This window comes from Luteimonas sp. J29, assembly GCF_000472505.1.
Lineage (GTDB): Bacteria > Pseudomonadota > Gammaproteobacteria > Xanthomonadales > Xanthomonadaceae > Luteimonas.
Genome location: NZ_AWZR01000003.1, coordinates 1 through 112,553, shown reverse-complemented (window position 1 = coordinate 112,553; position 112,553 = coordinate 1). Strand labels below are relative to the sequence as shown.

Sequence of the window (112,553 nt, the reverse complement as noted above, 5' to 3'; positions counted from 1 at the left end):
CCCGCGATCACGTCGGCCTTGATCCCGTTGGCCTCGAGCATCTTGATCACGCCGATGTGGGCGAAGCCCTTGGCCGCGCCGCCACCCAGGGCCAGGCCGATGCGCGGCGGGGGCGGTGGGGGTTCGGGCGCCGGCACCGGTGCGGGGACGGGCCCGGCCACGCGCCCAGGCCCGCCCGAGGCGCAGGCAGCGAGCAGGCCGAGCAGCAGGCCGGACAGGACGGCGCGGCGCGAACGGGACGGGAAGGCGTGGGTGCGGGACATCGGGCGAGGATAGCGGGGGCCGGCCTGTCGGCCGCTGAAGCCGCGCCGGTCCGGCAGGGAACGGGCAAAGAAAAAGGCCGGGGAGACCCGGCCTTCTTCATGCGATCTGGAGTGGTGGAGCCAGGGAGGATCGAACTCCCGACCTCGTCATTGCGAACGACGCGCTCTCCCAGCTGAGCTATGGCCCCACTGCAGGGGTGATTATACGGATGTCGCGCCGGCCTCGCCAACCTGTTCGAGCAGTGGCGCCAGGGCTGGCTCCAGCTGGGTCCGGCGCCAGCCCGAGAGCACGCCCGGCCAGTCCTCGCCGTCGAGCAGCGACTCCAGCCAGCGCCGCGAGGCCAGCACTCCGTCCGGCAGGCCCAGTTCGCCGCTACGTTCGGCCACCGCGTCCTGCAGCCGGCGCAGCGCCTTGCGGTCGCGTTCGCTGGTGCGCGGCGCGGGGGCCTGGTCCTCGTCGGGCAGGGGCGTGGCCAGCGCCTCCCAGACCTGCGCGGCGAGCTTGCGCGGGGCCTTGGGATAGGCCTGCAGCAGGCGTTCGAGGGCCTCGCGGTCGGCCGGGGCCTCGCGCGCGATCGCGGCCGCGACCTCGTTGTCGAGTACCCAGGTGCGGGGACGGTCGCTGCGGCGCGCCTGGGCGTCGCGCCAGCGCAGCAGTCGCAGCAGGCGGCGCTGGCCCGCCTCGTCGAGGAACTGGGCGCTGCGCAGCGACAGGTGCGGCCAGCGCTCGCCCTGGTCGTTGCGCGAGGTCTCGAGCATGCGCGCGCAGTCCTCCTCGAACCACGCGCGCCGGCCCAGCGCGTCGAGCTTCGCCGACAGCGCGTCCTGCAGCGCGAACAGGTGGCGCACGTCCTCGGCCGCATAGGCGAGCTGCGCCGGCGACAGCGGCCGCTTCATCCAGTCCGAGCGGGTCTCGCCCTTGTCCACGGCGATGCCGAGCAGGTCCTGGACCAGGCGCTGGTAGCCGACGCCCGCGCCGACGCCCGCCAGTCCCGCGGCCACCTGGGTGTCGAACAGCGGCTCGGGCAGGGCGCCGCAGGCGTGGCGCAGGGCGACCAGGTCCTCGCTGGCGCTGTGCATCACCTTGGTCACCGCGCGGTCCTGCAGCAGCGGTACCAGCGCCCCGGGCATGCCCGGCTGGAGCATGTCGAGCAGCAGGATCCGCGGGGCCCCGGGGTCGCCTTCATCGAACGCCACCTGCACCAGCGACAGCTGCGGCCAGTAGGTGCGCTCGCGGATGAACTCGGTGTCGAGCCCGATCCGTGCGGGCGTCGTGGGGAGGTGGGACAGGAGTTCGGCGGGCGTGTTGACCCAGGTCGCTGGCGAAGACGGCATGGGCGCAGGGTAGCGGCGGCCGGGGCGGGGTGGCAATCGGCGCCACCCTCCAGGTGCGCGCCCCGCGTCGCGCCGCGGGGCGCGGATGGCTTAATCTGGAACCGATGCCGTCGATGTCGTCCGCACTGCGTGGGACCTGGATCGTGCTGGTGGCCGGCGTCGTGCTGGCCGCCGGATGTTCGCGCGATCCCGCCGACGCCGGCGCCGGCGACGCGGACGCCGGCGCCGGGCAGGCGGCGGGCCCGGCGGGCAGCGTCACGATCAGCGGCGACGACAGCGCCGCGGGCGAGCTGACCTGGCAGGTGCCGGCGGTCGACCTCCAGGACGCCGATCCGGGCGAACTGCGCAGGCGCGCGGACGCCGCACTGGCGGCCGGACGGCTGTACGAGGACGCCGACGCCGCGATTCCGATCTACCTCGCGCTCTCGACCCTGCCCGAGCACGCGCGCTTCGCCGCGGGCGGGCTGCGCCGGGCGCTGCGGCAGGTGGTGCGCGAGGGCGATGCCGCGATCGCGGCTGCCGCCGACGAACCCGGCGAACTGGCCCGGGCGCGCCTGCTGGCCGCGGTGGCGCGCACCGTCGAAGCCACCGATCCGGCGGTGATCCGCTTCCTGGAGCGGGTGGACCTGGCCGAGCGCGTGCACGCGCTGGCCGACGCCGGCGATCGCGCGCTCGCCGAAGGCCAGCTCGGCGACCACGGCGACGGCGCGCTCGCGGCGTACCGCCGGGTGCTGGAACTGCAGCCCGGCCAGCCGCGGGCGCTGCAGGGCATCGCCGCGGTGGAAAGCGCGCTGATCCGTCGCGCCGAGCAGTCCGCGGCGGCGGGCGACTTCGACATCGCCGATGCGTGGCTGGCGCAGGCGGAGCAGGTGCGTCCCGACGCCGGCCTCGACACGGTCGCCGACGCGCGCGCGCGGATCGAGCGGATGCGGGCGACGCGCATCGCGCGGCTGCGCGACCTGGGCATCGCCGCGCTGCCGAAGTTCGGCGGCATCGACGTGGCCAGGCGCCACCTGGCGCAGCTGCTGCGCATCGCCCGGCCGGGTGATCCGGCGGCGGCGGAGCTGCGCGAGCGCATCACCCTGGCCGTGCACTACGGGATGTACGCGCCCGGCCAGGTGTTCACCGACGCCATGTCCGGCGGGGGCCGCGGCCCGCAGATGGCGGTGGTGCCGCACGGCGCCTTCACCATGGGGGCGCCGGCCAACGAACCCGGTTCCAGCGACCACGAGAAGCCGGCCCACGCGGTCCGCTTCGAACGCGGCTTCGGCCTGTCGATCCGCGAGGTCAGCGTCGGGGAGTTCCGGCGCTTCGTCGCCGCGACCGGCCACCGCACGCGTGCCGAGCGTCGCGGCTTCTCGATGGTCTACGACGAGCGCAGCAACAACTTCGTGCGCCGCAGCGGCGTGGCCTGGCACTCGGACTACCTGGGCCGCCCGGCCGACGATGGCCTGCCGGTGGTGCACGTGAGCGCCCGCGACGCCCAGGCGTACGTGGAATGGCTCTCGGCCCAGACCGGCAAGCGCTACCGGCTGCCGAGCGAGGCCGAGTTCGAGTATGCGCTGCGCGCGGGGACCAGCGGGCCCTGGCCGTGGGGCGACGGCCCGCCGCCGCCGCGCGTGGCCAACACCACCGGCGCGCTCGACCGCTCGCCGGCCGGGCGCAGCTGGGCCAATGCCTTCGAAGGCTACGGCGACGGCTTCTGGGGGCCGGCCCCGGTGGGGAGCATGGAGCCGAATGCATGGGGCCTTCACGACCTCGCGGGCAACGTCAGCGAGTGGGTGGCGGACTGCTGGCATGATGGCTACCGGCGTGCCCCCACCGACGGTTCGGCCTGGGTCAACCCGGGCTGCCGCGACCACGTGATCCGCGGCGGTTCGTGGGCCAGTTCGCCGGCGCAGACCCGCGCGGCCTGGCGCGCGCCGGCCAACGTGGATACCACCAATGCGCGGCTCGGGTTCCGGGTCGCGCGCGACCTCTAGGGACATCGGGAGACCCGCAATGCGACGCGATCCGTTCGGTCCGGGCCAGGGGCAACCGGCGCAGCGCCGGCGCGGAATCAATCCCCGCTTCCTCATCCTGCTGCTGTTCGCCGGCTACGGCATCTACTACTGGTACTCGAACCAGTCGCTCGACCCGATCACCGGCGAATCGGTGCTGATCGACCGCAACCTGTCGATCGAGGACGAGAAGGCACTCGGCCTCCAGGCCTACCAGGAGATCCTGCGCCAGGAGCGGCCGGTGCCGCCCGACACCCAGATCGCGCGCCAGGTGCGCAGCATCGCCGAGCGCCTGGTGGCGAAGGTGCCCGAAGTCGAGGCTGCGCTGGCGGCCGAGAACGGGCAGGCGCCGCCGGGCTTCTCACGCGGCTTCGACTGGGAAGTGAACGTGATCGAGTCCGACCAGGCCAACGCGTTCTGCCTGCCCGGCGGCAAGATGGCGGTGTACACCGGGCTGGTCCCGGTGGCGCAGAACGAGAACGCGATGGCGGTGGTGATGGGACACGAGATCGCGCACGCGCTGTTGCGCCACGGCGCCCAGCGCATGGCCCAGCAGAAGCTCAGCCAGGTCGGGCAGATGGCCGGTGCGCTGAGCGGCATGGACCCGCAGCAGCAGCAGATGATCATGGCGGCGATGGGCTACGGCTACCTGTTGCCGTACGCGCGCAAGCACGAGACCGAGGCCGACGTGGTGGGGCTGCTGCTCGCGGCCGCGGCCTGCTTCGATCCGCACGAGGCGGTGCCGCTGTGGGAACGCATGGGCCAGGCCGGCGGCGGCCAGGCGCCGCCGGAGTTCGCCTCCACCCATCCCAACCCCGGCACCCGCATCGCCAATCTCCAGGCGCTGATGCCCAAGGCCCTGGAGTACCGGCAGCGCTTCTGCACTGAGGCCGCCGCGCGCTAGCGGCGGCGGCCCCCGGCCGCGCTCAGAAGCCCATGTACAGGCCGCCGTTGACCGGGATGTTGGCGCCGGTGATGTAGCCGGCGTCGTCGTCGCTGAGGAAGACGACCGTGCGCGCGATCTCCTCGGGCCGGCCGAGCCGGCCCACCGGGACCCGGTCGACGATGCCCTGGCGGATGTCGTCGGGGATCGCCATCACCATCGCCGTCTCGCAGTAGCCGGGCGAGACCGAGTTGGCGGTGACGCCCTTGCGCGCGACCTCGCGCGCCAGCGCCATCGTGAAGCCGTGCATGCCGGCCTTGGCCGCGGAATAGTTGGTCTGGCCGAACTGCCCGGTCTGGCCGTTGACCGAACTGATGTTGACGATGCGGCCGAAGCCGCGCGCGCACATGCCGTCCACCACGTGGCGGCACAGGTTGAACACGCTGTCGAGGTTGACCGACAGCACCGCGTCCCACTGCGCGCGTTCCATCTTGCGCAGGGTGGTGTCGCGGGTGATGCCGGCCGCGTTGACCAGGATGTCGGGGCCTTCGCCGGCGGCCTCCAGCGCCTGGACGAAGGCGCCGCAGGCGTCGAAGTCGGTGACGTCCAGCGCCTGGAAGCGTACGTCCAGGCCATCGACCTCGCCCAGGAAGGCGTCGATGCGCTCCTGGCGTCCGCCCAGGTCGGCGGCCACGACGCGGCGGCCGGCGCGGGCGAGCGCGATGCAGATGGCGGTGCCGAGCCCGCCGATGCCGCCGGTGACGACGGCAGTTCGCTTGTCCATGGGAACCCGTGGGGAGAATGCGTGGAAACGTCGCGGCGCCGGGGCCGCGCCGGGGCGGCGTGCCGCCCCCGGGATGGATCAGCGGCCGCGCTTGTCCGGCGTGCGCCGGTCCGCGTCGGGCTTCTGGCCGACGCTGCCGGTCAGGTTGCGCTGCAGTTCCTTCCACATCTCGAGATTGCGCTCGGTGAGCTGGTTCATCATCGCCCACGGCGTCTGCCCGAGCATGCCGCCCATCTGCTGGCGGAACTGCTGCTGCTGGTCCAGGAACAGCTGCATGGAGCGTTCCAGGTAGTTGCCGATGAAGCCCTGCAGCGAGTCGCCGTAGAAGCGGATGATCTGCGCCAGCAGCTGGGTCGAGAGCACCGGCTCCCCGGCCGACTCGTGCTCGGCGATGATCTGCAGCAGGACCGAGCGGGTCAGGTCCTCCCCGGTCTTGGCGTCGCGGACCTCGAACTCCTCACCGTCGACGATCAGCTGTCGGACGTCCTCGATGGTGATGTAGCTCGAGATCTCGGTGTCGTACAGGCGGCGGTTGGGGTACTTCTTGATGATCCGGGTCGCGGACATGGAGATGTTGGCCCGAAGGATGGTGCCGCGCAGCATGGCGCAGTGCAGCAGGCCTTGCAAGCCGACCGCCGGAGCCCGGCGACCAGCCCGCGCCGGGCCGGGACAGCGGGAAGGCCGGCATGGCCGGCCTTCCAGGGCGGACCGGTGGCGGGGCCGGGGTCACCAGCCCATGTGGTGGCCGCCGTTGATGTCGAGGTTGGAGCCGGTGATCCAGGCCGCCTGTTCGTCGACCAGGAAGGCCACGGCGTAGGCGATCTCCTCGGGCTTGCCCAGGCGCCCGGTGGGGATGTCGGCGGCGATCTTGGCGCGCACCTCCTCCGGCACCGCCATCACCATGTCGGTGGCCACGTAGCCGGGCGAGACCGTGTTGACGGTGATGCCGAGCTTGGCGTTCTCGCGCGCAAGGGAGATGGTGAAGCCGTGCATGCCGGCCTTGGCCGCGGCGTAGTTGGCCTGGCCGTACTGGCCCTTGAGGCCGTTGATCGAACTGATCTGGATGATCCGGCCCCACTTGCGCTCGCGCATGCCTTCGATCACCGGGCGGGTGACGTTGAACACCGAGTTGAGGTTGGTGTTGATGACGTCGTACCACTGCTGCGCGGTCATCTTGTGGAAGGTCGTGTCGCGGGTGATGCCCGCGTTGTTGACCAGGATCTCGATCGGGCCGAGCGCGGCCTCGACCGCGCGCACCATCGCCTCGGCGTCCTCCGGCGAGGTCACGTCGCCCTTGACCAGGGTGAACTCGTAGCCCTCCGACTTCATCTGCGCCTCCCAGGCGCGGGCCTTTTCCTCGTTGCGGTAGTTGGTGGCCACCCTGTGGCCCTGGTCCGCGAGCTTCCTGCAGATCGCAGTGCCGATGCCGCCGGTCCCACCGGTCACCAGAGCCACACGTGAGGTCATGTCCTTGTCTCCTGCGTCAGTCGTTCCCGCCGCCCGGGCGGCACCGGCTACAGTCTAGTCTTCGATCGCGCCGTGGGTGTTGTGCAACGCGGCGGGCAGCGGGTCGGGTCCGCGCGGGATCCGGGCCGGGTCGAACGCGGCCAGCGCGGCCTCGAGCAGTGCGGCCGGCGATGCCGCCCCGGCGACCGCCGCCGGATCCTGGCCGAGCATCGCCCAGGCGCGGGCGAGCGCGGGCAGCGGATCGGCGTCGTCGACCGGCATGGCCGCCAGCGACTTGGAGAGCTTGCGCCCGTCCGGGCCCGGGACCACCGGCAGGTGGGCGTAGCGCGGGGTCGGCAGCCCCAGCCGCTGCTGCAGCAGGATCTGGCGCGCAGTGGAGTCGAGCAGGTCGGCGCCGCGCACCACCTCGGTGATGCCCTGGTCGGCGTCGTCCACCACCACCGCCAGCTGGTAGGCCCACGGGCCGTCGGCCCGGCGCAGGACGAAGTCGCCCACCTCGCGCGCCAGGTCCTGGGCGTAGTGGCCGCGGATCGCATCCTCGAAGCCGATCCGGCACCCGTCGGGCACGCGCAGGCGCACGGCCGGATCCGGGCGCCGGCGGCCGGCCACGCAATGGCGGTGGATGCCGCCGCGGGCGCCCAGGTCGGAGCGGCTGCAGTGGCATTCGAACGCGTCGCCGGCGGCGAGCAGGCGCTCCAGGGCCGCGGCGTAGAGTCCGCCGCGCCGGGACTGGTACTCGACCGGCCCGTCGGGATGCAGCCCGCACGTGGCCAGGGTGCGCAGCTGGGCCGCGGCCGCGCCCGGAACCTCCCGCGGCGGGTCGAGGTCTTCGATCCGCACCAGCCAGCGACCGCCGGCGCGCCGGGCCATCAGCCAGCTCCCGAGCGCCGCCAGCAGCGAGCCGGCATGCAGCGGTCCGGTGGGCGAGGGCGCGAAACGGCCGCGGTAGCCTGGGGTGGTCGACATGGGGACTGAACGGTACCGGTCGGAGGGCGCCCCACGGGCGGGGCCTGCGGCGCCGGAGCCTTGATTTTCACCCGCGACAACCATAATCGACACCCCGACGGGCGCCTACGCCCCCCACGAGAAAGGTTGCAGTCCCCGCATGTTCAAGCGCATCACCCTGTTCCTGGCCACCAACCTCGCGGTGCTGGTCCTGCTCAGCATCGTCATGGCCGTCTTCGGCATCGATCCGGCGACCAACGCGGGCTTGCTGGTGTTCGCGGCGCTGTTCGGCTTCGGCGGCGCGCTGGTGTCGCTGCTGATGTCCAAGTGGACCGCCAAGCGCTTCACCGGTGCGCAGGTGATCACCCAGCCGCGCAGCGAGGTCGAGCGCTGGCTGGTCGAGACCGTGCGCCGCCAGGCCCAGGCCGCCGGCATCGGCATGCCCGAGGTGGCCATCTACGACGCGCCGGAGATCAATGCCTTCGCCACCGGGGCCAACCGGAACAACGCACTGGTGGCGGTGTCCACCGGACTGCTGCGCTCGATGGACCGCGACGAGGCCGAAGCGGTGCTGGGACACGAGGTCGCGCACGTGGCCAACGGCGACATGGTCACCATGGCGCTGCTGCAGGGCGTGCTCAACACGTTCGTGATCGTGCTGGCGCGGGTGGTCGCGCGCGCGGTCAGCAACTTCATGGACCGCGACATGGGCAGCATGGCCTATTTCGCGGTGGTGGTGGTGCTCGACCTGGTGTTCGGCCTGTTCGCGAGCATGATCGCGATGTGGTTCTCGCGCCAGCGCGAGTTCCGCGCCGACGCCGGCGGCGCCGCGCTGGCCGGGCGCCACAAGATGATCGCGGCGCTCGAGCGCCTGGCGCAGAACCAGGGCGCCAACACAATGCCCCGGCAGATCGCGGCGTTCGGCATCAGCGGCGGTATCGCCCACGGCCTGCGGCGCCTGCTGATGAGCCACCCGCCGCTGGAGGAGCGCATCACCGCGCTCCGCGCCGCGTCGCCCGAACAGTTGCGCGAGGGCGTGCTGGCCTGAGTCGCCGCCCGGCCGTCCGGGCCGGGGGGCGGGCCAACGCTTCGCAGGCGCCCGCGGCACGCCGCCTTCGGCCGGGAGCGGGCGGCGAACCGCCTCGACGTCGCGTGGCCGCGCGTTCCGGCCCGTAGGAGCGGCTTCAGCCGCGACCGGGTGGCCGGGTGCGACCGCATCGCATCCCCTGGCCGCATGTCGGGCAGGGCCACCTGCGGTTTTCGGCGCGGAGTCAGCGAGGGTCCCGTGGGAGGAACACGCCGACGGGTGACGTCGCGTGGCCGCGCGTTCCGGCCCGTAGGAGCGGCTTCAGCCGCGACCGGGTGGGCGGGTGCGACCGCATCGCATCCCCTGGCCGCATGTCGGGCGCGGCCACCTGCGGTTTTCGGCGGAGCCAGCGAGGGTCCGGCGGGAGGAACACGCCGACGGATGACGTCGCACCGGGAGGAAGTCGCGGCTGAAGCCGCTCCTACAGGCGGGAGGCGGAAGCCATGCCGGACTACTCGAAGTCGTAGTTCATCACCGGGCTGGCCATGGCCAGGAAGTGGCCCTCGACGTAGTCCACGCCCGAGGAGAACAGGATCGACATGCTCGCCGCGTCCTGCACGTACTCGGCGATGGTGCGGATGCCCAGCTCGCGCGCGCGCCTGGCGATCTCGCGCACCTTGGCCTGGTTGTCCTCGTTGCGCGGCAGATCCTCGATGAAGCTGCGGTCGATCTTGAGCATGTTCGGCTTGAGGTGGGTCAGCAGCTGGAACGAGTCCAGGCCGACGCCGAACTGCTCCAGTGCCAGGCGCGTGTCGAAGCGGCCGATCGCCTCGGCGAAGGCCTGGGTCGCCTTGAGGTGGGTGAAGACCTTGGCCTCGGGAAGCTCCAGCACCAGGTACTCGCCGGGTACCCCGTGGGCCTGCAGCTGCTCGCCGATGAAGTCGGCCAGCGACGGGTCGTCGAGCGCGGCCTGGCTCACCTTCACCAGCAGCGTGGTGGGGCGGTTGGCGGCGATGCGCTGGCCGAGCACGGCGATCGCCTGCCGGACCACGGTGCGGTCGATCTCGCCGAGCAGGCCGTGCTCCTCGGCGATCTGCAGGAACGCCCCCGGGGCGATCAGCTGGCCATCGCCCGGGTCCAGGCGCATCAGCGCCTCGTAGGTGGCACCGGTGTCGCCCTGCAGGTTGATGATCGGCTGGTAATGCAGCACCAGGCGGTTGTTGTCCAGCGCGTCGCGCAGGCGCGCCACCCAGGCGCGGACGTTCTCCTGCTCGGCGCGGTCCACCGCCGCCGGGTCGAAGATCTCCACCCGGTTGCCGCCCACGCCGATGGCCGATTCCACGCCATGCGCCGCCTTGGCCAGCACCTGCGAGACGCTGGCGATCTTCTCGCCGATCTGCACGCCGCCGATGCTGGCGGTGATCACGCTCGAGCGGCTGCCGATCGAGACCAGCTCGGCGGCAAAGGCCTCGCGGATGCGCTCGGCCACGGCGGAGGTCGCGGCGTAGTCGCTGCCGCGCATCAGCACCGCGAGGGTGTGTTCGGAGAACCGCGCGGCCACCGCGCGCCCGTCGTCGAGCTCGGCCGCCAGCGTGTGGCGCAGGCGCTCGGCGATCGCGGCCAGCAGGGCGTCGGCGGAGTCGAGCCCGATGTCCCCGAGCAGCCGGTGGTAGTGGTCGGGCTCGATCATCAGCAGGCCGTGCTGGCCGTTGTTCTGGCCGGCGTCGCCGACCGCGTCCTCCAGCGACAGCAGGAAGGTGGGCCGGTTGAGCAGGCCGGTGACCTGGTCGCGCTGGCGCAGTTCCTCCAGCTCGTGGGCCAGCTCCGGGTCGAGTTCCTGGCGGCGGAACACCACCTGCAGGCAGGGCTCGCCCTCGTATTGGGCCTGGGTGAATTCCATCGAGGCGGCGAAGGCGTTGCCCTCCAGGTCGCGCGCCTCCAGCTCGTAGCGCGGCGGCGGCGGCTCGCCCTTGGCCAGCGACTTGAGCAGCTGCTTGAAGTTGTCCACGTGCTGCGGGCCGACCATGTCCAGCAGCGACATCCCCTCGATGTCCTCGAAGCTCTCGTAGCCGAACATCTCCAGGTAGGCGCTGTTGGCGCGGATGTGCATGCCCTCGTGGATGTAGGCGATCGGGTCGCGCGAGGACTCGATCAGGGCATCGCAGCGGCGCTCGGTCTCGCGCACCCGGGCCTCGAGCCGGCGCTGGGCGCGGCGGGCCTCGAGGTCGTCCCACTCGTTGCGGACCTGCGACAGCACCTGCTGCGGCCGGTGGCGCAGCGCCACCGCGCGCGCGCCGGCGGTGAGCACCGCGTCGTATTCGCTCTCGTCCAGGCGATCGGCGATCGCGATCACCGGCAGGTCCTTGCCGGTGCCGGTGACCAGCTGCATCGCCTCGTCGAACGCAAGCGAGGGAACGTTGAGCGCCGCCAGCACCAGGTCGGCCGGCCCGGCGAGCGCCGAGGCCAGCTCCTCGCGCGTGGCCGCGCGCACCGGGCGCACCGCGATCCCGGCGTTGCGCAGCCCGCTCACCAGCGCTTCGGCGTCCTCGACCCGCTGGTCGACGATCACCAGGCGCAGGGCGTTGTCCGACTTCTTCGACATTCGAATCTCCCCGTCCAGCGCCGGTTATGCCATGCCGTCGCCGGTCGCGTCCATGACGGGGATCATAACGGCCGCTTCGAGGCGTCGCCGGCGACTTCCCGCACCAGGCGCGGCAGCAGGTAGCCGGGCAGGCGCGTCCTGAGCTGCCCGTGCAGGCGTCGTGCCTGCGCGTCGGGCACCTCGAAATGGGCGGCGCCGGCGACGCGGTCGAGCTGGTGGAGGTAGTAGGGCAGCACGCCGGCGGCGAAGCTGCGTTCGTGCAGTTCGGCCTGGGCCTCGAGCGAGTCGTTGACCCCGCGCAGCAGCACTGCCTGGTTGAGCAGCGTCGCCCCGGTCGCGCGCAGGCGGGCCATGGCCGCGTCGACGTGGACGTCGAACTCGCGCGCGTGGTTGGCGTGGACCACGATCGCCACCGGCCAGGGCAGGGAGGACAGCCAGGCCAGCAGGGCGTCGTCCACCCGCTCGGGCAGGACCACGGGCAGCCGGGTGTGGACGCGCAGCCGGCGCACGTGGCCGATCCGGGCCAGCGGCGTGGTCAGGGCCTCGAGCCGGGGTGTGGCCAGGGACAGCGGATCGCCGCCGGACAGGATCACCTCGTGGATCGAGGCGTCGGCCCGGATCGCGTCGAGCGCGGCCGCCCAGTGCCCGGCGGCGGCGGTCTGCTCGGCGTAGGGGAAGTGGCGGCGGAAGCAGTAGCGGCAGTGGACCGCGCAGCTGCCGGTGGCCACCAGCAGCGCGCGTCCGTGGTACTTGTGCAGCACGCCGTGGCCGGCGACGGCGCCGGCGTCTCCGACCGCGTCGAGCGAGAAGCCGGGCGCCGGCCGCAGTTCCTCGTCCAGCGGCAGCACCTGGCGCAACAGCGGGTCGTGCGGGTCGCCGTGGCGCATGCGCGCCACGAAGCCGCGCGGCACCCGCAGCGGGAACGCGGCGCAGGCGGCGTCCGAGGCGTCGACCAGGCCGGCCAGGCCGAGCACCGACAGCAGCTCGCCCGGATCGCGGATGGCGTCGCGCCAGGCTTGCTGCCAGCCGGACGGCTGCAGCGGGACGGAGGCAGCAGGTATCATGGGCGGTCTGCGATTCGCGTGCCGGCCGCGCCGGCACTGTTCCCCATCATTCTAGCCGCCCGCGGGCGGCCCCCTTCTGCAGGAGACCCCATGGCCACCCTGGGCATGAACGACGTGAAGAACGGCCAGAAGATCCTGGTCAACAACGAGCCGGCGATCATCACCGACACCGACTACGTCAAGCCGGGCAAGGGCCAGGCCTTCACCCGCGTGCGCTACCGCCTGATCAAGTCCGGGCGGGTGCAGGAGATCACGCTCAAGTCCACCGACTCGCTCGAGGCGGCGGACGTGATCGACACCGACATGCAGTACCTGTACAGCGACGGCGAGTACTGGCACTTCATGAACCCGGAGACCTTCGAGCAGGTGCAGGCCGATGCCGCGGGCATGGGCGGCGCCGAGAAGTGGCTCAAGGGCGAGGAGACCTGCGTGGTGACCCTGTGGAACGGCACCCCGATCGCGGTCACCCCGCCGAACTTCGTCGAGCTCAGGATCACCCAGACCGATCCGGGCGTGCGCGGCGACACTTCGGGCGGCGGCGGCAAGCCGGCCACGCTCGAGACCGGCGCCGTGGTCCGCGTGCCGCTGTTCGTGGGCCAGGACGAGGTCATCCGCGTCGACACCCGCTCCGGCGAGTACGTCAGCCGGGTCAAGTAAGTCCCGGGCCGTGGCCCGGCCGCCCGCCGCCCGCCCGGACCCAGTTCCTGCGTGGCGGTCGCGTCCGCCGGATCCGGCGCGCGCGCGGGTGCGGGCCAGCTGCAACCTGATTGCCGCGGCGACCTGACACAATGGGCCGCATGACCGACATTCCTGCCCCCCAGACCTGCGACCTGCTGATCGAGGCCGGCCACGTGGTGCCGGTCGAGCCCCACGGGGTCGTGCTCGAGGACCATGCGGTCGCGGTGCGCGACGGCGCCATCGTGGCCCTGCTGCCCACCGCCGAGGCACGGCGGCGCTTCGCCGCCGCCGAGACCGTGTCGCGGCCGGATGCGGTGCTGCTTCCCGGGCTGGTCAACGCCCACACCCACAATCCCATGACCCTGATGCGCGGCGTCGCCGACGACCTGCCGCTCAAGGTCTGGCTGCAGCAGCACATCTGGCCGATCGAGGGTGCGGTGATCAGCCCGGCCTTCGTCGAGGACGGCGTGACCCTGGCCATCGCCGAGCTGCTGCGCGGCGGCGTGACCTGCGTCAACGAGAACTACTTCTTCCCCGACGTGCAGGCGGCCACCTACCGCCGGCACGGGTTCCGCGCCCGCATCGGCCTGCCGGTGATCGACTTCCCCACCGCCTGGGCGGCCGGCGACGACGAGTACTTCGACAAGGCCGCCGCGGTCCACGACCAGTGGCGCGACGATCCGCTGGTCGCGACCGCGTTCGCGCCGCACGCGCCGTACACGGTCAACGACGCCAACTTCGAGCGGATCCGGATGCTCGCCGACCAGCTCGACCTGCCGGTGCACCTGCACCTGCACGAGACCGCGCAGGAGGTCGAGCAGTCGCTGGCCGAGCACGGGCAGCGGCCGATCGCGCGCCTGGACCGCCTGGGCCTGGTCAACGACCGCCTGATCGCGGTGCACATGACCCAGCTGACCGAGGCCGAGATCCACCTCTGCGCCGAGCGCGGGGTGAGCGTGGTCCACTGCCCCGAATCCAACCTCAAGCTGGCCTCGGGCTTCTGCCCGGCCTGCGCGCTGGCGCGCGCCGGGGTGAACCTGGCGATCGGCACCGACGGCGTGGCCAGCAACAACGACCTCGACATGTTCGGCGAGACCCGCACCGCCGCGATCCTGGCCAAGGCCGTGGCGCAGGACGCGGCCGCGCTCGACGCCTTCGATGCGCTGCGCGCCGCGACCCTCGGCGGCGCGAAGGCGATCGGCTTCGACCACCTGGTCGGATCGATCGAGCCGGGCAAGCAGGCCGACCTGGCGCTGGTGGACCTGTCGGCGCTGGAAACCCAGCCGCTGCACCACGTGGTCTCGCAGCTGGTCTACGCCACCGGGCGCCAGCAGGTGACCGACGTGTGGATCGCCGGCCGCGCCCGCCTGCGCGACCGCGAACTGGTCGACATGGACCCGGGCCGGATCGTCGCCAACGCGCGCCAGTGGCGCGAGCGCATCGCCGCCGTGGCGCGCGGCTGAACGCACCGCGCGCGGCGCCGCCGACGTACCGGCGTCGCTCCTACAATGTGCGCGCAACCCCACAGGACCACGCCCGATGAACGCTTCCCCCGGCCACGCCGGCGCCAATTTCCGCCAGGAGGAACTCGACCGGTTCGCGTCCCTGGCCAATCGCTGGTGGGACCCGGATGGCCCGCAGAAGCCGCTGCATGCGCTCAATCCCGCGCGGCTGCGCTACGTCGCCGAGCGCGTGCCGCTGGCCGGCGCGCGGGTGCTCGACGTGGGCTGCGGCGGCGGCCTGCTGAGCGAGGCGTTGGCGAAGGCGGGCGCCGACGTGGTCGCGATCGACCTGGCGCCGGACCTGGTCAAGGTGGCGCGGCTGCACGGGATCGAGTCCGGGGTGCAGGTCGACTACCGGGTGCAGGCGGTGGAGTCGCTGGCCGACGAACAGCCGGGCGCGTTCGACGCGGTGACCTGCATGGAAATGCTCGAGCACGTGCCCGACCCGGGGGCGATCCTGGAGGCCTGCGCGCGCGCGCTGCGCCCGGGCGGGCGCCTGTTCGTCTCGACCCTCAACCGGACCCCGGCGGCGTTCGCGCTGGCGATCGTCGGCGCCGAGTACGTCGCGCGGCTGCTGCCGAAGGGGACCCACCGCTACGACTCCTTCATCCGGCCGTCCGAACTCGCCGCGTGGCTGCGCGAGGCGGGCCTGGAGCTCGAGGACGTGAGCGGCCTTCGCTACGAGCCGTGGCGCAACGCGGCGCGGATCGTGCCGCGCACCGACGTGAACTACCTGGCGTGCGCGCTGAAGCCGTGATCGGTCGCCGCCGATGACTGCCCATCCCCCCCGGTTCCCGCGCGGCGTGCTGTTCGACCTCGACGGGACCCTGCTCGACAGCGCGCCGGACATGCTGGCCACCGTGAACCGGATGCGCGCCGCGCGCGGCAGGCCGCCGATGGCGCTGTCCGCGCTGCGCCCGCACGTCTCGCGCGGCGCGCGGGCGATGTCCGCGGCGGCGTTCCCGGACGTGCCGGCGGAGGAGGTGCCCGGCCTGGTGCCGGAGTTCCTCGCGACCTACCGCGGCGAACTCGGCCGCCATGGCGCCCCGTTCCCCGGCGTCGAGGCGCTGCTGGCGGCGCTCGAGGCCGACGGCGTGCGCTGGGGCATCGTCACCAACAAGCCCTACGACCTGGCCCGCGACCTGATGCCGGGCCTGGGCTGGAGCGGGCGCTGCGGCGTGCTCGTCGGCGGCGACAGCCTGGCCGAGCGCAAGCCGCACCCGATGCCGCTGCTGCACGCGGCCCGATCGCTGGGCCTGGCCCCGGCGGCATGCGTCTACGTGGGCGACGACCGCCGCGACATCGATGCCGCCCGCGCGGCGGGCATGGCGTCGGTGGTCGCACTGTGGGGCTACCGCCTCGAGGACGACGACCCGGCGGTCTGGCAGGGCGACGTCATGGCGCACGCGCCGGAGCGGCTGCTCGATCCGGCGGCCTGGCCCGTCGCGGCGGGGGAGCGCGTCCGGTGAGCCAGGAGTCGCTCGACAGCTTCCTCGACAAGTGGCGCGGGCGCTGGCCGGAGTGGGGGATCGCCCAGGCCTTCGTCGCACCCGCGCTGCGGACCCGGGCCGCAGCCTGGTTCTCGTTGCTGCAGGAGCTCCACGACGCGGCCTGGGCCGGTGCCGAACCGGCGCCGGGGCTGGCCAAGCTGGCCTGGTGGCAGGACGAACTGCGCGGCTGGGCCCGCGGCGCCCGGCGCCATCCGCTGGGCGAGGCGCTGCAGCGGATCGATGCCCCCTGGGACGGGCTGGCGCTGGCACTGGCCCGGCTCCCCGCCACCCGCGAGCCCGACTCCGCGCAGGCCGAACAGGAGGCCCTGCGGGGCTGGGCGGCGGGGGTGCTGCACTGCGAGACCGCGCTGTTCGGGCGCCGGGTCGGCCCCGCGCCCGCGGCCCTGGATGCGTTCACCGGGACCCTGCGGATCGAGCGCGCCCTGGCGCGCGGCGACCTCGACGCGGCGCTGGCGCTGCGGCACTCGCTGGACGCGCCCGGGGTGGCGGCACTGGGCCGCCCGCGCCGGCTGCGCCAGGCCATGCTGCGCGAGCGGCTGGGCGTTTTGGCGGCGCATGCGCCGGCGCCCGGCGCGCCGCGCCCGGCGGTGCCGCCGGTGCGGATGCTGCTGGCCGCCTGGCGGGCCGCGCGCGGCGGCAACGCATCGTTGCAGGGAAGTCAGGGCGGGGGCCGGTAAACTGTCCACTGTTCCGCCGCCAGCGATTTCCGTGAACCCGTCCCCCCCATCCCCGCTTCCCGACGTCGCCGGCGAAGTCGCCAAGGCCGCCCGGCCCCTCGACTGGGTCGGCATGGCCAACATCGCGCTGCCGGTCCGGCTCGCCGGCGACGACGGCGGCGCGCCGCTGCTGGCGCCGGCCTCGGTCGACGTGTCGGTGGACCTGCGCGACGCCTCGGCGCGCGGCATCCACATGTCGCGCCTGTACCTGCGCCTGCAGGAGGCGCTCGCCGCCGAACCGCCCGGCCACGCCGCGCTCCGGCGCGTGCTCCAGGACTGCATCGACTCCCAGCGCGGCCTGTCGGCCCGCGCCCGGATCGCGATCCGCTACGGGCACATGCTCTGGCGCAAGGCCCTGGCCAGCGGCCACGGCGGGTGGAAGACCTACCCGGTGGAAGTGGTCGCCGAGCTGGACGCGGGCCGCCTGCAGCTCGACCTGCGCCTGTCGGTCGAATACTCGAGCACCTGTCCGGCCTCGGCCGCGCTGTCGCGGCAGCTCAATGCCGAACGCTTCGCGGAGGACTTCGCCGCGGCGCGGCCGCTGTCGGTGGACGCGGTGCGCGAATGGCTGGCCTCGCCGCGCGGCATGGCCGCCACCCCGCACGCGCAGCGCAGCCGCGCCGACGTCACGGTGCGCCTGCGTCCCGCGTTCGACGGACTGCCGGTCGCCGCGCTGGTCGACATCCTGGAGCAGGCGCTCGGCACGCCGGTGCAGACCGCGGTCAAGCGCGAGGACGAGCAGGCATTCGCCGCGCTCAACGCCGCCAACCTGATGTTCTGCGAGGACGCCGCCAGGCGCGTGGCCGCGGCGCTGTCGGCCGACCCGCGGGTCGAGCGCTTCGAGGCCACGGTCTCGCACTTCGAGAGCCTGCACGCCCACGACGCCGTCGCGACGGTGCGTTCCGGGGACTGATCGCGCGGCCGCGGCGCACCGGCGCCGGATCGGATACGATCGGCGCATGGGGGAACCGGGGTATCGCTACGCCTGGTGGCGCCGGCTTTCGCTCTGGCTGCTGCTGGTGCTCAGTCCGTCGCTGGCCGCGGCCGTGGAACTGGAGGTGCGCGAACTGCGCGACGATCCTCCGGTGGCCGAAGTGCTGGCCGGGCTCCATGACGCCCGCCTGCTGCCGCCACGCGACCGCCCGTACCTGAAGCAGCCGACCCGCAGCGTGCAGTGGTGGCGGGTGGCCGCCCGCGGGCCGGTGGCCGCCGGCGACCGGCCGCAGCTGCTGCTGCGCTCGCCTTACCTCTACCGGGTCGAGGCCTGGGCCCCCGGGGCCGCGCAGCCGACGCGGCATGCGCTGTATGGCGACGACGCGGACATGCGCCACGCGCACCGGGCGCTGGTCGTCGACCTGCCCGGCGGAATCCCCCCCGGCGAGGTGGTGTGGCTGCGCGTGGAAGGGCGCCACGGCGTGGTGTCGCCGGTGTCGGTCGAGCCGCTCGACCAGGTGCTGCGCGACGACCTGGCCTACATGGGCTGGCGCAGCCTGGTGTTCACCACGCTGCTGGTGCTGACGATCCTCGGGCTTGCGTTCTGGGGCGGCACCGGCGAGCGCAGCTACGCCTACTTCAGCGCGATGCTGGCGTGCGCGATCGGATACCTCGCCACGATGGGCGGCGACCTGCGCTGGATCCCCGGCAGCGATGCCCTGTTCGCCAGCGGGCCACGGGTCAACCGCATCTTCGGCGGGCTGGGCATCATCTGCAGCAACCTGTTCATCGCCTCCTACCTGGCCCTGTACCGCAACGCGCCGGTCCTCAACCGGTTCGTGCACGTGGGCACGGCGGTCGCCGCGGCCACCGCCGCGGGCTCGCTGTTCACCGAGGCGACGGTCCTGCGCTGGACCGGCAACTTCGCCCTGCTGTACTCGGCGGTCGTGCTGCTCCTGGCGGCAACGGTGCTGTCGGTGCGCGGGGTACGCGCGGCGCGCGTGGTGCTCGCCTCGTGGAGTCCGCTGATGGTGTTCTGCGGCCTGGCTGCGGCCGAGATGATGGGGCTGTGGGTGGGGCCGACCTGGCTGGAGGAGGGGCTCGCCGCCGCGTTCGTGCTCGCCAGCCTGCTGCTGGCGCTGGGCCTGTCGGACAAGCTGCTGCAGCTGCGGCGCGACCGCGACCTGGCCAGCCGCCAGGCGACCATGGACCCGGTCACCAAGATCCTCAACCGCCACGGGATCGAGGAACGCCTGTTCAAGGAGGTCGAGGAGGCGCGCGCGCGGGGGGACACGCTGTCGATCGCCTTCGTCGACCTGGACCGGTTCAAGGAGATCAACGACCGCCACGGCCACGCGGTCGGCGACCAGTGCCTGCGCATCGTGTGCTGGCGGCTGCGCAACCAGCTGCGCCGCGGCGACATGCTTGGTCGCTACGGCGGCGACGAGTTCCTCGTGGTGCTCCCCGGGCACGATGCGCCCTCGGCACTGGCCGTCGCCGAACGCATGCGCGTGTCGGTGCACTGCCGCCCGCTGGCCATGCCCGAGGCCAGCATCGCGGCGTCGCTGAGCATCGGCGTGGCCGAGCTGGCGCCGGGCGAATCCATGTCGAGCCTGTTCGAGCGCGCCGACACCGCGCTCTACGCGAGCAAGGCCGCCGGTCGCAACCGCGCCACGGCCGCCGCGCCCCCCGAAGGTCAGTGGACCACCTGAGCACGGAGCCTGCGCGAACATGGCCGCCGACGCGACCGACGTGTCCCCGTTTCCCGCCGACGGGTTGCGCACCGGGGACGTGCTGCTGATGCTGGGCGACGGCCCGCTGTCGGAGCTGATCGCCTGGGCCAGCGACGGACCCTACAGCCATGCGGCGATCGTGGCCGACGACGGCGACCTGATCGAGGCGACCTCCCGCGGCGTGGTCCGTACGCCGCTGCCGGCGAAGCTCGCCGACCGCGACCACTACCATTTCATCGACGCGATGCGGATGGACGGCACGCGCGGGCCCGGGCTGGCGGCCGCCGACGCGGCCGCGGTACTGGCACGGGCCGCCAGCCTGCTGGGGACGCCGTATCCGCTCGACCAGCTGGCGCTGTTCGGCGTGATCATGGCCGTGCGCGGCAAGTGGCCCAGGCATGCGCTGGGGCGACTGCTGGTGCGCGTGGCGCTCGACCATGCGCTGCCCGACGACACCGGGCAGGTGGTGTGCAGCGAAGTGGTGTACCGGGCCTACGCCGAGTGCGCGGTCGAGCCGTCCGGTCGCCTGGCCCCGGTGATCGTGGTCGGCGGGCGCGGCACGGCGCCGTTTCCCGACATCGACTGGAAGGCGCTCTTCGACGAACTCTGGCCGCTGCTCGGGCCGCGCGATCGCGAGGCGCTGGAGCCGGCGCGGCTGGCGTTCCAGGCGGCTCGGGAGGGCGGCGCCGGGCTGCTGCGCGCCGGCGCGCCATCGCTGCCCGTGGTTGGCGACGACGAACTGGAGGCCGCGCGTCGCGCGGTGCTCGGCCATGCGGGCCTGCCGGGCGCCCGGAGCGGCGCCCTTGCGCAGCGGGCGGACGATCCGGGAACGGTCGTCCCGGATCCGAACCCCCGGCTGGTGTCTCCCCAGGACCTCGCGGCATCGCCCAGCTTCGCCATGCTGGGCCGGCTGATGCAGCGCAGGGATCCGCAGCCCGGATGAGGTGCAGGCGGCGGGGCCGCGACGGCCGCGCCGCACGCATTGCCTGCGTCGGACCTGCGGCGAGCAGCTGGCGCTGGCGCCGTGATCGCGGGCGCTGCCCGGCAGCGGCCCGGCGTGGAGGGCCCCGCAATCAGAATGTGACTCCGCCGCGCGCCCCAGGCACCAGCTGCGGGTCGATCCGCGCCTCCCGATCCAACGGCAGCTTCGTCAGGCGAACGCGTCGCCACGCGCCGCGACGGTGAACGACGACGCAATCGCGGTGGCTATCGTGCCCCGCGCTCCCCGGGCACCAGCTGGGGGTCGATCCGCGCCTCCCGATCCAACGGCAGCTTCGTCAGGCGAACGCGTCGCCACGCGCCGCGGCCGTGAACGACGACGCAATGGTGGTGGCTATGGCGCCCCGCGCTCCTCGAGCACCAGCTGGGGGTCGATCCGCACGTCGAACCAGTTCATCCCCCAATGCAGGTGCGGCCCCGTCGAGCGCCCGGTCGACCCCACCGCCGCTACGACCTGGCCCTGTTCGACGCGATCGCCGACGCGCACGTCGATGCGCGACAGGTGCAGGAAGTTGCTGCTGATGCCGTGGCCGTGGTCGATCACCAGCGTGCCGCCGGTGAGGTAAAGGTCGGGATCGGCGAAGGTCACGATGCCCGCCGCGGGCGCCTTCACCGGCGTTCCGGATGGCGCGGCGATGTCCATGCCCGAATGCGGGGAACCGGGCTTGCCGTTGTAGACGCGCGCGCGGCCGAAGCGGCCGCTGATCCGGCCTTCCACCGGAACGACGAAGCGCTGTGCGAAATCCGTGCGCGGATCGTCGCGCAACCGCGCCTCGGCCACGCGCGCCTGCTCGCGGCGGATGCGTTCGGCGATCGCCGGTGGCGGGTCGACGGTGCGCGGCGGCACGCCGTCCACGCGCTGCACGGGCCAGTCTCGCGCCGTCACCGCGATGCGGACCACTTCGCGCCGGCCGGCAGGGGGGTCGACCGTCACCACCAGCGGCCCGGTCGCGTCGCGGCCGACGCCGAACACCACCGTGCCGTATCCGGTCGTGCGCAGCGTGCGGCCGGCGTAGGCGACCACGCTGCCCGGCGGCACCTTGCCCAGCACCATCGCTCCCTGCTGCACGCTGGTCGGGAACACGATGCGCGCGTCGGCCGTGGCGTCGCCGTCCGCCGCCGCGTCCGCGGCTCCGGCCGGCGCCGGAGCGGCCAGCAGGACCGCCAGGCCCAGCGCAGCGCCACGCAGCCAGCCTGCGACCCGGGATGGCCCCCGCCTGGCGGGGAGGAGACGCGCCTGCCGCCCGTTCGCGGGCCCGGCTGGCGTCACCGCGCGAACTCCAGCCGGCGGCCCTGCGGCGTGCCCACGAGCGCGGTGCCGTCCCAGGCAAGTGCGCCGTTGACCCAGGTCGAGGCGATACGCGAGCGGAAAGTGGTGTCCTCGAACGGCGACCAGCCGCACTTGGACAGCACCTGTTCGCGGCGCACGGTGAACGGTGCGTCCTCGACCAGCACCAGGTCGGCGAAGTAGCCCTCGCGCAGGAAACCGCGCTGCTTCACGTCGAACAGCTGGGCCGGGGCGTGGGCGAACTTCTGCACCACGCGCGCGGTGTCGAAATGGCCCTCGTGCACGCATTCCAGCGCCGCCACCAGCGCGAACTGCACCAGCGGCAGGCCGCTCGGCGCGCGCACGTAGGGGTTCTGCTTTTCCTCCCAGGTGTGCGGCGCGTGGTCGGTGGCGAGCACGTCGATGACGTCCTCGGCCAGGGCGCGGGTCAGGGCCGCACGGTCAGACGCGTCCTTGATCGCCGGGTTACACTTGATCTGGTGGCCCAGGCGCGCGTAGTCGGCGCGGTCGAAGCGCAGGAAGTGGATGCAGGTCTCGGCGGTGATGCGCTTGCGGCTGCCGTCGGCGCGGATCAACGGGCCGCGTTCGAACAGCGCCAGCTCGTCGGCGGTGGAGATGTGCAGCACGTGCAGGCGGGTGTCGTGGCGGCGCGCCAGCTCCAGCGCCAGCCGGGTCGACTTGAGGCAGGCCTCGCGCGAGCGGATGTCCGGGTGGCATTCGGCCGGGATGTCGTCGCCGTACTTCGCGCGGTACCCGGCGAGGATCGCGTCGATGGTCGGCGTGTCCTCGCAGTGGGTGATGATGGGCACCGGGGCGTCGCGGAAGATGGCGTCCAGCGTGTCCGGGTCGTCGACCAGCATGTTGCCGGTGGAGGCGCCCATGAAGACCTTCAGGCCCGGGGTCGCGCGCGGGTCGATGCCGCGCACCGCCTCCAGGTTGTCATTGCTGGCGCCGAAGTAGAACCCGTAGTTGGCGCGGGCGCGCCCGGCGGCGCGCGCGTACTTGTCCTCCAGCGCCTCGCCGGTCAGCGTCGGCGGGCTGGTGTTGGGCATGTCCATGAAGCTGGTCAGCCCGCCGGCGACCGCCGCGGCCGACTCGCTGGCGATGTCGGCCTTGTACTCGAGGCCGGGCTCGCGGAAGTGCACCTGGTCGTCGATCATGCCCGGGAGCAGGCGCCTGCCGGCAGCGTCGACCACGGTTTCGCCGGCGCGCGCGGCCAGGCCGCTGCCGATGGCGGCGATGCGCTCGCCCTCGATGCGCAGGTCGGCGTCGAACTCGCGGCCCTCGTTGACGAGGCGTGCGTTCACGATCAGGGTGCTGGACATTCAGCCGGTTCCGTTGTTCCGCGGCGGCACGGGATCGTGGCCGCCTGGGTGGAGGGGGTGGCAGCGGCCGATGCGGCGCAGCGCCAGCCAGCCGCCGCGCAGCGCGCCGAAGCGCGCGATCGCTTCCATCGCGTACTCCGAGCAGCTGGGCACGAACCGGCAGCGGGGGCCGAGCAGCGGGCTGACCAGGCGCTTGTAGCCGCGCAGCAGGGCTATCAGGATGCGGTCGATCACGTCAAGGGCGGAAAAGTCCGGCGCGGTTGCCGCTGCCGCCGGGGCAGGGTATAACACCCCGCTTTTCCCGTCCAAGGGAAACCCCCAAGAGGAACCGCAGCAAGTGGTCGCCAAGAAGTCCGCAAAGAAGCCCGTCAAGCCCGCGAAAGCGGCCAAGTCCGCCGCCAGGGCCGTGAAGAAGGCCCCGGCGAAGAAGGCCGCGGCCAAGGCCCCGGCGAAGCCCGCCAAGGCCGCTGCGAAGAAGGCCGCGCCTGCGAAGAAGGCCCCGGCCGTGAAAAAGGCCCCTGCCGCGAAGAAGGCTGCGGCGAAGAAGGCCGTGCCTGCGAAGAAGGCGGCGCCGAAGAAGGCCGCGCCGGCGAAGAAGCCGGTGGCCAAGAAGGCGGTGCCGGCGAAGAAGGTGGCGCCTGCGAAGAAGGCCGCTCCCGCCAGGGCGCCGGTCGCGAAGAAGGCGGCCAAGGCCCCTTCGGTCACCCGCCCGGTGCAGGAGAAGGCGCCCCGGCCGGCGGCCCGCAAGGGCGCGCCCCAGGTATCGGCGGCTCCTGAGACCAGGGCGGCGGTGGCGAAGGGCAAGGCCCCGGCGCCCGCCCAGCCCGCTCCGGCCGTCCGTCCGCGCGTCCAGGGCAAGGTGGCCGTGGCCGTGACCAACAAGGCGCCGCCGCCGGCGCAGAAGCCGAAGTACAAGGTCGTGCCGTACGAGACCGACCCGGAGACCGGCCGCCCGATCCTGCCGCCGGGCTACAAGCCGAGCCCGGAAGAGGAGTACATGAATCCGCTGCAGCTGGAGTACTTCCGGCAGAAGCTGCTCGCGCGCCGCGAGGAGCTGGTGGAGGAGTCGCGCCAGACCATCGAGAACCTGCGCGACGAGGTCCGCGACGTCGGCGACGAGGCCGAACGCGCCAGCCGCGAGACCGAGAACGCGCTCGAGCTGCGCACGCGCGACCGCTACCGCAAGCTCATCAACAAGATCGAGTCGATCATCCGACGCGTCGACGAGGGCGACTACGGCTATTGCGTCGACACCGGCGAGGAGATCGGCCTCGAGCGTCTGGAGGCGCGACCACAGGCCGAGCGCACCATCGACGCGCAGGAACGCTGGGAGCACCTGCAGAAGCAGATGGGCGACTGAGCCCGGCGAAGAACCCCGCTCCGGCGGGGTTCTTCTTTTCAAGGCGCGGGGAGCCGCTACGGTTCGCGGCCGAGTTCGTGGAAGTGCAGGCGCCGCAGCTTCGGCGCGCGCCAGGCCGCCGCCGCGGCCACGCCCATGGTCACGCAGCCGCCCAGCACCACCGCCGGCACCAGCCCGAGCAGGCGCGCCATGCTGCCGGCGTAGAACGCGCCGATCTCGTTGGACGAGCCGACGAACAGGCCGTTGATCGACGACACCCGCCCGCGCATGTGGTCGGGCGTGGCGAGCTGCATGATGGTCGAGCGCACCACCACCGAGACGCCGTCGCACACGCCCGACAGCAGCAGGAAGAACGCCGACAGCCAGAACGCCGTGGACAGGCCGAAGCCGATCATGCACAGGCCGAAGCCGACCACCGCCAGCAGCAGGGTCCGGCCGGCGTTGCGGTCGAGCGGATGCCGCGCCAGCCACACCCCCATCGCCACCGCGCCCAGCGCCGGGGCCGCGCGCAGGATGCCCAGCCCCTCGGGGCCGTAGTGCAGGATCTCCTGGATGAACGCCGGCGCCAGCGAGATCGCCCCGCCGAACATCACCGCGAACATGTCCAGCGCCAGCGCGGCGAGCAGCACCTGGTGGCCGAACACGAAGCGCGCGCCTTCGGCGATGCTCGACAGCACCGGCGCGCGCGTGGCGGCCGGGGCGGGTTCGTCGACCCGGATCCGCAGCATCGCCAGCACCGCGCAGGCGGCGAACACCGCCGCCACCGCATAGGCCACCGGCTTGCCGGCCCAGCCGACCAGGAAGCCGCCGATCGCCGGGCCGGTCACGAGCCCGGCCTGGAACACGATGCTGCCCAGGCTGGCGCCGCGCACGAACTGCCCGCGCGGCAGCACCCGGCCGAACAGCGCGTTGTAGACCGGGCCGAGGAACGCCCGCACGCAGCCGGTGAGCGCGATCGCCGCATAGATCGCCGCCGTGCCGCCCGCGGTCCACCAGCCGGCGGCGATGGCCGTCAGCCACAGCGGCGTGATCGCCAGGCACGCGGCGGCGAAGGCGCCCAGGCGCCGGCGCGGCAGCACGTCGACGAGGTGGCCGGCGAATGGCGCCACGCAGAAGTAGGGCAGCACCTCGGCCAGGCCGATCAGGCCCAGCATCCACGGGTTGCGGGTGAGCTCGTAGACATGCCAGCCCACGGTCACCGCCACGCACTGGTAGGACAGGATCGTGAGGATCCTGAAGCCCATCAGCAGCCGGAAGGCGGGGATCCGCAGCGGCGCGGCGCGGCTGTCTTCCGCGCGCCGGTCGCCGGTCGCGTTCACGCCAGCGCGCGCTCCGCGGCGTCGCGGATGAAGGCCAGCAGCGCCGCCAGGCCGTTGCTGCGGGTGGGCGAGAGGTGCCTGGACAGGCCGATGTCGGCGATGTAGCTCGGCTCGGTGTCGAGGATTTCGCGCGCGCTGCGGCCGGAGTACACGCGCAGGGCCAGGAAGATCAGGCCCGAGACGATGGCCGAGTCGCTGGCCGCGGCGAAATCCAGGCGCGAGGCGTCGCCCGAGGGCACGATCCAGACCATCGACTGGCAGCCGTGCAGGCGGTGTTCCTCGGTCCGGAGGTCGTCCGGGAAGGGCGGCAGCTTGCGGCCGAGGTCGATCAGGTACTGGTAGCGCTCGGACCAGTCGCCGAAGAAGGCGAACTCGTCGCGGATCGCGGCCTGGGCCTCGGCGGCGGTGGGTTCGAGCGGGAAGGGGGAAGCGTTCACGGGGATCCTGCGGTTGGAGTCGTGTCCCGGCATGCCGGGGCGGCCGTGCGGCCGGTGTTCCTGTCCGGCGGCGGCCTTCAGGCCCGCTTCCAGCGCACGCCCTGCGGCGTGTCCTCGAGCAGGATGCCTTCGGCGGCGAGCTGGTCGCGGATCGCGTCGGCGCGGGCGAAGTCGCGCGCCTTCTTGGCCGCGGTGCGTTCGTCGATCAGGGCCTGGATGCGGGCCTCGTCGGCGTCGGCGCCGCGCGCGAACCAGGCGTCCGGCGCCTGCCGCAGCAGGCCCAGCGCCTCGCCCGCGCCGAGCAGCGCGGACTTGAGGCGGGCGCGATCCAGCGGATCGGTCGCCTTGCGCGCATCGGCGGCGATGCGGGCCAGTTCGGCCAGCGCGGCCGGGGTGTTGAGGTCGTCGGCCAGCGCATCCTCGATGGATCCGGGGATCACCGGCGCGGCTTCGATATCAGCCATGTCGCGCAGCGTGCCGTACAGGCGGTCGAGGGTGCGCACGCTCTGATCGATCAGGTTGTCCGACCAGTCCAGCGGCTGCCGGTAGTGGGCCGACATCAGCGCGTAGCGCAGCGCCTCGGGCGGGTGCCGCTGCACGAGGTCGTGGACCTTCTCGATGTTGCCCAGCGACTTGGACATCTTCGCGCCCGAGAGCGTGAGCATGCCGTTGTGCAGCCAGAACCTGGCGAACACGCGCCCGCCGTGGGCGCACTCGCTCTGCGCGACCTCGTTCTCGTGGTGCGGGAACTGCAGGTCGACGCCGCCGGCGTGGATGTCGATGGTCTCGCCCAGGTGGGTCTCGGCCATGGCCGAGCACTCGATGTGCCAGCCCGGGCGGCCGCGGCCCCAGGGCGAGTCCCAGCCGGGCAGGTCGTCGGACGAGGGCTTCCACAGCACGAAGTCGCCCGGGTTGCGCTTGTACGGCGCGACCTCGACCCGCGCGCCGGCCTGCATTTCCTCCGGATCGCGGCGCGACAGCCGGCCGTAGCCGGGGAAGGTGTCGACCGCGAACAGCACGTGGCCCTCGGCGACGTAGGCGTGGCCCGAGGCGACGAGGCGCTCGATCATGGCCACCATCTGGCCGATGTGCGCGGTCGCGGCCGGCTCGATGTCCGGGGCGAACGGCCCGGACACGCCCAGCGCGGCCATGTCCTCGCGGTAGGCGGCGGCGTAGCGGTCGGTGATCACCGAGATCGGCACCCCGAGCTCGCGCGCGGCGGCGTTGATCTTGTCGTCGACGTCGGTGATGTTGCGCGCGTAGCGCAGCGCGCCGTGGCGGCGGCGGAGCAGGGCGGCGAGCACCCCGAACACCACCGGCCCGCGCGCATTGCCGATGTGCACGTAGTTGTAGACCGTCGGCCCGCACAGGTACATGGTCGGGCAGGCCGGATCCTGGGGCTCGAACGGCTCGATCCGGCGGGTGAGGCTGTTGAACAGGCGCAGGGACATCGGCACGCGGCAGCGGGAAACCGCCGATTCTAAGGGTCCGGCGCCCATCCGGCACGCGCGCGCGTCGCGGCTTTCCCGGCCGGCATGCCGCGAAGGCTTGCCGGGGCCCGGATTCAGCCGGGGGCCGGCCTTCGCGGCCTAGACTGCTTCCAATGACCCGCAACGCTCCCGCTTCCGCCGCCCGCCAGGCGCGCCTGCTGCTGGCGGCCGCCTGCGTGCTGTGCGCGGCCGGCGCCTTGGCCCAGGACGCCGAGCCGGCGCCGGCGCCCGCGCGCCAGCCTGAGAACGTGCGGGTCGAGTTCGCCCAGGTGCTCCGCGCCGAGCCGGTGTACCAGACCCTGCGCGCGACCAGCATGGTCGAGCGCTGCGAGGCGTCGACGCCGGTCGAGGAGAGCGAGGAGGCCAAGACCGGACTGGCGCGGGTGATCGGTGCGGTCAAGGGCGCGCTCACCCCCGACCCCAAGGTCGAGGAGGTCGCCCCCTCGGCGGGTGGCCAGTGCCGCATGGTGCCGGTGGAGCGGGAGTTCCGGCGTCCGGTCGGCTACGACGTCGATTACGTGCATCGCGGGGTCAAGTACCGGTCGCGCCTGCCGACCGACCCCGGCAACCGGCTCCGGGTGCGGGTCTCGGTGACCCCGCTCGTTACAGACGAAACCCACTGACGCCGCCGGATTCCTGTTGCAGCGCAGTGCGCGCCGTGCGACGATTCGCGCCGTGCAGACCTTCCTTTCCAGCGCCGACGTCCTGACCTCCGCCCGCATGGCGTCGGGCATGACCTCGCGCGCCCGTCGACCGGACCCCTGCGACTGAGCTGGGCCGACCGGACGCGTCATGCCGTCATGCCGGAACCCAGCCAGAGGCTGGGTTTTTTCGTTTCTGAAGTCCCCGGGCCCCTTTCCATCCATACGGACACCGAGATGAAGCACTTCCTCAACACGCAGGACTGGAGCCGCCCGGACCTGGACGCGCTGCTGGCCGACGCGGCCCGGTTCAAGCGCGAGCGGCTGGGCGACGCGCTGAAGGGGCGCTCCATCGCGCTGGTGTTCTTCAATCCCTCCATGCGCACCCGCACCAGCTTCGAACTGGGCGCCTTCCAGCTCGGCGGACATGCGATCGTGCTGCAGCCGGGCAAGGACGCCTGGCCGGTCGAGTTCGACCTCGGCACGGTGATGGACGGCGATACCGAGGAGCACATCGCCGAAGTCGCCCGGGTGCTGGCCCGGTACGTGGACCTGATCGGCGTGCGCGCCTTCCCGAAGTTCGTCGACTGGCAGTACGACCGCCAGGACGTGGTGCTCAACGCGTTCGCGAAGTACTCCACGGTGCCCGTCATCAACATGGAGACGATCACCCACCCCTGCCAGGAGCTGGCCCACGCGCTGGCGCTGCAGGAGCACTTCGGCACGACCGACCTGCGCGGCAGGAAGTACGTGCTGACCTGGACCTACCACCCCAAGCCGCTGAACACCGCGGTCGCCAACTCGGCCCTGACCATCGCCACCCGCCTGGGCATGGACGTGACCCTGCTGTGCCCGACCCCGGAGTACATCCTCGACGAGCGCTACATCGACTGGGCCAACCAGAACGTCGCCGAAAGCGGTGGCTCGTTCCAGGTCAGCCACGACATCGAGAGCGCCTACCGTGGCGCCGACGTGGTCTACGCCAAGAGCTGGGGCGCGCTGCCGTACTTCGGCAACTGGGCGCCGGAGAAGCCGATCCGCGACCAGTACAGGCACTTCATCGTCGACGAGCGGAAGATGGCGCTGACCAACAACGGCGTGTTCAGCCACTGCCTGCCGCTGCGCCGCAACGTCAAGGCGACCGACGCGGTGATGGACTCGCCCAACTGCATCGCCATCGAGGAAGCCGAGAACCGCCTGCACGTGCAGAAGGCGGTGATGGCCGCGCTCGCGCGCCAGTAGCCAGGCCCCGCCTTCCCCACCCGCGGGGGAGGCCGGGACGGGAACGGCGGCCTGCCGGCGCCGGACCCGTCCCCCGCATCCGCCCCGACTCCCGAATGCAGGGGAGGGGCCCCCACCGAGAAACCAGACAATGAGCGTCTCCGATTCCAAAGACATCGTCCTCGCCTTCTCCGGCGGCCTGGATACCAGCTTCTGCGTGCCCTACCTGCAGGAGCGCGGCTGGCGGGTGCATACCGTGTTCGCCGACACCGGCGGCGTGGACGCCGACGAGCGCGAGTTCATCGAGAAGCGCGCGGCCGAGCTCGGCGTGGCCAGCCACGTCACCGTCGACGGCGGCCCGGCGATCTGGAACGGATTCGTCAAGCCGTTCGTGTGGGCCGGCGAGGGCTACCAGGGCCAGTACCCGCTGCTGGTGTCGGACCGCTACCTGATCGTGGACGCCGCGCTCCGGCGCGCCGCCGAACTGGGCACCAACGCCATCGCCCACGGCTGCACCGGCATGGGCAACGACCAGGTGCGCTTCGACCTGGCGGTAAAGGCCCAGGGCGACTACCGCATCGTGGCGCCGATCCGCGAGATCCAGAAGGAGCACACCCAGACCCGCGCCTACGAGCAGGCCTACCTGGAGGAGCGCGGCTTCGGCGTGCGCGCCAAGCAGAAGGCCTACACGATCAACGAGAACCTGCTGGGCGTGACCATGTCCGGCGGCGAGATCGACCAGTGGCAGGCCCCGGGCGAGGGCGCGCGCGGCTGGTGCGCGCCGCGCAGCGCGTGGCCGGCCGAGCCGCTTACCGTGCGCCTGGGGTTCGAGCGTGGCGAGGCCGTCGAGCTCGACGGCAAGGCGCTGCCGGGCGAGCAGATCCTGGCCAAGCTCAACCGGCTGTTCGCGCCCTACGGCGTGGGCCGGGGCATGTACACCGGCGACACCGTGATCGGCCTCAAGGGCCGGATCGTGTACGAGGCGCCGGGCCTGGTCGCCCTGCTCACCGCGCACCGTGCGCTGGAGGAGGCGGTGCTGTCGAAGCACCAGAACCGGTTCAAGCCCGAGGTCGCGCGCAAATGGGTGGAACTGGTGTACGAAGGCTTCTTCCACGACCCGCTCAAGACCGACCTGGAGGCGTTCCTGGCCTCGTCGCAGGCGACGGTGAACGGCGAGGTGGTGCTCGAGACCCGCGGCGGCCGCGTGGACGCGGTGGCGGTGAAGTCGCCGCACCTGCTGCACTCCAAGGGCGCCACCTACGCCCAGTCGGCCAACTGGGGCGTCGAGGAGGCCGAGGGTTTCATCAAGCTGTTCGGCATGAGCAGCACGCTGTGGGCGGAGGTCAACCGCAAGCCATGAGCGCGGCGGGCACCGGCATGCGGGTCGGCGTGGCGCGGAGGCGGGCCTGACATGGACCGGCTGCGCATCGACACCCGGCCCGAGGCGATGGACGTGGACGCCATCCACGGCTTCCTCGCCCGCGAGGCCTACTGGAGCCGCGGCATCCCGCGCGCCACGGTGGAACGCGCGATCGCCGGCTCGCTGTGCTTCGGCGGCTTCGTCGAGGGGGCGGGGCAGGTGGCGTTCGCCCGGGTGGTGACCGATTGCGCGACCTTCGCCTACCTGTGCGACGTGTTCGTGCTCCCGCAATGGCGCGGCCGCGGCTATGCCAGGCAGCTGATGGACGCGGTGATGGCCGATCCCCGGCTGCAGGGCCTGCGCCGCTTCCTGCTCGCCACCAGCGACGCGCATGGGCTGTACCGGCGCTACGGCTTCGCCGCGCCGGCCCGGCCCGGGACCCTGATGGAGATCCTGCGCCCCGACATCTACCAGGCCGCCGCGGCGGCCCACTGAAACGGACCGATGAGCGACCTGCTTCCTTCCATCCTCGCGCACCTCGAGAAGCTGGTGTCCTTCGACACCCGCAACCCGCCGCGCGCGATCACCACCGGCGGGATCTTCGACTACCTGCGCGAGCAGCTGGCCGGGTTCCGTATCGAGGTGGTCGACCACGGCGCCGGCGCGGTGTCGATGCTCGCCGTTCGCGGCACGCCCTCGCGCCTGTTCAACGTGCACCTGGACACGGTGCCGTCGTCGCCGCACTGGAGCGCCGACCCGCACGTGCTGCGGGTCGAGGGCGACAGGGCGATCGGCCTGGGCGCCTGCGACATCAAGGGCGCCGCCGCGGGCCTGGTCGCGGCCGCCCAGGCGACGGACGGCGACGCCGCGTTCCTGTTCAGCAGCGACGAGGAGGCCAACGACGCGCGCTGCATCAAGGCCTTCCTCGCCCGCGACCACGGGTTCGGCCACGTGGTGGTGGCAGAGCCGACCGGCTGCGAGGCGGTGCTGGCCCACCGCGGCATCAGCGCCGTGCGCATGGCCTTCCGCGGCCGTGCCGGCCACGCTTCGGGCGCCGCGGCGCTGGACGCCAGCGCGCTGCACCACGCGGTGCGCTGGAGCAACCGGGCGCTCGACTTCGTGGGCATGGAGTCGCACCGCCGCTTCGGCGGCCTGACCGGCCTGCGCTTCAACATCGGCCGGCTCGAGGGCGGGATCAAGGCCAACGTCATCGCCCCCGAGGCCGAGCTGCGCTTCGGCTTCCGGCCGCTGCCCTCGCACGACCTCGACCAGCTGCACGCGGCGTTCCGCTCCTTCGCCGCGCCCGACGCGCTGGAGGCCTACGAGGAAACCTTCCGCGGACCGCCGCTGCCGGCCGGCGACGTCGCCTCGGCCGAGGACCGGCGCCTGGCCGCGCGCGACCTGGCCGACGAACTCGGCCTGCCGGTCGGCAACGCGGTCGACTTCTGGACCGAGGCCTCGCTGTTCTCGGAGGCCGGCCTCACCGCGCTGGTGTTCGGCCCCGGCGACATCGCCCAGGCCCATACCGCCGACGAGTGGGTCTCGCTCTCGCAACTGCAACGCTACGGCGGCATCGTCCGCGACATCCTGGACCAATGAACATCGAAGCCAACCGCCAGACCCGGCAGACCATCGTGCGCCTGCTCTCGAGCATGGCCAGCGCGAAGGAGATCAGCCAGTACCTCAAGCGCTTCTCGCAGCTCGACGCGAAGCGCTTCGCCGTGGTCAAGGTCGGCGGCGCGGTGCTGCGCGACGATCTCGAGGCCCTGACCTCGTCGCTGACCTTCCTGCAGGAGGTCGGCCTGACCCCGATCGTGCTGCACGGCGCCGGCCCGCAGCTGGACGCGGAGCTGTCGGCCGCGGGGATCGGGAAGAAGACCGTCAACGGCCTGCGGGTCACCACGCCCGAGGCGCTGGCGATCGTGCGCCGCGTGTTCCAGTCCTCCAACCTGGCCCTGGTCGAGGCGCTGCAGGCGGCCGGCGCGCGCGCGACCTCGATCACCGGCGGCGTGTTCGAGGCCGACTACCTCGACCGCGACACCTACGGCCTGGTCGGCGAGGTCAAGGCGGTCAACCTGGCGCCGATCGAGGCCAGCCTGCAGGCCAGTTCGATCCCGGTGATCGCCAGCCTCGGCGAAACCCCCGGTGGACAGATCCTCAACATCAACGCCGACTTCGCCGCCAACGAGCTGGTGCGGGTGCTGCAGCCGTACAAGATCATCTTCCTGACCGGCACCGGCGGCCTGCTCGACGCCGACGGCAAGGTGATCGACTCGATCAACCTGACCAGCGAATACGAGCACCTGATGCAGCAACCGTGGATCAACGGCGGCATGCGGGTGAAGATCGAGCAGATCAAGGACCTGCTCGACCACCTGCCGCTCGAGTCCTCGGTCTCGATCACGCGGCCGGCGGACCTGGCCAAGGAGCTGTTCACCCACAGGGGATCCGGCACCCTGGTCCGGCGTGGCGAGAGGGTCAACCGCGGCACGCGCTGGGAGGATTTCGACCTGGCGCGCCTGCGCGAGCTGGTCGAGCGCAGCTTCGGCCGGCGCCTGGTGCCCGACTACTTCGAGCGCACGAAGCTGCTGCGCGCCTACGTCAGCGAGAACTATCGCGCGGCGGTGATCCTGACCGACGCCGACGGGATGGTCTACCTGGACAAGTTCGCGGTCCTCGACGACGCCCAGGGCGAGGGCCTGGGGCGCGCGGTCTGGAACGTGATGCGCGAGGAGACGCCACGGCTGTTCTGGCGCTCGCGCCACAACAACCAGATCAACATCTTCTACTACGCCGAGTCCGACGGCTGCCTCAAGCAGGAGAAGTGGAAGGTGTTCTGGTACGGCCTCGACGGCTTCGCCGAGATCGAACGCTGCGTGGCGCACTGCGCCACCCGGCCGCCCACCCTGGTGGACTGAGCATGGACGTGCGCGCGACCGCTTCCTCCTGGACCACGGTGCTGCGGCTGGCGGGCCGGCACGCCGTGCTCGAGCCGCTGGACCGGTCCCACGTGGACGGACTGCGCGCGGCGGTGGAGGGGAGCGGGCTGGACCGGCTCTGGTACACCAGCGTGCCGGCGCCGGGCGGAATCGCGCACTACGTGGAGGCCGCGCTCCAGGCGCAGGCCGAGGGCAAGGTGCTGCCGTTCGTGGTGCGCGATGCCTCCGGCACGATCGTCGGCAGCACCCGCTTCTACGGCCTCGACCCGGAGGTGCCGAGGCTGCTCATCGGCTACACCTGGTACGCGCCCCGGGTGCAGCGCACCGGGGTGAACACCGAGTGCAAGCTGATGCTGCTGCACCACGCTTTCGAGGCGATGGGCTGCGCCTGCGTCGGTTTCGAGACCTCCTGGTTCAACCACGCCTCGCGCGCCGCCATCGCCCGGCTCGGCGCGAAGCAGGACGGCGTGCTGCGCCACCACAAGCGGCACGCCGACGGTACCCTGCGCGACACGGTCGTGTTCTCCATCCTCGACAGCGAATGGCCGGGGGTGCGCAACCACCTGCAGGCCAGACTGGACGCCCACGCATGAGCAACAAGACGTACTCCATCGGCATCGTCGGCGCGCGCGGCCACACCGGCGCCGAGCTGATCCGCCTGGTCGCCGCCCACCCCCGGCTGGAACTGGCCTTCGTGTCCTCGCGCGAGCTCGCCGGCCAGCGCGTGGCCGACCACAACGACGCCTACCGGGGCGAACTGCGGTTCGAGAACATCGGCCACGACGAGGTCGCGGCCCGCGGCGCCGACGTGGTGGTGCTGGCGCTGCCGAACGGCAAGTCCGGCGAGATCGTCGCCGGCATCGACGCCGCGGCGCCGGGCACCCTGGTGGTGGACCTGTCCGCCGACCACCGCTTCGACCCGGCCTGGTACTACGGGCTTCCGGAGATCACCCGGGACGGGTACGCGGGGCAGAGGCGGATCAGCAACCCGGGCTGCTACGCCACCGCGATGCAGCTGGCGATCTGGCCCATGCTGGAGTTCCTCGCCGGGCCGCCGCAGTGCTTCGGCGTGTCGGGGTACTCGGGCGCGGGCACCACGCCCTCGGACCGCAACAACCCCGAGCTGCTGCGCGACAACCTGATGCCCTACAGCCTCGTCGGGCACGTCCACGAGCGCGAGGTCTCCGCGCGGCTCGGCGTGCCGGTGGAGTTCATGCCGCACGTGGCGCCGCACTTCCGCGGCATCACCATGACCGTGAACATGTGGTTGCGCGAACCGCTCAAGGCCGACTGGATCCGCGCCCGCTACGAGCAGCGCTATGCCGGCGAGCCGCTGGTGCGGGTCGTCGAGGAGGCGCCGTGGGTAAGCCGCATCGCCGGCCGGCACGGGGTGGAGATCGGCGGCTTCACCGTCTCGGCCGACGGCAAGCGCCTGGTGGTCGTGTCCACCGAGGACAACCTGCTCAAGGGCGCGGCCACCCAGGCCATGCAGAACATCAACATCGCGCTGGGGCTGCCCGAGATGGCCTCGATCCCCGCGTTCAAGGAGGTAGCCCATGGCTGAACTGCTGTGGCAGAAGCCGGGCGTGGCGGTGGACGCGCAGATCCAGCGCTTCCTCGCCGGCGACGACGTGGTCCTGGACCGCGAGTTCTTCCTCCACGACATCGCCGCCAGCAGCGCGCACGCCGAAGGGCTGCAGCGCATCGGCATCCTCACCGAAGCGGAACTGGCCGATCTCAAGCGCGAACTCGCGGCGCTGGCCGACGACTTCCGCAGCGGCGCCTTCGTCCTCGACGAGCGCTTCGAGGATGGCCATTCGGCCATCGAGGCGCGCCTGACCGAGCGCCTCGGCGACCCGGGCCGCAAGATCCACACCGGGCGCAGCCGCAACGACCAGATCCTGGTCGCGACCCGGCTGTGGCTGAAGGAGAAGCTCGCCCGCGTGGCCGCGCTCTCGCGGGAGGTGGCGAAGGTGGCGCTCGACCGCGCCGCCGCGGAGAAGGACCTGCCGATCCCGGGCTACACCCACATCCAGCGCGCCGTGGTGTCCTCGGCCGGCATGTGGTGGGCCGGCTGGGCCGAGGCCTTCATCGACGACGCCGTGCGCGCCGGCGACACCCTGACGCTGGTCGACTGCAATCCGCTGGGCACCGCCGCCGGCTATGGCGTGAACCTGGCGCTGGACCGAGACCACACCACCGCCGCGCTCGGCTTCGCGCGGATGCAGGTCAGCCCGGTGTACGCCCAGCTCTCGCGCGGCAAGTTCGAGCTGGCCGCGCTCGAGGCGCTGGGCAGCGCCACGCTCGACCTGCGTCGCCTGGCCTGGGACCTGTCGCTGTACACGACCTCCGAGTTCGGCTTCGTGTCGCTGCCGCCGCAGTACACGACCGGCAGCTCGATCATGCCCAACAAGCGCAACCCGGACGTGATCGAACTGATGCGCGCCACCCACGCCAGCGTCGCCGCCGCGCGCACCGAGATCGAGCAGCTGCTGTCGCTGCCGTCCGGCTACCAGCGCGACCTGCAGGCCTCGAAGGGCGCGATCTTCCACGGCTTCAGCCGCGGCCTGGGCGCGCTCGAGCTGCTGCCCGCGCTGCTGGCCAACCTGGAGTGGCGCGAGGACCGGCTTCGCGCGGCGATCGACTCGGGCATGTACGCCACCGACGTGGCGGTGGAGGCGGCGATCGCCGGGGTGCCGTTCCGCGAGGCGTACCGCGCCGCGGCCGAGGGCGCGGCCACGGCGGGGCAGGGTCGCACGCCCGAGGGCAGTCTGGCCGCGCGCACCTCGCCGGGCGCCGCCGCGGACCTGCGCCTGGACGCGCTGCGTGCACGCTGGGAGGCGTTGTGAGCGCGCCGCGTTACCTGGTCGTGCTGATGCGGCGCCCCGGCTTCGACGAGGCGCTGGTCGCGCCACACCTCGCGTTCCTCGACGACCTGCGCGCGCAGGGCGTGCTCGAACTGAGCGGCGGCTTCAGCGACCGCAGCGGCGGCGCCTACCTGTTGCGCGGCCCATCGGCGCTGGAGGAGGCACGCGCGATCGCGATGCGCGACCCGCTGGTGGCGCAGGGCGCGTCCGACCTCATCCTCCACGAGTGGATCGCCCGCTGACGCCATGGCACCGCACGACTTCTCCGAACAGATGCTGCCGCCCTGGCGGCGCGCCGTGCTCAAGGTCGGCAGCAGCCTGCTGGCGGCCAATGGCGGCGGCCTGTCGACCGAGTACGCCGGCGCGATCGCCGGTTTCGTGGTCGCCGCGCACCGGATGGGCCGGGAAGTGGTCGTGGTGTCCTCCGGCGCGGTGGCGGCCGGGCGCGCGATCATGCGCGAACAGCCGCACGATGGCGCCGAGATGGCCGAGCGCCAGGCCCTGGCCGCGCTCGGACAGGCGCGCCTGATCGGCTTCTGGCAGGCGCTGCTCGACCGCCAGGTGGCCCAGGTCCTGCTGACCCACGACGACCTGCGCAACCGCCGCCGCTACCTCAACGCGCGGGCCACGCTCGCCGCGCTGCTGCGCCACCGCGCGGTGCCTGTGGTGAACGAGAACGACACCGTCTCGGTGGACGAACTCAAGCTCGGCGACAACGACAACCTCGCCGCGATCGTGGCCGCGCTGGTCGATGCCGACGTGCTGTTCATCGCCACCGACATCGACGGCCTCTACGACGCCGACCCGCGCCGCCATCCCGACGCGCGCCCGGTGGAGGTGGTGTCCCACCTCACCCCGGCCCTGCTCGCGGCGGCCGGCGGCACGGGCAGCGCCGTGGGCACCGGCGGCATGCGCACCAAGCTCGAGGCCGCGCAGCGCGCCTCGGCGGCGGGCGTGGCCACGGTGCTGTTCAACGGCACCCGCGCCGACGTGCTCCAGGCGCTGGCCCACGACCGCCTGCGCGGCACCCGCATCCACGCCCTGCGCACCCGGGTGGCGGTGCGCAAGCACTGGCTGCAGAACGCGCCGGCCGAGCCGGGCGGCATCTTCATCGACGCCGGCGCCGGGAACGCGCTGGTGGAGAAGGGCGCCTCGCTGCTGCCCGGCGGGGTGGTGGCCGCGGAGGGCGAGTTCCGCCGCGGCGACATGGTCGAGGTGCTGGTGCGCGAGGAAGGCGGCGTGCGACGCGTAGCCCGCGGCGTGAGCCAGTACTCGGCCGCCGACATTCGCCGGATCGCGCGGCGCCATTCGCGCGAGATCGAATCGATCCTCGGGTACAGCTACGGCGACACCGTGATCCACCGTGACGACCTGATGCTGGTATAGCCGACCCCGACGCCATTCAGACAGACGGACCGGAACGCCATGACCGACATCCGCCAGCTTGCACTGGACTGCCGCGAGGCCGCGCATGCGGTCGCCCGGCTGCCGACCGACGCCAAGGACGCGATGCTGCGCGACATGGCCGACCAGCTGCTGGCCGACGCGCCGGCGATCCTGGCCGCGAACGCGCAGGACATGGGGGCGGCGCGCGCGAAGGGCGTGGGCGAGGCGATGCTCGACCGCCTGCGCCTGGATGAGGCGCGTCTGGCCGGCGTCGCCGACGCGCTGCGCGAGGTCGCGGCGCTGCCCGATCCGGTCGGCCAGGTCACGCGGCGCGATACCCGCCCCAACGGCATCGTGGTCGAACGCGTGCGCACGCCGCTGGGCGTGGTGGCGATGATCTACGAGGCGCGGCCGAACGTGACCGCCGATGCGGCGGCGCTGTGCCTGAAGGCCGGCAACGGGGTGATCCTGCGCGGCGGCAGCGAGGCGGTGCGCTCGAACCTCGCGATCGCCGCGGCGCTCGGGCGTGCGCTCGAGCGCGCCGGCGTGCCGGCCGCGGCGGTCACCGTCGTCGAGGACCTGCGCCGCGAGACCATGGTCGCGCTGCTGCAGTTGACCGACATCGTCGACCTCGCGATCCCGCGCGGGGGCGAGGGCCTGATCCGCTTCGTCGCCGAGCACGCGCGGGTCCCGGTGATCAAGCACTACAAGGGCGTGTGCCACCTGTTCGTGGACGCCAGCGCCGACCTGGACCTGGCCCTCGGCCTGCTGGTGGACGGCAAGGTCTCGCGCCCGAGCGCCTGCAATGCACTGGAGACCCTGCTGGTACACGCCGACGTCGCGGAGGACTTCCTGCCGCGCGCGGCGCAGGCACTGCGCGAGAGGGGAGTGGAACTGCGCGGCGACGACGCGACGCGTGCGCTGGTCCCGGACGCGGCGCCGGCCACGGAGGCCGACTACGACGCCGAATACCTCGACCTGGTGATCGCGGTGCGCGTGGTCGCTTCCCTGGACGAGGCTATCGCCCACGTCCGCCGCCACGGGTCCGACCACACCGAGGTGATCGCGACCCGCGACCAGGCCAGTGCCGAAGCCTTCGTCAACGCGCTGCGCTCGGCGGTGGTGATGGTGAACGCGTCGTCGCGCTTCTCCGACGGCGGCGAGCTGGGGCTGGGTGCGGAGATCGGCATCTCGACCACGCGCCTGCATGCCTATGGGCCGATGGGCCTGGAAGCGCTGACCGTCGAGCGCTTCGTGGTCCGCGGCGAGGGCCAGACCCGCAACATCCACCGCTGAGGGCGCGCCCGCGGATCCGGGCACGCGCACCCGCGACCTCAGCAGGGCCGGCGGGGACGCACGCAATGGGCACGCCTGCGCGCATGCCAGCGGCAATACCTCAGGCCACGCCGGGCGTCGCCAGGGTTTCCATCCCGCCGTCGTCGGTCTCGGCCTGGACGGTGACCGCTGCCCCGTGGTTCAGGGCGCGCGCCTCGGCCATCAGCTGGGCGATCTCCAGGCCCTTGTCGCGCTCGGGGAACCAGAAGATCGGCCGGTCACCGTCGAGCAGTTGCCAGCCCCCGCCGCTGCACACCAGGCGCAGGATCGATCCGGACATCGCCGTCTCCATGAGTAGGACTCCACCCCGCCGACGGCTGCGGCCTGTCCATGGCCGGGTCGCCCATCGTCCGTGAAGCGGCCCGGCGGGGCAGGGCCAGTGTCTGCGAGGGCCGGGCGCACCGCAGTCGGTGGGGCACCTGCCCGGGTGTAGGACTTCCCCTACCGGCGGACGCCGCCTGCCCCGGGGCCCGCGGCGTGTCCGGGGCGCGGCGTGTCCGGGGCCCGGAAACGCGAAAAGCCGGCGCTGGGCCGGCTTTCCGCGTGGATCGGTTGGTCGGGGAGACAGGATTTGAACCTGCGACTTCTACGTCCCGAACGTAGCGCTCTACCAGGCTGAGCTACACCCCGACTGAGCCGCGCATTTTAGAGACTCCCACCGCCGCGAGGCAAGTGGGCACCGGCTCAGTGCAGGGCCGAGGCCAGTTCCTCGAGCGCGGCGCGGTCCAGGATCTCGACCCGGTGCGGGTCGGGGAGGGCGATCACGCCCTGCTCGCGCAGGCGGGTGAAGCTGCGGCTCACGGTCTCGACGGTCAGCCCGAGGTGGTCGGCGATGTCGCCACGGCCCATGGGCAGCGCGACGAAGGGATCGTCGCCGCGGATCCGCATCTGCTGGCGCAGGCGCACCAGGAAGGTCGCCAGCCGCTCCAGCGGCGAGAGGCGGGCCAGCAGCAGCATCGAGTCGTGGGCATCGTCCAGGTCGCGGCAGGCGCGCTCGAGCAGGGCATGCTCGAAGCTCGGGAAGCGCTGGCGCAACTCGTCGATGCCGTCGAGGCCGTAGGCGCAGACGCGGCTGGCCGCCACGGCCTCGATCGAATAGCGGTGGACCTTGTGCCCGGACAGGCCGAAGAAGTGGCCCGGGGTCACGAACGCGACCACCTGGCGGCGGGCGTCGGGAAGCGTGCGCACCACCCGGAGCATGCCGCTGGTCACGCTGTAGGCGTGGCGGCAGGGCTGGCCGGCGCGGGCCAGCTCGCCGTTGGCCTGCAGTTCGATCGAGAACACGTGGCGCTCGAGCGCGTCGGCCTCGGGCGGCGGCAACGACGAGCACACCGCCAGCTCGCGGACGGCGCAACGCGCGCAGTCGAGTGGCACGACGGTGCGGGAGTGCTGGCGGCAGCGGGCGAGGGGCTGGGTGGTCATGGATGGTCCGCCCGGCCATCATAGCCTTCCGCCGGCACCGGCAGGCGGGAAAAATTGTCCAACGCCGCCGGTGCCCGCCGGCCGCCCCTGCGCGGAGCCCGCGGCCGTCGCGCGGCCCGGGGCAGCGCGGTTGCGGACGGGTAGAATGGGCGACTTTCCCCCGCCGATCCGGTCCGCCCCGGCATGATCAAGCCCAGAACTCCCCCCGGTGTCATGGAACTGCTGCCCCGCGACCAGATCGCGTTCCAGCGCATGCTGGACACGATCCGGCGGATCTTCGAGGGCTTCGGCTTCCTGCCGATCGAGACCCCGGTGTTCGAGCTGTCCGAGGTGCTGCTGACCAAGTCCGGCGGCGAGACCGAGCGCCAGGTGTACTTCGTGCAGTCCACCGGCGCGCTGGAGAAGGCCGGCGAGGGCCTGCCGGAGCTGGCGCTGCGCTTCGACCTGACCGTGCCGCTGGCCCGCTACGTGGCCGAGCACGAGCACGAGCTGGCGTTCCCGTTCCGCCGCTACCAGATGCAGCGCGTGTACCGCGGCGAGCGCGCCCAGCGCGGGCGCTTCCGCGAGTTCTACCAGTGCGACATCGACGTGATCGGCAAGGACGCGCTGTCCACCCGCCACGACGCCGAGATCCCGGCGGTGATCAGCGCGGTGTTCGAGGCGCTTGACATCGGCGACTTCACCATCCACCTCAACCACCGCAAGATGCTGCGCGGCTACTTCGAGGGCCAGGGCATCCCGGACGAGGCCCAGGTGCCGGTGCTGCGCGAGATCGACAAGCTCGACAAGCGCGGCGAGGACGCGGTGCGCGCGACCCTGGCGGGTGAGGGCTTCGGACTGTCGCACGAGGTGATCGATCGCCTGATGGCGTTCTCGCGCGTGCGCTCCAGCGGCCATGACGACGCGCTGGCCAGGCTCGAGGCGCTCGGCGCCGGCACGCCGCTGTTCGAGGAAGGACGCGAGGAACTGCGCGAGGTGCTGCGCCGGCTCAGGGCCCTGGGCGTGCCGGAGTCGCGCTATGCGATCAACCTCTCGATCGCGCGCGGCCTGGACTACTACACCGGCATCGTCTACGAGACCACGCTCGACGCCAATCCGGGCCTGGGCTCGATCTGCTCGGGCGGCCGCTACGACAACCTCGCCAGCCACTACACCAGGTCGAAGCTGCCCGGCGTGGGGATCTCGATCGGCCTCACGCGCCTGTTCTGGCAGCTGCGCGAGGCCGGACTGGTGCAGACCGCGGACAGTTCGGTGGACGTGCTGGTGACCCTGTTCGACGACGGGGGCCTGGACCACGCGCTGGGCCTGTCGCAGCAGCTGCGCGCCGCCGGGCTCAACGTCGAGACCCAGCTCGAGCCGCGCAAGCTCGGCAAGCAGATGCAGTACGCCGACCGCGCCGGGATCCGCTTCGTGGTGATCCGAGGCGAGGACGAGGCCGCGCGCGGCGTGGTCGCGGTCAAGGACCTGCGCCGCGGCGAGCAGTTCGAGGTGCCCGACGCCGAGCTGGCGCAGACTCTGCTGGTCGAGCGCGAGCAGTGGCGGGCCCTGGGCACCGCGGGGCGGGCCTGACCGCCATGGGCGACGGCATCGTCCTGCTCGACGGACGGTCGCTGACCCGCGACCAGCTGGTCGCGGTGGCGAACGGCGCGGCGGTGCGGCTGGACCCGGAGGCGCTGCGCGCGGTGGCGCGCGCCGCCGACTTCCTGGCCGAGCAGGTGCGGCGCGAGGAGCCGATCTACGGCGTGTCCACCGGCTTCGGCAGCAATGCCGACAAGCTGCTGGGCGCGCACCCGCTGCGCGACGAACTGCCGGGCGCCGAGCCCTCGGGCCGTTCCCTGCACGAGGAGCTGCAGCACAACCTGATCGTGACCCACGCGGTGTGCGTGGGCCCGCCGCTGCCGGCCGACGTGGTCCGGGCGATGCTGTGCATCCGCATCAACACGCTGCTCCGCGGCCACTCCGGCATCCGCGTGCAGACGCTCGAAGCGCTCGCCGCGCTGCTCAACGCCGGCGTGGTGCCGGTGGTGCCCGAACTCGGTTCGGTGGGCGCCTCGGGCGACCTCGCGCCGCTGTCGCACCTGGCGATCGTCCTGCTGGGTGGCGGCGAGGCGTTCTACCAGGGCCGGCGCATGCCCGGCGCCGAGGCACTGGCCGCCGCGGGCCTGGCGCCGGTGCGGCTGTCGTACAAGGAAGGCCTGGCGCTCAACAACGGCACCGCGCAGATGCTGGCCACCGGCGCGCTGGCGCTGCACCGGCTCGAGCGCATGCTCGACACCGCCGACCTGGCCGCGGCGATGACCATCGACGCCTTCGCCGGGCGCCTGGGCGCGTTCGCCGAGGACGTGCATGCGCTGCGCCCGCATCCGGGGCAGGTGCAGACGGCCGCGCGCCTGCGCGAACTGCTCGAAGGCTCGACCCTGGCCGACATCCCCTATCACCTGGTGCCGCTGTTCCGGCCCTGGCTGCCGGCGAGCTGGGACACGCCCGGGTCGCGCCAGCTCAGCTTCGACATCGGTTGGAACTGGGTGCCGAGCGACCAGCGCCACGGCCGCGAGAAGTTCTACACCCGGTTCAAGCCGTTCCGCGGCGGCAAGAAGCACCAGCCGCAGGACAGCTACTCGCTGCGCTGCATCCCGCAGGTGCACGGCGCGGTACGCGACGCGGTGGCGCATGCCGCGCGCGTGTTCGACGTCGAGCTCAACGCGGTCACCGACAACCCGCTGGTGTTCCCGGACCGCGAGGCCGAGCACGTCGAGCAGCAGGTGATCTCGGCCGGCCACTTCCACGGCATGCCGCTGGCGCTGGCGATGAGCGCGGTCAAGGCGGCGATCCCGGTGCTGGCCTCGATCAGCGAGCGCCGGCTCAACAAGCTGGTCGACCCGGCCACCAGCGACGGGTTGCCGGGCTTCCTGATCGGCAACGAGGACGGCACCGAGTCCGGCTTCATGATCGTGCAGTACACCGCGGCGGCGATCGTCAACGACCTCGCCACCCGCGCGCACCCGGCCAGCGTGTACTCGATCCCGACCAGCGCCAATGCCGAGGACCACGTGTCGATGGGCACCAACGAGGCGCGGCACGTGCTGTCGATGGTCGACGACCTCGGCAAGGTGCTGGCGCTGGAGCTCTACACGGCGGCGCAGGCGCTGGACCTGCGCCTGGACATGATCAACGCCGCGCGCGACCTCGCCAGGCGCGGCGACGCCCAGGCCTTGCTGCGCAAGGTCCACGGCGTACCGGAAGGCGATCCGCGCCATCCCGCGTTCGTCGCCGAGGTCGAGGCGCTGCGCCAGGAGCTGGCCCAGGCCGAGCCGTTCCATCCGGGCCGGCGTGTGGCCGCGGCGCACGCGGCGATCCGGCGCCGGATCCCGTTCCTCGACCGCGACCGCGCCCTCGACGCCGACGTCGCGGCGGCCGTGGAACTGGTCGCCGACGGCACGCTGCTCGAGGCGATCGGCCGATGACGGCGGGGTGGGGCGGGTGAACCTGCCGCTGCACCTGGGCTGGCTGGGTGTGCTGGAGGCGACGCTGATCGCCTTCGCCGTCGGCGTGGCCTGCCTGCTGGGCTGGCGCTGGATCGCGTCCCGGGCCGGCTGGCCGCAGTCGCGGGCCATCGGCTGGGCCTGCGTGTGCGCGGTCGCGATCGCGGCCGGCATCGACAGCTGGAACCTGTTCTACCTGGGCGTGGTCCGGCTCGAGTCCCCGCTGTATGCCCGGATCGCGCTGTCGAAGATCCACGACGCCGACGCCCTTGGCATGCGAGTCTTCATGGAGTGGTGCGGGGCCCTGGCCGGGGTCGTGGCCGGCTGGGTGCTGGCGCACGGGCGCGCCCGCGCCAGCGGGGGCCAGGGCGCGCAATAGCGGGCGGGCGGCCGGGGCGCGCGCATCCATCGGTTCCAGCTGGATCGGACCGCGTCCCCCGGCGCATGCCGCGCCGGGAATGCCCCGTCGGATCAACGGACAAGGCCGGTCCGGCCGCAACTTCGGCGCAGTGGCCACACGTGTTCCCCGGAGATGTCGACGGCCGCCCGACGCGGCCGACCGACGATTGCGCTTGACTAATGTAATAACGCGCTATTACATTGGCGCGTCATGAAGCAGCGCCTCGAACCCCTGCCCGAATCCGACGCCAACGCCTCCTTCCGGGCGTTGGCCAAGGCGCTTGCGGGCCTCGAGCGGGTGGACGAGGTGGCCGCCTTCCTGCAGGACCTGTGCACCCCGGCCGAGCTCGAGGCCATGGCCGACCGCTGGCGCGTGGTGCCGCTGCTGCTGCAGGGCCTGCCCTACCGCGAGATCCACGACCGCACCCTGGTCAGCGTGACCACGATCGGCCGGGTCGCGCGCACGCTCGAACACGGCGCGGGCGGCTATGCCGCCGCCGTCCGGCGCCAGTACCCCCGGCTCGCGCCGGGCCACTGAAGGAACCCTCGATGAGCCCCACGGCCGTCCCCGCGGCGCGCGACCGCCTGCGCATCGCCATCCAGAAATCCGGACGCCTGAGCGACCCGGCGCGGGCATTGCTCGCCTCGTGCGGACTGTCCTGGCGCGAGAGCCGCGACAAGCTGTTCTGCTACGGCGAGACCCTGCCAGTCGACCTGCTGCTGGTCCGCGACGACGACATCCCCGGCCTGCTCGCCGATGGCGTGTGCGACTACGGCATCGTCGGCCGCAACGTGCTCGACGAGCAGGCGGCGCTGCGCGCGGCCGAGGGCAAGCCGCAGGTGTCGAAGGAGGTGCGCGCGCTCGGCTTCGGTGGCTGCCGCCTCGACATCGCCGTCCCCGAGGCCTGGGTCTGGGAGGGCCCGCAGCAGCTGCAGGGCCTGCGCATCGCCACCAGTTACCCGGGCCTGCTCGGCCGCTGGCTGGCGGAGCAGGGCGTGGAGGCGACGGTGGTGGTGCTGTCGGGCTCGGTGGAGATCGCGCCGCGCCTGGGCCAGGCCGACGTGGTCTGCGACCTGGTGTCCAGCGGCGCCACGCTCACCGCCAACCAGCTGCGGCCGGTGGCCACGATCATGCGCAGCGAAGCGGTGCTGGCCGGGCCGGTGCAGCCGTTTGCCGACATCCGCGGCGAACTGGCGCAGATGCTGCTGCGGCGCCTGGACGGCGTGCTGCGGCTGCGCGAGAGCCGCCTGCTGATGTTCCAGGCGCGGCGATCGGAGCTGCCGGCGTTGCTGGAAATGCTGCCCGACGCCGAGGAGCCGACGGTGCTGCAGGTCGACGGCGCCGACACGCTGGCGCTGCAGGCGCTGTGCCACGGCGCCATGACCTGGCAGCGCCTGGAAGACCTCAAGCGCGCCGGTGCGCGCGGGCTGATGGTGCTGCCGGTCGAGAGGATGCTGGCGTGAGCGCCGGCCTCGTCCAGCGGCTGGACTGGGCATCGCTCGATGCCGGTGCGCGTGCGCAGGCCCTGCAGCGCCCGGTCCAGGCGGTCGAGGCGCGTACGCGGGCGGCGGTCTCGACCCTGATCGACGAGGTGCGCGCGCGCGGCGACGAGGCGCTGCGCGAGATCAGCTTGCGCTTCGACGGCGTCGCGCCGGCGTCGTTCGAGGTCGCCGCGGACGAATTCTCGGCCGCGGAAGCCGCGGTTCCCGCGCAGCTCCGGGCCGCGATGGAGGAGGCGGCGGACAGGATCGAGCGTTTCCACCGCGCCGGCATGGCCCGGGGTTACGCGGTCGAGACCGCGCCCGGCGTGACCTGCGAGCGGGTGGTGCGGCCGATCGCGCGCGTGGGCCTGTACGTGCCGGCCGGCAGCGCGCCGCTGCCGTCCACCGCGCTGATGCTCGGAGTGCCGGCGCGGCTGGCCGGCTGCCGCGAAGTGGTGCTGTGCACGCCGCCGCGCCGGGACGGCAGCGCCGATCCCGCCGTGCTGGTGGCCGCGCGCCTGACCGGCGTGCACCGCGTGTTCAAGCTCGGCGGCGCGCAGGCGATCGCGGCGATGGCGTTCGGCACCGCCAGCGTGCCGCGCTGCGCCAAGCTGTTCGGGCCGGGCAACAGCTACGTGACCGAGGCCAAGCAGCAGGTGGCGCAGGCGGGCGTGGCGGCGATCGACATGCCGGCCGGTCCGTCCGAGGTGCTGGTCATCGCCGACGCCGGTGCGGATCCGGCCTTCGTCGCCGCCGACCTGCTGTCGCAGGCCGAGCACGGTCCCGATTCGCAGGTGCTGCTGCTGAGCGACGACCCGGCGCTGCTCGACCGGGTGGAAGCCGCACTGGAAGCGCAGCTGGCCGTGCTGCCGCGGGCGCAGATCGCGCGCCAGGCACTGGCGCAGTCGCGCCTGGTGCGCGTCCCGACGCTGGACGCGGCCTTCGAGATCAGCAACGCCTACGCGCCCGAGCACCTGATCCTGGCCCTGCGCGAGCCGCGTGGCTGGCTGGACCGGGTGGAGGCGGCTGGCTCGGTGTTCCTCGGCGACTGCACGCCGGAGGCGCTGGGCGACTACTGCAGCGGCACCAACCACGTGCTGCCCACCGGCGGCGCCGCGCACGCCTACAGCGGGGTGTCGGTGGCCAGTTTCCAGAACTTCGTCAGCGTGCAGCAGGCCAGCCGCGCCGGCATCGGCGCGATCGGCCCCTGCGCCGTGACCCTTGCCGAGGCCGAAGGGCTCGAGGCGCACGCCAACGCGGTGCGCCTGCGGCTGCGCGCGGGGGAGGCCGCATGAGCGCGGACGACGTGCTCGCCCTGGTGCGCGGGGACCTGCGCGGATTCGCCGGCTACAGCTCGGCGCGTTCGTCGCGCCTGCAGGGCGAGGTCTGGCTCAACGCCAACGAATCGGCCTGGGCCAATCCCGCCGACGCCGATGCGGCGTGCCGGCGCTATCCCGACCCCCAGCCCGGGGCGCTGCGCGCGGCGCTCGCCGACCTGTATGGCGTGGCGCCCGAGCGCCTGGTGATCGGCCGCGGCAGCGACGAAGCCATCGACCTGCTGGTGCGCGCGATCTGCGAGGCCGGACGCGACGCGGTGCTGGTGACGCCGCCGGTGTTCGGCATGTACGCGGTGAGCGCGCGCCTGCAGGGCGCGCCGCTGCTGGAGGTGCCGCTGCTCGACGACCCGGGGCAGGGCCTGGTCCCCGACTGCGCGGCGATCGCGCGGGCCGCCAGCGAGGGCGGCGCGAAGCTGGTGTTCCTGTGCTCGCCGTCCAACCCCGGCGGGCAGGCGATCGCCCTGGACGACATCGCCACGCTCGCGCGCGCCCTCCAGGGGCGGGCGCTGGTGGTGGTCGACGAGGCCTATGCCGAGTTCTCCGACCTGCCGTCGGCCACGACCCTGCTGGAGGCGCACCCGAACCTGGTGGTGCTGCGCACGCTGTCGAAGGCGCATGCGCTGGCCGCGGCGCGGATCGGCGCGGCGATCGCCGACCCGGCCCTGGCGACGGTGCTGCGCCGCTGCCAGGCGCCGTATCCGGTGCCCACGCCCTGCGCGGCGCTGGCGGTCGCCGGACTGTCTCCGCAGGCGCGCGCGGCCACCGCCGCGCGCGTCGCCCAGGTGCGCAGCGAGCGCGCGAGGCTCGCCGCGGGGCTGGCCGCCCTGCAGGGGGTGCGCCGGGTGTATCCCTCGCAGGGGAATTTCCTGCTGGTGCGGTTCGAGGACGCGCAGGCCGCGTTCGACGCGCTGCTGGACGCGGGCATCGTGGTGCGCGACCAGCGTGCCGCGCCTGCGCTCGGCGATGCGTTGCGCATCACCATCGGCACCCCGGAGCAGAACGACCGGGTGCTTGCCGTGCTCTCCGCCCTGGCGTCGTCGTCCGCAGCGGGGAGCGCCGTCGCCGGGGGAGCGCGCTGATGGGCACGAAGATCCTGTTCGTCGACCGCGACGGCACCCTGATCGAGGAGCCGGCGGACTTCCAGATCGACGCCTACGAGAAGCTGCGCTTCGTGCGCGGGGTGATCCCGGCGATGCTGAAGCTGCGCGACGCCGGCTTCGAGTTCGTGATCGTCAGCAACCAGGACGGGCTCGGCAGCGAGGCGTACCCGCGCGAAAGCTTCGATGGCCCGCATGACCTCATGATGCAGGTGTTCGAGAGCCAGGGCATCGTGTTCCGGGAGGTCCTGATCGACTGCAGCTGGCCGGCGGACAATGCGCCCACGCGCAAGCCCGGGCTGGGCCTGGTGCAGCACTACCTGCGCGACCGCAGCATCGACCTCGACGCTTCGGCCATGGTCGGCGACCGCGAGACCGACCTGCAGTTCGCCCGCAACCTCGGCATCCGCGGCTTCCAGCTGCGCACCGCGCAGTTCGGCGGCGAGTGGGACTGGGCCGGGGTCGCGCACGAGCTCGCCGACGCGCCGCGCCGCGCGGTCGTGGAACGGAACACGAAGGAGACCCGGATCCGGGTCGAGCTCGACCTGGACCGCGCGGCCGACGCCGAGGTCTCGACCGGCCTGCCGTTCTTCGACCACATGCTCGACCAGATCGGCAAGCATGGCGGCATCGCGCTGAAGGTGCGGGCCGAAGGCGACCTGCACATCGACGAGCACCACACCATCGAGGACACCGGCATCGCGCTCGGACAGGCGCTGAAGCAGGCCCTGGGCGACAAGCGCGGGATCGCCCGCTACGGTTTCACCCTGCCGATGGACGAGACCCTGGCCAGCGCCGCGCTGGACTTCGGCGGGCGTCCGTACCTGGTGTTCGACGGCACCTTTCGCCGCGAGCGGGTGGGAGACATGCCGACCGAACTGGTCGAGCACTTCTTCCGCTCGGTCTGCGACGCGGCCGCGCTCAACCTCAACCTGAAGGTCGAGGGCGAGAACGACCACCACAAGGTGGAGGCCTGCTTCAAGGCGTTCGCGCGCGCCCTGCGGATGGCGGTGCGCCGCCAGGGCGCGGAACTGCCGAGCACCAAGGGCGTGCTGTGATGCGTGTGGTCCTGGTCGACGCCGGCGGCGGCAACATCGGCTCGGTGCGCTACGCGCTGCAGCGCCTGGGCGTGGAGCCGGTGCTGGCGAGCGATGCGGATACGATCCGCGCCGCCGACCGGGTGATCCTGCCCGGCGTGTCCACCGCCGCCACGGTGATGGGGCGGCTGCGCGAACTCGGACTGGTGGAGACCCTGCGCGGCCTGCGCCAGCCGCTGCTGGGGGTGTGCGTGGGCATGCAGCTGCTGTTCGAGCACTCCGAGGAAGACGACACCCCGTGCCTCGGCCTGCTCCCGGGCCGCGTGCGCCGGCTGCAGGCGGGCGAGGGCGTGCGCGTGCCGCACATGGGCTGGAACCGGCTGCGCCTGCTGCGCGAGGACGCGCTGCTGGCCGGCTTCGCGGACGGCGACCACGCCTATTTCGTGCACAGCTACGCCGCAGACGTCGCCGCCGACTGCATCGCCGGCACCGTGCACGGCCGCGAGTTCGCCGCGGCGGTGCGGCGCGGCAACGTGATGGGCGCGCAGTTCCATCCCGAGCGCTCGGCCGCGGCCGGCGCGCGGCTCCTGGCCAACTTCCTGCAGATGGATCCGTCATGAGCAGCTTCACCCTGTACCCGGCGATCGACGTCCGCCATGGCCGCATCGTGCGCCTGGCCCAGGGCGACTACGCGCAGGAGACGCGCTACGGCGACGACCCGCTGGCGCTGGCGGGCGCGTACGCGGCGCAGGGCGCACGCTGGCTGCACCTGGTGGACCTGGACGCGGCCCGTGCCGGCGGCTTCACCCTGGGCGCGCTGGTCGGCCGGATCGTCGCCGACACCGGCCTGCAGGTGCAGACCGGCGGCGGGGTGCGTTCGCGCGACGACGTGCAGCGGATCCTCGACGCCGGCGCCTCGCGGGTGGTGATCGGCTCGCTCGCGGTGCGCGAGGCGGACACGGTGGCCGGCTGGATCGACGCGTTCGGTAGCGAGCGCATCACCGTCGCCCTCGACACCCGCCAGGACCGCGAGGGCACCTGGCGCCTGCCGGTGCACGGCTGGACCGAAACCGCGGCCGGTACCCTGCAGGACATGGCGCGCCGCTACGCCGCGCACGGCCTGCGCCACCTGCTGTGCACCGACATCAGCCGCGACGGCATGCTCACCGGCCCCAACCTCGACCTGTACCGCCTGCTGGTGGCCGAGGTGCCAGGCGTCGAACTGCAGGCTTCCGGCGGCGTGCGCGACCTGGCCGACGTGCTCGCTGCGCGGGAACTGGGCTGCGCGGGCATCGTGCTGGGCCGCTCGCTGCTCGAGGGCAGGCTGGAGCTGCCCGAGGCGCTGGATCGGGTGGCCTGATGCTCGCACGCCGGATCATTCCCTGCCTGGACGTGCGCGATGGCCGCGTGGTCAAGGGCGTGCGCTTCCGCGACCACGTGGACATGGGCGACATCGTCGAGCTGGCGCTGCGCTACCGCGACGAGGGCGCCGACGAACTGGTCTTCTACGACATCAGCGCCACGCCGCAGGGCCGCTCGGTGGACCGTAGCTGGGTGGAGCGGGTGTCTGCCAGGCTCGACATCCCGTTCTGCGTCGCGGGCGGCATCCGCGACGTCGAGACCGCCCGTGGCGTGCTGCACGCCGGCGCGGACAAGATCTCGATCAATTCCCCGGCGCTCGAGCGTCCGGCGCTGATCGGCGAGCTGGCCGAGGCCTTCGGCGTGCAGTGCGTGGTGGTCGGCATCGATTCGATCCGCGAGCCGGACGGGGAGTGGCGCGTGCGCACCCACACCGGCGACCCGGACCGCATGCGGGCGCCCAGGGTCCGCACCCTGGACTGGGTGGTGGAAGCCCAGCGGCTGGGGGCGGGCGAGATCGTGCTCAACTGCATGGACAGCGACGGTGTGCGCCGCGGCTACGACATCGAACAGCTGCGCGCGGTGCGGGCGCAGTGCACCGTGCCCCTGGTCGCATCGGGCGGCGCCGGCGAGCCCGGCCATTTCGAAGCGGTGTTCCGCGAGGCCGACGTGGACGGCGCGCTCGCCGCGAGCGTGTTCCACGGCGGCAAGGTGCGGATCCCTGGACTGAAGCGGTTCCTGCGCGAGCGCGGGGTGGAGGTACGCAATGACTGAGGTCCCGACCGGCGCGCCGGAAACCCTCGACTGGGACAAGGCGGGCGGCCTGGTGCCGGCGGTGGTCCAGGACGCCCGCACCCTGCGGGTGCTGATGCTCGGCTACATGGACCGCGCCGCGCTCGAAGCCACGCTCTCGACGCGCCGGGTCACCTTCTTCAGCCGCAGCAAGGGCCGGCTGTGGACCAAGGGCGAGTCCTCCGGTCACTTCCTCGACCTGGTGTCGGTGGACGTGGACTGCGACGGCGACACGCTGCTGGTGCTCGCGCATCCGCACGGGCCGACCTGCCACCTGGAGCGGCCGAGCTGCTTTCCGTCCGCGCCGGCCTCGCTGCTGGCCGAGCTCTCGGACCTGGTCGCCACCCGCGCCGCCGAACGCCCGCAGGGCAGCTATACCACGCGCCTGTTCGAGGCCGGGACCCGGCGCATCGCCCAGAAGGTGGGCGAGGAGGGCGTGGAGACCGCGCTGGCCTCGATCGCCGAGGACGACGCGGCGCTGGCCGGCGAGGCCGCCGACCTGCTGTTCCACCTGCTGGTGCTGCTGCGCGCGCGCGGGCTGGGACTGGAGGACGTGGAGGCGCGGCTGCGCGAACGCCGCCGCTGACGCCGCCGCGGCGGTCAGGCCGCGGTGATCGAGGTACGCACGCAGTCGCGGCCGTTGGCCTTGGCCGCGTACAGGGCCTTGTCGGCGGTGTCGAGCGCGTCGTCGATGTCGTCGGCCGCGTCCGGGGCGATGGTGTGCACGCCGATGCTGGCCGACACCCGCAGCTGCACGCCCTGCGATTCGCAGGCTTCGGCAACCAGCGAGCGGCGCACCTCCTCGGCCACCTCGACCGCCGCGCGCAGGTCGTGGTCGGGCAGCACCACCACGAACTCCTCGCCGCCGAAGCGCGCCAGCAGCGCGTCGTGCGGGCGCAGCGCGCGGCCGATCCTGTGCGCGGCCCAGCGCAGGCAGTCGTCGCCCACCAGGTGGCCGTGGCGGTCGTTGATCGACTTGAAGTGGTCCAGGTCCACCATCAGCAGCGACAGCGGCCGGCGCGCGTCGCGGCACTGCGCCAGCAGCCGCTCGAAGCCCTCGTGGAAATAGCTGCGGTTGTACAGCCCGGTGAGCGCGTCGCGGCGGCTGGAGTCGCGCAGCCGTTCGTGGGTCTCCTCCAGCTGCGACAGCGCCCGCTGCAGCTCGCGGGTGCGCTCGGCCACGTTGCGCTCGAGCTGGCGGTTGGCCTCGTCGGTGATGCGCTGGTTCTCGTTGCGCAGCTGCGCGTAGCGGTAGCCGAGCGCGATCGAGAGCAGCAGCATCTCCAGCGCCGAGCCGATCTGCACACCGTACTCGGTGGCGAAGTTCTTGGGCAGCACCCCGAACGCGAGCAGGGTGAAGATCGCGGTGCCGAGCAGGAACATCGACCAGGCCAGCAGCAGCAGGCGGGCCGGCGTGTAGCCGCGGCGCAGGACGTGCAGGGTGGCGAACACGATCCACAGCACGCCCACCAGGACGGCGCGCGAGGCCACCGGCGTCGACACCCGGTAGGGCAGCCAGATCGAGGCCACCCCGAACACGACGAAGAACCCGATCAGCAGCGCCGTGCCGACGTTGAGGCGCGGCGCGCGTTCCGGGAGCTCGAGGAAGATCCGCGCGAACTGCAGCATCGCCACCAGCGCCAGGCAGATCGAGATCGGCACCATGTGGTCGGCCAGCCACGGCGAGCGCGGCCACAGGTACTCGAAACCCAGGCCGTTGAGGGTGAACAGCACCAGCCCGAACGCGGTGATGTGGCACAGGTACCAGAAGTAGCTGCTGTCGCGCAGCGAGATCCACAGCACCAGGTTGTAGAAGAACAGCGCCAGCAGGATGCCGTAGTACAGCCCGATCGCCAGCTGCGCATCGCGCGAGACCTCGGTGAACGCGGCCTGGGTGTAGAGCTGCAGCGGCACCTGCATCGAGCTCTCGCTCTTGACCCGCAGCAGCAGCTGGACCGGGACGTCGACCGGAAGGTCGACCAGGAAGTTCGGGTGCCGGTAGCGCACGCTGCGGGCGCTGAATGGCACGTGGTCGCCGCCGACGTGCTCGACCACGCGTCCGTCCGGGTAGCGCAGGTACAGTTCGAGCCGGTCGCTGAGCGGGTACTCCTGGACCAGCAGCCAGCGGGGTTCGGACGGGTCGCGGTTGACGATGGTGGCGTGGAACCAGAACGCGCCGCGCTGGAACCCGAACGTGTCCTTGCCGCCGGGCAGCGGTTCGAATGCGCCGTCGGCCGCGCGGCGCCAGGCATCTTCGGGACGGTCGCTGGACTCCTGGTCGTGGCGGTAGCTCAGGTGCGGCGACAGCGCCACGTTGCGCGTCCCGGGCACCAGTTCCAGTGGCGCCCCGGCGACGGCGGGCAGGTTCAGCATCAGCGCCAGCAGGGCCAGAATGCACCTGTGCACGATCGTCATTGCGAGTCCCGGTCCATCGCTGGTTCCACCCTGCGCTCCCGCCCGCGCCCCATGCGGGCCATCATGGCTAACGCTTTCGGCGAGGGGAAGGGGACAGGGGCGGTCCGCGGTGGCGCGGAAACGTTTCCAGCCCGAGCTCGCGCGCGGTAACCGGTGGACGCCGGCCTAGAGCGGATGCGGATAGGGCAGCGGCGGGCCGCGTTCGAGCCGCGCTTCCCAGGCCTCGAGCCGCGCACGCATGTCCTCGCCGACGTGCAGTTGCGGCCAGGACGCGGTGTGCCCCTCGATCCGCTCGCGTCTTTCCACCTGGCGTCGGGCGTAGGCGAAGGCGTCGAGCAGGCCGCCGTCGCGGTTGAGCCCTTCCACCAGCAGGGCGCGGCCGAACCAGGTGGCGCTGGCGGTGTCGCCGCAGCCGAACGAGCTGCGGTCGTGGCGCGCGGCGGTGATGACGATGCTGTCCGGGTTGGCCAACGCGGGGATGAAGCCGCCGGAGAAGCACGCCGACACGATCAGCACGCGGTGGCGGATCCCGGCGTCGTCGAGCGCGGCGCGCAGCCCGGAAGGGGTGAGCGTCTCGTCGAAGGCGCCCGGCTGGTGCAGGACCAGGGTGTGGCGGCGCGTGCCGTGGGTGGTGATGAACAGCAGCAGGATGTCCTCGTCCGGATCCATGCGCGCGGCAATCCCGGCCAGGGCGTGGCGCAGGCTGTCGAGACTGGCCAGCGGCCGCGGGGTCGCGCCGAGGCTGTCGGGATGGTTGACCAGGGCGAGGGTGCGGCCGGCCGCGCCGTAGCGCGCGCTCGCCAGCTCCTCGAAATACGCGGCCTCGTTGCGGAACACGCTTTCGCGCCCGTCGCCGGCCACCGCCAGCGCGAACAGGTCGACCTGTCCGGGGCGCTGGGCCGGCATCGCCGCCAGGCGCTCGTCGATCAGTTCGCGGTCGCGGGACCTTTCCACGGCCTGGCCGGCAGGTTCCGGCTGCGCGGCGGGCGCGGCCTGCCCGGACATGCCGGCGAACAGGGCCGCAGGCAGCAGGAGGAGCAGGGCGAGGCAGGCCGGCAGGACCGCGTGCGCCCGTCGAGGCCCGCGCAGTGCGGTCGCGGCCGTCCGCGCCGCCATCAGTCCACCACGACTCCGTCGAACCCGGTCACGCGCGGATGGCCGCCGGTGGCGGCGCCGGTGCGCGGCTCGGGGTAGTCGCTGGCGCGGTCGACCAGGGTGGTGCGCAGGCCCGCCTCGCGCGCCGCGTCGAGTTCGGCGACCACGTCGGACAGGAACAGGATCCGATCCGGTTCGACGCCCAGCTCCCCTGCGATGCGGGTGTAGCTGGCGGCCTCGCGCTTGCCGCCGACCGTGGTGTCGAACCAGGCCGAGAACAGTCCGGTCAGGTCGCCGGCGTCGGTGTGCGCGAACAGCAGCTTCTGCGCCGGCACCGAGCCGGAGGAGTACACCGCGAGCATGTGGCCGTCGTCGTGCCAGCGCCGCAGCGCCTCGACCGCGTCGGGGTACACCGGCGCGGTGAAATCGGCGTTGCGGTAGCCGGCGGTCCACACCATGCCCTGCAGCGCCTTGAGCGCGGTGTGCTTGCGGTCCTCGTCGATCCAGCCCTGCAGGGTCTCGACGATCATCGCGTCCTGGCACAGGCCGCCGTTCTCCACCGCCACCTGGTCCAGCCAGCGCCTCACCTCCGGGTCGTGGCCGTGCTCGGCGACGAAGCGCGGCAGTTCGCGGCGCGCGTACGGGAACAGCACGTCCTTGACGAAGGAGATGGAGGACGTGGTGCCCTCGATGTCGGTGAGGATCACGGAACGCATGTCGGGCCCGGAGGCGGGGATGGCGATAGCGTAACCCGGCGCGCCGCGGCCGGGCGCACGGCCCCGGGGCGGCGCGGGAGGGCGTCCCGGCTCAGGCCGCGGTCGGCTTCTCGTAGCGCGGGAACTTGCGGGCGATGTCGGTGCCGGTGAAGTGGCCGATCCAGCCGTCGGGCTGCTGGAAGAAGCGGATCGCCACGAAGCTCGGTTCCGGGCCCATGTCGAACCAGTGGGTGGTGCCATCGGGGACCGCGATCAGGTCGTCCTTCACGCACTCGATCTCGTACACCTTGTCGCCCACGTGCAGGGTGAACAGACCCGAGCCGTCGACGAAGAAGCGCACCTCGTCCTCCTTGTGGTAGTGCTCGTCGAGGAACTTGGCCCGCAGCTCGTCCTTGTTCGGGTTGTCCGGGCTGATGCTGATCACGTCCACGGTGGTGAAGCCGCGCTCGGCCGAGATCCGGTCGATGTCGGCCTTGTAGGCGGCCAGCACCTCCTCGGGCGGGGCGCCGGCCGCGACCGGCTGGCTGGCCTGCCAGCGCTCGAAGCGGACGCCGATCTTCGCCAGCTCGCGCGCGATCTCGTCGCCGTCGTGGCTGGTGAACTCGGGCGTGTCGGGGTTGGTGTCGGGGAAGATGCGCAGTCGGCTCATCGCGGGCTCCCTCGCAGGGACGGTGGGGCAGGAGGACAGGCTAGCAGCTGGCGCCGCCGCCGGGACCGGCACCGGTGCAACACCGGCGTTCGCGGGCCGCAACGCGGGCGGTCAGCGGACCGGGGACAGCCGGCGCAGGTCCAGCTCGCAGCCCAGCAGGAACTCGAACGCCTCGAGGTGGCGGCGGGCCTCGGCCATGTCGCGGCCCCAGGCGTACAGGCCGTGGCCGTCGATCAGGTAGCCCCACATCGGGCCGCGGTCGAGCAGGGCATCGACCTGGGCCGCCAGGGTCGGCATGTGCTGGCTGTTGGGCAGGACCGGCAGGTCGAGCGCGGTCTCGTGGGTCTCGTTGCCGCGGAACGCCTTGAGCAGCTCGTAGCCGGCCAGGCGCACGTGGCCGACGCCGGCGAACAGGCGCGAGGCGACGGTCTGGTTGCGCGAATGGGTATGCAGGATGCAGCCCACGTCCGGGAACCGCCGGTACAGCTGGGTGTGGAGCAGGGTCTCGGCGGAGGGCCGGTGGTCGCTGCCGACGGCCTTGCCGTCCAGGTCCACGACCATGATGTCGGCGGGTACCAGCCGGCCCTTGTCGCGGCCGGACACGGTGATCGCCGCATGCCCGGCGTCCAGGCGCGAGGAGAAGTTGCTGCTGGTGGCCGGAGTCCAGCCCAGCGCCGCGAGCTCGCGCACGTTGGCGATGATCTCGTCGGCGAGCACGGCCAGGCGCTGGCGGTCGTAGGGAACGTCGCTCATGCGCCGATTCTAGGCGATCCGGCGCGCGTTCAGTGGCCGCTCGCGGCCCCCGCGACGGGCGCCCCGGGCGTGGAGGCCGTGGCCGGGCCCTCGTCCGGCTGGCGCGGCAGGATCCGGAACCCGACCGCGGCCGCCAGGAAGGCCAGCGCGAAGTTGACCAGGTTGAAGAACACGAACGGCAGGTAGTCCAGCGTCGCCACGCCCAGGGTGGCGGCCATGAACGCGGCACAGGTGTTCCACGGCACCAGCGGCGAGGTGATCGTGCCGCCGTCCTCGAGCGCGCGCGACAGGTTCAGGGGCGACAGCCCGCGGCGCGCGTACTCGGACTGGTAGAGCTTGCCCGGCAGCACCAGCGACATGTACTGGTCGGCCGTCACCACGTTGGTGCCGAAGGCCGTCACCAGGGTCGCGGCGATCAGCGAGCGGGCCGTGGTCGCCCAGCCGAGCACGCCGCGCACCATGCGCTCCAGCAGTCCGGTGCGCTCCATCACCGAGCCGAAGCACATGGCGCAGATCACCAGCCACACGGTGTTGAGCATGTTGGACATGCCGCCGCCGCTGAGCAGTTCGTCGACCGCGGCATTGCCCGTCTGCGCCTGGTAGCCGTTGAACAGCGCGGTCCAGGCACCGGCCACCAGCGCCAGCGGTCGCGACAGCGCCTCGTTCCCGGCCAGCGCCACGACCCGGTCCGGGTTGAAGAGGACCGCGAACACCAGCCCCACCAGCGCGCCGACGAGGATCGTCGGGTAGGCCGGGAAGCGGCGGAAGGCCAGCGTGAACACCAGCACCATCGGCAGCAGCAGGTACCAGGCCGGATTGAACTGCGCTTCCAGCGTGGCGGCCATGCCGGCCGAGGTCGCCTCGCCGGCCGGCGTCTGCCCCAGCAGGCCGACCGTCGTGAACATGCCCAGCGCGATCAGCAGCGAGGGCAGGGTGGTCCAGGCCATGTTGCGGATGTGGGAGAACAGCTCCGATCCGCTGACCGCGGGCGCGAGGATCGTGGTGTCCGACAGCGGCGAGAGCTTGTCGCCGAAGTACGCGCCCGAGATCACCGCGCCGGCGGTGATCGGCAGCGACATGTCCATGCCCTGGGCGATGCCGACCAGGGCCACGCCGACGGTCCCGGCCGTGGTCCAGGAGCTGCCGATGACCAGCGAGGTCACGGCGCAGACCAGGCACGCGGCCGGGTAGAAGTAGGCCGGGTGCAGGAGCTTCATGCCGTATACGATCAGGGTCGGCACGGTCCCGCTGAGCAGCCAGCTGCCGATCAGGGCGCCGACCGAGAGCAGGATCAGGATTGCGCCGACCGAGTGCGCGACGCCCTGGACCATCGCGTCCTCGATCTCCTTCCAGCGCATCCCGTTGCGCAAGCCGACCAGCGCGGCCACGCCGCTGGCCAGCAGCAGCGCGATCTGGCTGGCGCCGTACACCGCGTCGTCCGCGAACAGCACGATGCCCAGCACCAGCAGCGCGACCAGGAACAGCAGCGGGGTCAGCGCCTGCAGCAGACTGGGCGCGCGGGTGGCGGAAACGCTCATGAAGGCCCCTGGAATGCGGTGTGGCGCTCGCTGGCCGGGATCGGTGGTCCGGCGGCGGGTCAGCCGCCGGCACCGACAGGCGGGTTGAGTCGGCTGTGGCGGTAGCCGTAGCCGAAGTAGATCAAGAAGCCCACCGCGGTCCAGCAGGCCAGCAGCAGCCAGTTGTACCAGCCCATGAAGCCGACCAGGGACAGGCACGACAGCGCGCCGAGGATGCAGATCACCGGCGCGAACGGCACCCGGAAGGTGCGCTTGAGGTCGGGGCGCGTGCGGCGCAGCACCAGCACGCCGATGCATACCGTGGCGAAGGCCAGCAGGGTGCCCATCGACACCAGGTCGCCGAGCACGCCCAGCGGGAAGAACGCGGCCAGGATCGCGGCGATGATCGCGACCACCACGGTGGCCTTGTGCGGTGTGTGGTGGCGCGGGTGCACGGCGCCGAAGAAGCGCGGCAGCAGGCCGTCGCGCGACATCGCGTAGAAGATCCGCGGCTGGCCCATCAGCATCACCAGGATCACCGAGGTCAGGCCGGCCACGGCGCCGATCTCCACCGCGAGCTTGAGCCAGCCCAGCGCCGGGTAGCGTTCGAGCGCGGTCACCACGGGCTTGGCCGTGCCCAGCTCGGTGTAGGACAGCATGCCGGTGAGCACCGCGGCCACGACCACGTAGAGCAGCGTGCACACGACCAGCGAGCCGAGGATGCCGATCGGCATGTCGCGCTGCGGGTTCTTTGCTTCCTGGGCGGCGGTCGAGACCGCGTCGAAGCCGATGTAGGCGAAGAACACGATCGAGGCCGCGCGCAGCACGCCTGGCCAGCCGAAGCGGTCGCCGCCTTCGTTGGCGGGGATGAACGGCACCCAGTTCTCCGGGTTGACGTAGGCCGCGCCGAAGCCGATCAGGGCCAGGATCACGGTGACCTTGATCGCGACGATGATCGCGTTGGCGGTCGCCGACTGGCGGATGCCGATGTAGCACAGGTAGCCCACTCCGGTGACGATCAGCACCGCCGGCAGGTTGAAGAGCGAGCCGGTGGTGGCGAACTTGCCGTTGGCGTAGGTCACCGGCGCCGACGCGAGGAGCGCGGGGAACTTCCAGTCGCTGCCGAACATCTGCGCCACGGACTCCATCAGGCTGACGGTGTAGGCCGACCATCCCACCGCCACGGCCGACGCCGCGAACAGGTACTCGAGTACCAGGCTCCAACCGACGAACCAGGCCACAGATTCGCCCAGGGTGGCGTAGGTGTAGCTGTAGGCGCTGCCCGAGACCGGGATCATCGAGGAGAACTCGGCGTAGCACAGACCGGCGAAGGCGCAGGCCAGGCCGGCGAGCACGAAGCTGAGCATGATCGCCGGGCCGGCGTGGTTGGCGGCGGCCTGGCCGGTCATGACGAAGATGCCCGCGCCGATGATGGCACCGATGCCCAGCAGCACCAGGTGGCGGGCGGTCAGGGTCCGCTTGAGCGTCGCTTCGCCTTGCAGGGTTCCTTCGACCGGTTCGCCGGCATCGACATGCGGCGCCGGTTCGACCGGCTTGACCCTGAACAGACTCTTCGACATTGGCGGTTCCCCGATTCGAGTAAGGATGGATGTCGCCGCGAGGCGCAAGGGCGAAAGGTTACCTTCGCGACCATACCCGGCGCTTGTGCGTCGCACAACAGCGCCCGGGACGGGGGAGAATGGCAGACCGGAGCGGCGAAGTGGAGACGGGAATGCGCGGGGACGGAGTGTCGGGACTGGCGGCGGCGTTCGCGGCGTTCGGAAGCCGCCACCCTGGACAGGCGGGTGTGGCCGCTGAATTCGCAAGCCTGTTGGACGATCCGCTCGACCCGTTCGCCCGCGAACGCCTGGACGGCCATTTCACCGCGTCGGCCTGGCTCGTCGATCGCACCGGCACCCGCGCGCTCCTGGTCCACCACCGCAAGCTGGACCGGTGGCTGCAGCCCGGCGGCCATGCCGACGGCGACCGCGACCTGGCCCGGGTGGCGCTGCGCGAAGCGGAAGAGGAGACCGGCCTGCGCGGCCTGCGCGTGGAGCCGGAGATCTTCGACCTCGACCGGCACTGGATCCCGGAGCACCGCGGCGTGCCGGGCCACTGGCACTACGACGTGCGTTACGTCGTGCGCGCCGGGGCACACGAGGCCTTCGAGGTCAGCGACGAATCGCTGGCGCTGGCCTGGCGCACGGTCGAGGCCATCGCGGGCGACGCGGGCGCGGACGGCTCGCTGCGGCGCATGGCGCGGCGCTGGCTGGATGAACGGGCCGGCGTGGCCGAGCCCGGCTGATCCCGAGCGAACCGGCTCAGCGCCGGGCCGCGACCTCGTCGACGTGGCGGAGCAGGTCGGCCGGGTCGTCGTACACCCGGAACGCCCCGGAGCGCTCGAGCTCCTCGCGGCCGTAGCCGCCCGAGAGCAGTCCCACGCCGAGGGCGCGGGCGCGCTGCGCGGCGAGCATGTCCCAGATGCTGTCGCCGATCACCAGCGAGTGCGCGATGTCCACGCCCAGCCGCTCGGCGGCGGCGATGAACAGGTCGGGGTCGGGCTTGGCATAGCGCACCTGGTCGCGGGTGATCACCGGCACCCTGGCCGGATCGACCCCGAGCGCGGCGATGTTCGGCGCCGCGGTCTCCATCCGGCCGCTGGTGGCGATCGCCCAGGGGATCTCTTCGGCGCTGAGGTAGGCCAGCAGTTCGGGCGCGCCGGGCAGCGGCCGGATCGCGCCCGCCTCGGCCTGGCGGTTGTAGGCCTCGGCGTGCCAGGCGCGCAGGCGCTCGAGCCGGTCCTCGGTGATCGCCAGCCCGGTCTCGCGCAGCAGGATGTTGGTGAACAGCCCGCCGCTCATGCCGATCTTGCGGTGGATGCGCCACACCGACAGGTCCACGCCTTCGCGGTCGAGCGCCTCCTTCCAGGCCAGGACGTGCTGGTAGACGCTGTCGACGAGGGTGCCGTCGAGGTCGAACAGGAACGCGGTGGGGACTCGGGGCATGGCGGACTCCTCTGCGTTGGGCATCGTCGCGGGCCGGGGCGGCGCGGGCGGCGCGCCGCTGCCGGGCGGGCCGGTCCAGCATAGCCACCGCGGATGAAGGCGCGATGGCAGCGCCCGGCCGCCATGCCCCGGCGCCCCGGGCAGGGCGAGTCCGCCCGCCGCCCGCTCGGTCGGCGCCGGCGACCGCGGATGCTCAGTACAGGACGCGCGTGCGCAGCGTGCCTTCGATGCCGTTGAGCGCGGCGCGCAGGCGCGAGGTGATCTCGGGCGTGGACGCGATGTCCATCACCACGTAGCCGACCTTGGCGTCGGTGCGCAGGAACTGGCCGTCGATGTTCACGCCCTCGCGCGAGAACAGCTCGTTGATGCGCGACAGCACCCCCGGCACGTTGCGGTGGATGTGCAGGATGCGGTGGCTGCCGGCGTGCTCGGGCAGGGTGACCTCGGGGAAGTTCACCGCCGACAGGGTGGAGCCGTTGTCGCTGTAGCGCACCAGCTTGGCCGCGACCTCGGCGCCGATGTTGTCCTGGGCCTCGAGCGTGCTGCCGCCCACGTGCGGGGTCAGGATCACGTTGTCGAAGCGGGTGAGCGGCGACTCGAAGGGCTCGCCGTTGCCCTTGGGCTCGACCGGAAACACGTCCACCGCCGCGCCGCCGATGTGGCCCGATTCGAGCGCCGCGGCCAGCGCGTCGATATCGACCACCGTGCCGCGCGAAGCATTGATCAGGTGTGCACCGGACTTCATCCGCGCGATCTGCGCGGCGCCGAACATCATCCGGGTGGCCGGGGTCTCGGGCACGTGCAGGGTCACCACGTCCGAGCGCTCGAGCAGGTCGTCGAGGCTGGCCGCGGCGCGCGCGTTGCCCAGCGACAGCTTGGCCTCGATGTCGTGGAACAGCACGTGCATGCCCAGCGCCTCGGCCAGCACGCCGACCTGGGTGCCGATGTGGCCGTAGCCGATGATGCCCAGGGTCTTGCCGCGCACTTCGTGGCTGCCGGCGGCCGACTTGCTCCAGCCGCCGCGGTGGCACTCGGCGTTCTTCTGCGGGATGCCGCGCATCAGCATGATCGCCTCGGCCACCACCAGCTCGGCCACGCTGCGGGTGTTGGAGTAGGGCGCATTGAACACCGGGATGCCGGCCAGCTGCGCCGCTTCCAGGTCGACCTGGTTGGTGCCGATGCAGAAGCAGCCGATGGTGATCAGCTTGCGCGCGTGGGCGATCACTTCGGCGGTGACCTGGGTCCGCGAACGGATGCCGATGATGTGCGCGCCGGACACCTTCGCGATCAGCTCGTCGCCGGTGAGCGACTTGGGCAGCAGCTCCACCTGCTCGTAGCCGGCGTCGTGGAAGACGTCCACCGCCCTCTGGCTGATGCCCTCGAACAGCACCACGCGGATGTCCTGCTTGGGGAACGAGGTCTTCAGGGGCGTCATGCGCGTAGGCTTCCCGATGGCGTGTTGGCGAAGACGCGCATTATCCCAGAAGCCGCCGCGTTTTCCGCGCTGCACAAGCGCCGGTTTGCGTCGCTGCGCGGAACACCGGGCACGACGGACGGAACACTCGCGTCGCGGCTTTCCGTTGCGCTGGAAACGAACGCCTGCGGGCGGCGGCCGGGACGCCCTCGCAACTGGACGCCCGCGGCCGCGACTGGCACGCTTGCGCTCCCGCCGCACCCTCCCCGGACGATGACCGATCCCCGCCTGGCCGGGCTCGTGCAGACGCTGCCCGACCTGCGCCTGCTCACCGATCCCGCCGACCTCGAGCACTACGGGCGCGACTGGACCCGGCGCTGGACGCCCGCGCCGCTGGCGATCGCGCTTCCCGCCACGGTGGACGAGGTGCAGGCGATCGTGCGCTGGGCGCGCGGGACCGGCGTGGGGATCGTGCCCTCGGGCGGGCGCACCGGGCTGTCCGGCGGCGCGGTCGCCGCCAACGGCGAGCTGGTGGTCAGCCTGGAGCGGATGAACCGCGTCCTCGGCTTCGACCCGGTGGACCGCACGCTCACGGTCCAGGCCGGCATGCCGCTGGAAGCGGTGCAGAACGCCGCCCGCGAGCACGGCCTGGCCTATCCGGTGGACTTCGCCTCGCGCGGCTCGTGCACCATCGGCGGCAACATCGCCACCAACGCCGGCGGCATCCGCGTGATCCGCTACGGCAATACCCGCGAGTGGGTGGCCGGGCTGAAGCTGGTGGACGGGCGCGGCGAACTGCTCGATCTCGGCCGCGGCCTGGTCAAGAACTCCAGCGGCTACGACCTGCGCCACCTGGCGGTGGCCTCGGAGGGCACGCTCGGCATCATCGTCGAGGCCACCCTGCGCCTGGCCGATCCGCCGCCGCCGACCAGCGTGATGCTGCTGGCACTGCCGGATTTCGAGGCGCTCATGCAGGTGTTCTCCACCCTGCGCGCGCGCCTGCGGCTGGAGGCCTTCGAGTTCCTCACCGACCGCGCCCTGGACCATGTCGTGGCGCACGGCGCCCAGCCGCCGTTCGCCGAAACGTACCCGTTCTACGTGGTGACCGAGTTCGCCACCGGCGAGGCGGAGGAGGCCGCGGCGCTGGAGGCCTTCGAGTACTGCGTCGGCGAGGGCTGGGTGGTCGATGGCGTGATCAGCCAGAGCGAGGCCCAGGCCGCGCAGCTGTGGCGGCTGCGCGAGGGCATCACCGAAAGCGTGGCGCGCTACGTGCCGTACAAGAACGACGTCTCGGTGCGGATCTCGACGATGCCGGCCTTCCTCGCCGAGACCCAGGCCCTGCTGGCGCGCGAGTACCCGCACTTCGAGGTGGTCTGGTTCGGCCACATCGGCGACGGCAACCTGCACATCAACGTGCTCAAGCCCGACGGCATGGCCCAGGACGCGTTCGTGGCCGACTGCGAACGGGTGACCAAGCTGCTGGCCGAGTCGCTGCAGCGCCACGGCGGCAGCATCTCGGCCGAGCACGGCATCGGCCTGGTCAAGAAGCCCTACCTGTCCTCGACCCGGAGCGCGGCCGAGATCGATTTGATGCGCGGCATCCGCCGCGTGCTCGATCCGGACGGGCTGATGAACCCGGGCAAGCTGTTCGATCCCTGAGGCCCGCCGGGCGAGCGCTGTTCAGCCGCCGCCGCAGGGGCCGCGATATGCTTTCGCCAGGTTTCCCCTCTGGACATCCGCGATGAAGCGACTGCTGTTGGCCGCCGCCCTGCTGGCCTGCACCGCACCGGCCTTTGCCGGGAGTTTCGCCGGCACCACCGGTGGCGCCACGTCCGCCGGGACGTCCGCCTCGTCGGGCAGCAGCTCCGGCGACGACAAGCTGGTGCTGGCCGCGCGCGACGACGCCGCGCTGTTCGTGGCCAGCGACGGCGCGATCCGCGGCGCGCGCCTGGAGGCCGCCCTGCGCCAGCTGCGCGAGCGCGACGCGGCGGCGCGCGAGGCGAGCGACCTCGACCTGGCCCGGGCGATCCTGGCTCGCCGCTGATCCCCGTGCGCGGACGGTTCCGCGCGTCCTGCCTCGCCGGGCTCCTGGCCTGCACCGCGGCGGCCGCGGCGCAGCCGCGGATGGCGGTCGACGGCGAGGGGCTGTCCCCGGCGGAGCAGGCCGCCACCCGTGAACTCGTCGCGGCGGCGATGGCCCGCCTGCCGCCGCGCATTGCCGACGGCCTCGGGCGGGAGGTGGCGCTGCGCTGGCGCGACGACCTGCCCGAGCAGGTGCACGGGCGCGCCCGCAACGGACGCATCGGCCTCGACCGCCGTCTGCTGGCCGGCTGGATGGCGCGCGACCCGGCCGACGACCGCGATCCGGGCACACGGATCGCGCTGGCGACGCTGCTGCACGAGCTGGCCCACGTCTTCGACCGTTCGCCCGCGGGCGGCCTGTCGCGCGATCCGCGCCTGCTCGACCTCGCCGGTTGGCCAGTGCGGCCGCTGCGGCTGGGCCTGCGCACCGGGCGCAACGATTTCCGCGACCGCAGCCCGGATCCCTACGAACTGGCGTCCCCGGCCGAGTTCCTCGCGGTCAACCTCGAACACTTCCTGCTCGACCCCGAATACGCCTGTCGCCGGCCCGACCTGCACCGGTACTTCGTCGCGCGCCTCGGCACGCCGCCGTCGGCGCGCGGCGCCGACTGCGATGGCGCGCTGCCGCTGGTGGCCGCCGGCAACGAAGGAGCGGGGCTGCAGCTGCTGGCGGTGGATCCGGCGCGCGTCGCCGGCGTGGACTACCTGCTGGCCGAAGCCGATGCCTCGCCGATGAGCCGCTGGGGCCACGGCATGCTGCGGCTGGTGGTGTGCGCGCCGGGCCGCGCGCCGGGGCCGGACTGCCGGCTCGACCTCGAACACCACCTGGTGCTCTCGTTCCGCGCCTTCGTCGACGAGGTCCAGGTGTCGAACTGGCGCGGGCTGACCGGAGGCTATCCCTCGCGCCTGTTCGTGCTGCCGCTGGCGCAGGTCGTGGACGAGTACACGCGGGTCGAACTGCGCGGCCTGCGCTCGGTGCCGCTGCGGCTGGCACCGGAGGAGGTCGCGCGCCTGCTCGAGCGCGCCGCGCGCGTGCACTGGAGCTACGACGGCCGCTACCGGTTCGTCGGCAACAACTGCGCGGTCGAAGCCTGGAAGCTGCTCAACGACGCGCTGCCCGGGCGCGACGGCCCGCGCCTGCGCAGCATCACGCCGAGCGGACTGCTGCGGCGCCTGGAGCGCGCCGGGATCGCCGACGCGTCGGTGCTCGACGACGAGGCCGAGGCGCTGCGCCTGGGCCATCGCTTCGATTCGCTGGCGCGCCACTTCGGCGAGATGTACGCGGTCGCCTCCGCGGAACTGGCGCTTCCGGCGCGCAACGCCGATGCCTGGCTGCGGCTCGATCCGGCGGTACGCGGCGAATGGCTCGTGCGCGGCGGCCTGCGCGCCACAGCGGCCCTGCTGGTGCTGGAGGAGGCGGCGCTGCGCCAGGAGCAGGCGCGGGCGCGCGAGACCCTGCGCCGCCGCTACCGCCGCGATGGCGAGGGGGACGGCACGGTCGAAGCGCTGTTGCAGGCGCTGTGGTCGGACGGCGCCGGCGCGGGCCGGCCGGCCGTGCTGCTGCCCGGCCCCGGCTACGGGCTGCCGCAGGAGGCCGAACGCGAGCTGCTTGCCACGCGCGTCGCCGAGGTCGACGCGCGCCTGCGCGCGGCGCATGCAGGGCTGTACGAGACCGCGCTCGCTTGGCTGCCGGAGCGGCAGCGCAGGCGGCTGCGGGACGCCGAAGGCAACCTGGAACGGATCGGCGAACGCCTGCGCGCGCTCGCCGCGACGGCGCCGGACTGAGCCGGGGCCGGGCCTTCAGTCGGCGCGGCCGCCGAACTCGCCGGTGGTGGTGTTCACCAGCACGCGCTCGCCGTTGCCGATGTACTCGGGGACCATGATCTCGATCCCGGTGCTGAGCCTGGCCGGCTTCGGCCGCTTGGTGGCGGTGCCGCCCTTGAGCTCGGGCGGGGTGTCGACCACTTCGAGCACCACGTGCTGCGGCAGCTGCAGCGCCACCGGCTGCTCGTCGATCAGCTGCACGTAGCAGCCGGACAGGCCGTCGGTGATATAGCCGGCCGCATCGCCCACCGCATCCGCGTCGAGCGTGTAGGGCGTGTAGTCCTCGTCGTCGAGGAACACGAAGGCGTCGCCGTCGCGGTAGGAATAGGTGGCCTGGCGGCGCAGCAGCTCGACCTCGGTCAGCGGGTCCTCGGCGTCGAAGCTGGCGTCGAGCTTGTTGCCGCCGGGCACGCTGTACATGATGAATCGGTAGCGCACGTTGCCGCCGCGGCCCTGCGGCGAGCTGCGCTCGATGTCGCGGACCTGGTAGATGCCGCCGTTGTACTCGACGACGTTGCCCTTCTTGATCTCGGAAGCTTTCATGAAGTGGTGGTCGGGTGGGGTTCGGGTGGGCGACGCCGCCGGTCGCGGGCCTACTTCGGCGCCAGGCGCACGGCGCCGTCGAGGCGGATGGTCTCGCCGTTGAGGTAGCGGTTGCGCAGGATGGTGGCGACCAGGTCCGCGAACTCGGACGCCTGGCCGAGCCGCGACGGGAACGGGATCGAGGCCGCGAGCGACTGCTGCACCTGCTCGGGCATGCCGTCGACCATCGGCGTCCAGAAGATGCCCGGGGCGATGGTGTTGACCCGGATGCCGAAGCGCGCGAGCTCGCGGGCCATCGGCAGGGTCAGGCCGACCACGCCGGCCTTGGAGGCGGAGTACGCGGCCTGGCCGATCTGGCCTTCGTAGGCCGCGACGCTCGCGGTGTTGACGATCACGCCGCGCTCGCCGTCCTCGCCAGCCTCGTTGTGCTGCATGCGCGCGGCGGCGGCCTTGGCGACGTTGAAGCTGCCGACCAGGTTCACCGAGACCGTGTTGGCGAACAGCGACAGCGGCATCGCGCCCTCGCGCCCGAGCACGCGCCCGGCGCCGAGCACGCCGGCGCAGCTGACCGCGACGTTGAGCCCGCCGAGGAACCCGGCCGCCTCGTCCACCGCGGACGCGACCGCGTCCTCGCTCGAGACATCGACCCTGACATAGCGCGCGTTGGCCTCGCCCAGGGCCGCGACCGCGGCCGCGCCGCGCTCGTCGTTGAGGTCGAACAGGGCCACGCGGCCGCCGTCGGCGACCAGGCGCCGGGCCACGGCCAGGCCGAGGCCGGAAACGCCGCCGGTGACGATGGCGCGTACGGAACTGGCTTGCATCGGGGTATCGCCGAAAGGAAACAGGCGCCCATTCTAGCGTGCCGGCGGCGGCCGGCCGGCACCCGCGGGCGCGTCAGGCGGCGGCGATGCGGCGCGCGAACTCGTCGGGCGGCAGGCCCGGTGCGAACAGGAAGCCCTGGCCGAGCTGGATGCCGAGTTCGAGCATGAAGCGCCGCTGGGCGTCCGACTCGATGCCCTCGGCCACCAGGCCCAGGCCCAGGCTGCGGGCGATGCCCGCCACGGCCTGGCAGACCGCGACGTCGGACTGGTTGCCGGGCACGCCGGCGACGAACAGCTGGCTGAGCTTGAGGCCGTGGATCGGCAGCCGGCGCAGGTAGTTGAGCGCGCTGTAGCCCTCGCCGAAGTCGTCGATGGTCAGCATCACCCCCATTTCGCGCAGCGCCTCGAAGGTGCGCAGGGTGTCGGGCGCGTCCTCGATCAGCACCCGCTCGGTGAACTCGAGCTCCAGCACCGAGCCGGGCAGGCCGTGCTCGTCCAGCGCCTCGCGCACCGCGCGCGCCAGGTCCTCCACCAGGAACTGGCGGTAGGAGACGTTGATCGCCACCCGCACCAGGCCCAGGCCCTCGTCGCGCCACTGCGCGACCTGGCGGCAGGCCTCGCGCAGCACCCAGCCGCCGATGCGCACGATGTCGCCGGTGCTCTCGGCGTGGCTGATGAAGTGGTCGGGGCGCATGCCGCCGAACTGCTGGTTGTGCCAGCGGATCAGCGCCTCGGCGGCGACCGTGCGGCCGTCGCGCAGGTCCACCTGCGGCTGGTAGAGCAGGCGGAACTCGGCGTTGTCGGTGGCGCGGCGCAGCTGGGTCTCCATCCGCAGCCGGGTTTCCTGCGACTGCGCCAGCTCCGGCGTGAACTCCTGGCGGCCGTTGCGGATCCGGCGCTTGATGTCGTACATCGCCGCGTCCGCGTTCTGGATCAGCAGCTGCGGCCGGTCGCCGTCGCGCGGCGCGCGGGCGATGCCGATGCTGGCGGTGATCGCGAACTCCTCGCTGCCGAAGCGGAACCCCTCGCCGAAGGCGTCGAGGATCGCGTCGGCGATGCGCTCGGGCCGGGCGGGGTCGTCGCGGGTGTTGCAGGCGACCAGGAACTCGTCGCCGCCGAAGCGCGCGATCAGGCCCTCGGTGCCGACCGCGCGCGCGATCCGGCGGGCGGCGGCGTCGAGCAGCTCGTCGCCGGCGGCGTGGCCGAGCACGTCGTTGACCATCTTGAACCGGTCGAGGTCGATGTAGAGCACCGCCAGGCCGCCGTGGGTGGGCTCGCGCAGGCGGGTCTCGATCTCGTACAGCATCGCGTCGCGGTTGAGCAGGCCGGTCAGCGGATCGGTGCGCGCGCGCACGCGCAGGGTCTCGCGCTCGAGCATGCGCTCGGTGATGTCCTGCAGGGTGCCGGTGATGCTGGTGCCCTCGCTGCGGTTGTCTTCGGCCTCGCCGATGATGCGCAGCCACAGCGGGCTGCCGTCGGCGCGCGACGCCTGCACCTCCAGGTCGACCGGATCGCCGCCCGCGGCCGCGGCCCGCAGCGCCTGTTCCAGGCGCGCGCGGTCCTCGTCGACCAGGGCGTCGAGCAGGTCGCCGATCGCGTGCACCGGGCGCCCGCCGAGGATCCGCAGCGCCTGCTCGGTCATGTACAGCGCGTCGCGGCCGACCTCCCATTCCCAGCCGCCGATGTGGGCGAGCGCCTGGGCGCGGTCGAACAGCGCGCTGTCGCGCTTGAGTTCGGTGACGTCGCTGAAGAACGACAGCGCCTGGATCGGACGCTTGGCGCCCGGCGCGAACAGCGGGACGCTGCTCACCGACAGCCAGCGCAGGCGCCGTTCCGGGCGGTGGTACAGGCCGACCACCTCGCTGCCGGTCGCGCGGCCGGTGCGCAGGGTGCGGGCGGGCGGCAGTTCGCGGAAGGTGAGCGGGCGGCCGTCCTTGTCGACCATGGTCCAGTCGTCCGGGTTCCACCACTTGCGCAGGTCCGGCTGGCCCTCGGCGCCGAGGATCCGCATCGCCGCGGCGTTGGCCTGGACCAGCCGCCCCCGGTTGTCGAGCACCAGCACGCCCTTGTCGATCACCTCCATCAGCTGGCCGTAGCGCAACTCGGCCATGCGCCGCGCGGTCAGGTCGCGCGCCACCGCGACGATGCAGCGGCGGCCCTCGTACATGAACCCGGCCGAGTGCACCTCGACCGGGAAGCGGCTGCCGTCGCCGCGCATGTTGGCGACCTCGATCACGTAGGTCTCGCCGCGGTCGAGCGCCTCGAGCACCGGCACCAGGTGGTCGCGCGGCAGGTCCGGGTTCAGCACCTCGATCGGCTGGCCGACGATCTCCTCGCGCGGGCGGCGGTAGGCCGCCATGCCGGCCTTGTTGAGGTCGAGCACGATGCCGTTCTCGTCGATGATGCTCACCGGATCCGGCACCGCGTCGAACAGGGCGCGATAGCTCAGCTGCGCATCGCGGGCCTCGCGCGTGGCCGCGGCGAGGGCGTCGCGCGCCTGCGCGAGCAGCCCGCGCGTGGCCGCCGGCAGCGCGGGGTCGCGGCAGGCGGCCTCCAGCCCGGCCACGAGCCGCGCCGCATCCTCCGGCGGGTCGGGGGTGTCGGGGACGTCCGGCGCCGTCATTCCTTCGCCGCCAGTGCGCGTCCGGCCTTGCTGCCGGTCTCGCGGCCGAGCAGGCCGGCCAGCCAGCGGCCGGTGTCGGCCAGCAGGTCGAGGTCCACGCCGGTGTGGATGCCCATGCCGTGCAGCATGTACACCAGGTCCTCGCTGGCGAGGTTGCCCGAGGCGCCGCGCGCGTAGGGGCAGCCGCCGGCGCCGGCCACGGCGCTGTCGACCACCGTCACGCCTTCCTCCAGGCAGGCCAGCACGTTCGCCAGCGCCTGGCCCCAGGTGTCGTGGAAATGCACCGCCAGCGCCGCCATCGGCACTTCGGCCGCGACCGCGCGCAGCATGTCCCGCGCGCGCACCGGCGTGCCGACGCCGATGGTGTCGCCGAGCGAGACCTCGTAGCAGCCCATCGCGTGCAGGGCGCGGGCCACGCGGACCACGTCGGCCAGCGGCACTTCGCCCTGGTAGGGGCAGCCGAGCACGGTCGAGACGTAGCCGCGCACGCGCACGCCGTCGGCGCGGGCGCGCTCGAGCACCGGCGCGAACCGCTCCAGCGACGCATCGATCCCGGCGTTGGTGTTCTTGAGGTTGAAGGCCTCGGAAGCGGCGGTGAACACCGCCACCTCGCGCGCACCGGCCGCGAGCGCGCGTTCGTAGCCCTGCAGGTTGGGCACGAGAACGGGGTAGGACACGCCGGGCCGCCGGGTGATGCCGGCGAACACCTCGGCGGCATCGGCCAGCTGCGGCACCCACTTCGGGCTGACGAAGCTGGTCGCCTCGATGGACTGCAGGCCGGTGGCGGAGAGGCGGTCGACCAGCTCGATCTTGGCCGCGGTCGGGACCATGGCCTTCTCGTTCTGGAGGCCGTCGCGGGGGCCGACCTCGACGATGCGCACGCGGGCGGGCAGGGCCATGTCAGTCCTCGAGCACCACCAGCACGCTGTCGGCCTCGACGAACTCCCCGGCGGCCGCGCGCAGCTCGGCGACCGCGCCCGCGCGCGGCGCCTTGAGCGCCAGCTCCATCTTCATCGCCTCGAGCACCAACAGCTCCTGTCCTGCGTCGACCCGGTCCCCGGCCGCCACCCGCAGCGCCACCACCCGCCCGGGCATGGGCGCGCGCACGCGGTCCTCGGCCGACGCCTGGCCCGAATCCTCGTGCCGGTACGCCGCCAGCGGCCGCAGCGACAGCCGGCGGTCGCCGTCGTGTACCTCGATGCGTCCGGGCTGCAGTGCGAGATGGAAACGGGTCCCCTTGCCGTCCATACGCAACGAGAGCGCATCCCCGGACAGTCGCGCACCCTCGATCGCCACCGTGCGCCCGTCCAGGGTGATGCGGTAGTCGCCGCCGTGGCCGCGCGCCAGCAGGTCGATGCGGCCGCCGGCGTGTTCGAACGCCAGCGGCCGTTGCCCGGCGTGGCCAAGGCGCCAGCCGTCGGCCAGCGCCCACGGCGAGGTGGGGTCGGCGGACGCCGCGGCCGCGTCGCGCTGCGCGCGTTCCTGGTCGAGCAGGTACGCGGTGGCGGCCGCCAGCAGCAGCGCGGGTTCGTCCACCGCCGCAGCGGCGATGAACTCGTCGAGGTGGCGGTCGAGGTAGCCGGTGTCGATCCGCGCCTCCACGACCGCGGGGTGCCGCACCAGCGCCTCGAGGAAGGCGATGTTGGTCTTCGGCCCGTCCACCGAGCAGGCCGCCAGCGCCTCGCGCAGGCGGGCGAGGGCGGCCGGGCGGTCGCGGTCGTGGACGATGAGCTTGGCGATCATCGGGTCGTAGAAGATGCTCACCGTGTCGCCCTGCGCCACGCCCGCGTCGATGCGCACGTGCGGCGACGGCCGCGGCAGACGCAGGTGGTGCAGGCGCCCGGAGGCGGGCAGGAAGCCGGCGTCGGGGTCTTCCGCGTACAGCCGCACCTCGATCGCGTGGCCGTGGCTGCGGACCGCTTCCGCGGCCAGCGGCAGCGGCTCGCCGGCCGCGACGCGCAGCTGCCATTCCACCAGGTCCAGCCCGGTGGTCATTTCGGTCACCGGATGCTCGACCTGCAGCCGGGTGTTGATCTCCATGAAGTAGAAGCCGCCGTCGGGGTCGACGATGAACTCCACCGTGCCGGCGTTGGTGTAGTCGATCGCGCGCGCGGCCAGCACCGCCGCCTCGCCCATCGCCGCGCGCAGCCGCGGCGTGAGGAAGGGCGAGGGCGATTCCTCCAGCACCTTCTGGTAGCGGCGCTGGGCCGAGCATTCGCGCTCGTTGAGGTGGATGACGTTGCCGTGCGCGTCGCCGAACACCTGGATCTCGATGTGGCGCGGCGACTCGATGTAGCGCTCGAGCAGCACGCGGTCGCGGCCGAACGCGTTGGCCGCCTCGCGCCGGCAGCTCTCGAGCGCGGGCAGGAATTCCGCCGCGTCGCGCACGATGCGCATGCCCTTGCCGCCGCCGCCGTGCGCGGCCTTGATCATCAGCGGGAAGCCGATCCGCCCGGCCTCGCGCGCCAGGGTCTGCGGCGACTGGTCCTCGCCGGTATAGCCGGGCACCACCGGCACGCCGGCCGCCTGCATCAGCTCCTTGGCGCCGGCCTTGCTGCCCATCTTCCGCATCGATGCCGCCTTGGGCCCGATGAACACCAGGCCCGCCGCTTCGACCGCGTCGGCGAAGTCGGCGTTCTCGCTCAGGAAGCCGTAGCCGGGGTGGATGGCCTCGGCGCCGCTGTCGAGGGCGGCCCGTACGATCGCGTCGCCGCGCAGGTAGCTTTCGGCCGGGCGCGGGCCGCCGATGGGCCAGGCCTCGTCGGCCAGGCGCACGTGCAGCGCGTCGGCGTCGGCGTCGGAATACACGGCCACGGTGCGGATTCCGAGCCGGCGCGCGGTGCCGATCACGCGGCAGGCGATCTCGCCGCGGTTGGCGATCAGGATCTTGCGGAACATCAGCGGCTCGCGTCCTCGGGCAGGTGGCAGACCGCCTCGATGTTGTGGCCGTCCGGATCGATCACGAACGCGCCGTAATAGTCGGCGTGGTACTCCGGCCGCAGGCCCGGCGCCCCGTTGTCGCGCGCGCCGGCGGCGAGCGCCGCGGCGTGGAAGGCATCGACGGCGGCGCGGCGCTGTGCGACGAAAGCGACGTGCATCGGTGTCGTCGGCGCCTTGCCGTCGCCTCCGGACCCGATCCAGAAATACGGTTTGCGGTCGCCGAAGCCGGCGCCCTGGTAATGCCCGCCCGTCTCCTCCAGCGTTACCTCCATCACCATGCGGTAGCCCAGCGGCTCCAGGGCGCGCGCGTAGAAGTCACGGCTGCGGGCGTAGTCGGCGACGGTGAGGCCGATGTGGTCGATCATCCTTCAGTCCTCCTGTACCCAGCGCGGGGCGCGCTTGTCGAGGAACGCGCCCAGTCCCTCCTGGCCCTCGGGCGAGACCCGCAGGGCCGCGATCAGGTCGGCGTTGGCGCGGTCGAGCAGGTCGCGGTCGGGCTGCAGGGCGACCTCGCGCACCAGGCGCTTGGCGCGCGCCGAGGCGATCGGGCCCGCCCTGAGCAGCAGCCCGGCCTGGCGCTCCACCGCGGCGTCCAGCGCCTCGGGTTCCACCACCTCGTGCAGCAGGCCCATGCGCAGTGCCTGCGCCGCGTCGAACACCTCGGCGGTGGCGAACCAGCGCCGCGCCTGGCGCGGCCCGATCGCGGCCACCACGTAGGGCGAGATCACCGCCGGCAGCAGGCCGAGCCGGCTCTCGGTCAGGCCGAACTTCGCGCCGGGCACGCCGATGGCGATGTCGCAGCAGGCCACCAGGCCCACGCCGCCGCCGAAGGCCGCGCCGTGGACGCGGGCGATGGTGGGCCGGGGCAGCTCGTCGAGGGTGCGCATCAGTCGGGCGAGCGCGAGCGCGTCGGCGCGGTTCTCCGCCTCGCCGGCGGCGGCCATCCCGCGCATCCAGTTCAGGTCGGCGCCGGCCGAGAACGAGGCGCCGGCGCCCGACAGCACCACCACGCGCACCGCATCGTCCGCCGCGGCCGCCTCCAGTGCGCCGGTCAGGCGGGCGATGAGGGCCGCGTCGAAGGCGTTGTGGAGGGCAGGGCGGTCGAGCACCAGGTGCAGGACCGGCCCCGCGCGGCGGATCGAAAGCGGTTCCGTCATGGCAGGCAGGGCGGGCGGACGAGAGCGGCCATCATAGCCACAGCCCCCTTCGCGAAACGGGCCACAAGTTGGCCTGGACAGGCGAGCCGCTACGCAGGGCCGGGGACATGGCGTAAACTGGATAAGACGCATTCTCAACTCCGCCATGTCCCCACGCCTCCTGCTGGCGATGCTGCTGACCGGCATCGCCCTGATCCTGACCTGCGCCCCGGCCAGCGCCACCGGCGCCAGCGTCGCCACCACCTGGCGGCTGCTCGACTACATCGCCGTGGACTACCGCGAAGCCGTCGCCGACGGCGACGTGGTCAACCAGCTCGAGTACGACGAGATGCTCGAGTTCTCCGAGGCCGCCGCCGAGGCCATCGCGGCCCTGCCGGAGACGCCCGAAGCCGGCCGGCTCCAGGCCGAGGCCGAAGCACTGCGCCAGGCGATCGCGGACCGGGCCGACCCCGGAGACATCGCCCGCCGCGCACGCGGGCTGGCGGGGCTGCTGGTGCAGGCGCACCCGATTCCGCTGGTGCCCGACACCCCGCCGCGCCATGCACGCGGGGCCGAGCTCTACGCCCGGCTGTGCGCCAGTTGCCACGGTCCGACCGGGGCCGGCGACGGCCCGGCCGGCGCGGGCCTCGACCCGCCGCCGATCGACTTCACCGACCGCGAGCGCGCCGACGAGCGCAGCGTGTTCGCGCTCTACCAGGTGATCGAGCAGGGCCTGGAAGGCACCGCGATGGCCAGCTATCGCGGCCTGCCCGAGGACGACCTGTGGGCACTGGCGACCTACAGCGGTTCGCTGGCCTATCCCGAATCGCTCGCGGACGCGGGCAGGGCGCTGCTGGAGCGCGATCCGGCGCTGCGCGCGACGTTCGACCTCGAACGCTTCGTCGGCGAAACCCCCGCCGAGCTGGCGGCCGACCTCGGCTCGGCCGAGGATGCCGCCGCGATCGTGGCCTACCTGCGCCGCGCGCCCGAGGCCCTGCAGGCGGCGGCCGGCGGCGAGGGGCCGGCGCTGGCCACGTCGCGCGGCCTGCTGCGCGAGGCGATGGATGCGTACCGGGGCGGCGACGCGGCGCGGGCGCGCCAGCTGGCGCTGGCGGCCTACCTCGACGGATTCGAGCCGGTCGAACCGCTGCTGGCCGCGCGCGACAAGCCGCTGATGGTGCGGATCGAGGCGGCGATGGCGCAACTGCGCTCCGGGCTCGCCGCCAATGCCGATCCCGACGCCCTCCAGGCCCAGGTGGACGCGCTCGACGGACTGTTCGCCGAGGCCGAGCAGGTGCTCGGCCAGGGGCGCACCTCGTCCGCGGCCAGCTTCGCCGCCGCCTTCACCATCCTGTTGCGCGAGGGGCTGGAGGCGCTGCTGATCGTGATCGCCATGATCGCGCTGCTGCGCAAGGCCGGACGCGACGAGATGCTGACGTGGGTGCACGGCGGCTGGGTGGCCGCGCTCGCGGCAGGCGCGCTGACCTGGGTGCTGGCGACGTGGGTGATCAGCATCAGTGGCGCCAGCCGCGAGCTGTCGGAAGGATTCGGCTCGCTGCTGGCTGCGCTGGTGCTGGTCTGGGTCGGCATCTGGATGCACGGCAAGGGCCAGGCCGACGCCTGGCAGCGCTACGTGCGTGAGAAGCTGGGCCACGCGCTCGGCCGCGGCTCGGGCGTGTTCCTGCTGCTGCTCGTGTTCGTGGTCGTGTACCGCGAGGTGTTCGAGTCCATCCTGTTCTTCGCCGCGCTGTGGAGCCAGGGCAGCCGCGGCAGCGTGGTTGCCGGCGGCGCGGCCGGCGCGCTGGCGCTGGCGGTCGTCGGCTGGGCGCTGATGCGCTGGAGCCGGCGTCTGCCGATCGCACAGTTCTTCCGCTACAGCGCCTGCCTGATCGCGCTGCTCGCGGTGGTGCTGGCGGGCAAGGCGGTCTCGGCGCTGCAGGAGGCCGGCTGGCTGCCGGTGAGCTGGCTCCACGGCTGGCCGCGGCTGGAGTGGCTGGGTGTGTACCCGACCCAGCAGGGCGTCATCGCGCAGGTCGTGGTGCTGTCGGTGCTGGCGCTCGGCTTCTGGCTGACCGGCCGCCGCTCGCGCGCGACGGGCTGACCGACTCGGGGCGCCGCCCGGCCCTGTTTCCCGTGAAGGGAATGGCGCGCGGCTGGATCTCATGCCGGCCGCGGATCCATCGCCACGCCCTGTCCCGCGTGCACGGGGAGGGCGCGCCGGACCAGCAGGCCGGCCGCCCACAGCCGCCTCCCCACGTGCAGGGCGCGAGGGGTGATCCGCATGCCCGGCGCGAGGACCATCCGAACGCCCGCCGCGCGGCGCCGGGCCCGACCGGGGTGGAGACGAGTCGAGGTGGCAAGGAGCTGCGCGGCTTCGCTTCGTACCCCCATCCCGCCCTTGCCCCGCGAACCGGGAAGGGGTGCCATGAGGCGCGGAATTCTGGTTCTGCCGGATCGGCAGGTCCGTTCCGCGCTCGGGTGGACGGTGTTGCGCGCCAGGCCATGACAACAACCCTCCCGCCGCGCGCGGGAAAGGGTCGGCCAACCGTGCGATTGCCGCCCGGGCGAGCCCTCCCTCCCCCGCGCGCGGGGGAGGGCCATCCGAGTGAGCATCGGGCCGATGCGTTCGAGCCTCCCTCCCCCGCGCGCGGGGGAGGGCCGGGGTGGGGGGCAGTCGACGTGGCAACCGGACTGCACGCCTTCGCTAAGTGCCCCGACCCGACGGTCCCCCGTGGACGGGGGGAAACGTGCCGCGGGACCCCGTCCGCGACCGGAAACGACGGCATGCCCGACGCGCTTGCGTCGGGCCGTGCGTTCGGCTTGCGATCAGTGCTTGTTGAACACCCGCCGGGGCGCCTTCGGCGGCCGGCGCATGTCATTGGTCGGAGTCACTTCCACCGACAGGTTGAAGGTGCGTTCCTCGCCCGCGTGCATCGCACCGACGCCGACCACGTGCCGCGCCAGCTCGTTGCCTTCGTCGTCGCGCACGGTCAGCACCACCGAGTATTCCCAGGCGCCGCCTTCGGCCGGGTGGCGGATCATGCCCTCGACCTGGAGCGCCGTGGTGCTCTCGGCCGGCGCGGCGCCGGGCTGGGCGCGCGGCGAATCGAAGCGCAGGTAGTGCTTGCACGACGGGCAGATCGCCGCGCTCGCCAGGATCGTGGCCTTGCAGTGGGGGCAGGTGCGGGTCGCACCTGCCGTGCCCGGCTTCGGGGTGCTCACCGGGAAATCAGGAGCCGGTCGCGCGCTCGCGCTGCTCCACCACCTCGGCCTTGCCGCGACGGCCCGACGCCTCGGACGCGTCCCAGCCGCACTCGACGTGGCCGCGGATCTTCGAGCCCGCCGCCACCGTCAGCGAACCGGCCTTGACGTCGCCGGTGAGCACCGCCGAGGCGAGCAGTTCCACCTTCTCCGCCGACTGGATGTTGCCGTCCAGCTCGCCCGCCACCACGACCTGGCGCGCCTTGACGCCACCATTGAGCTTCGCGCCTTCCTCGACCCGCAGGTTGCCCTGCACGTTGACGTCGCCCTTGAAGCGGCCGGCGATGCGGACGTGGCCGCTGCCCTCGATCTTGCCCTCGATGGTGAGGTCGGCTGCGATCAGCGACTCCTTGGCCACCGGCTCGGGCGCCGCGGCGGGGCGGGGCGGGGTGGTCTGGGTCGGGGTGAAATCGGCGACGGCCGGCGCCTCGCGCTGCGGCGCGGCGGCCGGCGGCGTGTCGGCGGCGAAGGAGGGCTGGTCCTTCTTGGGGGCGTTGCTCTGGGTGTTGAAGATGGCCATTCGCGGATTTCCTCGAGCTGGACAGGGACGGCCGGGACAGCGCCCGGCCGGACGGGGGAATGACCCGAGCCTACCACGTACACACGGGCTTCACGCTGTGACGGGGCTCACCAAATCCGTTTCGTGGCAAGCACTTGGCGCATCTTGTTGAGTCGGGGCCGCGTGTGCTCAGGGTGCAGTGCCGGGCGGCCACCAGATCCGGTAGCGGCCCGAGAGGTGGAGCAGGGCCATCATCTGCAGCATCCCGTCGTAGTAGCGGTACTGGCCGGTCGGCACCGGCAGGTCCCACAGGGCGCGCACGAAATCGAGCCGGCGCGGATGGTCGGCCGCGAGCGAGGCGGTGGCGTTCATCGCCACCAGGGCCGTGGTGCGGCCGCCGCCGAGGGGCTGGCCGTCGAGCGAGTACAGGCTCTGGTGCCCGTCGAGGCCCTGGTCGAGGAAGAACGCCTGCAGGCGGTTGGACAGTTCGACCTGGCGCGGGTCGGCGCGCCACCACGACCAGTCCATCGACCAGTTCATCGCCGTGCGCCAGGCGTCGTAGCGGAAGTCGGCCGCTTCCGGGCGCCACGGGGCGGCCCAGGGCGTGCCGTCGAAGTTGCCGTAGTCGGGGGTGAGCGCGGTGCGGGGATGCGCGGCCGCGACGAAGTAGTCGCGGCTGGCCTGGGCCGCCTCGCGCCAGAAGCCGCGGTCTTCCGCGGGGCCCACGCGCGCCCAGACCTCGTAGAACGCGGGCAGGTGGTAGGAGGCGTCGGTGTGGGCGGCGTTCACCACGTCCGGGGTGAAGCGCACCATCTTCGCTTCGCGGTCGAACAGGTTGATCGCGGTCATGGTTCCGCGGTTGGTCGGCCCGGTGATCGACTCGCGGTGCAGGACGTCGCGCAGCAGCCGGTCGGCGTGTTCGCGGTAGGCGTAGCGGCCCTCGCCGTCGCCCCAGCGCGCCGAGGCGAAGTACAGCGCAGTGATGAAGTACTCCTCGCCGTCCGGCGCGGGCATCTCGTCGATCGGGGTGCCGTCGGTGCGCACCGACCAGGCGAAGTATCCGTACGCGGGGTGGGCCGGGTCGGCGTGGTACATGTGGGTCAGGGCCCAGTTCCAGATCGCGTCGAACTCGCGCTTCCGGTCCATCTGCACCGCGATCATCATCCCGTACGACATGCCTTCCGAGCGCACGTCGTCGCTGTTGACGTCGTGGATGTAGGCGAGCGGGCCGTGCTCGTTCCCACCGGTTTCGTGATAGACCGCCTCGCTGGCCGGGTCGCCGTGGAAGAGCTGCGCGAACGCGGCCTCGATGCGGGCATCGACCTCGTCGCGCGGGTAACCCGCTTCCACGAACAGGTTGGGGTAGTGGCCCGTATGCGCGGCGCCCGCGTCCGCGGCGGCGCCGCCCGCGCCGGCCTGCGCTTGCAGTGGCTGCCGCTGCCCGGTGCAGGACGACAGCACAAGGATGGACAGGAGCAGGGTGCAGGCGTGCAGGACGCGACGGGAAGGCTGGAGCATGGTCACCGGAACGAAGCCAGGGAGCGGCCGAAGGTACCAGACGCACCGCGCAGCGCCTCTCCGGCAGTCGCCCCCATCCCGACCTTCCGCCGCAAGCGGGGGAAGGAGCAGGTCGTAGGCTCCCTCTCCGCAAGCCGGGGAAGGAGCAAGTCGTAGGCTCCCTTACCGCAAGCGGGGGAAGGAGTGCGGGACGGTCGCTGTCGCAACCCGGAGACCGGGGCAGGACGTCGCCGCAGCGATGCCGCTAGCCCTCAGGCACTACATCCGGAACACCCCGAACCTCGCCGGCTCGATCGGCGCGTTGAGCGAGGCGGAGATGCCCAGCCCCAGCACCCGCCGCGTGTCGGCCGGGTCGATGATGCCGTCGTCCCACAGGCGCGCGGTCGAGTACCACGGGCTGCCCTGGGTCTCGTACTGCTCGCGGATCGGCGCCTTGAACGCCTCTTCCTCCTCCGCGCTCCATTGGCCGCCGCGAGCCTCGATGCCATCGCGGCGCACCGTCGCCAGCACGCTCGCGGCCTGCTCGCCGCCCATCACGCTGATGCGCGCGTTCGGCCACATCCACAGGAAGCGCGCCCCGTAGGCGCGGCCGCACATGGCGTAGTTGCCGGCGCCGAAGCTGCCGCCGATCACCACGGTGAACCTGGGCACGCTCGAACAGGCCACCGCGGTCACCATCTTCGCCCCGTCCTTGGCGATGCCCGCGTTCTCGTACTTGCGGCCGACCATGAAGCCGGTGATGTTCTGCAGGAACACGAGCGGAATCCCGCGCTGGTTGCACAGTTCGATGAAGTGCGCGCCCTTGAGCGCGCTCTCCGAGAACAGGATGCCGTTGTTGGCGACGATGCCCACCGGATAGCCGTGCAGGTGGGCGAACCCGGTGACCAGGGTCTTGCCGTAGCGCGCCTTGAACTCGTCGAACTCGCTGCCGTCGACGATGCGCGCGATCACCTCGCGGATGTCGAACGGCCGGCGGGTGTCCTTCGGCACCACGCCATAGAGTTCTTCGGCCGGATACAGCGGCTCGCGCGCCTCGCGCACCGCGACCGGCAGGGTCTTGCGCCGGTTGAGGTGGCCCACGATGCGGCGCGCGATCTCCAGTGCGTGGCGGTCGTCCTCCGCGAAGTGGTCGGCCACGCCGGACACGCTGGTGTGCACGTCGGCGCCGCCGAGGGCCTCGGCATCGACCACCTCGCCGGTGGCCGCCTTCACCAGCGGCGGGCCACCGAGGAAGATCGTGCCCTGTTCCTTCACGATCACGCTCTCGTCGCACATCGCCGGCACGTAGGCGCCGCCGGCGGTGCAGCTGCCCATCACCACCGCGACCTGCGGGATGTTCTCCGCGCTCATCCGCGCCTGGTTGTAGAAGATGCGGCCGAAGTGCTCGCGATCCGGGAACACCTCGTCCTGCAGCGGCAGGAAGGCGCCGCCCGAATCGACCAGGTACACGCACGGCAGGCGGTTCTCGCGCGCGATCTCCTGCGCGCGCAGGTGCTTCTTCACCGTCATCGGGAAGTAGGTGCCGCCCTTGACCGTGGCGTCGTTGGCCACGACCACGACCTCCTGGCCCATCACCCGGCCGATGCCGCAGACCATGCCGGCCGCGGGCGCGGCGCCGTCGTACATGTCCTCGGCCGCGAGCGGCGCGATCTCCAGGAAGGGCGAGCCCGGGTCGAGCAGGGCGGTGATGCGGTCGCGCGCCAGCAGCTTGCCGCGCTCGGTGTGCTTGCGGCGCGCGGCCTCGCCGCCGCCGTCCGCGGCGCGCGCCAGGCGACGCTCGAGTTCCTCCACCAGGGCGCGGTGGTACTGCGCGTTGTCGCGGAATTCCTGTGATCGGGGATCGAGCCGGGATTCGATGACCGTCATGGGCACTTGGCGGTTGGGCGGACCCGAAGGATACGTGAGCCGGCTCCAGGTCGGCTGGTGCCCCCGGTCCGACGACTCCCTCCCCCGCGACCAGGGGAGCAAGCAGGCCGCTCGTCGCTCCCTCCCCCGCGTGCGGGGGAGGGCCGGGGTGGGGGCCGCCCGTGTGGAGCAGATGATTCACGCTTGCAGCGTGCCCCCATCCCAACCGTCCCCCGCAAGCGGGGAAGGGGCAGGTCGTCACTCCTTCCCCCGCACGCGGGGGAAGGGCGGGTCCTCACCCCGACTGCGGGGAAGGGAGCAGGGCAGATCGATGCTCCCTGCCCCGCGAGAGGGGCAAGGGGGCCGTACAAGGGGCCGAAAACAAGAAGGCCCGCACTGGGCGGGCCTTCCGTCGACTCACGCCAGCCGCGATCAGTTGCGGGCGGCTTCCTCGGCCTCGGCGGCGGCGTCCTTCACCGCGCCCGCGGCGTCGGCGGCGGCTTCGCGGGTCGCGTCGGCGGCCTGGTCGGCGGCCTGCTCGGCCTCGGCGGCGGCACGGTCGGCGGCCGCTTCGAGCTCGGCGGCGGCCTCGCGGGTCTCCGCGGCGGCTTCGTCGGCGGCCTGGTCGGCGGCCTCGGCAGCGGCGGCGGCGTCCTGCTTGGCGCCTTCGGCGGTGTTCTTGCAGGCGGCCAGGGCGAGCACGCTGGCGGCGGCGATGGCGATGAGCTTGGTGTTCAAGGGGTGTCTCCGATGCAAGGTGGATGTCACGTCCGGCCCCGGACTCCCCGTGGCCGCCGGAACATTGTGGGGAAGCGGATGTTCAGAAAAAGAGAAGCCGCCGGAGACCGGCGGCTTCCCGTACTGCGTTCGTCGCCTTGCGGCGCCGGATTACTGCTTGGCTTCCTCGGCGGCGTCGGCGGCGGCCTCGGCGACGTCCTCGGCAGCCTCGGCGGCGTCGGAAGCGGCCTCGGCGGCGGCGTCGGTCGTGGCGGCAGCGGCGTCGGCGGCAGCGTCGGCAGCGGCGTCGGCGGCGGCAGCGGCCTCGTCGGCGGCGGCCTGGGCGACGTCCTCGGTCGCGGTGCCGGCGGCGTCGGCAGCAGCCTCGGCGGCGTCAGCGGCTTCCTCGGCCGCGTCGGCGGCGGCGTTCTGGGCCTGCTGCTGGTTGCTGCAGGCGGCCAGGGCGAAGCCGAGGGCCAGCGCAAGCAGAGCCTTGTTGATGGTCATGTCGTTCTTCCTCGTCGTCAAAAGGTGAAAAACGCGCAAGCTTGCGCGCCGACAACATGATGACAAGCCCATTTCACGTGTCAAGCGGCACGCTCGGGGCGTTTTGTCAATGTGCCGTTAAGGTTGCCTGGAGATCCGGGTTCAGAGCAGCTCCAGCGCGACCGCCGTGGCCTCGCCGCCGCCGATGCACAGGGAGGCGATGCCGCGCTTGCCGCCACGCGCGCGCAGGGCATGGAGCAGGGTCACCACCAGGCGCGCGCCACTGGCGCCGATCGGATGGCCCAGGGCGGTGGCGCCGCCGTTGACGTTGAGCTTGTCGTGCGGGATCCCGAGTTCGCGGATCGGCGCCATCGCCACCACCGCGAAGGCCTCGTTGACCTCGAACAGGTCCACGTCCTCGACCTTCCAGCCGACCTTGTCGAGCAGGTTGCGGATGGCGCCGACCGGGGCGGTGGTGAACCACTCCGGCTCCTGCGACCAGGTGGTGTGGCCGACGATGCGGGCCAGCGGCTCCAGCCCGAGGCGGGCGGCCTCGTCGGCGCTGGTGAGCACGGTGGCCGCGGCGCCGTCGGAGATGCTCGAGGAGCTCGCCGCGGTCACCGTGCCGTCCTTGCGGAAGGCCGGGCGCAGGGTCGGGATCTTGGCCACGTCGGACTTGCCCGGCTGCTCGTCGGTGGCGACCTCCACCTCGCCCTTGCGCGAGGCCACCTTCACCGGGACGATCTCGTCCTTGAACGCGCCCGCCTCGATCGCCGCCTTGGCGCGCGTGACCGACTCGATCGCGAACGCGTCCTGCTCCTCGCGGGTGAAGCCGTACTTGTCGGCGCAGGCTTCCGCGAACACGCCCATCGACTGGCCGTCGTAGGGGTTGGTCAGGCCGTCCCAGGCCATGTGGTCGACGAGCCTGGCGTCGCCGTAGCGCAGGCCCGGGCGCGCCGAGACCATGTGCGGGGCATTGGTCATCGACTCCATGCCGCCGGCGACGACGACCGTGGCCGAGCCGGCCTTGATCAGGTCGTGGCCGAGCATGATCGCCTTCATGCCGGAGCCGCACACCTTGTTGATGGTGGTGCAGCCGGCCGACTTGGGCAGGCCGGCGGCGAGCGAGGCCTGGCGCGCGGGCGCCTGGCCGAGGTTGGCCGGCAGCACGCAGCCCATGATCACCTCGGACACGTCCTCGCCCTTGACCCCGGCCTGCTCGACGGCGGCGCGGATCGCCGCGGCGCCGAGGGTGGGCGTGGGCACGCCGGTGAACTGGCCGAGCATGGAACCGATGGCGGTGCGCTTGGCACCGACGATGACGACGTCGCTCATGGCGTGACTCCGGTCGAATGGGGGAAAAGCCTCGGGATTATCGCGCCCGGCGCTGCGCCGCGGCAAACGGCGCCGGCCACTGGCGGTCGGGCGACGAGGGCGTATAGATTGCGGGGTGCCCGCGAACGGGCAGCTGGCAAGGGAGACGGGGATGTCGCACGGGAGCAGGGGGCTGTCGCGCCTGGCAGCCGCTGTCGCGGTCGCGCTGGTGCTGGCCGGCTGTGGAGGCGGCGGCGGTGGTACCCGGACCGATCCTCCGCCGCAGGGCCCGCCACCGACGCCACCGCCCCCACCGCCGCCCCCGCCGCCGCCGCCGGGTCCGCCGGTGGTCCTGCCCCCGGAGCCGGCCTACAGCCATCACCTGAGCTGGACCAACGCCGGACCGGCGCACGAGGCCGGGCTCGACGGCAGCGGCATCCGGATCGGCGTGATCGACAGCGGCGTCAACCGCGACCATCCCGCGCTCGCCGGGCGCGTGGTCGCGAACCTCACCTACATCGACCCGCGCCGCAACGACCTGTCGGTCGACGACGTGGTCGGCCACGGCACCGCGGTGGCGCAGGTCATCGCGGGACGGCCGTTCGGCCGCTGGCCCGGCGGACTGGCGCCGGGCGCCGAGATCGTTTCGGCGCGCATCATCAGCGACTCGCCACCCGATGACGACGGCAGCGGGCGCGGCAACGAGATCAACGGGCCGCTCGGGATCGGTCCGATCCACGACGACCTGATCGCGCGCGGCGCCCGGATCCTCAACAACTCCTGGGGCGGGCTGTACTGGACCAATCTGGCCGTCACCGCGCAAATCGCGGCCGAGTACCGGCCCTTCATCGTCGACCACGGTGGTCTGGTGGTGTTCTCGACCGGCAACTCCGGCTTCGACGATCCGTCCGACACCGCCGCGTTGCCGAGCCAGGCCGGCAGCGGCGGATCCCGGCCCGCCGCCGACCTCGAGCGCGGCTGGCTGGCGGTGGCGGCGCTCAGCGACGAGAGCCCCGAGCAGCTGGCCTACTACTCCAACGCCTGCGGCGTGTCGATGGACTACTGCCTCGTCGCCCCGGGCACGGTGGTGGTCACCGGCACCGACGATCCGCCCGATGCCCCCGAATACTGGCGGTGGTCGGGCACCTCGTTCGCCGCGCCGATCGTCTCGGGCGCCGCGGCCCTGGTCTGGGAGGCGTTCCCGTATTTCGACAACGACCTGGTGCGCCAGACCCTGCTCGGCACCGCCACCGACCTAGGCGCGCCGGGCGTGGACGCGGTGTTCGGCCATGGCCGGCTCGACGTCGGCGCGGCGGCGCTCGGCCCGGCGCGCCTGGACTGGGGCGACGTGCGGGTCCGGTTCGACGAGATCACCTCGACCTGGGGCAATGCGCTTTCGGGCGACGGCGCGGTGGTCAAGGACGGCAGCGGCACGCTCGTGCTGGAGCGCGAGGCGGGCAACGCCGGCGGCATCCAGGTCCTCGGCGGCACCGTGGACGCCCGCGCCGGGATCGCCGGCGACGTGCGGATCGGCTCCGCGGGCCGGCTGGTCATGTCCCGCGGCGCGGACGGCGACATCGACAACGCCGGACGCCTGGAAGTCCCCAGCGGCGGTTCCGGACCGGGGGCGGATGAGACCGTCACCGCCGGCGACTTCCGCCAGCGCGCAGGCGCCACCCTGGCGGTCGAACTCGGCCAGGTGCTGCGGGTCGGCGGGCATGCGCTGCTGGAAGGCGGCACCCTGCACGTGATGGGGCTCGCGCCGCACTTCACCACGACCGACCGCGAGTGGATCCTCGGCGCGGGCGACGGCATCACCGGCCGCTTCGACGCCCTGAGCTGGGCGGACACGCTGTTCCTCGAGGGCACGCTCGACTACGGCGAGAACGACATCTGGCTCGACATCACGCGCCTGGACGTCGCCGCGACGGTGCGCAAGTTCGCCAGCGCCTCGCCGGCCACGTTGTCCTCGGCCGAACGCGTCGAACGCGCATTCCGCAGGCTGGACGCGCTGGTGGCGCAGGCGTCCGATGCCGATCCCGAACTGCTGCGCGTGGCCGGCGCGTTCCAGCGCATCGGCGACGAAGCGGCCGCGAAGGCCGCGCTCGACAGCCTCTCGGGCGCGGGCCACGCGCGCGCCACGTCGCTGGCGCTCGACACCCTCGACATGGGCCGGCGCGCGCTCGCGTCGCGCTTCGGCAACGGCGAGCAGGCGGCCGGTCCGGTGGCGTGGAAGCAGGCGCTGGGGCGGGGCGGGGCGACCGGATTCGCCGGCGGCGACCACGCGCTCGACGGCTGGCTGATGGGGCGCGAGGACCGCAGCGGCGACCTGGTGGCCGGCTTCGCCTTCGGCGAGGCGGTGGCGCTGGAACGCTTCGGCGTCGCGGGCGAGCGCAGCCGCGAGCGCATGGCGATGGCGCAGCTGTACGCCGGGCGCCGGTCGGGCGATGCCTACGCGCTGGTGCAGGCCGGCGCCGGCCGCTTCGACCGCGGCATCGAGCGCAGCCTGTTCGCGGGCGAGGCGGCGCGCGACGGCATCTTCAGCCGCTACGGCGGCAACTACGCCAGCCTCGGCATCGAATGGGGCCGGCGTTTCGCACTCGGTGGCCTGGAGCTGACGCCGTACCTCGGCGCCAGCCACGACACCTTGCGCACGGAAGCCTTCGAGGAAACCGGCGGTGCCGGGTTCGCCCTGCAGGTGGAGGCGGGCGAACTCGAGCGCAGCCAGGCGATCGCGGGCCTGCGCCTTGAACGCGGCTGGCGCGGCACGACCTTGCGCGCCTGGGGCGAGTGGCAGCAGACCCTGCGCGCGGACGGTTTCGACGTGCTGGCGACCTTCACCGGCATCGACAGCTGGGCACCGTTGCCGATGGCCGATGCGGCGAAGTCTGGCGGCCTGCTGGGCGTGGGCGCCGAGGCGCCACTGGGCCGCCACGGCTGGCTGTCCTTCGGCTTCGACCAGCGCTTCGGCCCGCGCGGCGACGAACGCATGGCGCGCATCGAGTACGTCCTCGCCTTCTGACCGACCGCACCGCTGCGCATCCGCTCCTTCCCTGGCTTGCGGGCAGGGGGCAACGCGATCCGCAGGTGCCGGCTCCTTCCCCCGCGAGCGGAGGAGGGGCAACGCGATCCGCAAGTTCCGCTCCTTCCCCCGCTTGCGGGGGAAGGCCGGGATGGGGGCGCGCGCCGCAGGCGCGCTGGATTGTCTTCGCCGCCCGGCTGCCCCCACCCCAACCCTCCCCCGCGAGCGGGTGAGGGGGCAACGCGATCCTCGAGTCCGCTCCTTCCCCCGCTTGCGGGGAGGGCAGCTCAATGATTCCCGGCGAACAGCTCCCGCCCGATCAGCATCCGCCGGATCTCGTTGGTGCCGGCGCCGATCGCATACAGCTTGGCGTCGCGCAGGATCCGCCCGGTCGCGTACTCGTTGATGTAGCCGTTCCCGCCCAGCGCCTGGATCGCCTCCAGCGCCACCTGCACCGCGGCCTCGCTGGCGTGCAGCAGGCAGCTCGCCGCGTCGATGCGCGAGCGGTGCCCGGCGTCGTAGTCGCGCGCCACCTGGTAGGCGTAGGCGCGCGAGGACTGCAGCGCGGTGTACATGTCGGCGATCTTGGCCTGCATGATCCCGAAGCTGCCGATCGGCTGCCCGAACTGCCGCCGCTCGCGCACGTAGGGCAGGGCGATGTCGAGCGCGGCCTGCATCAGCCCCAGCGGCCCGCCGGTGAGCACCAGGCGCTCGGTGTTGAGCCCGCTCATCAGCACCTTGACCCCGTTGTTGACCTCGCCGAGCACGTTCCCGGCCGGGATCTCGCAGTCCTCGAACACCAGCTCGCAGGTGTTGGAGCCGCGCATCCCGAGCTTGTCGAGCTTCTGCGCGGTGCGGAAGCCCTTGAAGCCCTTCTCGACGATGAAGGCGGTCATGCACTTGCTGCCGAGTTCGCGGCTGGCGGTGCGCATGTAGACCACCAGCACGTCGGCTTCGGGGCCGTTGGTGATCCACATCTTGTTGCCGTTGGCGATCCAGCGGTCGCCCTTGAGTTCGGCGCGGCAGCTCATCGAGCCGACCACGTCGGAGCCGGCCCCCGGCTCGCTCATCGCCAGCGCGCCTTTCCACTCACCGCTGCACAGCTTCGGCAGGTACTTCTCGCGCTGGGCCTGGTTGCCGTTGGCGTACAGGTTCGACACGCAGAGGTTGGAGTGCGCGCCGTAACTCAGGCCGACCGAGCCGGACGCGCGGGAGATTTCCTCCATCGCCACCAGATGGGCGAGGTAGCCCATGTCGCTGCCGCCGAATTCCCCGGGCACGGTCATGCCGAGCAGGCCCAGCTCGCCGAGCTTCGGCCACAGGTCCTGCGGGAACGCGTTCTCCTCGTCGATCCGTGCCGCCCGCGGCGCGATCTCGGCCTCGGCGAACCGCCTCACCGCCTCGCGCAGCGCGTCGATCTCCTCCCCGAGCGGAAACGTCCGCATTCCGTGCTCCCTGGTGGACTGTTTCACATGCTACTACTTTGCCGGGCGGGGCCGGGCAGATGCCGCCCGCGGCCCGGTGCGGCGCGCGCTTCAATCGCCGGCGTCCAGATAGCGTACCCACTCGCGCGTCCCGAAACGCGAAAGCGGCCAAGTCCGCGTGCCAGCCTCCCCAACCCTCCCCCGCGTGCGGGGGAGGGTTGGGGAGGGGGCATCGGAGCAGCTGGACAAGGACGCCTAAGCGCCGGCCAGGCGGCCCCCATCCCGGCCTTCCCCGCAAGCGGGGGAAGGGGCAGGAGCGCGCAGTGCGGCTTCATTGGCTCCCTCCCCCGCGTGCGGGGAGGGTTGGGGTTGGGGCATCGGAGCGCGGGGAACCGGGATGCGGCGAGGGCCAAGTGGCCCCATCCCGGGCTTCCCCGCTAGCGGGGGAAGGGGCAGCGGCGTGCGGCCAACAGCTTCGGCTCCCTCCCCCGCGTGCGGGGGAGGGCTGGGGTGGGGGCAACAGCTGTGGCTCCCTCCCGCGTGAACGGGGGAAGGAGGAGATGCGGCGCCCGCGATGCGGCGACGCTGGTTGCCGCTTGCGGGGCCTCAGCCGCCCCGCATCCGCCCCTGGAAGCGCGGGGTGCTGCGGCCCATCGGCAGCTTGAGCTTGCCGATGGTGGCGATGCGCTCCTCGGCCAGGCGGTCCGCGGCCTGGTAGGTCGGGATGCCGTCGCGCTCGGAGATCTCGAAGATGCGCGTGAGGTTGTGGTAGATCGTGCGCATCATCCGCATCGCGCGTTCGCGGTTGTAGCCGTCGATCTCCAGCGACACGTTCATCACGCCGCCGGCGTTGACCGCGTAGTCCGGCGCGTACAGCACGCCGCGGCGCTCGAGCTCGTCGCCGATCGCGTTGTTGGCCAGCTGGTTGTTGGCCGCGCCGCACACTACCTTGGCCTTGATCCGCGGCAGCGTCTGCTCGTTGAGCGTGCCGCCCAGGGCGCAGGGCGAGTACACGTCCACGTCCACGTCGTAGATGTCGTCCGGACCCACGGCCTCGGCGCCGAGCTCGCTCACCGCGCGGTCGATGCGGTCCTGGTGGATGTCGGTGACGAACAGCTTGGCGCCACGCTCGCTCAGCAGCTTGGCGAACTCGAAGCCGACGTGGCCCAGGCCCTGCACCGCGAAGCTGTACTTGCCGATCTCCTCGTCGCCGAAGCGGCGGTTGAGCGCGGCCATCAGGCCCTGCATGGTGCCGTAGGCGGTGAACGGCGAGGGGTCGCCCGAGCCGCCGTGCACCTGGTGCACGCCGGTGACGAACTGGGTCTCGCGGAACACGAACTCCATGTCGTTGACGTCGATGCCGACGTCCTCGGCGGTGATGTAGCGGCCGCCCAGCGAATCGACGAACTGGCCGAACGCGCGGAACAGGGCCTCGGACTTGTCCGTGGCCGGGTCGCCGATGATCACCGCCTTGCCGCCGCCCAGGTTCAGGCCGGCCACGGCGTTCTTGTAGGTCATGCCGCGCGACAGGCGCAGCACGTCGTCCAGGGCCTCGGCGTCGTTCTTGTACGGCCACATCCGGGTCCCGCCCAGGGCCGGGCCCAGCACGGTGTTGTGGATGGCGATGATCGCCTTCAGGCCGATGTCCGGGTTGTGGCAGAACACGACCTGCTCGTGGCCGTAGTGTCCAAGCTGTTCAAAAATCATGGAAAAACTCCGTCGCGGGCGCCGTGCGCGCGGCACGGGACCCTTCCAGGCGCGGCTGGATGGCATGGGTTGGCCGGCGATGCGAACGCCCCTCGGGGGCCGCCGGGAATTTCGGGTGGCGGCATTCTACGCACCTGCCCGGAAATTGCCCGTGACTTTCGGCAGGGGGGCGGCGCCTCCCCGCCCGCGGGAAGGCCGGGATGGGGGCGGGCACCGAAGGCGCTGGACTGGTCGCGGCAGCCTGGTTGCCCCCACCCCAGCCCTCCCCCGCGAGCGGGGGAGGGGGCCAAGGGCGTGGCGGGCCGTGTGCCCCACTCCAACCCTCCCTCGCGGGCGGGGACGGGGCACCACGATCCGCAAGCTCCGGCCCCTTCCCCCGCTTGCGGGGGAAGGTTGGGATGGGGGCCGCGCCGCAGGCGCGCTTGCTGCTTCCGTCGCCTGGCTGCCCCCACCCCGGCCCTCCCCCGTGAGCGGGGGAGGGAGGCAAGGGCATGGTGGGCCGTGTGCCCCCGCTCCGGGCCTCCCTCGCAAGCGGGGAGGGGCCAAGGGCGCGGTGGGCCGTGCGGCCCACCCGGGCTCAGAGCTGGGATTCGACCGGCAGCCAGCCCACCACCCGGGCCAGGATCCGCGACCACAGGCCCGACTCCGGCTCGTGCTCGAGCACCACCGGCGGGTCCTCGGCGCGGTCCAGCCAGCGCAGGTCGCCCTCCGGGTCCAGGTACACCCAGTAGCTGCTGTCCTTGCCCGCCAGCCGCAGGTACTCGTCGCGCAGGGCGCGGGCCAGCGGCGGGTCGTCGAACAGCACGCCCATCTCGGTGTTGAGGTCGATCGAGCGCGGGTCGATGTTGAACGAGCCGATGAACCCGTGCCGGTCGTCCACCACGAACGCCTTGGTGTGCAGGCTGGCGCCACTGCTGCCGAACAGGCTCGCGTCGGACTGCTCCAACCGCGGCCGCATCTCGTACAGCTTCACCCCGGTGCGCAACAGGGTGCGCCGGTAGTTGGCGTAGCCGCCGTGCACCGCGACCACGTCGTTGGCCGCCAGCGAGTTGGTGATCACGCCCACGTGCACGCCGTTGCGCGCCAGCTTGCCCAGCGTGGCCACGCCTTCCTCGCCGGGCACGAAGTAGGGCGAGATCAGCAGCGCCTTGTGCCTGGCCTCGCGCACCACCTCGTACAGCCCGGCGACCAGGTAGTCGCCCGAACGCTCCTGCTTCCACTTCAGCGGCGGGTCGGAGAGCACGCGCACCCGGTCCGTCCAGTGCGGACTGAGCTCCTGGGCGAGGTAGGCGCGCAGGTTCGGCGACAGATCGACCCGGTCCAGGTAGCGCCGGGCGAGGTTGCCGCGCGCCTCTTCCTCGATCGCCTTGAGCACGGTGTCGAGCTTGCGCCGCGGCTTGGAATTGAGCTCGGCGATCGGCACCACCGCGTCGCTGTTCCAGAACTGGTCGAAGATCGTGCTGGCCTGTTCCACCGCCGGGCCGAACAGCAGCACGTCCAGGTCGCGGAAGTTGGTCTCGCCGTGGGCGTCGAAGTACTCGGTGCCCACGTTGCGCCCGCCCACGATCGCCACCCGGTTGTCCGCGATCCAGGCCTTGTTGTGCATCCGGTAGGTGATGCTGAACATGCGTTGCACCATCTCGACCAGGCGGCCGAGGCCCTCGCGGTTGCGGAACGGGTTGTAGACGCGGATCTCGATGTTCGGATGCGAGTCCAGCGCCAGCAGTGCCGCGTCCTTGCCCGAGGTGTTGATGTCGTCGAGCAGCATGCGCACGCGCACGCCGCGCTCGGCCGCCTTCCAGGCCTCGTGCATCAGCAGGTGGCCGGTGAGGTCGTCGTGCCAGATGTAGTACTGCAGGTCGAGGCTGCGCCCGGCCTTGCGCGCGGACAGGGCGCGCGAGGCGAAGGCGTCCAGGCCGTCGGGCAGCAGGATCGCCCCGGTCTTGCCCGGGCGGCGCGCCAGCAGCGGTTCGAGTTCGCGGTCGAGCTCGGTCTCCCCGGGCTTCACCGGCAGCGCGAAGCCGGGCAGGCCGGTGGCCGGCGGCATCAGCCGGTCGGCGAGCAGCATGCCGCTGCCCACCAGCATGGCCAGCGAGAACAGGCCCCAGGCCAGGATGCGTTTGATGCGGCTCTTCATGGAATGGCGGAAGTCCTGGAACCTCGTGGCGTCGCGGAAAGCCGTGTGGCAGGTGGGGTGGACGCCAGGTGGCGGGCAGGGCGGCCGGCGGCAAGTGTGGCACCTGGGCCGGGGGCTGTCCCTCTCCCCGGCTTCACCGCCCGCTGCCGAGGGGGGCGGGGCGGGTGGGGTGCCGCGACGATCCGGCGCGCGGCGGCAAGCGTGCCGTGCGCCCGCTTCACCGGACGCCGCGACTCCCGCCTTCGAGGTGAGGGCATTGCGGTCGCCCGAAGGCGAGCGCGCCAGCCCGGCGTGGGCAATGGCGTCAAGGCGACACATGGGTGCGCCACGAGAGGCGGCGACACCCGTACCGCGCCCGGTGTCGCGCTTCCCCGCAGCCTCGCCGCCGCCGGAAGGCCGCCCCGCCCCCCGCGCTACAATCGGTCTCATCTGAAATCATGCCGGAGTGCGCCATGGCCACCCCCGCCAACCAGCTCCCCGCGCGCCAGCCCGACGCCACCCCGCTGCGCTTCGTCACCGCCGCCAGCCTGTTCGACGGGCACGACGCGGCGATCAACATCATGCGCCGCCTGATCCAGGCCCAGGGCGCGGAAGTCATCCACCTCGGCCACAACCGCTCGGTCGAGGACGTGGTGCGCGCCGCCCTGCAGGAGGACGCCGACGCCATCGCCCTGTCCAGCTACCAGGGCGGCCACGTCGAGTACTTCAAGTACATGGTGGACATGCTGCGCGAGCGCGGCGCCGGACACATCCGCGTGGTCGGCGGGGGCGGGGGCACGATCACGCCCGAGGAAATCCGCGAGCTCGAGGCCTACGGCGTCGAACGCATCTACCACCCCAACGACGGCATGAAGCTGGGCCTGGTGGAGATGATCGAGGACGTGGTCGAGCGCGTGTCCAGGGCCCGCGACGCGCGCGCGGCCGAGGCCCGCCAGCCGGCCGGCACGCGGCCGTCGCTGGACGACGAGATCGCCATCGGCCGCGTGCTCTCCGCGATCGAGGACGGCGCGTACTCCGACGCCGAACTGGCCATGCTGCGCAAGCAGTGGGCCGCGGGCGCGGCCGGCCATGCCGGTCCCACGCCGGTCATCGGCATCACCGGCACCGGCGGCGCCGGCAAGAGCTCGGTGACCGACGAACTGCTCAACCGCTTCCTGTCCTGCTTCCCGCAGATGCGCATCGCCGTGGTCTCGGTGGACCCGACCCGCCGCCGCACCGGCGGCGCGCTGCTGGGCGACCGCATCCGCATGAACTCGCTGCGCAGCCACCGCGTGTACATGCGCTCGATGGCCACCCGCCGCCAGAACGTGGCCACCAACGCGGTGCTCACCGACTGCATCGCCTTCCTCAAGGGCCTGGGCTACGACCTGGTGATCGTCGAGACCGCCGGCATCGGCCAGAGCGACTCGGAGATCGTGGACCTGGTCGATTTCCCGATGTACGTGATGACCAGCGACTACGGCGCGCCCAGCCAGCTCGAGAAGATCGACATGATCGACTACGCCGAGCTGATCGTGCTCAACAAGTACGACAAGCGCGGCGCCGAGGACGCCCTGCGCGACGTGCGCAAGCAGTGGAAGCGCAACCGCGCCGCCTTCAACGTCGCCGACGACGACGTTCCCGTCTATCCCACCATCGCCAGCCAGTTCAACGATCCCGGCATCAGCTGGATGTTCGCGAACCTCTGCCGCCTGCTGCGCGAAAAACTCCACCTCCCGGGCACCCCGGTGGCCCCTGTAGGAGCGGCTTCAGCCGCGACCCCAACCCCGGCCAACGACGAAACCCCTGGAGCGACGGTCGCGGCTGAAGCCGCTCCTACAGCCGCTCCTGCAGGCGCCCATGCGGCTGCGGCCGCTCCGACGGCCGTTCCCGCCGCCCCCCGCTGCGACTTCAACCCCCGCATCGACACCTCGATCCGCGAACCGCGCGCCACCGTCCTGATCCCCGGCAACCGGGTCCGCTACCTGTCCGAGATCGCGGAGCAGGGCAGGGCCATCAACGCCTCGATCGAGAAGCAGGCCGAGGCCGCCGACCGCGCCCAGGCCTGCTGGCAGGCGCTGAAGGAACTCGACGACCCCAGGCTGCCGAAGCCGCTCGAGCTCTACGACGCCGCCGACCTGCTCGCCGCCCCGGGCGACGCCCCCGACCGCTCGCTGCTCACCCTGCGCCAGCGCTACAACGACGCCATCCAGTCCATCGAAGCCGGGCATTTGCGCAACCTGCGCGAGTGGCCGCAGCGGCTGAAGTCCATCACCGACGAGGTCAACGAGTACCAGGTCCGCGGCAGGACCATCCGGGTCGAGAACTACCGAGAGTCCCTCAGCCACCAGAAGATCCCCAAGATCGCCGCGCCCAGGTACCGCAGCTGGGGCGAACTGCTCGCCTTCCTCGGCAAGGAGAACCTGCCCGGCTACTACCCCTACACCGGCGGCGTGTACCCCTACCGCCGCACCGGCGAGGACCCCACCCGCATGTTCGCGGGCGAGGGCACGCCCGAGCGCACCAACCGCCGCTTCCACTACCTGAGCCTGGGGCAGCCGGCCGCGCGCCTGTCCACCGCCTTCGACAGCGTCACCCTCTACGGCGAGGACCCGGCGCCGCGCCCGGACATCTACGGCAAGATCGGCAACTCCGGCGTCAACATCCCCACGCTGGACGACATGAAGAAGCTCTACTCGGGCTTCGACCTGTGCGCGCCGACCACCAGCGTGTCGATGACCATCAACGGCCCGGCGCCGATCATCCTCGCGATGTTCATGAACTGCGCCATCGACCAGCAGGTGGAGAAGTACCTGCGCGCCGACCCGGAGCGCTGGGCCGAGGCGCAGAAGAAGATCGACGCGTTCTTCAAAGGCCGTGAGCGCCCGCGCTACCACGGCGACCTGCCCAAGGGGAACGACGGCCTCGGCCTGGCCTTCCTCGGCATGACCGGCGACCAGCTGGTGGACCCGGAGACCTACGCCCGGATCAAGGCCGAGACGCTGTCCACCGTGCGCGGCACCGTGCAGGCCGACATCCTGAAAGAAGACCAGGCCCAGAACACCTGCATCTTCAGCACCGAGTTCGCCCTGCGCATGATGGGCGACATCCAGCAGTACTTCGTGGACCACAAGGTGCGCAACTTCTACTCGGTGTCGATCTCGGGCTACCACATCGCCGAGGCCGGGGCGAACCCGATCAGCCAGCTCGCTTTTACCTTAAGCAACGGCTTCACCATCGTCGAATACTACCTGGCGCGCGGGATGAAGATCGACGACTTCGCGCCCAACCTGTCGTTCTTCTTCTCCAACGGCATGGACCCGGAGTACACCGTCATCGGCCGCGTCGCCCGCCGCATCTGGGCAAGAGCGATGCGCGAGCGCTACGGCGCCAACGAGCGCTCGCAGATGATGAAGTACCACATCCAGACCTCCGGCCGATCCCTGCACGCCCAGGAGATCCAGTTCAACGACATCCGCACCACGCTGCAGGCCCTGTACGCCCTGTTCGACAACTGCAACAGCCTGCACACCAACGCCTACGACGAGGCCATCACCACGCCGACCGAGGAGAGCGTGCGCCGCGCCGTGGCGATCCAGATGATCATCAACAAGGAGCTGGGGCTGAACTACTGCGAGAACCCCTGGCAGGGCAGCTTCATCGTCGAGCAGCTCACCGACCTGGTGGAGGAGGCCGTCTACAAGGAGTTCGAGGCCATCAGCGAGCGCGGCGGCGTGCTCGGCGCCATGGACACCATGTACCAGCGCGGCAAGATCCAGGAAGAGAGCCTGTACTACGAGCAGAAGAAGCACGACGGCAGCCTGCCCCTGATCGGCGTCAACACCTTCCTGCCCAAGGAGCACGGCGGCGAGGTGGCCACCGAGATCGAGCTGATCCGCTCGACGGAGGAAGAGAAGGCCCAGCAGATCGCCAACGTCCGCAACTGGCAGTCCATCCGCAACCGCCTTGCCTCGCTCCTTCCCCCGCACGCGGGGGAAGGCCGGGATGGGGGCGGCTCCACCTCCCACGCCCACGTGGTTGAGGATGAAACCGTCGCCGACGAAGTGCACGACGGCCACGGCCTGGCGTATCTTCAGGACACGGCGCGGCGGCGGGGGAATGTGTTCGAGGCGCTGGTGGAAGCGGTCAAGACCCACTCATTGGGGCAGATCAGTCATGCCTTGTATGAGGTGGGGGGGGAGTATCGGCGGAATATGTAGCTGGATCAGCTGCGGCACAGTCAAAGAGGGGGGCTAGTGCGAAAGAAGCGTGTGACGGAGAAGTCCGAGGCGTTGCTTTGGCCGTTGCTGGACAAAGAAAGCGAACTGCGTGCGGAATACCGTCGTCGGAATCCGAAGTTTGACCAGAGGCGAATCAAGCTCGACGAGCTCGACGCTGCCCAAGCGGACGGGTGGCGCTCCCTAAGTGGTGATCTTCTTGATCGGGAACAGGCACCTTATTCGTTGAAGCTGACGCGTGTGTTCAAGCATCCGCTGGTTGCCATCACTCGACGCACTGCGCGATGAATCTGTCCATGCGTTCTTCGTCCCAGATCTCAAGCTGGGCACCCGCGGCACGAATGTTCAGGGCCTTCATGAAGTTGCGGAATGCCGACTCCGAAGCTGCGAGCTGCGCGTCCCGTTCCAGCCGCCTCACAATCGCCTTCGCCAAGGGAAGCCTCGTTCCGACCCTGGCCCGCTCGATCAGGTTCGAGCGGATATCCGCCGTCGAAAGAATCAATCGCAGTGCCCGCTCGGGATCGTCAGGCTGGATTGAAGAGGCGATGTGATGGTTCCACCACAGCCGGGAGAGCGCGTGATCGTCCCGGCATTGGGTCCAGGTCGACGCGAAGAAGTGGATCCGGATGGCCTGGGCAATCTTCTCTTGCGAAACGTTGTGAAGCCAGCGTTCACGCGCGTACGCAATTCCCTCGATGTGACTCAGCCGGATCCACACCCTGTTCTCCCGCGCCAGGCTTGGGGTGAGCGAGGCCAAGGCGTGGCCGACCAGCATCGAGTTCCGGACTTCGGCATCCCGTCCCTTGTCGGCGATGAGATCTTCAAGCGGCGTCAGATCGACTTCGACCGAGAGCGGAATGCGCCAGTCACCGCTGGACTCGAGATCTTCGAACCCGGCTTCCCTGTACCGGTCCAGATGCTCCTCGATGTTGTCGGAAAGGAAATCCGCGGTCTGCTGACCGACGTAGAGCAGCTTGCTCATCTGTCTTCCTCTTTGAACAGGGTGCCCAGCAGGCCGAGAGGGCCCTCGAGAAGGCGCTGTGCAGCCCACGCAAGGTCGGTGTTGGCGTCGATCGTGATGCCTTCATTGCTGCAGCGGGCTTCAATCACCCGGTGCCAGCGGAGCCCCTCGCTCCCTGACGTCCGCATTGCATCGAGGGCGTTCATCACAGCAGGCAGGAACAGCGATGGAAGAAGAATGTCGCGCATGCTGCTGCCGCGGATGCCGTAGATGGTGTCGTAGAGCTTGCGGTTCACCTCGATCTGGATGGCCTCAGTGTCCAGGCCGACCTGGAACATCCCGTCTCCCATCTCCTCATTGGCGATCAGGCGGAAGATCGACTCCATCGGGAGCAGCTTGTCCAGACCGGCCTCGAACCAGTGGATACTGCTGGCGGCGACGATCTGGCCCGGCTGCAGAGATTTCGTATGGGCCGGGTAGTCGGATGCGATATGCGGTGAGCGAAGAGCGACCCCGTCCTCTGTCGCCGCGACGACCGCCTGGATCCCCACCCGGCCGCGCAGTTCGCCCCGTTTGAACTCGAGAGTAAAGAGCGTCCCGGAAAGGGGTACGAATGTCTGGAAGTAGGTCTCCAGGGATTCGACCACGATCCCGACAGTCGCCTGGCGGCTCCGGATGAGCTCCGTCACGTCACCATCGTCCAGAACGTAGTGGCCGCTCAGGACCACTTCGCCGGCCTCTGGCGACTCCTCGATCTCCAGCAGGATATCGAAGGTCCGGTCGCCGTAGTCGTCTGTATGGGGGGAGAGGACCGGATGGGCGAATGCGGTGGTCGGCCTAATCAGCATCGGCGGACGCCTCCTCGACTCTGGACAGCACCACACGGATGGGGCCCGTGTAGGGCTCCGAGAACTCGACGGTCACGGCTTTCCTCTGTCCCTGATCGAGCTGGATGGAAGGGGTCTTGGCGCATCTGTGGCCGTTGATCGAGACCACGTCCAGCGGCTCGTCGCTGGCTGCACCGATCAGGAGAACCTCGAGCCGCGCCATCCCTGACGCCTCCGGCTCGAGGCTGATGGTCCGGGTGTTGGGCCGCCCTGCGTCCGGCACATGCGTCCGCAAGGAGCGGAACGGAATGCTCCTGCCGCCCCGTCCGCCGGAGAGACCCCGACCGCCTCCAGGACGGGCGCCCGATGTACGGCCACCGCCTGCGCCCTTGGCCTTGCGACCCCCTGCTGAACCGCTTTCGCCTTCGGGACCCGCTCCACTGGGCCGGGACGTGGTCGTCTTCGGCTTGATCCTGATGCGCTCGGGGTTTGTCTGGCTGTTCGCCGGGTCGGGAATGTCCCTGCCGGACTCCGGCGTCGAGAAGAACCTGTTCATCTCGTCGAGCAGCATCTCCGCCTCGGGAGGCGTCGAGGTCTCCTGCTTGATGATTTCCCGGATCCAGGCGCCCAGCTTCCTCATTCCGGCTCGGACCTGCCGCTTCTCCCGGGGATCATCCAGCCGGTCCGCGGAGAGCTCGTCGTGGCGTGGATTCTCCAGATCGCGGACGCGGCCGCTGGTCCTGATATCGACGGGCTCGACGACACCCACGAAGTCGCGCGAAAGGCTGAATCGCGCGAGCGGGTGCCCGAAGTGGCGAAGATTGTCCGTGAGATACATCCCGTTGCGCAGGAACCCGATTCTGCGAGGCAGTCCTGCACCTTCAAGCAGCCGGAATCTGAAGGTGCCGGCTCCGTCGAACTGCTGCTCGAATGTCCGTGTGTCGGGTGAAACGAGGGTTTGGTAGAGAGCTGCGGCGAACGCGAGGTCTGCAGATGAGCCCGTATCCTCTGCAGCCTTCAGGACCCTGTCATGCTCGAAGAGCGCGCCCAGAGTGGACGGGTCGATCTCGATCGGATCACCGCCCTCGGGGACGACGCTGAAGGACACCGCGCCTTCCAGGATGGCCGCGAAGAAGTTGCGGACCAGCGACTCCGTCATCTGCCATTCCCAGCCGTCCTCGTTCAGGAAGCCGAGGGACGCGACCGTGGTGCCGGTTTCGGACCGGTGCAGCCAGCCGGGCAATGCCGGAGCCTCGGGGACGGGCTGGAAGCCGGGTCGACCGCAATAGCCGATTCCTCGCTTCTCCGCTCCCGAAGAGTCGGTATGGGAGACGAGAATCGCCTTGCCCTGTGCGAGGAACCGGTCCGAGGGGCCATCGCTGTAGAGGGTGGAGTAGAAGACGGTCCGGAACCGGGAAACCGCGAACGCGGCATTCTTCCCGATACCGAACGAGCCACCGGCGTCCGAACTGCTCTTCTGACTGACGCCGGAGCCTTTCACCAGCGCATGGAAGGGCTTTCCAGGAACGGACGGCCCTACAAGCCCCGTCGTTCCGTAGTCCTCCACAGCGAGGATGCTGATGGCCGGCCTGCGGATTTCCGCACAGGCCAGCTCGAAGAACTGGGTGTCCTTGCGGATGCGCCGGCTGCGCGAGCGCTCAAGGCAGGCGTCAAGGGCCTCCTGCAAGGCGTCCGCCACCGGAATCGAGTCACGGGGAACCGACATCTGCCGGAACACCATCCGGATGGGCAGGTGCCCGCCATGGTCGTCCTTCAGGCAGGCATCAAGACTGTTCTGGGCGCTCTCCCGGGCCAGCCCGGGAAAGGGCGAGCCCTTGAACGTTTCGATGCCCGCGTGACCAAGGCCTTCTTCTTCCTGCCCCTCATTGGTCAGGAATCGCCACTCCAGTGTCATTTGCTTCCCCCTGCTTCCAGAATCCGTGTCAGCGCTGCCTGATCAGCTGTGGCCGTCGTCCCCTGATCTCGCTGTCGAAGAACTCTCTGAATGTCAGAACGTTGGATTGCCCCTTGTAGAACGCCTCAGGGCTGTTCCTGAGGGACTCCGGCACGACAATCCTGATGCTTTTGTCCGCCATCTCCGAAATCGCGTTCGGCGCGACACGGTCGTCGATCGTGGCAAGGTAGACCTCACAGTTCAATCGCTCGCTGAAAACCTGCTTCCACCTTTCGCGGAGCGTCGTCTTGGCGGCAAGCACAAGTGCGCCCTCCTGGCTCCGCCTGTTGCTGCGGAGAGTGCGCAGATCCGGCATCACGAAGTCCGGCCGCCGGCCGCCGGTCACGGCCTGCTCCTGGAATCTCACCTGGCCCGCGTCAAGGGCAGCGGCGATGTGCTGTTCGAACGACCGCCCAGCCCGCGTCTTGCGCTGCTGACTGGCACTGAGCAGGACAGCATCGATCTCCGGGTAGCGCCTCACTACGGCAGAGGGCAGGTCACCCTGGTTCGCCAGAAGTGCGAGCAGTTCGGAGGCGCGCCTCCGGACCTCATGTCCCTTGTAAAGCCGGTACTCGATCTCGCGGCTGATCTTCATGATCGCGTCGCCAGGTGCCGCGATCCTCCATGGGTCGAACGCCGCCAGTCCCTCCGCCCGAAGCCATTGCTCCCTGGCTTGGCGGGCGATCACTGCGGGATCGGGCATAACCGCATATCGCGACACGACGTCCGCCAGCGTGCCAGTGCGCATGGCCGCACGGAACTCTTCGATCAGCTCCTCCAGTTCATCCTGGTCTGCACGACGGGCGGCCGAGATGGCGTGGGCATGGAAGAGGCCGTAGCGGAAGTCGACTGGAAGGTCGAACACCGTTTCCAGGATCTCCGCTTCCTCGCCAGCCGAGTCGAGAACTGCCATCCACCACCTGCAACCGGCCAACGGTCTGGCAAAGCGGCCTGCCATCAGGAAAGAGGCGGGGGTGAGCTCGCTGAACAGGACTCTGGGTACGCGGGTGCAGTGCGCTTCGGGCCCCTTGTTGCTGAAGTGCCGCAGATGGGACGTGGTGACCTCGCCTGTCTGCGGCCAGAGGACCTGGATGACGGCATGGAAAATGTGGGGTTTCGCCGGATTGTCCGCCTCCAGGGGCGGGAAAAACCCGGCGTCACGAACGGGGCGGGGGATGTAGAAGCCTGCCTGCCTCTTTCGCGGGTCATCGGCCCAGGAGGTGTCGTTTCTGGAAAGCTTCTTGACGAAGAGGCGGTCGCTTTCAGCCGCAAGACTCTGGACCTTCCACCACAACGGAGAGCCGTCCGCGGTCGTTTCGGCAATCCTGCTGCTTCCAAGATCCAGTTCGAACTGCTCCCTCATCCGCTCCCCCTGGCACGAATGCGTTCCGCAAGAGAGATGATGGCGTCTCTCCTCGCTTCCGTCGAGAGGCCCCGGAGCTGACATTCCCACACGGTCTCGACGTGCCAGCCCAGGTCCGCCAGCGCGCTGGAGACTCGACGGTCACGGGCTCGATTTGCGTCGACCTTCGTCTTCCAGAACTCCGGGCGGGTCTTCGGCAGCCGGAACAGATGGCAATCATGCTGGTGCCAGAAGCATCCATGCACAAACACGACCGTGTGGAACCTGGGAAGAACGATGTCCGGCCGCCCTGGCAGCCCGGCGCCCCCAAGTCGATACCGGAGTCCCAAGGCATGGAGGCCCTTGCGGACCTCCTGTTCGATCTTCGTATCCTTGCCCCGGATCCGCGACATCAGCGCGGAACGGCGCTCCGGGCTGATGATGTCGGCCATCAGGCGGCTCTTCGGCTCCGCCTGGCGGGAGCCGCCATCCGGGCTTCCAGGTGCGGCACCATGATCCGCGCCACTTCGGCGATCATCGGAACAACCACCGAGTTCCCGAACTGCTTGTACGCGCGGGTATCGGAGACGGGAATACGGAAGTCGTCATCAAAGCCCATGAGCCGCGCGCATTCCCTGGGCGTCAGCCGCCGGGGATTCTTCCCCCGGCCGCGCGACACGAGGATCTCGGATCCGTCCTTGTAGTAGCGGGCGGAAAGGGTGCGAGCCGTGTCCTTCGGAGTCACCAGGCCGAAGCCGAAGCCATTGCCCTTCTCGCGATGCTTGGCGGCATAGTCCTGCAGATACCCCCACAGCTTGTCCGACAGGATGTACTTGTCCAGGACCTTGCCCCTGGGGCCGCTGATGGACGGCCATGCGGCGGGCTCGGTGCCATCCTCCCGGTGGAGGATGCTGCCGATCTTCGGCGCTGTGTCGAAATCCGGAAGCTCCAGATCATCCCAGCTGAAGTCCGTCGGCTCGCGGAACCCGACGATGATGATGCGTTCGCGGTGCTGCGGGACGAAGTGTTTGCCGTTGATGACCTTGTAGAAGACCTGGTAACCCAGTTCGTCGCGCAGCACGTCGATGATCGTGGAGAACGTCCGGCCCTTGTCGTGGCTGACGAGATTCTTCACGTTCTCCAGAAGGAAGGCCCGGGGCCTCTTCTTCGCGATGATCCGGGCCACGTCGAAGAACAGAGTGCCCTGGGTCTTGTCGGCAAAGCCGTGAGGCCTGCCCAGCGCATTCTTCTTCGAGACACCGGCAATGGAGAACGGCTGGCAGGGGAAGCCGGCCAGCAGGACGTCGTGGTCGGGAACGTCGTCCTCGTGGACCTGCGTGATGTCGCTGGCGAACACGTGGTCCGGCCCGTCGTGGAAGTTGGCGGAGTACGTCTTGCAGGCGTAGGGGTCCCACTCGCTGGTAAACACACAGCGACCGCCCTGGCGCTCGAACGCGATCCGGATGCCGCCAATGCCGGCGAACAGGTCGATGAAGGTGAACCTGCCGGGGTCGCTGGACGGTTCCCCCATGGGCAGCAGGCGCTGCCGGATCGCTTCCGCCACGTACGGCTTCGGCTCGGTCTCCCGGACCTGCCAGCGCCGCACCGTCTTGGGGTCTACGCCGAGCGCGAGGGCGACTTCCTTGTGGCTGAATTGCTTCAGAGCCCGATCGAGCAGTTCGTAGACGTCCATTGGCGACTCCGGGAAAGGTAGGGACATTCTGTCCTGGAATGTCCCGTGGGTGGAAGGGGGTGCGGGGGGCTGGTGACGGCGGCGCGTGGCCAGCATCTGTGGGGCCGGTCTCACTGAACGCGACACCCGATCGACGGCGCGACGGTGGCCAGCCAATTGCCCCGCTTTCCTCCGCTGCCCGCCCGCCGGAAGCTCGAGTCGCCCATACTTGGGTCGGCAACAGGGGGAACACCATGGAACGGAACCTCGGACACCGCGCCCGCGCCGCCGGCTGGCGCACACTCTCGATTGCCCTGCTCCTGGGGACAGGTTTGCCAGGGGGCTGCGCCAGACCCGACGCCGTCGAGCAGGAGCCGCGCCCTCAGCGCGCAGGCGAACCCCTCGACGTAGTCCAGACGGCCGGCACAATGGCCGGGATCCGGGCGTCGGCCATCGTCGGTGACCAGAAAGGGGTCCGCCAAGGGCTGGAGTCTCTTCAAACGGACTTCATGCGGTCGGCACGGATCCCGGAGGTGCGCCGGCGAATCGATCGGGAATCGGCCCGGACCGTTGTCAGTGCCATGGACGGAGTCGCGTCTGTGGTGTGGCTGGATGCCACAAACCTCCTGGTGATGGTCGACCAGAACGCGCGACGCAGTGAGGCCATGATCGACCGGGTCTGCCTGGGGCTCGAGCCCCTGGGGGACACGCTGGGCGTAGTGATCAACGTGCAGAGTACCGCGGCGCGATCAGGGCGCGAGCAGGCGACGCTCAGCCGGAACTGCCAGCTGCCGGTCGGCGAGCACGCCGCTTTCCAACGTCCGCGGGCCGTGGACGTAGTGCCCGAACATGTGTGGCTGGAGCAGGAGGCGCGGGCCGCAGCCGAGGTCAGTGAAGAGCGGGCCCGCCGCGCCCGCGAGAACTTCGAGATCCTGCGCGACTCCACGCCGGAGCTGCCGCAGGCGCCACGCCGTCAGTAGGCAAAGCGAGCGCCCGCACATTCGCAGCTACTGTTGCGGCGGCGACCAGTCCCCCGCCGAGCTAAAGGGGACGGAGGGAATTAAGACCCCGAGCGGAACTCGAGCGACAGCGGGCACTAGCTTCCCGCCGCGCTCCCGTTGGGCCGTCGAAGCGGCGGCCTTCCACGCGGTCGCAGGCTCGCGGGCTGGCCCAGCGCTTTCTCCACCATCGCCTGGAAACGGGGCTCGCCAAGCGCGCGCTCCTGTGCCATGCAGGCCCGGATTCGGGCAACTTCTTCCGGATCGAGCGGGGCGTTGAGCCAGCGGTGCCACGCCGCTGCACGGCCGGCACGGTCCGCAGCCAGGGCGAGGTAGACCGGATGTGGGGTCAGGAGAGGATCCTGTGCCGTGCCCAGGTGGGTGTGGACACTGGACCACCTGTAGTGGTCAGGGCGTTCCACCATGGCCGCCCGCACCGGATTCAGCTCGATGTAGCGGATCACGCGCAGCGCGTAGGCGTCCGAATCCACCAGAGTTGACTTGAAGCGGCCCTGCCAGAGCGTGCCGCAGCGCCCGTGTCGCAGGTTGAACGCCTGCACATAGGCCTGGCCGGCGCGGCGGAGCGCCTGGGAGATCACGCCCCTCTGCACGGCTGAGAGCAGCAGGTGGACATGGTTGTCCATGAGGACGAAGGCATGGACGCAGACCCCGTGCCGGCGGCACGCCTCGCGAAGCACACGGCGGTAGTGGTGACGGTCCTCGTCGTCGAGGAAGATGGCACAGCGGTTCACGCCGCGCTGGGTGACGTGCAGCGGGACGCCGGGCAGTTCGAGTCTGGGCTGGCGAGGCATCGCAGCCGAGGCTTGGGATGTGCCTCGAAGGTGCCGCAGCGCCGGCCTGCCGGCGATCGGTTTTTGGGGGCAGGGGGCGTGAGGAAACTCCCATTCCCTTAATTCCCTCCGTCCCCTTTCTTACAGCCGCGGCGCGATGCCCGTGCGCACGATCTCCTTGCCCGAATGCTGCCGGATCGACGATTCGATCGTCTGTTCCAGCCTGGCGCGGTCGCGGTCACTCATGCACAGCGCGGAGGGCACCTGTCCGTAGCGTCTGCCTGCGTCCTGCCTGAAGTTGTCCGCCAGCCGGAACGCATCGGGCGCTTCGGCGCCCATCTGGCCGATGCTCGAGAGCAGGAGCCGTGCGCCCCGGCGCCCTTCCTGGACCTCCTGGATGATCATGCAGGCGGAATGGAACGGCGGTTCGCCAGCCGCGGCCGAAGAGGAGGCCGCGACGGGTGACGCAGGCGACGTGGCCTGCGCCGGCCCGGTCGGCAGCGAACTGCCGGTGCCCGCGCCCTGCGCCGGGCGCGATGCGGACGGACTCGACGAAGACGCGCTGGCGAGTCGCGCGGCCAGCTCCGAGGCATCGATGGCCGCACGTGCCGCCATGCCGTCGCGCATGCCCTGCACGCGGGCGTGGCGGAATCCATCTTCCATGCGCCGCTGGTCCTGGACGGCGCTGTTCAGGCCGGACGCGAAGCCCCCGAGGGCGCCGAAGAAGATGGCCTGGCGTTCGTCCTGCTCGCGGGCGCGCGCTTCCGCGGCGAGCCGCGCGTTCTCGCGCTCCGCAGCGAGGTTGGCCTGGACCCTTGCGATGCTTTCGTTGGTCGGCACGACCCAGGCGGACCGCTTCATCTGGGATGGTACGAGATGACCGGCGGTCATGTAGGCGGAGGTAGCGACCGGCATGTACTTCCACTGGATCCCGTCGCCCTGCCTCCATGCATGGGTGACGTATTTCCCGTCGGAGAGTGTCCAGGAGCCGTCGCATTGCACCTCGAGCACGTGGCCGTCGAGGGTCCGGCGGAACTCGCCGCGGCGTCCGGTGGGCGCGTACACCCGGTCTGCGAGTCGCTTGCCCGTGGCGGAGTCGATCAGCCGTTGCACCAGGCGACCATCCTCGAGGCTGAGCTGGGAGATCAGGCCGTTGGCCTCGTTGAGCCACGGCTGGTCGAGGATGCCCTTCAGGTCGCCCAGCCAAGGCGTCTCCGAGGCCCCGGGATGCCGTGCCGCGGCCAGGCGCGGGTCGCGGGCGACGGGTTCGGGGAGTTCGGCGTCCCACACCTGCAGCACGAAGCTGCCCTGCCGGGCCATGCCGCCTTCGTTGTGCAGGTAATTGAAATGCTGGTATGTCGTGCCGAGGTGGTCGCGCAGGCTGGGGCTGAAGCCCCCGACCCAGAGGATCCGCTCGCGACCGGTCATCCTGACAAGCATGGTGGCCGGAGCGCGACGGGCGGGCCGCCGGTCGGCCGGGATGTCCTCATGCCACGGGGGAAGGAAGGTCGTGTATTCCTCGTTCCGCGACCATCTCAGCGAGGTGGACATCGTCGCGTGGACGTAGGCATCGTCGGACGCCACCCGTACGCAGATCCGTTGGCCCTTCGTGCCCCGGATGCGATAGGCGCCGACGGGCGCTCCGTGGAGACTCAGGACTTCGTGGGCCAGTTCTCCCTGGACCTCCTGGCCCAGTTCCAGGTAGGCCGTGCCGTCGGCCGGCAGGGTCGAGCGCGTCGACGCGGCCGGCCCGGAGCCGGACTCCGCGGCGGGCCCTGCCACCGCGCTGTCCACCGGCCTCGTCGCGGCGTCGTCACCGGCCCCGCCGGAGCCTTCCCCGCCGGCAAGGAGGCTGGACCTCACCGCGGGGAACCGTTCGGTTTCCTCGCGGATCTCGGGGCCTGCCCGTCGCCACTTCACGGCCCGGTAGACCAGGTCCTCGCCCTCCAGCTGCAGCGCGAAGCCACCCCAGCCTCCGTTGTTGAAGACGAGGCTGCCGTCGGGCTCGGCCTGGCCGCCATAGACGGTGCCGAACATCGACTGCTCGCGGGTGAAGATCTTCAACGTGCCGTTGTCGTCGAGGTAAATGCGATCGGCGGCAATCTGCTTGCCATCCGGGCCCGTCGTGACCTGGCGCAGGGTCTTGCCGTGGGTCAGCCAGGTCCAGGAGATGGTATTGCCCTGGTTGGACGGGCCGACGGACTTGCCCGCCAGCGTCCAGTACACGCCCCATTTCGCGGCCAGGTCGTCCGTCCCGGAGGCCCGGACCACGCACGCCACGCACAGGAGTGCCACCACTCCGAGAAGTCTGATTCGCCCCACGATTCCCCCCGATCGCATTCGGACAGTCGCAGCAGGCGCAGTACACCGCGCGCCGTCTTCGACGGCGTCCCGCTGGCGAGTCCGGACTGATTCCCCATGCCCGCGCGTGGGCCGACCGGGAATCTAGCAGACTCCCGCTGACCCGCGTCAACAGGTGGCAGGGCTCGCCCGGCGGCCAGCGGTCGGGTCGCCAATTGCCGTGCGTGGTTCGCCCCGGACGACGCGGACCGCCGCGCCCGAATCATTCGCACACAAGACGCGGAGGGGTGGATGCGCCTCGAGTCATCCGCGGGCCGACGGGCAGCGCGGAGGCCACGCATCGTGGCTGCTGGCACGCGCGGCGGGATCTTCCCCCGGGATGCACCTGGATCCATCTCATGCCATGTCCGTATTGGCATGTCTCGGCGCCCAATCCGCATGGCTGGAACGGCAAGCGCCACGGCCGGCCGCGGCTATGCTGTGCCGGCGCGCGCCGGCACTCGTGGTGGTGCACGGCATCGGCCCGGTCCCGCGCGCGCGGCACCCCGAACCATGCTGGAGGCGATGAAGGATGGCGGATCGACACAAGGTGGACCTGATGCGGCGCAACCTGTTGCTGGGCTCGGCGGCGCTGGGCGCGGCGGCCTGGATTCCGCCGGTGTTCGCGGCGCCCGGCGGCATCCGGGCCACGATCGATACCGGAGCCACGCGTCCGCCGATCTCGCCGATGATCTACGGCGGCTTCATCGAGCACATCGGCAACCTGATCAACCACAGCCTGTGGAGCGAGACGCTCGACGACCGCAAGTTCTACTACGGCGTCCTGGCCGAGCGCGACAGGAAGCCCGACGATCGCCGCGGCGCGATGGGCTACATGGAGAAGTGGGTCGCCATCGGCCCCGTGTCGGCGATCGCGCTGGATACCGAGCGCCCGTACGTGGGCGAGCACAGCCCGGTCGTCACCCTCGACGGTGCGCAGGAGCGGGGGATGGTGCAGCACGGGCTGGCGCTGAAGTCCGGCACCGCCTACAACGGGCGCATTGTGCTGTGGGCCGACCCGGGCGTGACGGTGACGGTCCGGCTGGTCCCCGGCCAAGGCCGCGAGGCGCTCTCGACCCGGGTGCGCGCGTCGTCGCAGTGGGGGACGCAGCGCTTCAGCTTCGACCCCGGCATCGACACCACCGACGCCCGCCTGGAGATCGTCGGCGAGGGCCGCGGCCGCTTCGGCGTGGGGGCGGTGTCGCTGATGCCGGCCGACAACGTCCGCGGGTTCCGCGCCGACACCGTGGCGCTGATGAAGCAGATGAACTGCCACATCCTGCGGATGCCGGGCGGCAACTTCATCTCCGCCCACGACTGGGAGCACAGCATCGGCGACCCCGACCGGCGCCCGCCGATCCTGGATCCGGTGTGGAACGCGGTGCAGCCCAACGACGTGGGCGTGGACGAGCTGCTGCAGCTGTGCGAGCTGATCGAGTGCGAGCCGTTCTGGTGCGTGAACACCGGGTTCGGCGACCCGCGCTCCGGCGCCCAGCTGGTCGAGTACGTCAACGGCAGCGCCGACACCGAGTGGGGCGCGAAGCGGGCGGCCAACGGCCGTGCCGAGCCCTACGGCGTGAAGTACTGGGCGGTGGGCAACGAGATGTACGGCCACTGGCAGTTCGGGCACATGGCGCGCGAGCAGTACACGATCAAGCACAACATGTTCGTGGACGCGATGCGCAAGGTCGACCCGGACATCTACATCGTGGCCCCCGGCGGCTTCGTCGACGAGATGACCACCGGGCAGGGCATCTTCATCGCCGGCCAGCCGCAGGTGCACGTCGGCTCCGAGCGCGACTGGGCCTATGGCATGTTCAAGAACAGCTGGGGCAAGTTCGACGCGCTGGGCACCCATGCCTATCCGCCGGCGAACAAGCGGTTCGACCTGGCCACCGGGAAGCTCGTCGACGTCAACCAGACCTTGAACGAATGGGTGCACCAGATGCCCGACCGCATCCGCACCATGGTGGACGCGTGGGAGGAGTACAAGAAGCACTTCCCGGAACTGGAGAAGGGCAGCGTCAAGGTGTTCTTCGACGAGTGGGCCTTCCATTTCGAGGACGACCTCAAGGGTGCCCTGGCGATCGCCGCCGCGTTCCACGAGTTCTTCCGCCACACCGACTTCATCGAGATGGCCGGCTACACCATGGCCACCGCGTGGATGAACTTCGACCGCACGCGCTCGCAGATCAGCATCAAGGGGCGGATGTTCCAGTTCTACCAGGAGCGCTTCGGCACCGTGCCGGTGGCGGTCAACGGCGACTCGCCCACGCCGCCGCCCAAGTACCCGGTCGGCGGCGACCAGCCCAGCGTCAACACCGGTGGCGACACGTATCCGCTGGACATGTCCGCGGCGCTGACGGCCGACGGCCGGACCCTGGCCCTGGCCGTGGTCAACGGCACCGAGGAGCCGCACAGCTTCGCGCTCGCGCTGGAGGGCTTCCGGCCGAAGGCGTCGGGGCGCTGCTGGAAGTTCACCGGCCCCGGCCCGGATGCGAAGAATCCGCTCGGGGAGCCGGAGACGGTGGGTGCGAAGGAGTCCACGTTCGACGCCTCGGCCGGTTCGCTGACCATCGCCCCGGTGAGCGTGGAGATCTACCACTTCGAACGCGCCTGACCGCCCCGGGCCATCGCGGGACACCCGGGGATTCGCCGGGGCGCCCGTCACCGCGCGGCCCCGGATGCGGCCTTCGGCCTTATCCGGGCTACGCACTGCCCATCGCGTAGCCCGGGTAAGCGAAGCGCACCCGGGGATTCGTTGAGACACCCGTCGCCGCGCGTCCCGACATGCGGCCCCCTACCTTGTCCGCACGACGCGCCGGACCGCCGTGCTTCGGGGCGTGGCCGGACACGGACAGCGGATGCTCCGGGGAGTCCGGTCGAAGAGAGCGACCGCACGGAGCCAATCGTCGCGCCGGCGCTCCCCCGGAGGCTGATGTGCGCCGGTTGTGCGGATCGTGTTCGCGCCTTCGCATGCATGACGAATGGGCCTGCCCATCACGACGGCTGTCGCGACAATCCGGTGTTCATCCTCGCCGGAGCCGATGCATGCGACGCGCCCTGGTGGCCCTGGTCTGCTGTCTTCCGGTTCTGGCACTGGCCGCGGACGGTGGCGAAACCCGACAGCCGATGTGTGCGCCGTCCGGCCAGGACGTTCGCGTCATCGAGGCCGATCTGGACGGCGTGCCAGCGCTGGTCCGTATCCCGCCGGAGGTGCGCATGCCGCCCATCGTGCTCTGGCATGGATTCGGGCCGCCGGACAGCGAGGCGGCGCTGATGTCGCTGCTGCCGCTGGACGAGGTACCGGCAGTGAAGGTCTATGCAGGGCTGCCGTTGTTCGGCCGGCGTGCGTTGGACGATCCCGGCGCGTTGGCGAAACGCCAGTCGGAGGACCTGGCAACCGGCGTGTACCAGCCGGTGGTGATGGGTGCCGCGCACGAACTGCCGCGCGTGGCAGCGGCGTTGCGGCGGGAAGGATGCCTGGCGGAGGGGCAGGCCATCGGGCTGTTCGGGTTCTCCGCGGGTGGCGCGGCCGCGCTGTACGCGCTGGCCGAGCGCGAGGTGCCGGTGGCCGTGGGCGTTGTCCTGAATGCATCGATCGGCCTGGGTGCGTCGGTCGCGGCCTACGAGCGCGCGACCGGCAGCACCTATGCGTGGACACCGGAATCCCGCGCGCTTGCTGCACGGACCGACGCCGCGAAGCGGGCCGCCGACATTGCGGCCGGAAGCCCGCCGCCGGCGGTGCTGGTGGTGCATGGCGCCCGCGACGCGATGATCGCCGACGAAGGCGTGCGTGCGCTGCACGAGGCGCTGGTTCCGCACTACGCCGGTGCGCAGGCATGCAGGCTGCGACTGGAGATGGTCGCGGAACTGCCGCACGCCATGCAGACGGAGGACGACGTCGCCGCCGTGCGCGAGCGCGTCGGCCACTGGTTCCTGCGCTTCATGCCGCAAGCCGGCGACGGGCCAGGTTGTGCCCACGGGTGAACCCGACGCACGACGCGTACCCCGACGCGTAGCCCGGGTAAGCGAAGCGCACCCGGGACCCCGTCGCGGCGCTCATTGCCGCGTGTCCCGGATGCGGCCTGCGGCCTTATCCGGGCTACGCGCCGCCAATCGCGTAGCCCGGGTAAGCGAAGCGCACCCGGGGCTCCGTCGCGGCGCTCAT

Annotated in this window: 97 protein-coding genes and 2 tRNA genes (1 of these 99 running past the window's edge); 47 read left to right on the top strand and 52 right to left on the bottom strand. The window is 71.6% G+C overall.

The window, feature by feature from the left end; genetic code table 11:
* From LUTJ29_RS16300 to rnd, 3 genes are all read right to left on the bottom strand, one after another.
* Nucleotides 1–263: the 5' end (the start) of a patatin-like phospholipase family protein gene (locus LUTJ29_RS16300; protein WP_043740576.1), read on the bottom strand. Its footprint begins 790 nt before the window's first position; only the first 263 of its 1,053 coding nucleotides appear in the window; its start codon is at nt 261–263; the stop codon falls past the left edge of the window.
* Nucleotides 264–375: 112 nt separating this feature from the next.
* Nucleotides 376–451, bottom strand: a tRNA-Ala gene (locus LUTJ29_RS0105530).
* Between the two features lie 13 nt (nt 452–464).
* Entirely contained in the window at nt 465–1,598 is a 1,134-nt protein-coding gene (rnd, locus tag LUTJ29_RS16295) for a ribonuclease D (RefSeq protein ID WP_051322737.1), read from the bottom strand.
* Between the two features lie 113 nt (nt 1,599–1,711).
* Between rnd and LUTJ29_RS0105520 the strand changes: the two genes are divergently transcribed.
* Together LUTJ29_RS0105520 and LUTJ29_RS0105515 are read left to right on the top strand one after the other, a co-directional pair.
* Nucleotides 1,712–3,580 carry an SUMF1/EgtB/PvdO family nonheme iron enzyme gene (locus LUTJ29_RS0105520; RefSeq protein ID WP_156911544.1) on the top strand — a complete coding sequence of 623 codons (1,869 nt, stop codon included), beginning with the start codon at nt 1,712–1,714 and terminating at the stop codon, nt 3,578–3,580.
* Nucleotides 3,581–3,599: 19 nt separating this feature from the next.
* A complete protein-coding gene (locus LUTJ29_RS0105515) occupies nt 3,600–4,502 on the top strand; it encodes a M48 family metallopeptidase (RefSeq protein WP_027071666.1) in 903 nt (300 codons plus the stop codon).
* Nucleotides 4,503–4,524: 22 nt separating this feature from the next.
* Here LUTJ29_RS0105515 and phbB read toward each other — a convergent pair whose 3' ends face one another.
* The 4 genes from phbB to gluQRS form a co-directional block, all read right to left on the bottom strand.
* Nucleotides 4,525–5,265, bottom strand: a complete 741-nt coding sequence (phbB, locus tag LUTJ29_RS0105510) for an acetoacetyl-CoA reductase (RefSeq protein WP_027071665.1) — start codon at nt 5,263–5,265, stop codon at nt 4,525–4,527.
* Between the two features lie 78 nt (nt 5,266–5,343).
* The gene (gene phaR, locus LUTJ29_RS16290; protein WP_051322781.1) at nt 5,344–5,832 is read right to left on the bottom strand and encodes a polyhydroxyalkanoate synthesis repressor PhaR; all 489 of its coding nucleotides are present in this window, start codon (nt 5,830–5,832) and stop codon (nt 5,344–5,346) included.
* Nucleotides 5,833–5,991: 159 nt separating this feature from the next.
* Nucleotides 5,992–6,732, bottom strand: a complete 741-nt coding sequence (locus tag LUTJ29_RS0105500) for a beta-ketoacyl-ACP reductase (protein WP_027071664.1) — start codon at nt 6,730–6,732, stop codon at nt 5,992–5,994.
* A gap of 54 nt (nt 6,733–6,786) precedes the next feature.
* Nucleotides 6,787–7,698, bottom strand: coding sequence for a tRNA glutamyl-Q(34) synthetase GluQRS (gluQRS, locus tag LUTJ29_RS16285; protein ID WP_043740572.1), 912 nt, complete (start codon nt 7,696–7,698; stop codon nt 6,787–6,789).
* Nucleotides 7,699–7,837: 139 nt separating this feature from the next.
* On the opposite strand from gluQRS, the gene htpX reads away from it, so the two are divergent.
* The gene (gene htpX, locus LUTJ29_RS0105490; RefSeq protein ID WP_027071663.1) at nt 7,838–8,725 is read left to right on the top strand and encodes a protease HtpX; all 888 of its coding nucleotides are present in this window, start codon (nt 7,838–7,840) and stop codon (nt 8,723–8,725) included.
* Between the two features lie 490 nt (nt 8,726–9,215).
* Here htpX and LUTJ29_RS0105485 read toward each other — a convergent pair whose 3' ends face one another.
* Both LUTJ29_RS0105485 and epmB read right to left on the bottom strand, forming a co-directional pair.
* Nucleotides 9,216–11,306, bottom strand: coding sequence for an EAL domain-containing protein (locus LUTJ29_RS0105485; protein ID WP_027071662.1), 2,091 nt, complete (start codon nt 11,304–11,306; stop codon nt 9,216–9,218).
* Between the two features lie 62 nt (nt 11,307–11,368).
* Nucleotides 11,369–12,370: an EF-P beta-lysylation protein EpmB gene (gene epmB, locus LUTJ29_RS0105480; RefSeq protein ID WP_027071661.1), complete on the bottom strand. Its 1,002-nt coding sequence runs from the start codon at nt 12,368–12,370 to the stop codon at nt 11,369–11,371.
* 90 nt (nt 12,371–12,460) lie between these two features.
* Here epmB and efp point away from each other — a divergent pair, with 90 nt between their 5' ends.
* From efp to LUTJ29_RS0105440, 8 genes are all read left to right on the top strand, one after another.
* Entirely contained in the window at nt 12,461–13,027 is a 567-nt protein-coding gene (efp, locus tag LUTJ29_RS0105475) for an elongation factor P (protein ID WP_027071660.1), read from the top strand.
* A gap of 140 nt (nt 13,028–13,167) precedes the next feature.
* Nucleotides 13,168–14,511, top strand: a complete 1,344-nt coding sequence (locus LUTJ29_RS0105470; RefSeq protein ID WP_027071659.1) for a TRZ/ATZ family hydrolase — start codon at nt 13,168–13,170, stop codon at nt 14,509–14,511.
* 76 nt (nt 14,512–14,587) lie between these two features.
* Nucleotides 14,588–15,307 (top strand): bifunctional 2-polyprenyl-6-hydroxyphenol methylase/3-demethylubiquinol 3-O-methyltransferase UbiG, encoded by a 720-nt coding sequence (gene ubiG / locus LUTJ29_RS0105465; protein WP_027071658.1) that lies wholly within the window; start codon nt 14,588–14,590, stop codon nt 15,305–15,307.
* 13 nt (nt 15,308–15,320) lie between these two features.
* A complete protein-coding gene (gene gph / locus LUTJ29_RS0105460; protein ID WP_027071657.1) occupies nt 15,321–16,019 on the top strand; it encodes a phosphoglycolate phosphatase in 699 nt (232 codons plus the stop codon).
* Nucleotides 16,016–16,738 (top strand): hypothetical protein, encoded by a 723-nt coding sequence (locus tag LUTJ29_RS18955; RefSeq protein ID WP_051322736.1) that lies wholly within the window; start codon nt 16,016–16,018, stop codon nt 16,736–16,738. Before gph ends, LUTJ29_RS18955 begins: the two co-directional genes overlap by 4 nt.
* Before the next feature lie 31 nt (nt 16,739–16,769).
* A complete protein-coding gene (folE2, locus tag LUTJ29_RS0105450; RefSeq protein WP_232221156.1) occupies nt 16,770–17,690 on the top strand; it encodes a GTP cyclohydrolase FolE2 in 921 nt (306 codons plus the stop codon).
* Between the two features lie 46 nt (nt 17,691–17,736).
* A complete protein-coding gene (locus LUTJ29_RS0105445; RefSeq protein ID WP_027071655.1) occupies nt 17,737–19,422 on the top strand; it encodes a GGDEF domain-containing protein in 1,686 nt (561 codons plus the stop codon).
* Between the two features lie 19 nt (nt 19,423–19,441).
* Nucleotides 19,442–20,386 (top strand): hypothetical protein, encoded by a 945-nt coding sequence (locus LUTJ29_RS0105440; RefSeq protein ID WP_232221155.1) that lies wholly within the window; start codon nt 19,442–19,444, stop codon nt 20,384–20,386.
* Between the two features lie 390 nt (nt 20,387–20,776).
* Here LUTJ29_RS0105440 and LUTJ29_RS0105435 read toward each other — a convergent pair whose 3' ends face one another.
* The 3 genes from LUTJ29_RS0105435 to yidD form a co-directional block, all read right to left on the bottom strand.
* Nucleotides 20,777–21,631, bottom strand: a complete 855-nt coding sequence (locus tag LUTJ29_RS0105435; RefSeq protein WP_027071653.1) for a M23 family metallopeptidase — start codon at nt 21,629–21,631, stop codon at nt 20,777–20,779.
* A 77-nt stretch (nt 21,632–21,708) separates the two neighbouring features.
* On the bottom strand, nt 21,709–23,055 hold the full coding sequence (locus tag LUTJ29_RS0105430) for a dihydroorotase (RefSeq protein ID WP_027071652.1): 1,347 nt from the start codon (nt 23,053–23,055) through the stop codon (nt 21,709–21,711).
* Nucleotides 23,056–23,289: a membrane protein insertion efficiency factor YidD gene (gene yidD / locus LUTJ29_RS0105425; RefSeq protein WP_027071651.1), complete on the bottom strand. Its 234-nt coding sequence runs from the start codon at nt 23,287–23,289 to the stop codon at nt 23,056–23,058.
* 103 nt (nt 23,290–23,392) lie between these two features.
* On the opposite strand from yidD, the gene dksA reads away from it, so the two are divergent.
* Complete coding sequence (gene dksA, locus LUTJ29_RS19145; protein ID WP_027071650.1) at nt 23,393–24,415, top strand: RNA polymerase-binding protein DksA; 1,023 nt, start codon at nt 23,393–23,395, stop codon at nt 24,413–24,415.
* 56 nt (nt 24,416–24,471) lie between these two features.
* Here dksA and LUTJ29_RS0105415 read toward each other — a convergent pair whose 3' ends face one another.
* From LUTJ29_RS0105415 to cysS, 3 genes are all read right to left on the bottom strand, one after another.
* Nucleotides 24,472–25,686: an MFS transporter gene (locus LUTJ29_RS0105415; protein WP_255327197.1), complete on the bottom strand. Its 1,215-nt coding sequence runs from the start codon at nt 25,684–25,686 to the stop codon at nt 24,472–24,474.
* Between the two features lie 44 nt (nt 25,687–25,730).
* A complete protein-coding gene (locus tag LUTJ29_RS0105410; RefSeq protein WP_027071648.1) occupies nt 25,731–26,171 on the bottom strand; it encodes a SufE family protein in 441 nt (146 codons plus the stop codon).
* Between the two features lie 77 nt (nt 26,172–26,248).
* Nucleotides 26,249–27,622, bottom strand: coding sequence for a cysteine--tRNA ligase (gene cysS / locus LUTJ29_RS0105405; protein WP_027071647.1), 1,374 nt, complete (start codon nt 27,620–27,622; stop codon nt 26,249–26,251).
* Nucleotides 27,623–27,774: 152 nt separating this feature from the next.
* Here cysS and LUTJ29_RS0105400 point away from each other — a divergent pair, with 152 nt between their 5' ends.
* From LUTJ29_RS0105400 to LUTJ29_RS0105345, 12 genes are all read left to right on the top strand, one after another.
* The gene (locus LUTJ29_RS0105400; RefSeq protein ID WP_051322734.1) at nt 27,775–28,284 is read left to right on the top strand and encodes a hypothetical protein; all 510 of its coding nucleotides are present in this window, start codon (nt 27,775–27,777) and stop codon (nt 28,282–28,284) included.
* A 255-nt stretch (nt 28,285–28,539) separates the two neighbouring features.
* Nucleotides 28,540–29,544, top strand: a complete 1,005-nt coding sequence (locus tag LUTJ29_RS0105395; RefSeq protein WP_043740570.1) for an N-acetylornithine carbamoyltransferase — start codon at nt 28,540–28,542, stop codon at nt 29,542–29,544.
* 130 nt (nt 29,545–29,674) lie between these two features.
* Nucleotides 29,675–30,883, top strand: a complete 1,209-nt coding sequence (locus tag LUTJ29_RS0105390) for an argininosuccinate synthase (RefSeq protein WP_027071644.1) — start codon at nt 29,675–29,677, stop codon at nt 30,881–30,883.
* A gap of 51 nt (nt 30,884–30,934) precedes the next feature.
* Nucleotides 30,935–31,378 (top strand): GNAT family N-acetyltransferase, encoded by a 444-nt coding sequence (locus LUTJ29_RS0105385; protein WP_027071643.1) that lies wholly within the window; start codon nt 30,935–30,937, stop codon nt 31,376–31,378.
* Between the two features lie 9 nt (nt 31,379–31,387).
* Nucleotides 31,388–32,482, top strand: coding sequence for an acetylornithine deacetylase (locus LUTJ29_RS0105380; protein WP_027071642.1), 1,095 nt, complete (start codon nt 31,388–31,390; stop codon nt 32,480–32,482).
* Nucleotides 32,479–33,801: an acetylglutamate kinase gene (locus LUTJ29_RS0105375; RefSeq protein ID WP_027071641.1), complete on the top strand. Its 1,323-nt coding sequence runs from the start codon at nt 32,479–32,481 to the stop codon at nt 33,799–33,801. The genes LUTJ29_RS0105380 and LUTJ29_RS0105375 overlap by 4 nt, the downstream gene beginning before the upstream one ends.
* A 2-nt stretch (nt 33,802–33,803) precedes the next feature.
* Entirely contained in the window at nt 33,804–34,415 is a 612-nt protein-coding gene (locus LUTJ29_RS0105370) for a GNAT family protein (protein ID WP_027071640.1), read from the top strand.
* Complete coding sequence (gene argC / locus LUTJ29_RS0105365) at nt 34,412–35,386, top strand: N-acetyl-gamma-glutamyl-phosphate reductase (protein ID WP_027071639.1); 975 nt, start codon at nt 34,412–34,414, stop codon at nt 35,384–35,386. Before LUTJ29_RS0105370 ends, argC begins: the two co-directional genes overlap by 4 nt.
* The gene (gene argH / locus LUTJ29_RS0105360) at nt 35,379–36,671 is read left to right on the top strand and encodes an argininosuccinate lyase (protein ID WP_027071638.1); all 1,293 of its coding nucleotides are present in this window, start codon (nt 35,379–35,381) and stop codon (nt 36,669–36,671) included. Before argC ends, argH begins: the two co-directional genes overlap by 8 nt.
* Nucleotides 36,672–36,697: 26 nt before the next feature.
* Nucleotides 36,698–36,931, top strand: a complete 234-nt coding sequence (locus tag LUTJ29_RS0105355; RefSeq protein ID WP_043740683.1) for a YciI family protein — start codon at nt 36,698–36,700, stop codon at nt 36,929–36,931.
* A 4-nt stretch (nt 36,932–36,935) separates the two neighbouring features.
* Nucleotides 36,936–38,075, top strand: a complete 1,140-nt coding sequence (gene proB, locus LUTJ29_RS0105350; RefSeq protein ID WP_027071636.1) for a glutamate 5-kinase — start codon at nt 36,936–36,938, stop codon at nt 38,073–38,075.
* Nucleotides 38,076–38,114: 39 nt separating this feature from the next.
* Nucleotides 38,115–39,371 carry a glutamate-5-semialdehyde dehydrogenase gene (locus LUTJ29_RS0105345; RefSeq protein WP_027071635.1) on the top strand — a complete coding sequence of 419 codons (1,257 nt, stop codon included), beginning with the start codon at nt 38,115–38,117 and terminating at the stop codon, nt 39,369–39,371.
* A 100-nt stretch (nt 39,372–39,471) separates the two neighbouring features.
* Here LUTJ29_RS0105345 and LUTJ29_RS0105340 read toward each other — a convergent pair whose 3' ends face one another.
* The 3 genes from LUTJ29_RS0105340 to LUTJ29_RS16275 all read right to left on the bottom strand — a co-directional run bounded on the left by LUTJ29_RS0105340 (nt 39,472) and on the right by LUTJ29_RS16275 (nt 40,832).
* Nucleotides 39,472–39,690, bottom strand: a complete 219-nt coding sequence (locus tag LUTJ29_RS0105340; RefSeq protein ID WP_144774389.1) for a hypothetical protein — start codon at nt 39,688–39,690, stop codon at nt 39,472–39,474.
* Between the two features lie 273 nt (nt 39,691–39,963).
* Nucleotides 39,964–40,040: transfer RNA gene (locus LUTJ29_RS0105335), tRNA-Pro, on the bottom strand.
* 54 nt (nt 40,041–40,094) lie between these two features.
* On the bottom strand, nt 40,095–40,832 hold the full coding sequence (locus LUTJ29_RS16275) for a helix-turn-helix domain-containing protein (RefSeq protein WP_084524687.1): 738 nt from the start codon (nt 40,830–40,832) through the stop codon (nt 40,095–40,097).
* Nucleotides 40,833–41,015: 183 nt separating this feature from the next.
* On the opposite strand from LUTJ29_RS16275, the gene hisS reads away from it, so the two are divergent.
* The 12 genes from hisS to hisIE all read left to right on the top strand — a co-directional run bounded on the left by hisS (nt 41,016) and on the right by hisIE (nt 52,403).
* The gene (hisS, locus tag LUTJ29_RS0105325) at nt 41,016–42,401 is read left to right on the top strand and encodes a histidine--tRNA ligase (protein WP_027071633.1); all 1,386 of its coding nucleotides are present in this window, start codon (nt 41,016–41,018) and stop codon (nt 42,399–42,401) included.
* A 5-nt stretch (nt 42,402–42,406) separates the two neighbouring features.
* On the top strand, nt 42,407–44,296 hold the full coding sequence (locus LUTJ29_RS0105320) for an aromatic amino acid ammonia-lyase (RefSeq protein WP_027071632.1): 1,890 nt from the start codon (nt 42,407–42,409) through the stop codon (nt 44,294–44,296).
* Between the two features lie 16 nt (nt 44,297–44,312).
* A complete protein-coding gene (locus LUTJ29_RS0105315) occupies nt 44,313–44,693 on the top strand; it encodes a hypothetical protein (RefSeq protein ID WP_027071631.1) in 381 nt (126 codons plus the stop codon).
* A 231-nt stretch (nt 44,694–44,924) separates the two neighbouring features.
* Nucleotides 44,925–45,251 carry a YerC/YecD family TrpR-related protein gene (locus LUTJ29_RS0105310; protein WP_027071630.1) on the top strand — a complete coding sequence of 109 codons (327 nt, stop codon included), beginning with the start codon at nt 44,925–44,927 and terminating at the stop codon, nt 45,249–45,251.
* 11 nt (nt 45,252–45,262) lie between these two features.
* Nucleotides 45,263–46,177, top strand: a complete 915-nt coding sequence (gene hisG, locus LUTJ29_RS0105305; RefSeq protein WP_027071629.1) for an ATP phosphoribosyltransferase — start codon at nt 45,263–45,265, stop codon at nt 46,175–46,177.
* Complete coding sequence (gene hisD, locus LUTJ29_RS0105300; RefSeq protein ID WP_027071628.1) at nt 46,174–47,490, top strand: histidinol dehydrogenase; 1,317 nt, start codon at nt 46,174–46,176, stop codon at nt 47,488–47,490. Before hisG ends, hisD begins: the two co-directional genes overlap by 4 nt.
* The gene (hisC, locus tag LUTJ29_RS16270; RefSeq protein ID WP_051322733.1) at nt 47,487–48,611 is read left to right on the top strand and encodes a histidinol-phosphate transaminase; all 1,125 of its coding nucleotides are present in this window, start codon (nt 47,487–47,489) and stop codon (nt 48,609–48,611) included. The genes hisD and hisC overlap by 4 nt, the downstream gene beginning before the upstream one ends.
* A complete protein-coding gene (hisB, locus tag LUTJ29_RS0105290; RefSeq protein ID WP_027071627.1) occupies nt 48,611–49,687 on the top strand; it encodes a bifunctional histidinol-phosphatase/imidazoleglycerol-phosphate dehydratase HisB in 1,077 nt (358 codons plus the stop codon). The genes hisC and hisB overlap by 1 nt, the downstream gene beginning before the upstream one ends.
* Complete coding sequence (gene hisH / locus LUTJ29_RS0105285) at nt 49,687–50,286, top strand: imidazole glycerol phosphate synthase subunit HisH (protein WP_027071626.1); 600 nt, start codon at nt 49,687–49,689, stop codon at nt 50,284–50,286. Before hisB ends, hisH begins: the two co-directional genes overlap by 1 nt.
* The gene (gene hisA, locus LUTJ29_RS0105280) at nt 50,283–51,026 is read left to right on the top strand and encodes a 1-(5-phosphoribosyl)-5-[(5-phosphoribosylamino)methylideneamino]imidazole-4-carboxamide isomerase (RefSeq protein ID WP_027071625.1); all 744 of its coding nucleotides are present in this window, start codon (nt 50,283–50,285) and stop codon (nt 51,024–51,026) included. The genes hisH and hisA overlap by 4 nt, the downstream gene beginning before the upstream one ends.
* Entirely contained in the window at nt 51,026–51,799 is a 774-nt protein-coding gene (hisF, locus tag LUTJ29_RS0105275) for an imidazole glycerol phosphate synthase subunit HisF (RefSeq protein ID WP_027071624.1), read from the top strand. Before hisA ends, hisF begins: the two co-directional genes overlap by 1 nt.
* On the top strand, nt 51,792–52,403 hold the full coding sequence (gene hisIE, locus LUTJ29_RS0105270) for a bifunctional phosphoribosyl-AMP cyclohydrolase/phosphoribosyl-ATP diphosphatase HisIE (RefSeq protein WP_027071623.1): 612 nt from the start codon (nt 51,792–51,794) through the stop codon (nt 52,401–52,403). The genes hisF and hisIE overlap by 8 nt, the downstream gene beginning before the upstream one ends.
* 14 nt (nt 52,404–52,417) lie before the next feature.
* On the opposite strand, the gene LUTJ29_RS16265 is transcribed toward hisIE, so the two are convergent.
* The 7 genes from LUTJ29_RS16265 to LUTJ29_RS0105235 all read right to left on the bottom strand — a co-directional run bounded on the left by LUTJ29_RS16265 (nt 52,418) and on the right by LUTJ29_RS0105235 (nt 60,542).
* On the bottom strand, nt 52,418–54,232 hold the full coding sequence (locus LUTJ29_RS16265) for a diguanylate cyclase (protein WP_043740567.1): 1,815 nt from the start codon (nt 54,230–54,232) through the stop codon (nt 52,418–52,420).
* Nucleotides 54,233–54,397: 165 nt separating this feature from the next.
* Nucleotides 54,398–55,348, bottom strand: coding sequence for a C13 family peptidase (locus LUTJ29_RS16260; protein WP_051322732.1), 951 nt, complete (start codon nt 55,346–55,348; stop codon nt 54,398–54,400).
* Nucleotides 55,348–56,043, bottom strand: coding sequence for an acireductone synthase (gene mtnC / locus LUTJ29_RS0105255; RefSeq protein WP_027071622.1), 696 nt, complete (start codon nt 56,041–56,043; stop codon nt 55,348–55,350). The genes LUTJ29_RS16260 and mtnC overlap by 1 nt, the downstream gene beginning before the upstream one ends.
* 91 nt (nt 56,044–56,134) lie before the next feature.
* Nucleotides 56,135–56,692: an acireductone dioxygenase gene (locus tag LUTJ29_RS0105250; RefSeq protein ID WP_027071621.1), complete on the bottom strand. Its 558-nt coding sequence runs from the start codon at nt 56,690–56,692 to the stop codon at nt 56,135–56,137.
* 111 nt (nt 56,693–56,803) lie between these two features.
* Entirely contained in the window at nt 56,804–57,445 is a 642-nt protein-coding gene (locus LUTJ29_RS0105245) for a methylthioribulose 1-phosphate dehydratase (protein WP_027071620.1), read from the bottom strand.
* Nucleotides 57,446–57,474: 29 nt separating this feature from the next.
* Nucleotides 57,475–58,983: a Na+/H+ antiporter NhaC gene (gene nhaC / locus LUTJ29_RS16255; protein WP_043740563.1), complete on the bottom strand. Its 1,509-nt coding sequence runs from the start codon at nt 58,981–58,983 to the stop codon at nt 57,475–57,477.
* A gap of 59 nt (nt 58,984–59,042) precedes the next feature.
* Nucleotides 59,043–60,542 carry an amino acid permease gene (locus LUTJ29_RS0105235; protein WP_027071619.1) on the bottom strand — a complete coding sequence of 500 codons (1,500 nt, stop codon included), beginning with the start codon at nt 60,540–60,542 and terminating at the stop codon, nt 59,043–59,045.
* A gap of 152 nt (nt 60,543–60,694) precedes the next feature.
* On the opposite strand from LUTJ29_RS0105235, the gene LUTJ29_RS0105230 reads away from it, so the two are divergent.
* The gene (locus tag LUTJ29_RS0105230) at nt 60,695–61,267 is read left to right on the top strand and encodes an NUDIX hydrolase (protein ID WP_051322731.1); all 573 of its coding nucleotides are present in this window, start codon (nt 60,695–60,697) and stop codon (nt 61,265–61,267) included.
* 16 nt (nt 61,268–61,283) lie between these two features.
* Here the strand turns inward: LUTJ29_RS0105230 and LUTJ29_RS0105225 are convergent, their stop codons facing one another.
* Both LUTJ29_RS0105225 and serA read right to left on the bottom strand, forming a co-directional pair.
* Nucleotides 61,284–61,967 (bottom strand): HAD family hydrolase, encoded by a 684-nt coding sequence (locus LUTJ29_RS0105225; RefSeq protein WP_027071617.1) that lies wholly within the window; start codon nt 61,965–61,967, stop codon nt 61,284–61,286.
* A 193-nt stretch (nt 61,968–62,160) separates the two neighbouring features.
* Nucleotides 62,161–63,402: a phosphoglycerate dehydrogenase gene (serA, locus tag LUTJ29_RS0105220; protein WP_027071616.1), complete on the bottom strand. Its 1,242-nt coding sequence runs from the start codon at nt 63,400–63,402 to the stop codon at nt 62,161–62,163.
* Between the two features lie 252 nt (nt 63,403–63,654).
* On the opposite strand from serA, the gene LUTJ29_RS0105215 reads away from it, so the two are divergent.
* The 3 genes from LUTJ29_RS0105215 to LUTJ29_RS0105205 all read left to right on the top strand — a co-directional run bounded on the left by LUTJ29_RS0105215 (nt 63,655) and on the right by LUTJ29_RS0105205 (nt 67,248).
* Entirely contained in the window at nt 63,655–65,040 is a 1,386-nt protein-coding gene (locus LUTJ29_RS0105215) for an FAD-binding oxidoreductase (RefSeq protein WP_027071615.1), read from the top strand.
* A gap of 82 nt (nt 65,041–65,122) precedes the next feature.
* Nucleotides 65,123–65,425 (top strand): DUF2388 domain-containing protein, encoded by a 303-nt coding sequence (locus LUTJ29_RS0105210; RefSeq protein WP_027071614.1) that lies wholly within the window; start codon nt 65,123–65,125, stop codon nt 65,423–65,425.
* A 5-nt stretch (nt 65,426–65,430) separates the two neighbouring features.
* A complete protein-coding gene (locus tag LUTJ29_RS0105205) occupies nt 65,431–67,248 on the top strand; it encodes a DUF4105 domain-containing protein (RefSeq protein WP_051322730.1) in 1,818 nt (605 codons plus the stop codon).
* 15 nt (nt 67,249–67,263) lie between these two features.
* On the opposite strand, the gene yeiP is transcribed toward LUTJ29_RS0105205, so the two are convergent.
* The 7 genes from yeiP to LUTJ29_RS0105170 all read right to left on the bottom strand — a co-directional run bounded on the left by yeiP (nt 67,264) and on the right by LUTJ29_RS0105170 (nt 75,371).
* Nucleotides 67,264–67,830 (bottom strand): elongation factor P-like protein YeiP, encoded by a 567-nt coding sequence (gene yeiP / locus LUTJ29_RS0105200; RefSeq protein WP_027071612.1) that lies wholly within the window; start codon nt 67,828–67,830, stop codon nt 67,264–67,266.
* Nucleotides 67,831–67,880: 50 nt separating this feature from the next.
* Nucleotides 67,881–68,651 (bottom strand): SDR family NAD(P)-dependent oxidoreductase, encoded by a 771-nt coding sequence (locus LUTJ29_RS0105195; protein ID WP_027071611.1) that lies wholly within the window; start codon nt 68,649–68,651, stop codon nt 67,881–67,883.
* A 73-nt stretch (nt 68,652–68,724) separates the two neighbouring features.
* Complete coding sequence (locus tag LUTJ29_RS16250) at nt 68,725–71,274, bottom strand: EAL domain-containing protein (RefSeq protein ID WP_043740561.1); 2,550 nt, start codon at nt 71,272–71,274, stop codon at nt 68,725–68,727.
* A complete protein-coding gene (locus LUTJ29_RS0105185; protein ID WP_156911549.1) occupies nt 71,271–72,167 on the bottom strand; it encodes a hydroxymethylglutaryl-CoA lyase in 897 nt (298 codons plus the stop codon). Before LUTJ29_RS0105185 ends, LUTJ29_RS16250 begins: the two co-directional genes overlap by 4 nt.
* Nucleotides 72,168–72,174: 7 nt before the next feature.
* Nucleotides 72,175–74,172: an acetyl/propionyl/methylcrotonyl-CoA carboxylase subunit alpha gene (locus LUTJ29_RS0105180; RefSeq protein ID WP_027071609.1), complete on the bottom strand. Its 1,998-nt coding sequence runs from the start codon at nt 74,170–74,172 to the stop codon at nt 72,175–72,177.
* Nucleotides 74,172–74,579, bottom strand: coding sequence for a VOC family protein (locus LUTJ29_RS0105175; RefSeq protein WP_027071608.1), 408 nt, complete (start codon nt 74,577–74,579; stop codon nt 74,172–74,174). The genes LUTJ29_RS0105180 and LUTJ29_RS0105175 overlap by 1 nt, the downstream gene beginning before the upstream one ends.
* Before the next feature lie 3 nt (nt 74,580–74,582).
* Complete coding sequence (locus tag LUTJ29_RS0105170) at nt 74,583–75,371, bottom strand: enoyl-CoA hydratase-related protein (RefSeq protein ID WP_027071607.1); 789 nt, start codon at nt 75,369–75,371, stop codon at nt 74,583–74,585.
* Between the two features lie 145 nt (nt 75,372–75,516).
* Between LUTJ29_RS0105170 and LUTJ29_RS16245 the strand changes: the two genes are divergently transcribed.
* Nucleotides 75,517–77,451 carry an FTR1 family protein gene (locus LUTJ29_RS16245; RefSeq protein ID WP_043740559.1) on the top strand — a complete coding sequence of 645 codons (1,935 nt, stop codon included), beginning with the start codon at nt 75,517–75,519 and terminating at the stop codon, nt 77,449–77,451.
* A 725-nt stretch (nt 77,452–78,176) separates the two neighbouring features.
* Here the strand turns inward: LUTJ29_RS16245 and LUTJ29_RS0105155 are convergent.
* From LUTJ29_RS0105155 to LUTJ29_RS0105125, 7 genes are all read right to left on the bottom strand, one after another.
* Nucleotides 78,177–78,572: a hypothetical protein gene (locus LUTJ29_RS0105155; RefSeq protein WP_027071606.1), complete on the bottom strand. Its 396-nt coding sequence runs from the start codon at nt 78,570–78,572 to the stop codon at nt 78,177–78,179.
* 7 nt (nt 78,573–78,579) lie between these two features.
* Nucleotides 78,580–79,131, bottom strand: a complete 552-nt coding sequence (locus LUTJ29_RS16235) for a polymer-forming cytoskeletal protein (protein ID WP_051322729.1) — start codon at nt 79,129–79,131, stop codon at nt 78,580–78,582.
* Nucleotides 79,132–79,299: 168 nt separating this feature from the next.
* Nucleotides 79,300–80,628, bottom strand: coding sequence for a glycosyl hydrolase family 8 (locus tag LUTJ29_RS0105145; protein WP_043740554.1), 1,329 nt, complete (start codon nt 80,626–80,628; stop codon nt 79,300–79,302).
* 258 nt (nt 80,629–80,886) lie between these two features.
* A complete protein-coding gene (locus LUTJ29_RS0105140; protein WP_027071604.1) occupies nt 80,887–82,494 on the bottom strand; it encodes a carboxyl transferase domain-containing protein in 1,608 nt (535 codons plus the stop codon).
* 411 nt (nt 82,495–82,905) lie between these two features.
* The gene (locus LUTJ29_RS0105135) at nt 82,906–83,211 is read right to left on the bottom strand and encodes a hypothetical protein (protein ID WP_043740551.1); all 306 of its coding nucleotides are present in this window, start codon (nt 83,209–83,211) and stop codon (nt 82,906–82,908) included.
* A gap of 150 nt (nt 83,212–83,361) precedes the next feature.
* Entirely contained in the window at nt 83,362–83,697 is a 336-nt protein-coding gene (locus tag LUTJ29_RS0105130) for a hypothetical protein (protein ID WP_027071602.1), read from the bottom strand.
* 141 nt (nt 83,698–83,838) lie between these two features.
* Entirely contained in the window at nt 83,839–85,011 is a 1,173-nt protein-coding gene (locus LUTJ29_RS0105125; protein ID WP_027071601.1) for a thiolase family protein, read from the bottom strand.
* Nucleotides 85,012–85,162: 151 nt separating this feature from the next.
* On the opposite strand from LUTJ29_RS0105125, the gene LUTJ29_RS0105120 reads away from it, so the two are divergent.
* Nucleotides 85,163–88,012: an autotransporter serine protease gene (locus LUTJ29_RS0105120; protein ID WP_051322728.1), complete on the top strand. Its 2,850-nt coding sequence runs from the start codon at nt 85,163–85,165 to the stop codon at nt 88,010–88,012.
* A gap of 287 nt (nt 88,013–88,299) precedes the next feature.
* On the opposite strand, the gene LUTJ29_RS0105115 is transcribed toward LUTJ29_RS0105120, so the two are convergent.
* The 3 genes from LUTJ29_RS0105115 to LUTJ29_RS0105105 form a co-directional block, all read right to left on the bottom strand.
* Entirely contained in the window at nt 88,300–89,457 is a 1,158-nt protein-coding gene (locus LUTJ29_RS0105115; RefSeq protein WP_027071599.1) for an isovaleryl-CoA dehydrogenase, read from the bottom strand.
* Nucleotides 89,458–90,042: 585 nt separating this feature from the next.
* Nucleotides 90,043–91,143 carry a Glu/Leu/Phe/Val dehydrogenase dimerization domain-containing protein gene (locus tag LUTJ29_RS0105110; RefSeq protein WP_027071598.1) on the bottom strand — a complete coding sequence of 367 codons (1,101 nt, stop codon included), beginning with the start codon at nt 91,141–91,143 and terminating at the stop codon, nt 90,043–90,045.
* 577 nt (nt 91,144–91,720) lie between these two features.
* Nucleotides 91,721–93,280 carry a phospholipase D family protein gene (locus LUTJ29_RS0105105; RefSeq protein ID WP_027071597.1) on the bottom strand — a complete coding sequence of 520 codons (1,560 nt, stop codon included), beginning with the start codon at nt 93,278–93,280 and terminating at the stop codon, nt 91,721–91,723.
* Nucleotides 93,281–93,732: 452 nt separating this feature from the next.
* Here LUTJ29_RS0105105 and LUTJ29_RS0105100 point away from each other — a divergent pair, with 452 nt between their 5' ends.
* Entirely contained in the window at nt 93,733–97,479 is a 3,747-nt protein-coding gene (locus tag LUTJ29_RS0105100) for a methylmalonyl-CoA mutase family protein (RefSeq protein ID WP_027071596.1), read from the top strand.
* A gap of 36 nt (nt 97,480–97,515) precedes the next feature.
* Complete coding sequence (locus LUTJ29_RS18615) at nt 97,516–97,785, top strand: hypothetical protein (RefSeq protein ID WP_144774542.1); 270 nt, start codon at nt 97,516–97,518, stop codon at nt 97,783–97,785.
* On the opposite strand, the gene LUTJ29_RS16230 is transcribed toward LUTJ29_RS18615, so the two are convergent.
* From LUTJ29_RS16230 to dcm, 6 genes are read right to left on the bottom strand one after another with little or no spacing between them, the layout of a single operon-like run.
* A complete protein-coding gene (locus LUTJ29_RS16230; RefSeq protein ID WP_051322727.1) occupies nt 97,763–98,479 on the bottom strand; it encodes a DUF6339 family protein in 717 nt (238 codons plus the stop codon). The genes LUTJ29_RS18615 and LUTJ29_RS16230 overlap by 23 nt on opposite strands.
* Entirely contained in the window at nt 98,476–99,306 is an 831-nt protein-coding gene (locus LUTJ29_RS0105090) for a hypothetical protein (RefSeq protein ID WP_144774543.1), read from the bottom strand. Before LUTJ29_RS0105090 ends, LUTJ29_RS16230 begins: the two co-directional genes overlap by 4 nt.
* Nucleotides 99,296–101,200: a hypothetical protein gene (locus LUTJ29_RS0105085; RefSeq protein WP_027071594.1), complete on the bottom strand. Its 1,905-nt coding sequence runs from the start codon at nt 101,198–101,200 to the stop codon at nt 99,296–99,298. The genes LUTJ29_RS0105090 and LUTJ29_RS0105085 overlap by 11 nt, the downstream gene beginning before the upstream one ends.
* Before the next feature lie 28 nt (nt 101,201–101,228).
* On the bottom strand, nt 101,229–102,602 hold the full coding sequence (locus LUTJ29_RS0105080) for a type II restriction endonuclease (RefSeq protein ID WP_051322726.1): 1,374 nt from the start codon (nt 102,600–102,602) through the stop codon (nt 101,229–101,231).
* Entirely contained in the window at nt 102,599–103,033 is a 435-nt protein-coding gene (locus LUTJ29_RS16225; RefSeq protein ID WP_051322725.1) for a very short patch repair endonuclease, read from the bottom strand. The genes LUTJ29_RS0105080 and LUTJ29_RS16225 overlap by 4 nt, the downstream gene beginning before the upstream one ends.
* Nucleotides 103,033–104,274: a DNA (cytosine-5-)-methyltransferase gene (gene dcm / locus LUTJ29_RS0105070; RefSeq protein WP_156911542.1), complete on the bottom strand. Its 1,242-nt coding sequence runs from the start codon at nt 104,272–104,274 to the stop codon at nt 103,033–103,035. Before dcm ends, LUTJ29_RS16225 begins: the two co-directional genes overlap by 1 nt.
* Nucleotides 104,275–104,507: 233 nt before the next feature.
* Between dcm and LUTJ29_RS16220 the strand changes: the two genes are divergently transcribed.
* Nucleotides 104,508–105,233, top strand: coding sequence for a hypothetical protein (locus LUTJ29_RS16220; RefSeq protein ID WP_144774545.1), 726 nt, complete (start codon nt 104,508–104,510; stop codon nt 105,231–105,233).
* 116 nt (nt 105,234–105,349) lie between these two features.
* Here the strand turns inward: LUTJ29_RS16220 and LUTJ29_RS0105060 are convergent, their stop codons facing one another.
* The gene (locus LUTJ29_RS0105060) at nt 105,350–106,063 is read right to left on the bottom strand and encodes a transposase (protein WP_027071591.1); all 714 of its coding nucleotides are present in this window, start codon (nt 106,061–106,063) and stop codon (nt 105,350–105,352) included.
* Nucleotides 106,064–106,183: 120 nt separating this feature from the next.
* Nucleotides 106,184–108,340, bottom strand: coding sequence for a hypothetical protein (locus LUTJ29_RS0105055; protein ID WP_027071590.1), 2,157 nt, complete (start codon nt 108,338–108,340; stop codon nt 106,184–106,186).
* A 574-nt stretch (nt 108,341–108,914) separates the two neighbouring features.
* Here LUTJ29_RS0105055 and LUTJ29_RS0105050 point away from each other — a divergent pair.
* The gene (locus LUTJ29_RS0105050; RefSeq protein WP_027071589.1) at nt 108,915–111,002 is read left to right on the top strand and encodes an alpha-L-arabinofuranosidase; all 2,088 of its coding nucleotides are present in this window, start codon (nt 108,915–108,917) and stop codon (nt 111,000–111,002) included.
* 431 nt (nt 111,003–111,433) lie between these two features.
* Nucleotides 111,434–112,372, top strand: a complete 939-nt coding sequence (locus LUTJ29_RS16215; protein WP_144774547.1) for an alpha/beta hydrolase — start codon at nt 111,434–111,436, stop codon at nt 112,370–112,372.
* Nucleotides 112,373–112,553: the final 181 nt, after the last annotated feature.

Bases quoted from the DNA above. Each gene is read 5' to 3' on its own strand.
- rnd (WP_051322737.1), bottom strand. From the start codon at position 1,598: ATGCCGTCTTCGCCAGCGACCTGGGTCAACACGCCCGCCGAACTCCTG.
- LUTJ29_RS0105520 (WP_156911544.1), top strand. From the start codon at position 1,712: ATGTCGTCCGCACTGCGTGGGACCTGGATCGTGCTGGTGGCCGGCGTC.
- LUTJ29_RS0105515 (WP_027071666.1), top strand. From the start codon at position 3,600: ATGCGACGCGATCCGTTCGGTCCGGGCCAGGGGCAACCGGCGCAGCGC.
- phbB (WP_027071665.1), bottom strand. From the start codon at position 5,265: ATGGACAAGCGAACTGCCGTCGTCACCGGCGGCATCGGCGGGCTCGGC.
- phaR (WP_051322781.1), bottom strand. From the start codon at position 5,832: ATGTCCGCGACCCGGATCATCAAGAAGTACCCCAACCGCCGCCTGTAC.
- LUTJ29_RS0105500 (WP_027071664.1), bottom strand. From the start codon at position 6,732: ATGACCTCACGTGTGGCTCTGGTGACCGGTGGGACCGGCGGCATCGGC.
- gluQRS (WP_043740572.1), bottom strand. From the start codon at position 7,698: ATGTCGACCACCCCAGGCTACCGCGGCCGTTTCGCGCCCTCGCCCACC.
- htpX (WP_027071663.1), top strand. From the start codon at position 7,838: ATGTTCAAGCGCATCACCCTGTTCCTGGCCACCAACCTCGCGGTGCTG.
- LUTJ29_RS0105485 (WP_027071662.1), bottom strand. From the start codon at position 11,306: ATGTCGAAGAAGTCGGACAACGCCCTGCGCCTGGTGATCGTCGACCAG.
- epmB (WP_027071661.1), bottom strand. From the start codon at position 12,370: ATGATACCTGCTGCCTCCGTCCCGCTGCAGCCGTCCGGCTGGCAGCAA.
- efp (WP_027071660.1), top strand. From the start codon at position 12,461: ATGGCCACCCTGGGCATGAACGACGTGAAGAACGGCCAGAAGATCCTG.
- LUTJ29_RS0105470 (WP_027071659.1), top strand. From the start codon at position 13,168: ATGACCGACATTCCTGCCCCCCAGACCTGCGACCTGCTGATCGAGGCC.
- ubiG (WP_027071658.1), top strand. From the start codon at position 14,588: ATGAACGCTTCCCCCGGCCACGCCGGCGCCAATTTCCGCCAGGAGGAA.
- gph (WP_027071657.1), top strand. From the start codon at position 15,321: ATGACTGCCCATCCCCCCCGGTTCCCGCGCGGCGTGCTGTTCGACCTC.
- LUTJ29_RS0105445 (WP_027071655.1), top strand. From the start codon at position 17,737: ATGGGGGAACCGGGGTATCGCTACGCCTGGTGGCGCCGGCTTTCGCTC.
- LUTJ29_RS0105440 (WP_232221155.1), top strand. From the start codon at position 19,442: ATGGCCGCCGACGCGACCGACGTGTCCCCGTTTCCCGCCGACGGGTTG.
- LUTJ29_RS0105430 (WP_027071652.1), bottom strand. From the start codon at position 23,055: ATGTCCAGCACCCTGATCGTGAACGCACGCCTCGTCAACGAGGGCCGC.
- cysS (WP_027071647.1), bottom strand. From the start codon at position 27,622: ATGTCCCTGCGCCTGTTCAACAGCCTCACCCGCCGGATCGAGCCGTTC.
- LUTJ29_RS0105400 (WP_051322734.1), top strand. From the start codon at position 27,775: ATGACCCGCAACGCTCCCGCTTCCGCCGCCCGCCAGGCGCGCCTGCTG.
- LUTJ29_RS0105395 (WP_043740570.1), top strand. From the start codon at position 28,540: ATGAAGCACTTCCTCAACACGCAGGACTGGAGCCGCCCGGACCTGGAC.
- LUTJ29_RS0105390 (WP_027071644.1), top strand. From the start codon at position 29,675: ATGAGCGTCTCCGATTCCAAAGACATCGTCCTCGCCTTCTCCGGCGGC.
- LUTJ29_RS0105385 (WP_027071643.1), top strand. From the start codon at position 30,935: ATGGACCGGCTGCGCATCGACACCCGGCCCGAGGCGATGGACGTGGAC.
- LUTJ29_RS0105380 (WP_027071642.1), top strand. From the start codon at position 31,388: ATGAGCGACCTGCTTCCTTCCATCCTCGCGCACCTCGAGAAGCTGGTG.
- LUTJ29_RS0105375 (WP_027071641.1), top strand. From the start codon at position 32,479: ATGAACATCGAAGCCAACCGCCAGACCCGGCAGACCATCGTGCGCCTG.
- LUTJ29_RS0105370 (WP_027071640.1), top strand. From the start codon at position 33,804: ATGGACGTGCGCGCGACCGCTTCCTCCTGGACCACGGTGCTGCGGCTG.
- argC (WP_027071639.1), top strand. From the start codon at position 34,412: ATGAGCAACAAGACGTACTCCATCGGCATCGTCGGCGCGCGCGGCCAC.
- argH (WP_027071638.1), top strand. From the start codon at position 35,379: ATGGCTGAACTGCTGTGGCAGAAGCCGGGCGTGGCGGTGGACGCGCAG.
- LUTJ29_RS0105355 (WP_043740683.1), top strand. From the start codon at position 36,698: ATGCGGCGCCCCGGCTTCGACGAGGCGCTGGTCGCGCCACACCTCGCG.
- proB (WP_027071636.1), top strand. From the start codon at position 36,936: ATGGCACCGCACGACTTCTCCGAACAGATGCTGCCGCCCTGGCGGCGC.
- LUTJ29_RS0105345 (WP_027071635.1), top strand. From the start codon at position 38,115: ATGACCGACATCCGCCAGCTTGCACTGGACTGCCGCGAGGCCGCGCAT.
- LUTJ29_RS0105340 (WP_144774389.1), bottom strand. From the start codon at position 39,690: ATGTCCGGATCGATCCTGCGCCTGGTGTGCAGCGGCGGGGGCTGGCAA.
- LUTJ29_RS16275 (WP_084524687.1), bottom strand. From the start codon at position 40,832: ATGACCACCCAGCCCCTCGCCCGCTGCCGCCAGCACTCCCGCACCGTC.
- hisS (WP_027071633.1), top strand. From the start codon at position 41,016: ATGATCAAGCCCAGAACTCCCCCCGGTGTCATGGAACTGCTGCCCCGC.
- LUTJ29_RS0105320 (WP_027071632.1), top strand. From the start codon at position 42,407: ATGGGCGACGGCATCGTCCTGCTCGACGGACGGTCGCTGACCCGCGAC.
- LUTJ29_RS0105310 (WP_027071630.1), top strand. From the start codon at position 44,925: ATGAAGCAGCGCCTCGAACCCCTGCCCGAATCCGACGCCAACGCCTCC.
- hisG (WP_027071629.1), top strand. From the start codon at position 45,263: ATGAGCCCCACGGCCGTCCCCGCGGCGCGCGACCGCCTGCGCATCGCC.
- hisC (WP_051322733.1), top strand. From the start codon at position 47,487: ATGAGCGCGGACGACGTGCTCGCCCTGGTGCGCGGGGACCTGCGCGGA.
- hisB (WP_027071627.1), top strand. From the start codon at position 48,611: ATGGGCACGAAGATCCTGTTCGTCGACCGCGACGGCACCCTGATCGAG.
- hisH (WP_027071626.1), top strand. From the start codon at position 49,687: ATGCGTGTGGTCCTGGTCGACGCCGGCGGCGGCAACATCGGCTCGGTG.
- hisA (WP_027071625.1), top strand. From the start codon at position 50,283: ATGAGCAGCTTCACCCTGTACCCGGCGATCGACGTCCGCCATGGCCGC.
- hisF (WP_027071624.1), top strand. From the start codon at position 51,026: ATGCTCGCACGCCGGATCATTCCCTGCCTGGACGTGCGCGATGGCCGC.
- hisIE (WP_027071623.1), top strand. From the start codon at position 51,792: ATGACTGAGGTCCCGACCGGCGCGCCGGAAACCCTCGACTGGGACAAG.
- LUTJ29_RS16265 (WP_043740567.1), bottom strand. From the start codon at position 54,232: ATGACGATCGTGCACAGGTGCATTCTGGCCCTGCTGGCGCTGATGCTG.
- LUTJ29_RS16260 (WP_051322732.1), bottom strand. From the start codon at position 55,348: ATGGCGGCGCGGACGGCCGCGACCGCACTGCGCGGGCCTCGACGGGCG.
- mtnC (WP_027071622.1), bottom strand. From the start codon at position 56,043: ATGCGTTCCGTGATCCTCACCGACATCGAGGGCACCACGTCCTCCATC.
- LUTJ29_RS0105250 (WP_027071621.1), bottom strand. From the start codon at position 56,692: ATGAGCCGACTGCGCATCTTCCCCGACACCAACCCCGACACGCCCGAG.
- LUTJ29_RS0105245 (WP_027071620.1), bottom strand. From the start codon at position 57,445: ATGAGCGACGTTCCCTACGACCGCCAGCGCCTGGCCGTGCTCGCCGAC.
- nhaC (WP_043740563.1), bottom strand. From the start codon at position 58,983: ATGAGCGTTTCCGCCACCCGCGCGCCCAGTCTGCTGCAGGCGCTGACC.
- LUTJ29_RS0105235 (WP_027071619.1), bottom strand. From the start codon at position 60,542: ATGTCGAAGAGTCTGTTCAGGGTCAAGCCGGTCGAACCGGCGCCGCAT.
- LUTJ29_RS0105230 (WP_051322731.1), top strand. From the start codon at position 60,695: ATGCGCGGGGACGGAGTGTCGGGACTGGCGGCGGCGTTCGCGGCGTTC.
- LUTJ29_RS0105225 (WP_027071617.1), bottom strand. From the start codon at position 61,967: ATGCCCCGAGTCCCCACCGCGTTCCTGTTCGACCTCGACGGCACCCTC.
- serA (WP_027071616.1), bottom strand. From the start codon at position 63,402: ATGACGCCCCTGAAGACCTCGTTCCCCAAGCAGGACATCCGCGTGGTG.
- LUTJ29_RS0105215 (WP_027071615.1), top strand. From the start codon at position 63,655: ATGACCGATCCCCGCCTGGCCGGGCTCGTGCAGACGCTGCCCGACCTG.
- LUTJ29_RS0105210 (WP_027071614.1), top strand. From the start codon at position 65,123: ATGAAGCGACTGCTGTTGGCCGCCGCCCTGCTGGCCTGCACCGCACCG.
- yeiP (WP_027071612.1), bottom strand. From the start codon at position 67,830: ATGAAAGCTTCCGAGATCAAGAAGGGCAACGTCGTCGAGTACAACGGC.
- LUTJ29_RS0105195 (WP_027071611.1), bottom strand. From the start codon at position 68,651: ATGCAAGCCAGTTCCGTACGCGCCATCGTCACCGGCGGCGTTTCCGGC.
- LUTJ29_RS16250 (WP_043740561.1), bottom strand. From the start codon at position 71,274: ATGACGGCGCCGGACGTCCCCGACACCCCCGACCCGCCGGAGGATGCG.
- LUTJ29_RS0105180 (WP_027071609.1), bottom strand. From the start codon at position 74,172: ATGTTCCGCAAGATCCTGATCGCCAACCGCGGCGAGATCGCCTGCCGC.
- LUTJ29_RS0105175 (WP_027071608.1), bottom strand. From the start codon at position 74,579: ATGATCGACCACATCGGCCTCACCGTCGCCGACTACGCCCGCAGCCGT.
- LUTJ29_RS0105170 (WP_027071607.1), bottom strand. From the start codon at position 75,371: ATGACGGAACCGCTTTCGATCCGCCGCGCGGGGCCGGTCCTGCACCTG.
- LUTJ29_RS16245 (WP_043740559.1), top strand. From the start codon at position 75,517: ATGTCCCCACGCCTCCTGCTGGCGATGCTGCTGACCGGCATCGCCCTG.
- LUTJ29_RS16235 (WP_051322729.1), bottom strand. From the start codon at position 79,131: ATGGCCATCTTCAACACCCAGAGCAACGCCCCCAAGAAGGACCAGCCC.
- LUTJ29_RS0105145 (WP_043740554.1), bottom strand. From the start codon at position 80,628: ATGCTCCAGCCTTCCCGTCGCGTCCTGCACGCCTGCACCCTGCTCCTG.
- LUTJ29_RS0105140 (WP_027071604.1), bottom strand. From the start codon at position 82,494: ATGACGGTCATCGAATCCCGGCTCGATCCCCGATCACAGGAATTCCGC.
- LUTJ29_RS0105130 (WP_027071602.1), bottom strand. From the start codon at position 83,697: ATGACCATCAACAAGGCTCTGCTTGCGCTGGCCCTCGGCTTCGCCCTG.
- LUTJ29_RS0105125 (WP_027071601.1), bottom strand. From the start codon at position 85,011: ATGAGCGACGTCGTCATCGTCGGTGCCAAGCGCACCGCCATCGGTTCC.
- LUTJ29_RS0105120 (WP_051322728.1), top strand. From the start codon at position 85,163: ATGTCGCACGGGAGCAGGGGGCTGTCGCGCCTGGCAGCCGCTGTCGCG.
- LUTJ29_RS0105115 (WP_027071599.1), bottom strand. From the start codon at position 89,457: ATGCGGACGTTTCCGCTCGGGGAGGAGATCGACGCGCTGCGCGAGGCG.
- LUTJ29_RS0105110 (WP_027071598.1), bottom strand. From the start codon at position 91,143: ATGATTTTTGAACAGCTTGGACACTACGGCCACGAGCAGGTCGTGTTC.
- LUTJ29_RS0105105 (WP_027071597.1), bottom strand. From the start codon at position 93,280: ATGAAGAGCCGCATCAAACGCATCCTGGCCTGGGGCCTGTTCTCGCTG.
- LUTJ29_RS0105100 (WP_027071596.1), top strand. From the start codon at position 93,733: ATGGCCACCCCCGCCAACCAGCTCCCCGCGCGCCAGCCCGACGCCACC.
- LUTJ29_RS16230 (WP_051322727.1), bottom strand. From the start codon at position 98,479: ATGAGCAAGCTGCTCTACGTCGGTCAGCAGACCGCGGATTTCCTTTCC.
- LUTJ29_RS0105090 (WP_144774543.1), bottom strand. From the start codon at position 99,306: ATGCTGATTAGGCCGACCACCGCATTCGCCCATCCGGTCCTCTCCCCC.
- LUTJ29_RS0105085 (WP_027071594.1), bottom strand. From the start codon at position 101,200: ATGACACTGGAGTGGCGATTCCTGACCAATGAGGGGCAGGAAGAAGAA.
- LUTJ29_RS0105080 (WP_051322726.1), bottom strand. From the start codon at position 102,602: ATGAGGGAGCAGTTCGAACTGGATCTTGGAAGCAGCAGGATTGCCGAA.
- LUTJ29_RS16225 (WP_051322725.1), bottom strand. From the start codon at position 103,033: ATGGCCGACATCATCAGCCCGGAGCGCCGTTCCGCGCTGATGTCGCGG.
- dcm (WP_156911542.1), bottom strand. From the start codon at position 104,274: ATGGACGTCTACGAACTGCTCGATCGGGCTCTGAAGCAATTCAGCCAC.
- LUTJ29_RS16220 (WP_144774545.1), top strand. From the start codon at position 104,508: ATGGAACGGAACCTCGGACACCGCGCCCGCGCCGCCGGCTGGCGCACA.
- LUTJ29_RS0105060 (WP_027071591.1), bottom strand. From the start codon at position 106,063: ATGCCTCGCCAGCCCAGACTCGAACTGCCCGGCGTCCCGCTGCACGTC.
- LUTJ29_RS0105050 (WP_027071589.1), top strand. From the start codon at position 108,915: ATGGCGGATCGACACAAGGTGGACCTGATGCGGCGCAACCTGTTGCTG.
- LUTJ29_RS16215 (WP_144774547.1), top strand. From the start codon at position 111,434: ATGCGACGCGCCCTGGTGGCCCTGGTCTGCTGTCTTCCGGTTCTGGCA.